The sequence below is a fragment of the Nitrincola nitratireducens genome, assembly GCF_000585235.1.
Taxonomy (GTDB): Bacteria; Pseudomonadota; Gammaproteobacteria; order Pseudomonadales; family Balneatricaceae; genus Nitrincola; species Nitrincola alkalisediminis.
This window is the reverse complement of record NZ_AONB01000003.1, coordinates 1-115,343: the sequence shown is the minus strand read 5'-3', so window position 1 is coordinate 115,343 and position 115,343 is coordinate 1. Positions and strand designations below refer to the sequence as shown.

The following is a 115,343-nucleotide window of genomic DNA, read 5'->3' as shown; positions in this document are numbered from 1 at the left end:
AGTAGTTTTACGGATGCACATTATCAACCCTGAGATGCTTCAATGAATCTAAAAGCCAAGATACTGTTACTCGCCATTTTACCCTTGTTATCGGCCGCTGGTATTTTATCTTACTTAGGGTTAACACACGCCCATAGTTTAGCGACACAAATTTTAGGTGTATACGAGCAAAACCTCATTGAATCGAAAAAACAAGCGCTTAAAGAACAAGTGGAGCTAGCGTTCTCGGCCATTGAACAGATTCGACGCAATGAAACACTGAGTGAAGAGGAAGCAAAATCAGAGGTCATTGCACTCTTAAGTCAGATGACCTTTGGCGAGGATGGCTACTTCTTTGCATACGACCAACAAGGCATTAACTTGGTTCACCCCACAATTCCAGCGTTTGTTGGACAAAATCTGTTCGAGTTTGAGGATCGCAGTGGCAACCTATTAATACAGCATTTACTGAACGCTGCTAACAGTGGAGGTGGTTATCATCGTTATATTTGGGAGCGTCCTCCCCTTATGCAGCAAGAAGATAAATTAGGCTATGCCATGCTCATTCCAGACTGGGAGTGGATGTTTGGCACGGGCTTGTATTTAGATGCCATCTACGCCGACATCCATCAAGTCAAACAAGCAATTGATGACAATATACGCAATAGTTTTCTGACGGTTATGCTGGTCCTGCTCTTCACAGTTATTCTGATTGTTATTTTAGGCCTTGCTATTAACCTCCACGAACATCGTTTAGCCGACGACCGTCTTCGACAGTTGGTGAAGAAGTTTATGCGACTACAAGTCAACGAACGCAGACGCTTTTCGAGAGAGCTGCACGATGGGATCAACCAACAACTGGTGTCTATGAAGTTTAGAATTGAACTCGCGTGTAAAAAGCTTGAAAACCAAACACCAGAACATCCCGCGATTGAGGATCTGCAAAAAACAGAGCAAATACTCAATCAAACCATACAAGAAGTCCGGCAAATCTCACACAGCTTACGTCCGGTATTACTAGATGATCTAGGACTTGAGTCCGCACTCAGAGGACTATTAGATCAATTTTCCGAGCGCACAAGCATTCAGGTAAAATTGGAATACGAACTATGCAAAGTTGACTTACCCGATGATGTAGGCACAACAGTGTATCGACTGGCACAGGAGTGTTTAACGAATATTGAAAAGCATGCAGATGCCAGCCACGTCAAACTTCGACTGTATTCCGCCGATAAAGAAATACACTTTGAAGCCTCCGATAATGGAAAAGGCTTTAATCTTAAAACAGCTCAACGTAACGGCATAGGACTAGTCAACATGAAGGAGCGCGTTGAAGTCATTGGCGGACGGTTTGTGTTACATTCTGAAATGAACAATGGTGCTCATATTCTGGCTTCTTTACCTTGCAAATGACAAGCATGCACGGCGAAGGTCGGTAATCAACCTATCCAAAAGGCTGTTATACTATTACCCTACACGGCTAAACAACTGCATTTATAATAACAAAAGGCGCTAAACGGCCATGCATGCTCCCATTCGCATACTCTTAGTTGACGATCACTTACTGGTTTTAGACGGTCTTAAAGCACGATTAGGGCTCGAAACGCATATCGACATTGTTGGCACTGCAAATAACGGTGAGCAAGCATTAGAGGCTGCACGTCGTTTACAACCCGACGTCGTCATCATGGATGTGTCCATGCCCGTGTTAAATGGACTTGATGCCACAAAACGTTTTCGCATTGAATTACCTAACATCCGGATACTGATGCTGAGCATGCATGATGATCGTGAGTACATTTTATCCTTGATACAGTCAGGCGCATCAGGCTATGTTTTGAAGGATGTCTCATCTAATGAGCTCATCAAAGCGATAGAAACAGTCCATTCTGGCAATACCTATTTCAGCTCTGGTGCCTCGGACGCATTATTCCGAAGCCATCCCACACCCACACAAAGTTTTTTAAATGAAGAACTTAGCCAACGTGAAATCACGGTGCTGAAGCTCTTGGCCGAAGGCCACTCCAATAAAGAAATCGCGCAAACACTTCACATCAGTGTTCGCACCGTTGAAACGCATCGTCAAAAACTTAAAACAAAACTCGGTATTCAAAGCACCGCTGGCTTGACTAAATTTGCGCTTGAGCACCAACTTATTTAATAACCAATCGCCTTATCCATTCGCTCGCTGATTCCAAACTCAGCCCTCCAAGCCAATTAGAATAAGCGATAGGTAAAGACTACGGTCATCACTAACCCGACACCAATCACAACGTATCGAACCCAATGAACAGGCAAACGCCTTGCAAGAGCGGCTCCTTGATAGCCCCCAATCGTTGCAGCCAGCATCATCACCAGCCCCTCAGACCAGAGAATCTTTCCGGCAAATGCAAACGCAGCGACTGAGACAAAGGATAATGTAAAGGAAAGTAGATTTTTCAAACCATTCATTAAGTTCATTTGCGTCATGCCTGCGGCCGCAAACAAAGCTAACAACATGATTCCCAAGCCACCATTAAAATAGCCACCGTAAATAGCGACCAAAAACAAACCCGGTAACAGTGGTAATGGCAAACCGCTCGTTCGAACATAGGCAAGTAAACGTGCGCCCAGTGCAAACATGAGCGTGGCTACCAATAAAAGTACTGGAATGACAAAACCAAAAACATGAGCTGGTGTAATCAATAGGAGCAACGCCCCTGCTAACCCCCCTACAAGACCAATTAAGGATAAGAGCAGATGACGTCTTAACGAAATGTCACGAAGCTCCTGACGAAACCCCAGCGCTCCTCCGAGGTAACCCGGCAACACAGCCACCGCGCTGGTGGCATTCGCTGCAATGGGAGGTACTCCAGCCCAGACTAACGCAGGAAAGGTTAAGAAACTTCCGCCTCCCGCTATTGAATTTAGTACTCCCGCCAAATAACCCGCAAGTATTAAAACGCTCCATTCCAGCATCGCTTTGTTCCAGCTCAGATTTTAATTATTGTATTCGCAAGCGTTATACCCATCTAAAGCACCTCGGTCAATTGTTCGTTTGTGTAACCAAAACTCAAACAAAGTTGACATACAGGCCAAAATAGCGCAAAAAGCCAATACACCAATCAGAACAATACATCCATGAAAACTCGCAGCATTTTAATCGCTTACATACTGTTAATCGCAACGACGCTCTTCTGGGGTGGCAATTTTGTCGTGGGGCGCGCGGTCTCGGCGGAAATTCCACCCTTAGCCTTGTCTTGGTGGCGCTGGGCGTTTGCACTGATCATCATTCTTCCATTCAGTCTGCATTTACTCTGGAAGAAGCGACACATTCTGCGCAGGGATTGGCTGTATTTACTCTTCGTGTCGTTTCTGGGCGTGTGCAATTTTAATAGTTTTGTCTATCTAGGATTGCAAACGTCACCTGCAACAGATGCCTTATTGCTGCTATCTGCATGTCCCGTGATGATTTTACTCTTGTCTAGATTCATTTATGGTGTACGCATCTCGTATCTGCAAATCACGGGGGTTACGTTGTCACTCATTGGGGTGATGACTATTATCACCGAAGGCTCTATCAGTCACTTTGGCGCACTCCTGTCAGGCAACCAAGGTCGATTCTGGATTTTAGCTGCCGTATTCAGCTGGGCACTGTATTCTGTTTTGTTGCGTAAACGCAGTGCCGACTTGACGGGGCTAGAGTTCTTTTCTATTACCGCAATTCTCGGACTTGCACTCATTACCCCCTTCTATCTGTACGAGCATTTCATTCAACACCGCCATATAGCCTTCAACACCACCAGCATTTCAACACTGATTTATGTGAGTGTCTTTGCATCAGTCTTGGCTTTTTTATTCTGGAATCAAGGTGTACAGGTCTTAGGAGCTAATCAAACAGGCTATTTCATCCACCTTATCCCTGTCTGGGGCATATTGTTGGCCAGTCTTTTTTTGAATGAAAAACTCTACGTTTTCCATTGGGTCGGGATGGTATTAATCTTTAGTGGTATTGCGATGGCGACGCGACTCAGTCATAAACGTGCTCACGCATAATCATTGATAAAACAAAGATATTTCTATCCGTAGTACTACGGATAGACATTACAGGCTATATTGAATAACGTTCTTATTGACAGACAAACAATAACAAAGTGGAGTATATGTATGAAGCGTCGTAATTTTATTAAAGGTGCTGCGATTGGTGCAGGTGTAGCAGCGGCCTCAGTTGCTGCCCCAGCCATTGCACAACGCAAAATCACTTGGCGCATGGTGACCACTTGGCCACGGAACTTCCCTGGGCTCGGCACGGGCGCTCAACGTCTTGCTGATCGTATTACCAACATGTCCGATGGCCGCTTAACTGTTCAGGTTTTCTCCGCAGGTGAGCTCGTTCCAGCGTTAGGCACCTTTGATGCTGTGATCGAAGGCTCAGCTGAAATGAGCCATGGTGCAGCTTATTATTGGCAAAATAAAAGCCGTGCAACGTCGTTCTTCACCGGTGTTCCTTACGGAATGACCTCGCGTGAATTAGCCGCTTGGATGCGCTATATGGGCGGCCAAGAAATCTATGACGAAGTTTATGATCAGTTTGGTGTTAAAGCCTTCCTTTCAGGTGATACAGGTACACAAGCGGGCGGTTGGTTCCGCAAAGAGCTCACAGGCCTCAGCGATATTCAAGGACTTCGCTTCCGCACCCCCGGCATCGGTGGTCAGGTATGGCAAAAACTGGGCGCAACGGTCGTCAATATGGCTGGCGGTGAAATCTATGCCGCCCTTCAATCTGGCGCACTCGATGCAGCTGAATTCGTAGGCCCCTACAACGATTTGGCACTTGGCTTCCACCAAATCTGTAAAGACTACTACTTCCCAAGCTTTATCGAGCCAGGTCTTGCCACTGAACTGGTTGTGAATAAAGATAAATTCTCTGCATTGCCAAAAGATTTACAAGCCATTGTAGAATCTGCCTGCCAAGCCGAATACGACCAGGTAGCATCAGAGTTTTATGCCAATGATCCAATTGCATTGAAAACGCTCGTAGAGCAACACGGTGTCCGAGTTCACCAATTCCCAGATGAAATTCTTCAAGCAGGTGCCGTTGCCGCTAAAGAAATTTTAACCGAGCTGCGTGAGAGTGGTGATGCACTGACGAAGAAAACAGCCGAAAGCTACATTAGCTCGCTGAACATTCTACGGACAAGAACCGAAACGGTAGACCAGGCCTTCTTGGCCGCTCGTGCTAAATACTTTGATTTGAAGTAACGATTCCAATAAAAAAGGCAGTTCTAATGAACTGCCTTTTTTTGCTTTTTACATTTTATCCAACAAACTTAATCATAACACCTGCAGCCACCGCCGAGCCGATTACACCCGCTACGTTCGGACCCATTGCATGCATTAATAAGAAGTTTTGTGAATTTGCTTCTAAACCAAGCTTGTTAGACACGCGAGCCGCCATCGGAACAGCGGACACACCCGCTGAGCCAATCAATGGATTGATCGCATTTCCTCCCATCATCTGGTTCATCAATTTTGCCATAAGGACACCTGCTGCTGTTCCAACCGCAAATGCCACAATACCCAGCACAAGAATACCCAGTGTTTGTAAATCAAGGAATTTATCTGCACTCAGCTTTGATCCCACAGACAAGCCGAGGAAAATCGTCACGATATTGATCAATGCATTTTGCGCCGTATCGCTCAAACGATCCACAACCCCACACTCACGCATTAGGTTACCAAAGCAGAACATTCCCAATAAAGGTGCAGCATCGGGTAGCAACATGGCAACTAGCAGCATCAATACAATCGGGAAAAAGATCTTTTCACGCTTCGACACATGACGTAGCTGACTCATTACAATCTTACGTTCACGCTGAGTGGTTAACGCACGCATAATTGGTGGCTGAACCATAGGTACCAATGCCATGTAGGCATACGCAGACACTGCAATAGCCCCCAACAGATGTGGAGCCAGCATTGTCGAAACGTAAATCGCGGTTGGACCATCAGCACCACCAATGATACCGATAGCTGCGGCTTCCTTGATGGAGAAATTCATCCAGCCCAAAGAGGTCAGACCCACGGCACCTAATACCGTAGCAAAGATACCAAACTGCGCAGCAGCACCTAAAAACAAGGTTCTAGGGTTTGCCAACAGTGGACCAAAGTCTGTCATTGCCCCCACACCCATGAAAATCAATAAGGGTGCGGCTCCTGAGGCCACTGCTATGGTATAAAAGTTATATAGCATGCCATTACTATAACCCGCATCTTGTGCAACTAAAGAAGCTGCTGCATGCGTGGATGCGTTAGAGTCATAATAAATATGCTTTAACTGGTCTGGATCAAAAGACGTAGCACCCAATGTAGCAGCCAAGTCACGAACGACTTCTGGCCGTGCAAAGTGCAATGCGTTTTCAACCGCAGAAAATGCCATACCCGCCTCTGGAATATTGGCAAGTATGCCACCAAAGCCAATTGGCACCAGCAGTAAAGGTTCAAACTTTTTATTAATTGCAAGGTACAGAAGCACCAAGCCAACGATAATCATAAAGAACTGGCCAAAGGTGATGTTGTACATCCCCGAGGCAAACCAGATACTGAGTAGCTTTTCCATTCATTAATACCTATTAGGCAAGCGTCAGCAAACTATCGCCGACCTGCACGGAATCACCTTCTTTGACATCAACAGAAACCACAGTACCTGCTCTTGCTGCACGGACTTCAGTTTCCATTTTCATCGCCTCAAGGATAACCAGAACATCGCCTTCTTTTACCTGTTGGCCAGTCGATACCTCTACCTTCCAGATGTTTCCGGCTAGCGGTGCAGGCACAGGGTCGCCCGAACCTGCAACAGGGGCAGCAACGGGTGCAGCTGTCGGCGCAGAAGACGCTACAGGTGTCACTGAAGTGATATCTCCACCTTCAGTCACTTGTACGACATAGGTTTGTCCATTGACGGTTAAGGTGTAAACCTCTGAATCACCTGCCACTTTAGGCATGTTGGACTTGCTTTCGTCTGCCTTCGCAACAGGCGCTTGCGCTGTTGGTGCGGGCTCAAATGCATCAGGATTGCCACGATTCTCTAAAAACTTAAGACCGATCTGAGGGAAAAGCGCATAGGTTAAAACATCATCAACTAAGCGATCACCACTCTCCAACTTAATGGACTTTTCATTCGCTGTCGACTTTAGCTCAGCCGTCAGCTTATCCATTTCGTCAGCAATCAAATCGGCTGGACGACAGGTTATGGCCGCAGAGCTTCTAGGACTCTGGCTTGCAGCTCTGCATTGTAAGGTGCAGGCGCTGAACCATACTCACCTTTCAGGATAGCCTGAACTTCTTTTGAAATCGTTTTGTAACGCTCACCCATCAGAACGTTGATAACAGCTTGTGTTCCAACAATCTGAGATGTCGGTGTCACAAGAGGGATTAAGCCTAAATCTTCACGTACTTTAGGGATTTCAGCCAATACTTCGTCAAACTTATCCGCTGCACCCTGCTCTTTCAGCTGACTTTCCATGTTGGTCAACATTCCGCCAGGCACTTGCGCAAGTAAAATGCGTGAATCGGTTCCTCTGAGCGAACCTTCAAACTTAGCGTATTTTTTACGAACGTCTCTAAAGTAAGCCGCTATTTCTTCAAGCAGCTCTAAATTCAGATTTGTATCACGCCCCTGACCTTGCAAAGCAGCAACAACGGTTTCTGTTGCGGTATGGCCATAGGTCATTGACATTGAAGAAATTGAAGCGTCAACACGATCAATACCGGCTTCAATTGCTTTTAAAAGCGTCATATCAGCCAAACCAGAGGTAGCGTGTGATTGCAACTGAACCTCAAGATCCGTTTGTGCTTTGAGACGTGACACCAGGTCATAGGCATCATACGGCGTCAAAATACCGGACATATCTTTGATTGCAATCGAATCGGCACCCATGTCTTCTAGCGTCTTCGCGTAGCTGACCCACATGTCAATCGTATGAACACGACTGGTCGTATATGAAATCGTACCTTGAGCATGTTTACCCGCGCTCTTAACAGCTTTAATCGCAGCTTCTAAATTACGTGGATCATTCATCGCATCAAAAATACGGAAAACATCAACACCGTTGGTCGCTGCTCGTTCAACAAACTTAGCCACCACATCGTCAGCATAATGACGATATCCCAACAAATTTTGCCCTCTCAGTAACATTTGTTGAGGCGTGTTAGGCATAGCGGCTTTCAACTCACGGATACGCACCCAAGGATCTTCACCCAAATAACGTATGCAGGAGTCAAATGTTGCACCACCCCAGCTTTCAACTGACCAATAACCGACTTGATCCATTTTTGCTGCGATAGGAAGCATGTCATCAAGACGCATACGGGTTGCGAGGAGCGATTGATGACCATCACGCAATACAAGCTCGGTGATGCCAAGCGGTTTATTTACGACTGACATAGGCTAACCTTTTCTCTGACTGATAAAATTGAATTATTGACCCTTACGGTCATTACGAAATTTATGAATCGCGGCTGTCATGACGGCGATCAACTGAGCATCGTCAGCAGGATTTGAGGACATGGTTTTAGCTTTTGCAGCTGCTTTGGGAACAGGTGCTGGCTCAAAACGCATTACGATCCTAGACATAGCCGAGGTGGCTATCACCAATAGGGTCAGAAAGACGATGACAAAACCCATACCAAAGACCATAAGTGAAAAGCCTTCCGATAGTAGTTCGTCCATTTGTTCACTCCTGTAGTAGCGTAAACGAGAATTATGCCTATTAATTTCGTTAAAAAAACGAAAAGTGTTCAAGACACAACCTCTTATTATTTTTATCGACCTGCATTAAAGCTGATTTAAGGCTAGGCGACAACATGGTATGGCTATTAAATCTAAAAATAATACCTGCAGCAACAGCAAGGTGATTATGTAGTTTTTTTACATAATTTATACGAAAGCATGTCATGACATGGAGAAAGGAAGGCACAAAGTCACAAATCATCTAGGAAAGTGAGCAAACAAGGAAACTGCGAAACCAGAATGAAACGATAAAGTGGCAACAACAGAAAAACGCAGGTAAATGCTTAATAAGAATGATTAGAAAGCAGATCAGAGACTTGGAGACTTGGAGACTTGGAGACTTGGAGACTTGGAGACTTGGAGACTTGGAGACTTGGAGACTTGGAGACTTGGAGACTTTATTATGATCATTATGATCGAGTATTACGTTTTGACTTTAGTGGTGCGCCCGAGAGGATTCGAACCTCTGACCGCCTGGTTCGTAGCCAGGTACTCTATCCAGCTGAGCTACGGGCGCACATTTAAAGCCGTTGTTTCATTTTGATGGTGCGCCCGAGAGGATTCGAACCTCTGACCGCCTGGTTCGTAGCCAGGTACTCTATCCAGCTGAGCTACGGGCGCATTATCAAAATGGCGGTGAGTGAGGGATTCGAACCCTCGATAGAGTTTCCCCTATACGCCCTTAGCAGGGGCGCGCCTTCAGCCACTCGGCCAACTCACCTAACAACGGCGCAAATAATACTAGCAAAACTTCTCTTTGGGAAGCTTTATTTAACAAAAAGTTAAATTAATTTTCTTCTTCCTGTTTTTCGCGTTGGATTCGTTGATAAATCTCTTCACGATGAACAGATACATCCTTGGGTGCATTCACACCGATACGAACTTGGTTACCTTTAACCCCTAATACTGTCACGGTGACATCATCACCCACCATTAGAGTTTCCCCTACACGTCTTGTTAGAATCAGCATGTGAATCTCCTTCGTCCTTTGTTTAAGCTGATAAAGTGATTACAGGATGACGCATCCTACATTCACTCAGACACTGTATCAGTTGCATCGAGATTAAATGATGAGTGGAGTGCACGCACCGCCAACTCAAGATATTTTTCTGCGATCACTACTGATACTTTAATTTCAGATGTTGAGATCATCTGAATATTAATATTTTCATTTGCCAGCGTATCAAACATCTTGCTAGCAACACCGGCATGGGATCTCATCCCAACACCGACAATCGATACTTTAGCAATTTTATTATCACCCGAGCACTCACGTGCGCCCAACTCAGATACAACTTTTTCGAGAATTTTCTTAGTCTTCTCATAATCGTTGCGATGAACCGTAAAGGTGAAGTCCGTGGTTTTATCACCAGCTACGTTCTGAACAATCATGTCAACTTCAATATTAGCGCGACTCACTGGACCCAAGATGCGCGATGCAACACCTGGAATATCAGGCACACCTACTACTGTCAGTTTAGCCTCATCACGATTAAACGCGATACCTGAAATTACCGGTTTTTCCACGTCAGTCTCATCCTCTGTTGTAATCAGTGTGCCTGGGCCATCAACCATACTTGAAAGCACACGCAGGGGTACTTTATATTTACCCGCAAATTCAACGCTTCGAATCTGCAGTACTTTTGAGCCTAAGCTGGCCATCTCGAGCATTTCTTCAAAGGTGATTTTCTCAAGACGCTGCGCCGACTCAACCACTCTGGGGTCTGTTGTATAGACACCGTCAACATCTGTATAAATTTGACACTCATCTGCTTTTAACGCAGCCGCCAATGCCACACCTGTAGTATCGGATCCACCTCTTCCAAGTGTAGTAATATTCCCGTCAGGGTCAACGCCTTGGAATCCAGCCACAACGACAACTCGTCCTGCCGCAAGATCCGAACGCATTCTTTCAGTTTCAATATCCTGAATACGTGCTTTACTGTAAGCTCGATCCGTTAGAATTTTCACTTGCGCCCCAGTGTACGAACGAGCTTCAAAGCCGCGCTTTTGCAATGCCATGCATAAAAGCGCAATCGTCACTTGTTCACCCGTTGACACTAGTACGTCCAACTCCCGCGGATCAGGTTCAGACGTAATACTCTTAGCCAAACCAATTAAACGATTGGTTTCACCGCTCATAGCTGACAGCACAACGACAACATCATCGCCGCGCCGACGAAATGAGCTGACCTTATCCGCTACAGCTTCGATACGTTCAATTGAACCTACTGAAGTCCCACCGTATTTCTGTACGTATAACGCCATTTCAAATTTCTCCGGTAACACCTGCGTACCGCGCAGGTATAGGCCAACAAAACTTAGCTTATCGCCTGCTCAACCAAGGCGGGCACTCTCTGAACAATTGAAGGAATAGCCTCAATATCAGCACCACCGCCCTGAGCCATATCTGGGCGCCCGCCCCCTTTGCCACCAAGGTCTGCAGAAATCGTCTTAACAAGATCGCCCGCTTTTATACGATTTGTCAGATCTTTACTGACACCTGCAATCACGCTAGCCTTACCATCAACAGCAGAAAAGAGAACAATAACGCCACTTTCAAGCTTGTTACGAAGCTTATCCAATAAATCTCGAAGAGTCTTTGGATCTGCCCCTTCAACCAATGTTGCCAATACTTTTACACCCTGAACATCCATGACTTTTTCAAGTAAGTCACCACTCTGCTGTCGCCAACTTAGCCTGCAAACGTTCTAATTCTTTTTCAACAACGCGCTGGCGGTCAAAGAGTGCTTTAACTTTTTCAACCACCAACGGACGCGATGCTTTTAACATCGACGCGATATCCTCTAAGGCTTTTTGAGTCTCAGAGATATACGCAAGCGCATTCAGCCCTGTAACAGCCTCAATACGCCGTACCCCTGCAGCAATACCGCTTTCAGAAAGGATTCTAAATACGCCTATATCACCTGTTCGTTTTACATGAGTTCCCCCACAAAGCTCTGTAGAGAAGCCATCTCCCATTGCTAGCACACGAACTTCGCTGTCATATTTTTCTCCAAACAGCGCCATGGCACCTTTTGCTTTTGCAGCATCCAACTCCATTAACTCAGTGGTTACGAGAGAGTTATTTAAGACCTGCTGATTGACCATCGCCTCAATTTCAGCCAACTCATCGGATGTGACAGCCTCAAAGTGCGAAAAATCGAAACGAAGGCGCTCAGCATTCACTAAAGAGCCTTTTTGCATAACATGCTCGCCGAGCACACGACGCAATGCTTCATGCAGTAAATGTGTTGCTGAGTGATTGAGAGCCGTTGCCTGACGCTTCGCCTGATCAACCTCGGTGACGAGGGAGTCCCCAACGCATAAAACACCTTCTTGTAAAACACCATGGTGTAAATGGTGCTTACCTTCTTTGGTACAGTCTTGTACCTGAAACTCACCCTTATCCCAAAGCAGCCGTCCCGAGTCTCCCACTTGACCACCGGACTCAGCGTAAAAACTGGTATTTTCTAATACCACAATCCCCTGCTGACCTGCAGACAACTGCTCAACTTTTTCGCCGTTCAAAATAAGCGCAACGACTTTACTGCGATCCTCAAGAGCTTCATACCCAGTAAACTGAGTTTCACCGTCTAGCTGAATTTGATCATTGTAATCAACAGCAAATTGACCCGCGGCGCGCGCTCTTTGGCGCTGCTGCTCCATTTCTGCTTCAAAGCCAGCCATATCAAGCGTTAAGTTTTGTTCTCTCGCAACGTCAGCCGTCAAGTCGACTGGAAATCCATAGGTATCATAGAGTTTGAACACTATATCACCCGGCAAAACTGAGTCGGCCAATGAAGCGATTGCTTGCTCCAGAATCGACATGCCGTTCTCCAAAGTGCGTGCAAACTGCTGCTCTTCTTTTAACAGAATTTTCTCTATGTTGGCTTGCTGTGTGCGCAATTCCGGATAGGCGTCTCCCATCACATTCGCCATCGCGGCTACTAACTTATGGAAGAAAACATCTTTCGCGCCCAGCTTATTACCATGACGAATGGCTCTGCGCACTATACGTCTCAACACATAGCCACGTCCTTCATTTGAAGGCACAACGCCATCAATAATCAAAAAGCAGGCAGAACGTATATGGTCCGCAATAACTCTCAATGACTTTTGCTGCAGGTCATCAGTACCAACAGCGCTTGCTGCAGCCTGTAACAAGGCCACAAACAAATCAATCTCATAATTACTGTGAACCTGCTGCAACACAGCAGCAACACGTTCAAGACCCATTCCCGTATCTACGGATGGCTTCGGCAAGGGCGACATCTTGCCATCAGCTGACCGATTGTATTGCATAAATACGATGTTCCAGATTTCGATATAACGGTCACCGTCATCGTCTGGGCTTCCTGGTGGCCCACCTGCAACATCCGGTCCATGGTCATAAAATATTTCGGTACAAGGGCCGCACGGTCCTGTGTCACCCATTGACCAGAAGTTATCCTCATCCAACTTAGAAAATCTTTGAGGATCGGCACCTATCTCGTTTTTCCAGATATGTTCGGCTTCGTCGTCACTATGATGGACGGTTACCCAAAGCTTTTCTTTGGGTAACTGCAACACTTCCGTTAGGAACGTCCATGCAAAACGTATAGCGTCTTGCTTAAAGTAATCGCCAAAACTGAAGTTGCCGAGCATTTCAAAAAATGTGTGATGGCGAGCTGTGTATCCGACGTTCTCAAGATCATTGTGTTTACCGCCTGCTCGAACGCAACGTTGAGAAGTGGTCGCACGGACATAATCACGTTTATCAGTGCCTAAAAAGACATCCTTAAACTGGACCATACCCGCATTTGTAAAAAGCAAGGTCGGGTCATTACCCGGTATAAGCGAGCTTGAGGGGACAATGGTGTGCCCTTGCTGACTAAAATATTCAAGAAACGCCTGACGTATCTCTGCGCTGGTCATGTATTTCATAGTAACTGATCCGCTGCCTGGGGTACGGTTTCAAAAAGACCCGATATTATATCGAATCCTTCTAAAATGTACGATAAATTTTAAAAAGCCTAGTCAATTACTTGACGTTTTAAACTTTCCCGCGCCTGATCGTAACTAAACCCATGATTTAAAAGATACCTCATACATTTAGCGTAGTCTTTAGCGGGTGGATTTTCGGTAAGTGTAAACCGTTTATTCGCTAAAGTTTTTGCAAGTTCAAACCAATCGGGGTCAAACTCACCTAGAATCGTATCAACCAACTCCTCCTCAATTCCTTTTTGACGAAGCTCGTAGCGTATGCGTGCTTCACCGTAACATTGACCCAATCGGTTTCGGATAAACATTTCGGTAAAGCGGTAGTCGCTTTGATAGCCATCTTCGGCTAATTGATCCAACACAGAATGTAATACATGAATATCGGAGGTTTGCGATTGAAGACGCTTGCTTAACTCGGCACGTGAATACTCACGGCGAGCCAGCAAGCTAATAATTTTGTAACGCAATTCCTGTGCGTTAAGTTCCGAGGACATATCCTGCCTCCTGTCTGAGAGGTGTGACGCAATCAACGCTAGAACTGACATGCGTTCTAGCGTATGAGATTAAGAGTCTAAATCCGCTTCTGTTTCGGTATCCATGTCTGACTGTTTGACATCTGATCCAGTGAGCAAACGACGGCGTATTTCAGCTTCAACCTCAGCTGCTATTTCAGGATGCTCTTCGAGATAACGTGCGGCATTGGCTTTGCCCTGCCCAATTTTATCGCCCTTATAAGCATACCAAGCACCCGCTTTATCAATCAGTTTTTCTTTAACACCCAAATCAATAACTTCACCCATATGGTAGATTCCACTGCCATACATGATTTGGAATTCAGCTTGTTTAAAAGGAGGTGAAACTTTGTTTTTCACAACCTTAACGCGCGTTTCACTGCCCACGACTTCCTCGCCTTGCTTCACTGAGCCTATACGACGAATATCCAAACGAACAGATGCATAAAACTTCAACGCATTACCGCCAGTTGTCGTTTCAGGGCTACCAAACATAACACCAATTTTCATACGAATCTGGTTGATGAAAATCAATAAAGTATTCGCGTTTTTTACACTCCCCGTGAGCTTACGCAACGCCTGTGACATCAATCGTGCCTGCAAGCCCATGTGGGAGTCACCCATTTCGCCTTCAATTTCAGCTTTTGGCGTTAAGGCTGCGACCGAGTCAACGACAATGACATCAACAGCATTTGAACGTACCAACATGTCGGTGATTTCTAATGCTTGCTCACCTGTATCCGGTTGAGAGACCAGCAGTGAGTCAACATCAACTCCTAATTTTTCGGCATAAATAGGATCCAATGCATGTTCAGCATCTACGAAGGCACAGGTTTTACCCTGCTTTTGTGCTTCAGCAATAACCTGTAACGTTAGCGTTGTTTTACCTGACGACTCAGGACCGTAAATTTCAACGATACGTCCATAAGGCAGACCTCCTAGTCCTAATGCGATATCCAACCCTAATGATCCCGTTGAAACACTGGGGATCACTTCTCTTGGCTGATCACCCATACGCATCACCGCCCCTTTTCCGAACTGACGTTCAATTTGAGACAGTGCGACATCAAGGGCTTTCTTTCTATTTTCGTCCATTGCGAACCTCATGTAAGGATGCTTAATCTAAAATACTGTATATCTGAACAGTATTATTTCATAACTTTTCAAGATTGCAAGTCATCGCGGCAAATAAGCAAGAATTCCTTCAAGTGCCTGAATAACTGTTTGCTCACGGATACTATCACGATCCCCTTGAAAAAAACTCAGGCAGGTTCTCGTTGGCTGCCCTTTCATCGCCCAAGCCAACCATACTGTACCTACTGGTTTCATAGGTGTTCCACCATCCGGTCCAGCAACACCACTGACGGCCACAGAAATATCAGCACCACTTTTCTGCAAGGCCCCCTCCGCCATCGCTTTAACGACATCTTCACTCACGGCGCCTTTTGCTTGAATTAATGCATCATTTACCCCTAAAAGCTGGGTTTTAGCCGTATTTGAATAGGTGACAAAACCGTATTCATACCAAGCAGAAGAACCCGGAGTCGATGTAATTGCCTGAGCGATCCCTCCACCCGTGCAAGACTCAGCTGTGGAAACATGCGCCTGATACTCACGAAGCAACTCTCCAACCTCGGCAGCGAGTTTTTTTATATGCATCGGATTTTTCTCCTATACGCTCTGTTGAACTTTTATCTTAGAATAGAAGCTTAACTCAGTTACAGACGACTTTTGATTTTTCAACCTTTAAGGGCACAATGACTTCTTCACTCCCAGCCAGCATTTCCGATAATCATACCCCTATGATGAAGCAGTATCTGCGCATAAAAGCAGAACACCCTCATCAAATACTGTTTTATCGTATGGGTGATTTTTATGAACTCTTTTACGATGATGCCAAACGCGCCTCTGCTTTGCTCGATATCTCGTTAACGGCAAGAGGGAAATCGGACGGCCAACCTATCCCTATGGCCGGAGTTCCGTATCATGCGGCTGAGGGATATATTGCCAGACTTGTCCGCCAAGGTGAATCGGTTGTTATTTGTGAACAAGTCGGTGATCCCGCCACCAGCAAAGGCCCTGTCGACCGCCAAGTCGCTCGCATTGTTACACCGGGTACACTTACGGATGAGGCTTTTCTGGATGAGTCCCGTGACAATCTTTTGGTCGCTGCGTACTTTCAAAACACACGCTACGGGATTGCGTTGCTGGATCTTAGCTCTGGACGCTTTAGTTTACTTGAGCTCGATAGTGAGGAAGGTCTGCTAAGTGAAATTGAACGACTTCAGCCCGCCGAACTACTGTGCAGCGATAGTCCCTCCATCTTTCCTTTAATCCAAAGCCGAAAAGGGGTCAGAATTCAACCACCTTGGTACTTCGATAACGAAACTTGCCAAAAACTTCTATGCGATCAATTTAAAGTTAAAGATTTAAGCGGATTTGGTTGCCAAGATATGCATGCGGGTATCGCGGCGGCAGGCTGTTTATTACAGTATGCACGTGACACTCAACGCAGCCAACTTCCTCATATTCGCAGAATACAAATTGAGCAGCGCAACGAAGCCGTCCAACTTGATGGCGCCACGCGTAAGAACCTCGAATTGGATCAAAATCTACAGGGTGGACGCGAAAACACACTTGCAGCTGTGCTCGACACTACTTGCACGGCAATGGGCAGTCGTTTGCTAAAGCGATGGTTACATCGCCCTCTGCGTGATTTGGCAAGATTAAAGTCACGTCAAGATGCCATTAGATGGTGCTTGGAGGATTTACATTTTGAAGCGATCTCTGAAGCGCTTAAGCCTATCGGCGATACAGAACGCATTTTATCTCGGGTGGCTCTAGGTTCAGCACGACCCAGAGATCTAGAAAGACTGAGACACAGTCTTCAAGCTTTACCCCTCGTACAGCGGCTTCTACAAAAAACAGACGCTCCCTTATTGCAAGATTTAGCTGAACAAATCAGTGATTTTCCTGATCTAGCGACGCTACTCTCACAAGCGGTGACCGATGCTCCTCCCGTTGTCATTAGAGATGGCGGCGTCATTGCCGAGGGCTATGATGCAGAACTCGATGAACTGCGTGCATTAAGTGAAAATGCAGGCGGGTATTTGCTTGAACTGGAGCAGCGGGAGCGGGAGCGCACAGGACTTGCAACCTTAAAGGTCGGGTATAACCGTGTGCATGGCTACTACATTGAGCTCAGTCGCAATCAAGCCGCTCAAGTACCTGCCGATTACATTCGCCGCCAAACATTAAAAAATGCAGAGCGCTACATTACCCCAGAACTCAAAGCCTTTGAGGATAAAGCACTGAGCGCCAAAGGGAGAGCATTGGCGCGCGAGAAAGAGCTCTACGAGGGGCTACTGACCCTTTTGCAACAGCAGCTAGGCCCTCTGCAACTTTCCGCTTCAGCGTTAGCAGAGCTGGACTTATTGAACAGCCTGGCCGATAGAGCCTATCATCTTAATTATGTTGCGCCGCAGCTTTCGGAAGATCGTATCCTATCCATTTCAGAAGGCCGTCACCCAGTGGTGGAATCAACGACGTCGTCTCCTTTTGTCGCTAACTCAATCAATCTTCATGACACACGTCACATGTTGATTATCACAGGCCCTAACATGGGCGGTAAATCTACCTATATGCGCCAAACAGCCTTAATTGTATTAATGGCGCATATTGGCAGCTATGTACCCGCTCACTCAGCAGAGATAGGCTTAGTCGATCGTATTTTCACCCGGATGGGGTCGTCAGATGACTTAGCAGGGGGACGTTCAACCTTCATGGTCGAGATGAATGAAACGGCGAATATTTTACATAATGCGACAGTACGCAGTCTGGTCTTGATGGACGAAGTTGGGAGAGGAACAAGCACGTTTGATGGGCTCTCGTTGGCGTGGTCTTGTGCAGAATACTTGGCCTACAGGACCAAAGCCTTCGTGCTATTTGCCACTCACTACTTTGAATTGACATTACTGGCAGAGCAGCTTTCTGGAGTTGCTAACATTCACTTAACTGCGATCGAACATCAAGACCGCATCGTGTTCATGCATGAAGTCAAAGAGGGTGCTGCCAGTCAAAGCTACGGTTTACAAGTTGCACAGCTCGCAGGGGTGCCGACCAGTGTGATTGAGTCTGCACGATTAAAGCTTCATCAACTTGAAATTGAATCCAAGTCTCACCAAGCTGCGCCGCAGACGAGCACTAAGGTTCATGAGCCCTGCCAGGTTGATTTATTTTCAACCAAGAGCCAAGTTGAGGAAAAATTAGCCGAAATAAACCCTAACAATCTGACACCGATTGAGGCATTAGTGCTGTTAAACGAGCTAAAGAAATTGTGTTAAAACACGACAACTGACTCAGAATGCATCTAAGCTATCTGAGTCAGTTGAATAGGATGCTTACTGGAGCAAATCTTCTTCGGTAAGGCCATTTTTCTCGACAATATCTCTAAGCTTGCGCAGCCCTTCAACTTGAATTTGCCTAACACGTTCGCGCGTTAGGCCAATTTCATTGCCCACCTCTTCAAGAGTGCTGATTTCATATCCACGCAAACCAAAACGTCTTGATAACACCTCTGAATGCTTAGTCGGTAACATATCTAACCAACGGTTTAGGTTACCACTGATGTTATTCGTTTGGAGTAAAACTTCGGGGTCAGCAGAGTCGACGTCTGCGATCGTATCCAGCAGCGGCTTATCACTTCCTCCTCCAGCTGGCGTATCCACAGAGGTCACCCGCTCATTCAAACCAAGCATACGCTCAACACTTTCAACAGGACGGTCGACCAACGCCGCGATTTCTTCAGAGGTGGGTTCATGATCTAATTTTTGAGCCAACTGACGAGAGGCTCTAAGATAAAGGTTGAGCTCTTTAACAACATGAATAGGGAGACGAATAGTGCGCGTTTGGTTCATAATTGCACGCTCGATGGTTTGACGAATCCACCAAGTTGCATAGGTTGAAAAGCGAAAACCTCGCTCAGGATCAAACTTTTCGACGGCTCGAATCAGTCCTAGGTTACCTTCCTCAATAAGATCCAGCAATGTTAATCCACGGTTAATGTAACGACGGGCAATTTTAACAACTAAACGTAAGTTGCTTTCAATCATGCGTTTGCGTGCTGCATCATCACCCTTTAAGGCTAATCTTGAAAAGTGCACCTCTTCTTCAGCCGATAGTAAGGGCGAAAATCCAATTTCATTTAGGTACATTTGAGTTGCATCTAGACTTCGCGCACTCATCAGATCCTCATGCGCCTTAGTACCTCGTCCTCGTCCGCTATCGATAAAGTCGCTACCATCGTCACTGGAATCTAGATCAAGATCATCATCAGAGTCACTATCTTCTAGATCCGCATCCAAAATAAACTCTTCATCGAACTTATCGCTATCATTCATCGAAACCATGTTTTAATCCTTACTAAGCCAGCAATCAGGGTATACCTGTTTATCATTATTGTGTTGTTATTGTTATCGTCTTGGCAGATAGGTTAATGGATCTACGGGTTTACCGTCTCGACGGATCTCAAAGTGTAGCTGAACACGGTCAGTGCCCGAATTCCCCATCTCGGCTATTTTACTTCCAGCTTTTACAGTATCATTTTCACTCACTAGAATGCGACTGTTATGCGCATATGCGCTAAGAAACTGTTGATTATGATTAATGATCACTAAGTTTCCATAGCCAAGCAAACCACTACCCGCATACACAACTCGACCATCTGCCGCCGCAAGGATTGGGTCACCCATCTTACCATCAATATCGACCCCCTTGTTACCTCCCTCTCGATCAGAGAAACGCCGGATAATATTTCCCGATGCAGGCCACTGCCACCGGACGCCCCCCGCTGTGGATGTCGCAGCCGATGCACTTGACGCGGCCGTCGTTGATGTCGCCGTGCTAGCCGTTGTTTGAGGTGGCGGTGCTGATGGGGGTGTTTGTACGGGGGGTTGCTGCGCCGAGGCAGTACGGGGAGAAGCATTGCCACTCGACGTTTGCGTTGCAGGCGCTGCAGGCCTAGACGCTGTTGATGCAACAGGAGCAGCCTGACGAGCTGGCGCTGATGCCGCTACTTGCGTGGTCGATGATCCCGTGTTGGTCAACCTTAGCACTTGGCCTGGATAAATACGGTAGCGTTGATCAATTGAATTCCAACGCGCAACCTCTCGATAATCCAGCCCATATCGCCAAGAGATAGAGTAAAGGGTATCCCCTTGCTTGACCGTATAGGTTCCAGGGTTCGCTAAGGGAGCTGGACGCGATGATGTTTGTGTATTTGCAGCACCTCTCGCACCTAAAGACTGATCGGTAACAGGTGCAAACCCTCTTCCACAGCCTGCCAAAAGAGCGAACATTAGAACAAATGATAATGCACCTAAGCGTTTTCCCACAGTTGCTCCATTAAGATTCAGCGACGATCCAGCAGAACCACTAAGCCAATACCGAGTATCATTAAAGCAAGCGCACCTAATGTATAAGGGTCTTGCCCAGTCATTTCAAAAAACGTCTCTGGTAGCACATTCCTTTGCAGTAAAGGAACTTCTTCCCCATGCCGATTTATACTATATGAGAGCGTATATTTCCAAGGCCATACTTTGTTTAATGACCCCAACATGAATCCACCCAGAAGTGACAGGGTTGCGACTTTATGATGGTGGAATGCCCAGCTTAAAACTCGAGAAAAGCTCATAATGCCCACCACACAGCCCGCTAAAAACAAGCCTATAAAGCCAAGCTGAAAGTCTTTAACCGCTGTTAAAACAGGCGCATACATCCCCATTAACAACAAAATAAAACTTCCGGAGATACCCGGCAATATCATCGCGCAAATCGCAATCATTCCTGAAAAAAACACCAACCAAACACTCGGTGTCACTTGGCTAGGTGACATTGAGGTCACCACATAAGCGATACAAACACCTAGCAGAAAAATACCGACAACTCGAAAATCCAATTTATTCGTATGGCGAATAACACTCCAAGTGGATGCGAGTATTAAGCCAAAGAAAAATGACCAAAGTAAGACAGGATGCTCCTCAAGTAGATATAAAACTATCCTTGCCAGTGTAAGCAGGCTTAGGACAATCCCAAAAATAAGGGTTATCAAAAAAGAGCCATTCACATAACGCCAAACAGCCACAGGCCCTTCTTTAAATAATAGGGACAGCGCTTGAAGATTAAATCGGCGGATGCTTTCAATGAGTTCTTCATAAATACCTGTGATAAACGCTACCGTTCCACCGGACACTCCAGGAACAGCATCAGCGGCTCCCATCAACATTCCTTTTCCTACCAATGCCAAATAATCGGCTATTGTTCGCTGCATAAACCTACTTCCTAGTCAGCGTATTGTTCCACTTAACAGCGGCACAAAGTTAACATCTTCAAGCACACGTGTTTCAAATACACGCGCTTCTTTGCGTATAACAAGTTTCAACTGCTGTCGATTACCACCCACAGGAATCACCAGCCTACCGTCTATCGCTAACTGTTCTAATAACTCTTCAGGTACTTCTTCGGGTGCTGCCGTTACCAAAATACCATCAAATGGCCCCTGTTCAGGCCACCCCATGCCACCATCGGAATGGCGCATCATGACATTAAATATCTTAAGCCTTTGCAGTTTTTGACGCGCACGATCCTGTAAAGGGCGAATGCGTTCGACACTACACACTTGGTGCACGAGACTGGCTAAAACAGCTGTCTGATATCCAGAGCCAGTTCCAACCTCCAACACTTTTTTTAGCGGGCCTGCAGCCAACAGTATTTCGGTCATACGCGCAACAATATACGGCTGGGAGATTGTTTGATTAAAGCCAATGGGGAGCGCGGTATCTTCGTACGCACGATGCGCTAACGCTTCATCAAGAAATAAATGACGAGGTGTGGCCAAAAGAACCTCCAGCACACGCTCGTCTTTGATGCCCTGTTCACGAAGACGAGCAATCATCCGCTCTCGCGTTCTTCGTGATGTCATTCCAATCCCCTGAAGATCTAAATCGGTCACACAAGGTCCTCAAGCCAACACGCCAGATTATCCATACCCGAATAATGCGTCATGTCTATCTGCACAGGTGTAATTGAAACATACCCCTGTTCTACTGCATAAAAATCCGTTCCGGGTTCACGATCAGCTGCAGCACCCGCTCCTGCAATCCAATACCTCACTCGCCCTCTAGGATCGAAGGTTTCGACTGGCAAATCAGCTGCTAATCGGTGCCCTAATCGAGTAACGTGAATCCCTTTAATTTGATCTATGGGAACATCTGGAACATTAATATTAAGAACAGTTCTTGGTGCAACAACTAACCTGTCTAATTTCTGCACTAAATTACGAACAATTTCCGCAGCGGTATCATAATGTTTTGGATGAAAACTATCCATAGACACGGCAATCGGTGGTAAGCGACACGTTCGACCTTCCGTTGCAGCAGCAACGGTGCCCGAATACAAAACATCATCGCCTAAGTTAGCACCTGCATTAATACCTGACACCACAATATCGGGTATAAAGCCTTCTTGAAACAAACCCGACCGTCCTAAATGAACGCAATCGGTCGGAGTTCCATTAATACTAAAAAACCCACTGGAGTGCTGATAGGCTTCTAATGGGCGGTCAAGGGTTAAGGAGTTACTGGCACCGCTTCGATTTCGATCGGGCGCAACCACACATATATCCGCATCCCTTGCTAAGGCTCTCGCCAAGGATGCCAACCCTGGAGCATAAACTCCATCATCGTTTGAGACCAATATTCTCATCACTTCTCTCATGTGTGCAATCAAGCACATCCGCTGTATACACTTAAGTCATTTATTATTCTGCCAGTTCTACCTGCTGGCTATTCTCTACCAGGCACAACTCTCTCAGCACGCTGGTTGCAAATGAGCCGGCTGGCAACGAAAAGGTAACACGGAACTGACTCTCTGTAACCTGATTAAGTTCAGCAAATTCAGGCATTAATCGTGCACGCCGTCTTTCTTGACGCAGACCTAACGTCTCAAGCGCATCGGCCCATGCTTGCCATTCACTCACGATGGACTTCTCGAAATCAGCAGCTACGCCTTGTGTCATGAGTTCCCCAGCACCCCACATTGGCGCCGTATGACTCAACTCTCCGGCTGCTAAACGAGCGGCCATATTTGACATCCCTTGCTCGACCACAAAGCAACTTTGACTGCTAGGTAACATGAGCACATCACCAATCTGTACCGTTTCCCAGCGATGCTGCAGGATACGTTCAGATACAATTTGGTTAAAAAGCGCAGAGCGTAAAGCCGAAATATACAAACCACGCTTATGGCTTTGCCGTTCTTTTAACACACCCGCCAGCAACGCCTCACCTTGGGTAATATTGCCATAGGCTTGACCAAAACGCTGTTCACCAAAGTAATTAGGGACACCAGCCTTCTGTATGGCTTTGAAACGCTCAACTAAAGCAAGAGGCTCGGTTACATTGCGCAACAACAATTCAAAGCGATTGCCTTGCAAAACACCTGTTTTCAGTTTTCGACCGTGTCGGGTATGCTGAAGCACTTTAATGGTTGATGTTTCGAATAACGACCACCGAATGGGCGGCGCTTTAATAGGATGCTTAAAACTAAACCACTGCTGTGTAATCGCATGTCGGTCTTTTTTACCCGCATACCCTATGTCGCGAGGGTTCGTCCCTGTGAACTTTGCCAACTGTCTTGCGACCCATTCCGTATTTTCACCTGTTTTCTGAATAAGAACAAACACATGTTCTCCTTCCCCATCAGGCTCAAACCCTAGTATTTCCTCAACACAAAAATCACTGGGCTGTTCTCGAATTCGTGCAGCGGAAATGGGTTTCCCCCACAACCAAGCTTCAGATCTGGATAATAACTGTGGGAGAAGGCTCATCGCTTGCGTACCTGTTCTGGACGAGGTTCAATTAACTGAAAAAAGGTTTCACCCTCTTTGATCAATCCCATTTCGCTTCTTGCACGCTCTTCAATCGCACGCAAGCCTGACTTAAGATCGGCAACCTCTGCTTCTAGCCGGTGGTTACGCTCAGTCAACTGCTGATTTTCACGTTTTTGTTTCTGTATTTGCTCCTCAAGATACCACACCTGACGCAGGTTGGGATCTCCGAGCCACAGGCGGTACTGCAATCCTGCTAGCATCAACACCAGTATTATTAAGAGCCAACGAAACACTAATGACCTCAGTCTCTTTCAATAACCACAGAAAAGGGGGCTAAGCCCCCTTCCCTTTTTGGTTCATCCTAGGATAAATCAAGCTTGTCCTTTAATCTCGGCCAAGCCATTGTAAACAGCCTTATCACCTAATTCAGCTTCAATACGCAACAAACGGTTATACTTAGCCACACGGTCAGAACGGCACAACGAGCCAGTTTTAATCTGTCCTGCTGCCGTACCCACCGCAAGATCAGCGATGGTCGTGTCTTCCGTTTCACCAGAACGATGCGAAATAACGGCTGTAAAGCCCGCCGCTTTTGCCATACGAATTGCATCTAGGGTTTCAGACAACGTACCGATCTGATTGAACTTAATCAGAATTGAGTTCGCAATGCCTTTTTCGATCCCTTCAGCGAGAATCTTGGTATTGGTTACAAATAGATCATCGCCAACGAGCTGTACTTTATCGCCAATTTTACGGGTTAAATCAGCCCAACCTGCCCAATCCGATTCATCCATACCATCTTCGATTGATACAATTGGATATTTTTCGGACAAAGACTTAAGGTAATCAGCAAAGGCTGATGAGTCAAAGACTTTGCCTTCACCTGATAAATCGTACTGACCTGCTTTGTAAAATTCGGACGCTGCACAATCCAGGGCAAGTGTGACATCCTTACCCAACTCATAGCCAGCTTTTTCAATTGCTTCACGTATAACAACCAAGGCTTCTTCATTTGAGCCTAAGTTTGGAGCAAAACCGCCTTCATCGCCAACCGCTGTACTCAAACCACGATTTTTAAGAACAGCTTTCAATGAATGAAAAATTTCTGTACCGCAACGCAGACCTTCACTAAAGGACGTAAAGTTGACTGGCTGAACCATGAACTCTTGAATATCGACGTTATTATCCGCATGTTCGCCACCATTGAGAATATTCATCATGGGGACAGGCATGGAAAACTGGCCTGGTGTGCCATTAATCTCTGCAATGTGTGCGTAGAGAGGAATGCCTTTTTCTGCAGCGGCGGCTTTAGCTGCAGCCAACGAAACGGCCAGAATAGCATTTGCACCCAAAACAGACTTATTGTCCGTACCATCGAGTTCAAGCATTTTGTTGTCGATGGCACGCTGTTCAGTTGCATCCATTCCCAGCAAAGCATCACGGATAGCGTTATTCACAGCAGCAACTGCCTTTAAGACACCTTTGCCCATGTAGCGTGACTTATCACCATCACGCAACTCAAGCGCTTCGCGTGAACCGGTCGACGCTCCAGAGGGAGCACACGCAGTTCCCACAACACCAGACGCTAAAATCACATCTGCTTCTACCGTCGGGTTGCCACGCGAATCAAGCACTTCACGCGCTTTGATATCAGCAATCTTTGCCATATGTATCATTCTCCGATTTTTGTTTTAACTGAAAATTAATCCTGCGACTGGTATTCCAGAGCGGCTTTAATAAATCCTGTAAACAAGCCATGCCCATAACGCGGGGTTGAAGTAAACTCCGGATGGAACTGGCACGCGACAAACCACGGATGGTCTGGCACCTCAACGACTTCAACTAGCTCACCATCAGCAGAACGCCCAGCAATTATTAGCCCAGCCGCTTCTAATAATGGAACATAGTGATTATTGACCTCATAACGATGACGATGGCGCTCACGAATTTCGGTTGCGCCATAGACTTCAGCCGATTTAGAGCCCGGAATCAAATGGCAAACCTGCGCACCTAGACGCATGGTTCCACCGAGATCCGTATCAGCGGTTCTCTGCTCAACATTACCATCAAGATCAACCCACTCTGTGATTAATCCTACAACTGGATGAGCCGACTGTTTATTGAACTCTGTTGAGTTTGCGCCTTCTAGGCCTGCAACATGTCGAGCAAACTCGATAACAGCAACCTGCATTCCAAGGCAAATCCCCAGATAAGGCACTTTATTTTCTCGCGCATAGCGAGCTGCCAGAATTTTACCTTCGACGCCACGCTCGCCAAAGCCACCTGGAACCAGAATAGCCGACGCGCCTTTTAATATATCAACACCTTCACGTTCAACACGCTCAGAATCAATGTATTCAATTTTAACTTTACGACGCAGTGCTATACCTGCATGTGTAATGGCTTCGATCAGGGACTTGTAGGCATCTAACAGCTCCATGTACTTGCCCACCATCGCAATGGTGACTTCTCCATCCGGATTTAGGAAGCTGTCAGACACACGATCCCACTCACTCAAGTCAGCAGGTGGGCAGTCGAGACGGAAGCGATCAATCACAATATCGTCCACACCCTGCTCAGCCAACAACTGAGGGATGGCATAAATTGATTTTGCATCCGGCAAGGAAACAACCGCGCGCTCTTCAACGTTGGTGAACATCGCCAATTTACGCCTTGCCGACACAGGCAAAGGTTGCTCTGAACGACAAACCAGAATATCCGGCTGAATACCAATTGAACGCAGCTCTTTCACAGAGTGCTGAGACGGCTTGGTTTTCGTTTCTCCAGCTGTCGCAATATAAGGAACAAGCGTCAAATGCATGAATAACGCATTGGCGGCTCCCACCTCGATTCTAAGCTGTCGAACCGCTTCAAGGAATGGCAAGGACTCTATGTCACCAACCGTTCCGCCGATTTCAACCAGTGCGATTTCAGCACCACTTGCACCTTCAACAACACGACGTTTAATTTCATCTGTGATGTGAGGAATAACCTGCACAGTCCCGCCAAGGTAATCACCACGACGTTCTTTTTTCAGGACATGCTGATACACACGACCTGTTGTGAAGTTATTACGGCGGGTCATCGTTGTCCGAATAAAACGCTCGTAGTGACCCAGATCTAAGTCTGTTTCAGCGCCATCATCAGTAACGAACACCTCACCGTGTTGAAAGGGGCTCATAGTACCCGGGTCCACATTGATATATGGATCGAGCTTTAACATAGTAACCCTTAGGCCACGTGCTTCAAGAATGGCTGCCAGTGAGGCTGAAGCAATACCTTTGCCCAAAGAGGACACTACACCGCCGGTGACGAATATATAGCGCGTCATGCAAAACCTGTAAAAATCATGATATTTGGAGGGGTAAAGATGGTATTACACAGTAGCAAAAAAAGGCTCTTCAGACAATCCAAAAGGATGCCATATCACGCGAAGATTGCATTCATTTGGCCAATTATCTGTAAAACAGACACTTGGCACTGCGACTAGCGTATCACCCATCATCAATACGGGCCAATTTTCTCTCCACCAGGGTGGAATGCCCTTTTCTTGTAACAGCTGCTTTAAGCTAACCGATCCACCTCGCCCACGAGGCCGAAGTCGTTCACCGCCTTGACGGTAGATGAGCGTTACCGAACCGATTGCCAAGCATTCGCCTTCGATCGTTAGAATACCTGTTTCTAGCGTATAAGTCCCTGCTACCATATTCAATTGACGCTCAAATACCTCAATCAACGGTAACGTTAGGGGCAAATAAAACAAATGCTGCCGATAGCCGCAAATTCGATGTGTTTTGGAAACTTGAACAGACGCCGATGAGGACGGCTGCTCGCATAACAACTGTTTTCGGATGGATTGAAGACTTGACTCATCCAACTCCCCTCCCCGCTGGTGAATCCAATAACGCAAAACGTTGTGCTGGCGCGGAATGGATAAGCGCAATAAGGGAGCAACACTTATCGACTCACACTTGCTTAACAAACTGTGTAAATCCTGTTGCGCCACTTCAACTAAAACCTTGTCTGCTTCGGTCATATAACTCGCTGTTTTAGCAAGTCGTCCCACCACTTGAGGCCAACGCGTTTGCAACTCGGGCAGTACGCGCAGTCGAATATAATTCCGCGCATAGTCCTCCTTTTTGTTCGATGGGTCCTCGATCCAGTTCAGGTGCTGCTCATGCGCCCAAGCCTCAAGTGTTCTTCGCGAAACTGATAAAAAAGGCCTTAGTATTTTGCTTGAATAAAAAGGCCGTTCCGTTGGGATCGCTGCCAAACCACGTACACCCGCCCCACGTACTAACCGATATATCAGTGTTTCGGCTTGATCATCGGCATGATGGGCCATAAGCAATGCATCACCCTCACCTAAATGATCTGCAAATGCTTGATAACGGGCATTTCGTGCATCTTGCTCTGATGACGATAAAGGTGAAACGATTACGCAGACAAAGGCAACATTCAGCTCAGTACAACGCTGTCGGCAATGTTCAGACCAAGCCACCGCACCATCTTGAAGTTGATGATTCACGTGAATAGCAAGCAGCGACGAAACAGGAAAGGCTTGAGTGGCAGCACTGAGCAAGACTTCGGAGTCTAAACCGCCACTGTACGCAATCACCCAGCGCCTGACATCAGGATGTGCTCCGGCTAACGCCTGCAAAGCCACCACTGGGTTCATACTCTACAACCTAACAATCAGAGCTTATCAGCCCCATAGGACATTAAACGCGCATAACGTCTTTCTAGGAGTTGCTCCTGATCCAATGAACGAAGTCTAGCCAAACTAGACTGCAACGCTTCTTTTACACGTTTGGCCATTTCGGCAGGATCTCGGTGCGCTCCCCCTAAGGGCTCGGGAATAATCTGGTCAACCAAGCCTAGCTCATGCAGGCGTTCAGAGTTAATCCCCATGGCTTTAGCGGCATCGGGTGCACGCTCTGCGCTTTTCCAAAGAATAGAAGCACAGCCTTCAGGCGAAATAACGGAATAAGTGCCGTATTGCAGCATCAACAATTCATCGCAAACACCTATCGCCAATGCACCACCCGAACCACCCTCACCAATAACGGTAGAGATGATGGGTGTATTAAGACGTGACATACGTGCAAGGTTAAATGCAATCGCTTCGGACTGCCCACGCTCTTCTGCATCGATACCAGGATAAGCACCCGGCGTGTCAATGAAGGTAAACAATGGCATCTTAAAGCGCTCGGCCATCTCCATCACACGCAGAGCTTTTCGGTAGCCTTCTGGACGCGGCATACCAAAGTTGCGCCTTACTTTCTCCTTCACGTCGCGCCCTTTTTGATGGCCAATCAGGACAACAGGCTCTCCATCAAGGCGCGCTATGCCACTGACGATAGCTGCATCATCGGCAAAATGCCGATCACCATGCACTTCATCAAAATCATCAAACGCCAGCGCAATGTAATCCAGAGTATACGGGCGCTGAGGGTGACGAGAGAGCTGTGACACTTGCCATGCGCTCAAATCAGAGAAAATTGAGCGAGTCAGCTTACGGCTCTTCTCCTGCAGATTATCAATTTCTTCTGACAGATTGAGATCCGCATTATTGGCACCGACATGGCGTAACTCATTGATTTTGGCCTCCAGCTCGGCGATGGGCTGTTCAAAATCGAGGTAGTTAGGATTCATGCGCTTCAGTTCTACATTAATTAAGGTTAAAAAATTTAAACAGTTTTACGATTTTACCTGCAGATTCATCTGATCTCCAGTCCAATCCTGCCCCTTACGGCCAACGCAATTCGACCGCATCATTACCAAATATTTCTTTAAGTGCAAGCAATTGCTCATCACTCGGCTCTAACTGCCAGTCAGCACCCAGCACTATCAACCCTTCGGCGTCTTTCCGTGAGAAACGAAGATGCACAGGGAGACGCTCCGAATCATATCGATTTTGCTCCATTTGTGTTTTTAAATACTGAAGCGTTTGACGGTGCAACACGCGCTCATCACAGCATACTTGCAATGCCAAGGCCTGCTTAGCTCGGGCTTGCACAATGCTCATCACCGTTTGCCCACGCACCTTAATGCCGCCATTATACTCATCGTTCGCAACCTCACCTTCAATGATGAGGACTTTATCCTTGGCAACAAAGCCTTTGGCAGCCTCATAGGCTTCACCAAAGAGCGTGACTTCCATTCGTGCGCTGCGATCATCAAGCGTAACAAAACACAGAGTGTCGCCTTTCTTAGTTTTCTTTAACCGTAAATCAACCACCAATCCTGCCATTTTTTGTGAGCGCCCTTTTTGCGGTTGAATTTCCACCAAGCGCCTACTAATCATTCGTGACAGTTCTTTTTCATATTCATCAATTGGGTGCCCGGTCACATAGAGTCCCAGTGTTTCTTTTTCACCAAGCAAGCGCTCTTTATCTGTCCACTCACGGACTTTTTGATAATCGGCATATGGGTCACTCGGGGTTTCCGCCTCGACATCTCCGAATAAATCAAACATGCCGGCATCTTGATTACGCGCGGCCTGATCGGCTGCTTGCAGGGCTGGACTGATCGCATTCCAAAGAACGGCGCGCCCCACATTTCCTAAACTGTCTAGCGCACCACAACGCACGAGCGCTTCCATCACTCGCTTATTTAACTTTTTAGCACCTACACGTGCACAAAAATCAAAAATATCGGTAAAAGGGCCGCCCTGCTGACGCGCAGTAACAATCGCCTCGACGGGACCCTCACCCACCCCTTTTACGGCACCTAGACCATAAATAATGTCGCCCGCCTCATTGACCGTAAACATAAATTCACTGGTATTGACATCGGGTAAGCGTAGCGTCAACTTCATCTGCCGACACTCTTCAATAAACACTACAACCTTGTCTGTGTTCTGCATATCGGACGAAAGCACCGCCGCCATGAAGGGTGCGGGGTAATAGGTTTTTAACCAAGCTGTCTGATACGACACGAGCGCATAGGCAGCAGAGTGCGACTTATTAAAACCGTAGCCTGCGAACTTTTCAACCAAGTCAAAGATATTTCCCGCAAGCCCTACATCAATGCCTTGTTTAGCCGAGCCATCCAAAAAGAACTGACGTTGTTTTTGCATTTCTTCGGGTTTTTTCTTACCCATGGCACGGCGCAGCAAGTCTGCCTCACCCAGCGTATAGCCCGCCATCACCTGAGCAATCTGCATGACTTGTTCTTGGTAGAGAATAATCCCGTAGGTTGGCTCAAGTACTGGCTGAAGGCTGTCTAATTGATAATCTGGGTGAGGCCATGCAAGTGCTGCTCGACCATGCTTACGGTTGATAAAGTCATCAACCATGCCTGATTGCAATGGACCTGGTCTGAACAAGGCCACCAATGCGATAATGTCTTCAAAACGGCTCGGCTGAAGACGACGAATCAAGTCTTTCATCCCGCTCGACTCAAGCTGAAATACAGCGGTAGTTTCAGCCCGTTGCAACAGCTTAAAGACGGCTTGATCTTCTAGGTCAATTCCTTCGATCCGTAAATCGTCTTTCCCCTGTTGGCGTCTTAATGTATTAATGGTTTTAAGCGCCCAATCAATGATGGTCAGCGTTCTTAAGCCTAAAAAGTCAAACTTGACCAGCCCCGCTTCCTCAACATCGTTTTTATCATATTGGGTAACTAGGCCTTGTCCTTCCTCATCACAATAGGTCGCGGAAAAGTCAGTCAATTTGGTCGGCGCTATGACGACGCCTCCAGCGTGCTTACCAACGTTCCGAGTGACTCCTTCTAGCTTGAGAGCCATTTCCCAGATTTCGGCAACATCTTCGCTCGATTCAATATACTCTTTAAGCGCAGGCTCTTGCTCAATCGCTTTTTCCAGCGTCATACCCACTTCAAATGGAATGAGTTTTGAAAGCCGATCTGCCATACCAAATGGCTTACCCTGCACCCTCGCAACGTCCCTTACAACCGCCTTGGCCGCCATCGTTCCGAAGGTGATAATTTGCGAAACCGCTTCACGGCCATAGGCTTCTGCCACGTAATCGATTACCCGGTCTCGATTATCCATACAGAAATCGATATCAAAGTCAGGCATCGAAACACGCTCGGGGTTCAAAAAGCGCTCGAAAAGTAAGTCGTACTCAAGTGGGTCCAAGTCTGTTATTTTTTGAGCATAGGCAACAAGGGAGCCCGCTCCCGAACCACGCCCTGGACCCACAGGAATGCCGTTATCCTTTGCCCACTGGATGAAGTCCATAACGATTAGAAAATAGCCTGGAAACCCCATTTGAATGATGATGTTTAGTTCGAAGTCTAAACGATCAAAATAGACTTGGCGCTTAGACTCATACTCAGGGTCATCTTTTCGTAAGATAAATTCAAGACGCTCTTCCAAACCCTCACAGGAGACTTTTCTAAAATAGTCGTCCATTGTCATTCCGTCAGGAATGGGGTACTCAGGAAGGTAGTAGGTACCTAACTCGACGTCTATGCTGCAACGTCTGGCAATCTCAACCGTATTTTCTAAAGCACTCGGCAAATCCGAAAACAAGCGCGCCATCTCATCTGCGCTTCGGAAATACTGCTGATCGGAATAGTCTTTAGGGCGGGAAGCATCGTCAAGCGCCCGTCCTTGATTGATGCAAACCCTTGCTTCATGAGCCTCAAAGTCATCTGCTTTTAAGAACATCACTTCATTGGTTGCAACCAATGGGCATGCAAACTGATTCGCAAGCGCGACACTGGCATGAAGCCACTCTTCATCTCCAGGCCGTCCTGTCCGTTGAACCTCCAGATAGTAGGCATCAGGGAATACATTCATCCAGTATTGAAGCGACTCTTCAGCCAGGGCGGAATTACCTGCCAAGACCGCACGCCCAACATCACCTTTTGTTGCACCGGACAGCGCTATCAGGCCTTCTGCTTTTTCTGCAATCCACTCTCGGCGAACAACTGCTCTACCGGGAAATAAATTTTGCCCTTCAGAATAGGCCCTTGATACCAACTCCATTAAATTTTTATAGCCTTTACGATTTTTGATCAGCAAGGTGAATTGAAAAGGGTCTGCACGATCATCCTGTGGGTTCACCACCCAAAAATCAACACCACAAATGGGTTTAATTCCGGCCCCTAACGCAGCCTTATAGAATTTGATGAGCGCATAGAGGTTCGTTTGATCCGTTACGGCGACCGCAGGCATACCAGCCGCTTGTGCTTGGGCGACCAATTTTTTGATACGGACAAGACCGTCGTAAAGCGAATATTCCGTATGAACGCGCAGGTGCACAAAGGAGGGTGTAGACATTTCGATTTTCCCATATTGAACACGTGGATCAAAGTTGAAGCGAATTGAGCAATCTGCTCCGCATTATGATTCGAGCAATACACGGACGGGCTTAAAGCTCCGCCGGTGCTCTTCGATGGGACCATACTCACGTAACGCGAGGAGATGTGCCTTGGTTGGATACCCCTTATGCTGGGCAAACCCATACATAGGATAGCGCTCATCTAACGCTTGCATTTCACGATCCCGAACCACCTTCGCTAAAATAGAGGCCGCACTGATTTCTGCAATTTGGTCATCTCCACCGACAATTGCTCTACTTTCATACGGCAAACTCGGACAGCGATTGCCATCTATCAGTACAAGATCCGGCGCAATCGAAAGCCCTTCAACAGCTCGAGTCATCGCCAACATCGTTGCCTGCAAGATGTTTAATGCATCTATTTCCGTAGGTGTGGCATAGGCAATTGCATAGCTGAGTGCCTTTTCACAGATTTCATCAAACAGTGCTTCTCGTTTTTTTTTGGTCAGTTTTTTTGAGTCCCGCAAGCCAATAATCGGACGCTCTGGATCCAATATTACAGCTGCCGTCACAACATTTCCGACTAAAGGGCCTCGCCCAACCTCATCAACACCAGCAATCCTAGACATTTCGAACCTCAACATCTGTAGCCAGTCGTTGCTTATCTTGCATTAGGGATATGACCGCTGCGGCTGCTTTTTCACTCGCATTCTGACGAAGTTTATGATGAATTTCGGTAAAACGATCAACCAGCGAGGCTCGATAAGCTGTGTTTTCAAGGGATTGCAATAGGGCTTCACTTAACAGATTGGGTGTTGCTTTCTGTTGCAGGAGCTCTGGCACCAAGGTTTGTTGTGCCAAAAGATTGGGCAATGACACCCACTGACTTGTAATCATTCTTGATAATATACAATAGGTGATAGGCGACAAACGGTAAGCAACTACCATCGGCTTTTTATAAAGCATAGCTTCAAGTGTGGCCGTACCTGACGCGATTAAAATCGCATCGCTTGCTTCCATCGCAATTTGGGACTGTTTGAGCAACAACTGCACATTCAGCTCAGAAAACTCGTCTGAAATAAGCGTTTGCAGCTCCTGATATCGCTTTTGATTCGCAGCTGGCAACACAAAAACAAGATCTGGATCCTGTTTAGTGAGCATCTGTGCTGTTTGCAAGAACACTTTCGCGAGCTGCGAAACTTCACTTTTACGGCTTCCAGGTAGCAAGGCCACAACACGCTTATCCAGTGCAATTTTCAAAAGGGACTTGGCATGCTCGGCATTCGGAAGTAGAGGAATATCATCGGCAAGCGGATGGCCAACAAAAGCAACTCTCTGTTGGTGCTGCTCGTAGAAGGCGGCTTCAAATGGCAGCAAAGTCAGCATCAGGTCTGTGCTTCGTTTGATTTTGAAAATACGTTTTTTACGCCATGCCCAAACGGAAGGACTGACATAATGAACCGTTGCAATTCCTGACGCTTTCAAGTGCTCTTCAAGACCTAGTGTAAAGTCAGGGGCATCTATTCCAATAAAAACATCTGGCGGGTTTTGCTTCCAGTGCTCGGCTAAACGCTTGCGCAGCTTCAGAAGTTCAGGCAAACGCCCTAGCACCTCTGTTAGTCCCATCACAGATAAGCGTTCCATTGGATAGAGACTGCGAAGCCCTTCTTCCAGCATCAAATCTCCACCGATGCCTTCAATGTCGATGTTGGAAAAATGACACTTTAATGCTTTCAACAGCCCCGCACCTAGGATATCGCCGGATGCTTCACCAGCGACTATAGCAATTTTAACCCTTTTTGAATTCACTCGCTTACCACACCCCTAACGGATGATTCCTCGTTCTGATCCCTCTAAAGAATCAATCAACACGTTTAAAGCAGGTTCCGCTTGAGAGCTTTGCTTGAGACGTGCAATGGCCTCATCAAGGGTCAAACCTTGTCGATAGATGACTTTATACGCCCTACGTATTTCAGCAAGGGTCTCGCTACCGAATCCCCTACGCTTTAAGCCCTCAGAATTAATACCGTGTGGCGTGGCAGAATTTCCGCTGGCCATGACATAAGCAGGTATGTCTTTCAGCACAACGGTACCAGCGCCACACATGACATGGGCACCGATTTGGCAAAACTGATGCACAGCCGTAAAACCACCAAGTATCGCATAATCCTGAACGCTCACATGCCCTGCAAGCGCAGCATTATTGGCCAGAATAACATGGTTGCCGACCCTGCAATCATGGGCAACGTGCACATAAGCCATGAATAAATTATGACTGCCAATCAAGGTCAAACCTTGATCTTGAATTGTGCCTCGATGAACCGTGCAACCTTCGCGAAAGACATTAAAGTCACCAATCTCTAGACGGGTGGGTTCACCGCGGTATTTTTTATCTTGGCACTCTTCTCCAATACTGGCGAATTGAAAAAAACGGTTACCCTTACCAATACGCGTTGGACCTTTGATAACAACATGTGACTCAATCTGCGTATCTTCGCCAATTTCAACATCAGGCCCAATGTAGGACCAAGGTCCAACTTTAACATTGACTGCTAACTTTGCACTCGGATCGATAATTGCCGTCGGATGAATCAAACTCACACCTTCCTATCTGCACATAAAATCGTCGCACTGCAGACGATTGCGCCATCAACGGTTGCTTTAACGGCAAACTTCCAGATACCACGTCGCTCAGATAAAACCTGAGCTTCTAACTTGACTTGGTCTCCAGGCACAACAGGACGCTTGAAGCGTAAATCGTCCGCGCCTACAAAGTAGTATATAGATCCGTCTTCTGGCGTTTTATCCATTGTTTTGAAACCCAAAATCCCAGCCGCCTGCGCCATGGCTTCGACTAAAAGAACGCCTGGCATCACGGGATGATCAGGAAAATGTCCATTAAAAAAGGGCTCGTTAACAGTTACATTTTTAATCGCAACGATAGACTCGCCAGGCACTAGCTCAAGCACACGATCCACCAACAAAAATGGATAGCGGTGTGGTAGATATTTACGGATTTCTTTTACATCCATCATTTGATATTAAACCTTATTCGTTGTCTTCTGCTAGTGTCTGTTCAAGCTTACGTACCCGTTTAGCCAGCTCGTCCAACTGCCGGAAACGCACTACGTTACGCTTCCATTGCTGATGAGGTTCCTGACCCGTTCCAGATGAGTAAGCTCCTGCTTTATCAATTGATTTACTGACCAACGTCATGGCCGTAATATGCGTATTATCCGCTATTTCAAGGTGTCCTGTAATCCCTGACATTCCGGCAATCGTACAATATTTGCCAATACGAGTACTGCCAGCAACGGCGGTACCCCCTGCGATAGCGGTGTGCTCACCTATTTGAACGTTATGCGCTATCTGGATTTGATTATCCAGTTTGACGCCTTTTTCGATGACAGTATCCGCTAGCGCCCCTCGATCAATGGTAACACTCGCCCCTATTTCAACATCATCGCCTACTCTCACGCCACCCAACTGACAGATTTTCACCCATTGCCGCTGCTCTTTCGCAAATCCAAATCCATCCGCACCCAAAACGCTGGCACTATGAATCAAGACCCGCTCACCCAAATGAACATTAGGGTACAGCGTCACATTGGCCTCTAATCGACAAGCATCGCCTACTATAGAATGCGAACCTATCACTGAGTTCGGACCGATATACACGTTGGCGCCAATCTTAACTCCGGCCTCAATAACGACATTGGCGCAAATCTGGGCCGACTCATGAACAACAGCCGTTGGATCCACAATAGCCTGAGGTGAGATACCCGGCTGAGCTGGCCGACGCCAATCATAATGATGTGTCAGCTTTGCAAACGCCAAATAAGGGTCCGCTACTATCACGGCTGAGTTCTTAACTAGGTGGGCATAATCACTTGATACCAAAATCGCAGCTGCGCCACTTTCGCTAAGCTGGTGGATATATCGTGGATTCGCAAAGAAGGAAAGTTCACCTCTACCCGCAAGATTCAGGGTATTTAATCCATTGATTATCATCGCTGGATCACCCTGAATCCTACCTTCAACAATAGAGGCAAGAGTCTGCAGAGAAAAGCCGACCTCTGAAGCCATCGGTTGTCGCTTACTGTCTATTTAAAAGTTCAATCACACGAGGTGTGATATCGATGGTACCGCTAGCATAAACAGTTGCTTGTTTTGCAAAAACAACATCAATATTTTCATTTTCAATCAAGGAGCGAATTGCCTGATCTAGCTTGGGACGCATCGACGTCAGGAACTCTTGCTCACGCTCAATTTGCTTTTCGGCCATTGCTTCACCACGTGTTTGATATTCGGTGAAGGCTTTTTGGAATTGCAGATGTAGCTGCTCCATTTCCTGATCAGGAATGAGACCTTGATTTTGCTGAATACGATCTCGTACAGCAACCGCTTGACGCTCTAATTCAATCAACGCACGTTCTTCGGCCGCAAATTCTCGCTCCATTGACGCTCTAAAATCTTCAGCTGCCTTGGAGCTCAGTAATGCTTCCTGCACGCCTAACACACGGAATCTATCTGCAAACGCTTGACTGCTGAACACAAGCATCAACAGTATTAAAGTACCTTTAATTTTCATTACTTCCCCTTAAATCAGAATGACTGACCTAGTGCGAACTGGAACACTTCCGTTTCGTCACCAGATTTACTATTTAATGCCTTACTCAACGAGATTGATAAGGGACCTACAGGGGTAAGCCAACTCAAACCAACGCCTGCTGAATAACGCAAATCTCCAAAATCAACACCCTCTTTGCATGTATTTTGAGTTGCTCCCTTTAAACATTTGGTTGTAAATACGTTACCCGCATCCATAAATACCAAGGGGCGCCATGCAGTCTTATCTTTTAAGAAGGGCATTGGAAAAATCAACTCAGCACTACCTGACACTAATACGTTTCCGCCCATCGAACGCTGGGCACTGCTGACATTTCCACGGCTATAACGAGGGCCTAAGCTATTTGCTTCAAATCCACGCACAGAGGTTAAACCGCCTGCGAAGTAGTTTTTGAAGAAGGGGAAATCTTTATCACCGTAAGTATCCGCATAACCGACACGGCTTCTCAGCGAAGCTATCCAGGTTTCATCACTATTGATTGGCCAGTAAAAACGATTGTTATACTGGGCACGATAGTAATCCAAATCACTTCCAGGAATGGAAACTTCTAAGCTCGCCCCTTGTGAACGGCCTTTGGTCGGGAAAAATCCACGATTCAGGCGATTGTCACTCCAACCTGCCGTCAACTTCCAGTTGAGGTACTCATCACCATTGTCTTGGGTGAAACGATTAATAACATCAAACACTTCAGTGCCTTGAAGGGCAAGGTTATTTTTTAGACGTAGGAACTCAACATCACCTGAAAAGCTCAAACGCTGAAAGTCATCTATCGGATAACCAAAGGTAATACCGCCACCAAACGAATCTGTGTTGTAATCACCGCGATCATCTTCGTCGAAGTTTTCTTCTCTGTAAAACACGTTAAAGCCACGACTCACACCATCGACTGTGAAGAAGGGATCTAAGTAGTTAAAGCTATACTCTGTTAAGGTTGAGCTGTTTGAGACATTAAACGCAACACTCTTACCTGAGCCCAAGAAGTTTTCTTGGGAAACACCCAATTGCAAGATAATCCCTTCACTTTGTGAGAAGCCGATACTTGCGCTTAACTGTCCTGACTGCTGCTCTTCAACAATAAACTCTAAATCGATTTGATCATCTGTGCCGGCAACTGGGCGCGTTTCAACATTCACAGAGCGGAAATATCCAGTACGCTCGATACGTGTTTGCGAACGTTCGATAGCCGCACTTGATACCACACCGGCTTCCATCTGTTCAACTTCGCGACGAATGACTTCATCAGCCGTACGTGTGTTACCCCGTATACCGATACGACGCACATAGGTTTGCTTACCTGGTTCGATAAAATAACGAATCGATACCGTGTTATCGTCATTGATTTCAGGGATTGGGCTCACATTCGCAAACATGTAGCTTGATCGCCAAGTAAACGAACAAGACGCTCTTGTGAATCGGTCATTTCTCTGCGCGAGAACACATCACCTGCGGTCATACTGAGCTTGGATTGAAGCACGTCGTCAGATACCACTAGATTTCCGACAAACACAACATCTGCCACTTTAAATTGCTCACCTTCGGTGATATCAACCGTGATAAAGACGTCTTGCTTATCCGGCGACAAAGCAACTTGCGTCGAGTCAATTGAGAAGTTGATATAACCGCGGTCTAAGTAGTAAGAGCGTAAACGCTCTAGATCCCCAGACAGTTTTTCACGAGAATACTGATCGGACTTCGTGTAAAAAGACCAAAAATTCGGCAACTGAAGGGTAAACAGATCCGTCAATTCTTTATCTGTAAAAACGGTGTTCCCCACAATATTTATATGACTGATGCTCGCCACACGGCCTTCAGTAATATTAATGTTCAATGCCACACGGTTACCCGGCAGGTTCTCAACTTCAGTGGTTATATCGGCACCGTAACGACCCTGCGTGGTGTAGACTCGCATTAAATCAAGTTCGATTTGATCAAGTGTTGCTCGACGGAAGATATCGCCCTCTTGAAGGCCTGACTGCTTCAAACCTTCGCGTAACTGTTCTTCCTTGATGGCCTTGTTGCTTCAATGCGAATAATCGCAACGGCAGGTCGCTCACGCAAGACAAGTACTAGCACGTCATTTTCACGCACTAACTGCACATCTTCAAAGAATCCTGAACGAAAAAGTTGGCGAGTCGCGGCAGCAAGAGCCGCCCCATCCACTTGATCTCCGGTTGCGATAGGAAAATTACGGAAGACGTTGCCTGCGTCGACCTGCTGCAATCCTTCGACTCGAATATCATTGACCACAAAGACATTGTCTGAGTGGGCAGGTGCGACCCAAAGGAGTGAAACTAAAAACAATGTGAGCGTGCGTTTCATGCCAAAAATTCTTTTTGATAGTTTCAGTTAAAGTAGTCTCTACGCGTTAAAGACGAGCGATATCATTAATGATTGCAAGCGCCATAAGGCTGAAAAGTAGGAACATCCCTATTTTCAGGCCAAACATCTGCACTTGCTCACTAACTGGCTTACCTCTAATCAGTTCAACCATATAATACATCAGATGACCGCCATCTAGCATCGGTATTGGAAGTAAATTCAAGATTCCAAGACTGATACTAAGGTAAGCAAGGAAGCTAATAAAGGTTTCCAAACCGGATGCTGCCGAATCCCCCGCCACTTTAGCAATGGTAATCGGTCCACTCAAGTTTTTTACAGAAATAACACCGACAATCATCTTTCGAATGGAATCCAAGGTCAACATAATCATCTGACCTGTTTTTTCAACCCCCATTTTTAAAGCGACAATCGGATTGTAGCGAACCTCTCGAATCATATCATCTGGCCAAGTGGTTGCTGCAACACCCGCACCTATGTATCCCGTTACAACACCTTGTTCACTGTGACGTGCAGCTGGCACAACTTCAAACTCCAAACGCTCACCGTTACGCTCTACCAATACATTTAAGCGCTCACCCGCACTGCCCTGCACTTTTTCAACCAACTGCTGCCAGCTTTCAATCCACTCATCATTAACGGCCACAATGCGGTCACCCGTTTTTAAACCCGACAATGCGGCTTGACCATCGTCTAACAACTGCCCCAAAACAGGTGCAACATCTGGCCTCCACGGCATAAACCCCATTGCAGTAATTGGTGATTCACGCTCAAGATCAACGCGCCAATTGTTTAATTCAACTTGGTATACCCGTTCACTGCGACCAGGCTCAGCAGCGATTACAGTCACTTGCCCTGTCTCACCTATCCTTGCCGCCAAGCGCAGATTAACCTGATCCCAAGAAACAACCTTATAGCCATCAACACTCAGAATTTCTTCACCCGGGTTTATACCGGCCATGGCCGCAGGCGATCCTGGACGCACATCACCCACTTTAGGAACAATAACCTGAGTTCCGACAACAAATAAAAACCAGTAGGCTAATACGGCAAACAACAAGTTCACGATAGGACCTGCGGCGACAATCGCAATTCGCTGCAACACAGGCTTGTTATTAAAGGCTTGATGTTTGAACTCAGGCGGAACATTCCCTTCACGTTCATCCAGCATGCTGACATATCCACCCAAGGGAATCATTGCAACGGCATAGACAGTATCATCGCGGCCTTTCCAGCTAAACAAGGGCTTACCAAAACCAACAGAGAAACGCAGCACCTTGACACCACAACGCCGAGCAACCCAATAATGACCCCACTCGTGAATAGTCACCAGTATTCCCAACGTGACTAGGGTTGCTAAAAGTGTCTGCAATACGCCCATTAACCGTCTCTCAAATTATTTGCATTTAAAAAGGAGGTGCCATTTGTAGCCCGAACAAAAACACAGGGGCCGCCGCCGTTAAACTGTCGATTCGATCCAAGACTCCACCGTGCCCTGGAAGCAATGTGCCGCTGTCTTTAATTCCTCGCTCTCGCTTAAACATGCTTTCGAACAAATCACCCAAAACCGAAGCCATAGCGGTTACAATTGACAACAGAACCAAATAGACCAACGCTGCTCCAGTTAGTTCGTTCCATATCGAGAAGGATAGCGCAATAAACATACACACAGCCAAACCACCGACGAAGCCTTCAATCGTCTTCCCTGGGCTGACATTGGGCATCAACTTATGCTTTCCTAAGGCTCGACCCGCAAAATAGGCACCAGTATCCGCGCCCCAAACCAAGAGAAGCAATAGTAGTATTAACATTTCGCCATTGGGCATCTCTTTCAAGCGCACCAAAGCCAACCAAGCGGGTATTAAAACAAACATCCCAATAATAAGTTTATGCCCTCGTGCTCGCCATTTAATCTCGGAGGGGTAACGTAACACTAACACCAAAGCGCCTAACCAAAATGCAACCGCCGATATCGTAATAATGGCTGCAAGTGCATCATCCATCCCCACGAATAACAACAAGATTAAAACGGCCAACATCACAACATAGGCAATGCGCCCAATGGGCTTAAAGCGACAAAAGTTTGACCATTCCCAAGCACCATATACGGTTGCGGCCCCCACTATCAAAGAAAACAGCCACAATGGCACCCACCAAACAGTGGCTAAAATCCCTACACCTAAAATAAGGCCTGTAATGAGTCGTTGTTTAAGCAATGTGATTAGCCTCTATCTGCTCACCGGTTTTACCGAATCGACGCTGACGCTGGCTATAGTCCTTAATTGCACTTGATAATTGGTGTTTATCAAAATCTGGCCAGTATGAATCACTGAAATAAAGTTCAGCATAGGCCATTTGCCAGATCAAAAAATTACTGATTCGTTTTTCCCCACCTGTTCGTATACAAAGATCAGGATCTGGGAAATTGGCTAGTGATGTAAAATCATGAAAAGTGGTTTCATTTATGTCAGATGGCGTCATCTGACTTTCGAGACAACGCTGCGCAATCAATTTTGCGGCATTCGTTATATCCCAGCGACCACCATAATTGGCAGCGACATTCAGAATCAACTTCGAATTATTTTCAGTCAATACTTCAGCCGCTTTCATTTTTTCTTGTAATTTCATTGAGAATCGAGAGCGATCACCAATGATATTTAAACGTATACCATGCTTGTTGAGTTTTTTAACCTCTCGATTTAACGAGATAAAAAACAAATCCATCAAGCCTCTAACCTCAGGCTCAGGACGTTTCCAGTTTTCACTGCTAAATGCAAACAAGGTTAATACACTAACACCTTCCTCTAGACACCCCTCAATGACACTGCGCACACTGGCTACACCCGCTTTATGGCCTGCCAATCCAGGTAAGCGGTGTTGCTTTGCCCAACGATTGTTTCCGTCCATAATGATTGCAATATGACGAGGTATACTCGTATTTGGGATCGATGTAAGAGTCATTTGATTAGACATAGTAGACGTCAGCGAGGCTTAGCGCCTCGCGTCCATAAATAGTTGTTATATTTCCATTAACTCTGACTCTTTATGAGCCAGCAATGCGTCCACTTCAGCCACATATTTATCGGTTAGTTTTTGAACTAAATCTTGACCGCGACGATCATCATCTTCGCTTATTTCTTTACCCTTAAGGGCGTCTTTAAAACTTGAGTTCGCATCACGGCGTATGTTACGAATTGCGACCTTTGCACCCTCTGCTTCTGCACGCGCTTGGCGTGTATATCCCTTACGCGTCTCTTCAGTTAGAGCAGGCATGGGGACTCGAATCACATCGCCCGATGTATTTGGATTAATTCCCAAATCCGACTTCATGATGGCCTTTTCGATTTCTGGCACCATTTTCTTTTCCCAGGGAACGATGGTGAGCATGCGCGCATCTTCAACCATTACGTTTGCAACCTGCTGAATCGGCACTGGCGAACCATAATAGGACACTTGAATACTATCCAATATACTGGGATGCGCACGCCCTGTACGAATTTTTTTAAAATTGTCTACAAGCGACTCCGTGCTCTTTTTCATACGAACTTCGGCATCGCGGATAATTTCATTAATCATTTGAACCTCCTGCTTCAGGACCTGCATCAATCAACGTACCTTCATCTCCACCCATAACCACATTGACCAGGGCGCCGTGTTTATTCATATTAAACACTCGCACAGGCATATTGTGGTCACGCGTGAGACAGATCGCTGTCATGTCCATTACACCTAATTGTTTTTCCAACACCTCGTTAAAACTCAGGTGCGAGTAACGAGTAGCGGTTGGGTCTTTCATCGGATCTGCAGTGTAGACACCGTCAACCTTTGTCGCTTTAAGCACAACATCCGCTTCAATTTCAATTCCGCGCAAACACGCCGCCGAATCCGTCGTAAAGAACGGATTTCCAGTACCTGCTGCGAAAATAACCACATCGTTTTGACGCAGATATCGCATTGCATTTCGACGGTCGTAATGGTCAACCACACCACTCATTGGGATAGCAGACATCACTCGGGTCGCAATATTACAACGTTCAAGCGCATCACGCATCGCGAGAGCATTCATAACTGTCGCCAACATTCCCATGTGATCACCTGTAACACGGTCTAAACCTGCCGCATTCAGTGCCGCTCCACGGAAAAGGTTACCCCCACCAATAACGATACCAACCTGAACACCGATACCAACCAACTGACCTATCTCTAGCGCCATGCGGTTCAACACTTTAGGGTCTATACCAAAGTTTTCGTCACCCAATAATGCTTCACCACTCAGTTTCAGCAAAATACGTTTATATCTTGATTGTTTGTCTGCGCTGGGCATGAGTAGCTTCTCCGCTCGAATAAGATGAGGTAGTGTACAAGAAAAACGAAGACGTCGCGCTGATTTTTTCAGCGCGACAGAAGCAGCCCTGCGAGCGAGGACTACTGAACACGATCAGCCTTTTAGCTGCTCTGCAACTTCAGCAGCGAAGTCTTTTTTCTCAACTTCGATACCTTCACCCACACCGATGCGTACAAACGCAACAACATCAGCGCCAGCTGCTTTTACCAATTGGCCAACGGTCTGCTCTGGGTTTTTAACAAACGCCTGTTCAACCAAGCTGTTTTCAGCAAGGTATTTTTTGATACGACCAACAGCCATTTTTTCTTTGATTTCTTGTGGCTTACCTTCCATATCCGGTTGAGCCATAATAATATCTTTTTCACGATCCAGTTCTTCCTGAGGCATATCTTCAGGACGAACAACACGTGGATTCACTGCCGTTACATGCATTGCAACATCACGCGCAATTTCAGCATCACCCGCTGTTAACGAAACAACAGTCGCAAGACGGTTGTTGCTATGAACATACGCATCAACAACCGCACCTTCAACCAAGAATGCACGACGAACGCTGATATTTTCACCGATTTTCTGAACCAACGCTTCACGAGCAGACTCAAGATCACCCGCCATCAAGCCTCGATATCCGTTTGCTTATCAGCAAACGCCTTCGCCAACACGCTTTCAACGAAACCAAGGAAGTTATCATCACGAGCAACGAAGTCAGTCTCTGAGTTCACTTCCAACACAACAGCGTAGCTATTGTCATCAGCAACTTTAACGGCAACAACGCCATCAGCCGCAGTACGACCTGCTTTCTTTGCTGCTTTCATTCCTGATGATTTACGCAGATCGTCAATCGCTCTTTCGATATCGCCTTCTGCTTCAACGAGTGCTTTTTTGCACTCCATCATACCCAGACCAGTACGCTCACGAAGCTCTTTAACCAGGCCTGCAGAGATGTTAGCCATGTTGATTTCCTCTCAAAATTTTTACGTTTATCTGAATCGAAAAAAGGGGAGCCGCGCTCCCCTCATTGCGAATCAATCAAGTTAATCCTGCGAGTGTGACAAACTGATTACTCAGCAGCCTGCTCTTCGACTTCTACGAATTCGCTAACCACACCTACGTTTTGACCAAGACCTTCGATGCACGCATCAGCAACTGACTGAGCATAGATCTGGATAGCACGCAGCGCATCGTCATTACCAGGAATGACGTAATCAACGCCATCTGGGTTGCTATTCGTATCAACGATACCGATAACAGGAATACCCAGTTTGTTCGCTTCGTTGATAGCAATACGTTCATGATCAACATCGATAACGAACAGAGCATCAGGCAAACCGCCCATATCCTTGATACCACCGATTGACAATTCAAGCTTTTGCATTTCGCGAGTACGCACCAATGCTTCTTTCTTGGTCAACTTATCGAAAGTACCGTCTTGTGACATCGCTTCCAATTCACGCAGACGACGGATCGACTGACGAATTGTTTTATAGTTAGTCAACATACCACCTAACCAGCGGTGGTTAACGTAAGGCATACCCGCGCGTTGCGCTTCTTCCCTGATAACCTTGCTTGCCGCACGCTTGGTTCCAACAAACATAATTTTGTTTTTGTTGGACGCCATGTTTTGCACAACATCTAACGCACCATTCAGTGCAGGAAGCGTATGCTCTAGGTTGATGATATGAATTTTGTTACGCGCGCCAAAGATAAACTTGTTCATCTTTGGATTCCAGTAACGAGTCTGGTGACCGAAGTGAACACCTGCTTTTAGCAAGTCACGCATTGAAACTTTTGCCATTGTATCTATTCCTGTAAAAGTGGGTTTAACCTCCACCTATCCCATCTTTCCACTGCAAGCGCAGCACCCAGAAAGTATGTGCCGATAAGTGTGTGTGTTAAGTGTGCTTTACGCACGATTTTTGGGAGGGCATTTTATAGCATAAGATGGCTTTTTTTTAAAGCGTCTGCACTAAAATTCGATTTAAAAAGTCATACAATCCCATCATGAGGCCACTCACTCTACTGAAGAGTTATCACTCACTCTTGAATTTAGCTACAATAGACTATTAGTAACTTTACGTCTGTGAGATTCGGAGCATCTGTAGCACCATGAGCATTACCATTAAAACGCCTGAAGAAATAGGGAAAATGAGAATAGCAGGGCGCCTTGCGGCCGAGGTTCTAGAAATGATTGAACCTTTCGTTAAAGTCGGCGTAACCACTGACGAGCTCAATCAAATTTGTCATGATTATATCGTCAACACCCAAAATGCGATCCCTGCACCACTCAATTACCACGGCTTTCCTAAGTCAATCTGCACGTCAGTCAATCAGGTGGTTTGTCATGGCATCCCGAATGATAAAAAACTTAAAAACGGTGACATCGTCAACATAGACATTACCGTTATTAAGGATGATTATCATGGCGACACCAGCAAAATGTTTTATGTAGGCGACGTCGCACCTCACGCGCAACGCCTATGCGAAGTCACACAAGAGTGCCTTTACAAAGGCATAGAACTTGTCAAGCCCGGGGCTCGCTTGGGTGATATTGGCTTTGTTATTCAGCAACATGCAGAAAAAGCACACTATTCGGTGGTCAGAGAGTACTGCGGCCACGGCATTGGAAAAGAATTCCATGAAGACCCACAGGTGCTTCATTACGGACGTCCGAACACAGGAGATGTGTTACAGGAAGGCATGATTTTCACCATTGAACCTATGATCAATGCTGGCAAGCGTCACGTAAAATTATCCAAACGCGATGGCTGGACAGTAGAGACGGCTGACAAACGTCTTTCAGCACAATGGGAGCACACAATTTTGGTCACGGCGGATGGTTACGAAGTACTCACTCGACGCAACGAAGAATCTTTTTAACACCTTCTGCATCTGGAGATAATCTATGGGCGCTACGAGCCAGTCTGTTTTTGCCGTGCCTGAATATCTTGACCCCTTGGCACTGGAAGAAGCCTTAGCCAACACTAAAAACGCGCTTCCTGTGTACCGTCAAGCATTGGACAAAGCCAAGACCTTAATGGACGAAGCCTTCTGCAACCAAGCAGACATACGCAAGCTGATTTATGGCCGCGCATGGATTATCGACCAAATACTCTGCTCCATCTGGAAGCGCTTTGATTGGCCCCATAAAGACAAACTCGCACTCGTAGCTGTCGGCGGATACGGGCGGGGCGAACTGCACCCCTACTCCGATGTTGACATTCTCATTTTAACCGATGGCATTAACCCTGAGACATTCTCTGACACCATTAGTGCGTTTCTAACATTTCTATGGGATATCAAACTCGACATAGGCTCAAGCGTTAGAAGTATTGATGAATGCTATGAAGCCTCCCGTAACGATATCACCATCGCAACCAACCTGATCGAGTCAAGAACCTTAACAGGTAACCCCGACCTACAAATCAACATGTACCAGCGCGTCACATCAGAAGAAGCCTGGTCAGACAAAGAGTTTTTCAAAGCAAAACTTGAAGAACAAAACCAACGCCACGAAAAAACCAACGATACCGCTTACAACTTAGAGCCCAATTTAAAAAACTCACCTGGAGGGCTTCGGGACATCCAGACCATCGGCTGGGTTGCAAAGCGCCACTTTGGAGCAACCTACTTACACGATCTTGTTCACCATGGTTTTTTAACCGACTCCGAACTCGATACGTTAAACAAGGGGGAGCTTTATCTTTGGACACTGCGTTATGCACTGCACATGATCAGTAAGCGACGTGAAGATCGTCTTTTGTTCGACCATCAGCGCAGCTTGGCCAAGTTTTTTGATTACAAAGATCAAGACAGTGGTTTAGCGGTTGAGCAATTCATGAGCAAATACTACCGAGTGGCGAAAGCCATGTCCGGTTTTAACGATATGCTACTGCAGTATTTCGATGAAGTTATTCTACGCCGCTCAGACAAGCCCCGCATTGAGCCTTTAAACAATCGCTTCAAAATTCATGATGACTACATTGAGGTTGCATACGATCGCGTATTCGAACACCATCCTTTCGCACTCATGGAATTGTTTGTTCTACTGGCGCAGAACCCTCAAATAAAAGGCGTGAGAGCATCGACCATTCGCCTTATCCGCGAGCATCGTCACCTGATTGATGATGAGTTTCGCAACGATCTACGCAACACGTCACTATTCATGGAACTCTTGCGCTCACGCGAAGGGGTTTCGACCCAGCTCAGACGCATGAATCGCTATGGAATTCTTGGTCGCTACCTGCCAGAGTTTGGGCAGGTTGTTGGACAAATGCAGCACGATCTCTTCCATATTTACACTGTCGACGCTCATACCTTAAAAGTCATCCAAATGATGCGTCAATTTCGACATGAGTCCATGCAAGAGCACTTCCCTCTCGCCCACCGCATTATTAATCAACTGCCCAAAATTGAGCTATTATATATCGCTGGCCTCTACCATGATATCGCTAAAGGGCGAGGCGGTGATCACTCCGAACTGGGCGCTGATGATGTGATTCAATTTTGCAAGCGACATCATATTGGCAAATGGGACACACACTTGCTGGCATGGCTGGTTAAAAACCACTTAAAAATGTCGATGACAGCACAGCGGCGCGATATTTCGGATCCAGATGTTATCAACCAATTTGCACATGAAGTGCGCGATATAATTCATCTAAATTATCTTTATGTACTCACCGTTGCTGACATCAACGCAACCAACCACAGTTTGTGGAACAGCTGGAGAGCGACGCTGCTGCGCCAGCTTTACACGGAAACTAAGCGCGCGTTGAGACGCGGTCTTGAAAACCCGATCAACAAAGAGGATCGCATTGAACAGCTACAGCAAGAAGCGATGATCATGCTCAATCAAATGCAGATGGATGTTGCAGCTGTTCATACATTTTGGGAAATGCTTGGCGATGAATACTTTCTCAGAGAAGATGCGACAAATATTGCATGGCACACCCAAGCCATTCTAGGGCACGGTGACCGTCCGCTACCACTCATCCTTGTGCAAAAAACCTCGTATCGCCTTTACGAAGGCGCGACTGAAATCTTTATTTATGCGGATGACCTTCCCCAGCTTTTTCCAGCGACGGTGGCCGCATTAGACCAACTGCATTTAAACGTGCTGGATGCTCGAATCATCCCGACGGATAATGGCCGCACATTGAACACCTACACTGTATTATCCGAGGACAACAAACCCCTACCGGACAATCCTGAGTACTTAAGCCGAATTCAAACAGCCCTTACCGAAGAACTCGATGACCCCGATGACTTCCCTGAAATCATTCAACGCCGAGTTCCACGCGTGCTTAAGCTGTTCGCCATTCCAACAAGCGTCAATTTAAGCAACGATCCGAGCACACACCAGACCGTATTAGAAGTTTTCACGTCTGATCGTCCCGGACTTCTGGCACGCTTAGGTCGGATTTTCGTTGATTTCAATATTTCAGTCCGCAAAGCAAAAATTTCAAATGTTGGCGAGCGAGTCGAAGACTTTTTCTTTATCACGGATGCCACAGGACACCCGATTAGCGACCCTGATTTATGCGCAAGACTGCAACAGACCATTTGTGAAAAACTTGACGAACACATTCAACACTCTAACTAACTTGTTTAAAACGAAAAAACGGGTAAAGTAATATTAATGATGGCCGATATATATTCCGAAAAAATTAAAATGCCTCCGCATTCGGTTCTCTGAACTAAGGACTTGTTATGACGAATACATTCAAACTATTACTGTCAGCCCTTGCTCTATCAACCTTAGCAGGTTGTGCCCATCAAGTACCGGGATGCAGAACAACTGCATGTGGCGACATGATCGGATCACCCGATAGCAGCTGTGTAAGATCGTCGCGTTGCGATCAATTGATTATCCCAGACGAACAGGTCTTAAACGTTGTTGGCTATGGCGCACCCCGCAATACCTTTGAAAGTGCACCGCAGCGCCGCTTGATGGCACTGAGAGCCTCTGAAGTCGATGCGTACCGCAAAATGGCTGAGCAAGTCTCTGGCGTCCATATTTTTGGGGATACCAGCGTTGATAACTTTGTAGCCAATCATGATCGACTCAGAACCCGCTTAAACAGCTTCATTCAAGGTGCCACCATTACACACCAAGAGTTCCAAGAGGACGGCGTTGCAATCACCTACATGGCGCTAAAGATTAGCCGTTCTGAGCTGCGCAGACTCCTTGAGTCCGAAAGACTCTACCACACTCGTGGGCATGGCCTGATTCAAGGTAGCGCATACCGTGATACCCTTTATTACGCACCACGCTACTAACAGTCTCTCTGTCACAAGGATGTGACCTGACCATCGGATAGGGTTCATACATGCTTAGACGCATTTTCATTCCATCACTGCTCACTTTCATGCTGATTGCCTCGAGTCATGCGAACAGTCAGGCATCATCTATGACGTATCAAGTCCAAGCGGGTGACACGCTCAGCGCTCTAGCGAAGACGCACCTTGGAGATGAACGCAGATGGAGGGAAATTTGGTCTTTAAATCCACAATTACGCAACCCCAATGCCCTTCGCGCTGGCAGCAGCCTCCTTTTGCCTACATCTGCCACACATAATGCAGGGCAACTGAGCACCCAGACGCATCCATCAAGAGAAGCGCTAGCGCAGCAATACCGAGCCGCCGTTCGTGACGAGGTCGCGGGAGGGTCCCTGCAGCGCTTTGCTGATCGACGCACACTCGCTACCGATGCCCAACTCGCCCAAGCTCCACGCGTGCAAGCCAATCTTAGTGAAGGACAGGCGCAGGTTATGTACGCCTCAAATGTCTCCAGCCTGTACAATATTGGCGAGCGTTACCCGGTATATGCCATCCAAGAATCCCATACTGTCACTCAGAATCAGGCCGTCCATGAGTTACTCCGTGTGGGTGAAGCACAACTAATGCATAAAGAAGCTGATCGGGCCAAATTCCACTTAATGAGTCAAGCGCCCAACCGACAAGAATCCACTCTTTACGTACTACCCTCAAACCCGTATAGAAACTTGCAAACCAGTGCCATTCGTGAGCCCCACTCCCCCGGCAACAACGAAATGCGTATTACCCGTGTTTTCCACAACGAACCCGACGGAGTGTATGTACTCTTGAACCAAGGCACCAATCAGGGCGTCGGTGCTGGACGCCTTGCGCACTACTATAAAAAAGATTTCGTTAGCGAAGAGCAAGGCCGGTTGATTGAGTACCCAACAAGTCCTGCAGGGGTTTTACTGGTGTTCAAGACCTTTGAAAACAGTAGCTTTGCGAAGGTTTTAAGTGCACAACGCATCCCAGCACCGGATGATCGTGTCAACTGACGGCAAATGATTGCAGAAACAGACTAAATTATCTAACGTATACCTTTCCGTACTCTTTGGATAATCTGCAATGTGGTGTTTAAGACTCGTACTGACAAGCCTACTCCTTCTCTCGTTCAATGCGTGGGCGGATCTTGTTGTTGAAGCAGATGGCAGTGCAAGCATCATCAACGGTGACTTGATCAGTGCGCGTAGAACTGCAATCGCTCATGCAGCAGAAGCTGCTGCCATGCGTAGTTCAGCTTATGTTTCATCCACATCGATTGTTCGAAATGGAACCATTGAGATCGATAATGTTCGAATGACATCACTCGGGCGCGTAAGTAACATTCAAGTCATCAACGAACGCGTTATCGACAACGTTTTATTTCTGCGTATTCGTGCTGATGTCAGTATGGATGAAGGCTGCTCCGGCGATATTAACGAAGTCGCTTACCATAAAAAAGTAGCCTTTACCGCTTTCCCCTTACAACACCCCATCCATGCAAACACAGGTGGTCTGCATAAAATTGTGCACCAAATGCCCGACCTACTCGCACAACAAGTTCTTCAACAGCCCGGATTCGACACACACCTTGCAACGCATATGACGCTTCATCCAAATCTAAACAATGCTCCCACTCAAACCTTAGATGATGGAACGCTCACCAATATTCAACGTCACACCGAACAAACGCAAGTGCAGTACATCGTGTCAGGCGTAATACGCGATATGCAGCCTCTAAGCCCGATTGGTCCAAGAGAGCCCAACCTTCTGGTTGATCTTTACCATCGTATGGATCAGACCCATACTCGTCATCAACGCAATTTTGTCTTTGACTTGTTTATCCATGATGCTCTCACGGGTGCTCTTTTCTATCGACAGAGCTATAGCACGAGTGGCCGCTGGAATGCGGGACAAAAACAAACAGGGTTTGCGACTCAAGCCTTCTGGCAAGAAGACTATGGTATTCAAGTGTTGAATCTGTTGCGCCAAGCCAGCTTAGACATCCGTGATCAGTTACGCTGCCAACCCTTTAGTGCGCGCATCACCCGCGCTGAAAATGATCGGTTGTGGATAAATGCGGGTGCCATGAGCGGTTTGAAGGCTGGCGATCGACTCAGTGTTTACCGTCGCATGACCTATTACGACCCACTTCATATGCCGTATGCCGAGCTCAATAATACGCATGTCACGCTTACGCTTGATAATGTTCAACCCAATTTTGCCAGCGGTCGGATTAATGATTCATCTCAGAATGTAAATATACAAGTCGATGATATCGTTAGAAGCCACTGAGGTGTTGACAGGCTGCTCGACTCGCCTTAGGCTTCCTGACTTTTACACCCTTACCTGAAAGTGAACGGAGCCCAACATGCAAAGCGAGCTGTTTAACCAGCTAGAAGAAAAAATTGAAAGTCTGATTGAAGAGGTTGAAACACTTCGTCTTGAAATCAGTGAGCTAAAAGGCGCTCAAACCGCACTTGAACATGAACGCAATCACACACAAGATAGACTGCAAGCGCTATTAGGTAAGTTTGACCGTTTAGCAGACAGTGCCGATCTTTGATTGTTTAAGTAGCTTGGACCTTTTCCAAGCTACTTAATACACTTGAGCCTAGGGCTTTATTGACCGCGGATGTTTATTTCAACGCGACGGTTGAGAGCACGACCATGGGCTGTTGAGTTATCCGCAACCGGACGACTCGGACCGTAGCCAACCGCATTTACCCTCATCGGACTTACACCAGAAGAAATTAAACGCTGGGATACACTCTGAGCACGTCTTTCTGATAAAGACTGGTTATATTGCAAAGCACCCGTACTGTCCGTATGGCCCTCTACATTGATGTAGGTTTGATCATACTGGCGTAACACATTGGCAACGGAGTCTAGCGTTTGATAGAAAGAAGGGTCTATCCGATCCTCATTGGTTGCAAAGGTAATACTGCCTGGCATAACCAATTGGATTTCATCACCCACACGATTGACATCAACGCCCGAACCTTGCAACTGCTGACGCAATTGCGCCTCTTGTTGATCCATATAATACCCAATACCGCCACCCACCGCGGCACCTAATAAGGCACCAACCAAGGCGCCTTCATTGCGATTCCCCTTACCTGCAACAGCCGCGCCCAGTGCTGCTCCACCCAGCGCACCGCCCGCGCCGCCACGAACCGTATTTCCACCCGCAGGCTGCATGGTTGTACATCCACCCACAAGCGCGGCTGAAGCCAACACCACTGCTATTTTTTTAATCATTATGAACTCCTAAGACTGCTATGTATTGATAAGCGCTATCTAAAACCAGTTTAGCTTAACCTTTGATTAAGCGCCCATATTATCGACAAACTCAAACAATCACTTGCCGAGAATACTGGTATGGATCTGCCTGAAGGGATAAAATACGGTGATTGAACGTTCATTTGCATTAGCCCATCAAGGAGCCACCCCTTGTCACAGCTTCCTGTTATCGTCGGTTTCGGCGGCATCAACCCAGCCGGAAGATCCTCTTCCCATCATGCGTATCGCCGCTTAATTTTAGATCAACTTGACGCTAACAGTCGAAATGAAACACTTGTATCGCTTGCGTCGCTCATGGGGCTCATCCGTTTTAATAATGGTCAGTTTGAGGATCAACTCGGCGACGTCATTTCGTTTCCAGACTTTCCGATGGGGCTCACACAGCAGATCTTAGACAACACGCTCATCCGTCGAATCCATCCCGATTGGTTTGATGTGAATCATCTTCTTTTCAATCGCCCTGCCACGCTTCAAGGCAGTGATGGCTCACTGGTTTTCAAATTACGCAATAAGCATTTACCGGCACAGATCCCGGCCAACTGGATACTCACTCCCCTAAACACTAGCGAAACTCAAGTCAGTATTCAGGGTGGCTGTGATGTCTTGTTTAATGACACACGGGTTGCTGCAGTTCAAAGCGCAGGCATGCTACCCACTGGTTTTGATCCAGGCAAACTGTATCAATCTCGCAACCATCCTCGTGGCTTACAAATGAGCGTCTTTGCTGCATCCGATGCCTTACGTTCGGTAGGGATCGATTATGACTCAATCGCAGCACGCCTTTCGCCCGATCAGATCGCTGTCTTTGCGAGTAATTCAATCGGACAACTGGATGACAATGGGTTTGGTGGATTAACCAAATTTGCCGCCTTAGGCAAAAGAACCACGTCAAAGCAAATGCCGTTGGGCTATGCTCAAATGCCCGCCGACTTTATTAATGCGTATTTACTCGGCAATGCGGGCATGACTGGAGGCGCCTTAGGAGCCTGTGCGACCTTCTTGTACAACCTTTACAATGGTGTTCAAGAAATACGAAGCGGTCGTCGCAAACTTGTACTTGTTGGCGGAAGCGATGCCCCAGTCACGCCTGAAATCATCGAAGGTTTCAGAGCCATGGGCGCCTTGGCTGAAGACAAGTATCTACAAGCGCTTGATAACCTAGAATCCTTGAGCAATGCGGACTACCGTAAAGCATGTCGCCCATTTGGTAATAACTGTGGTTTTACCATCGGTGAGTCCAGCCAATACCTCGTGCTCATGAGCGACGATCTGGCCATTGAAACAGGTGCACAGATCTTCGGTGCGATTGGCGATGTGTATGTTCATGCCGATGGCCATAAGAAATCCATTTCAGCCCCCGGTATTGGCAACTACATGACGCTTGGCAAGGCCGCTTCCTTTATCCGAAAGATGCTGGGAGAGACGTCACTCAAAGAACGTAGTTTTGTCCAGGCGCATGGCACGAGCACACCTCAGAATAGAGTCACAGAATCTCATGTTATTAATGAGACCGCCAAAGCCTTTGGTATTGAACACTGGAACGTATCAGCGGTTAAGGCCTTTGTGGGACACTCACAAGGCTGCGCAGGTGGTGACCAAATTATGGCCTCTCTAGGTGTTTGGCAATACGGCATTCTTCCAGGTCTGATCACAACACCCGCTATCGCCGACGATGTGCACCACAGTCATTTGAATTTATCCTTACAGCATCAGAATGTCGGTCCAAAAGGAATGGACAGTGCAATCATTAATGCCAAAGGTTTTGGGGGTAACAATGCAAGTGCCGTTTTGCTCTCGCCACATGTTGTCAACCAAATGCTGGAAAAACGCTACTCGAAAGACGTCTTGAGCACGTGGCGAAATAAGCAAGAATCGGCCCTTGCGCAGGCACAGCAATATGACCAAGATAGCCAAAAAGGTCTCAGCAAGCCGATCTATTTATACGATAATCATGTTCTCAATGGCGAAGACCTCGGTATTAGTGACACTGAAATCAAGCTACCCGGTTACGAGCACGCGATTTCAATTGACGTTGAAAACCCCTATGCGGATTTTCAAAAATAAGTTTTAGCATGGAGCATTAGTTGTGAAAAAACGATTTCTCGCCTTAGCCCCCCTAGTCTTGCTGTCGGGTTGTTTGAGCCTTGGGCAAACGCAACCTAACGAGAACAGTGCACATAACCGCTACTACACGCTTGATGCTCAAGCATTACGCCTGTGCCAAGGGGACAGTCGCACACAGTGTTTTGAGCTAAACAGAATTGCTGGGGCTCGCTTCATGTTCAAACCCATTGAAGATAAGTACGGTCAGACTGTTCAACGTCCAAATTACCCGAGAAGCCTAGCCATGATGCTCATTAATCCTCCGGATCAAAGCTATGTCAGTGAGCGTGTTGATGTAGACGGTCAAATCTATCGACTGCCTGCCAATGACCACACGAATTTGGCATGGCGTACTATCGATAATATTTTCAAAACCATTTACAGTAAGTAATTCACACCAAAACACTGGCGAGCATTACGATTCGTTTGCTCAGCGACATCCTCAAGACTGACACCACTGAGCTCTGCAAATGTTTCAGCAACCCGACGCACTTGAGACGGTGTGTTGGGTTGCCCTTGAAACCCTTGCAAAGGCATATCCGGAGAGTCCGTTTCAAGCACCCACCATTTAAGTGGTAAACGCTGCACTAACCCTTGAAGCTTTGTCGCCCGCGAATAGGTTAGGCTTCCTCCCATCCCTAGATAAAAGCCAAGTTTGGCATATTCGCGCGCCTGCTGTTCACTTCCTGAAAACGCATGCACCACACCACCCGCTTGCCCCCGTACCCTCCTTAAGCGAGATAGCACCAAATCATGCGCCTTAACAACATGCAAGATCACAGGCTTGCCTAAACGTCTCGCTAACAGGAGCTGCTCATCAAACAAAGCAAGCTGGACCTCCATTGCCGCCATCCCCTCTCTGGCATCAAGACCTATTTCACCTAAGGCACAGACACGGGAATGAGAGAGCAAGCCTTGCAGTACATCTAGATCGCTGCGCTGATGCTCTGAAATAAAGCAAGGATGCAGCCCTAAGGCTGGATAAATGCAGGGAAAATCGTTGGCCATTTGCAAAACGTTTTGAAAGCGGGCACGTGTCACACTGGGTACAACAAATTGTCGAACACCCACTTGCAGGGCCTGTTCGACAATCTGCTGACGGCAACCATCAAACACTTCAAAGTCTAAATGACAATGGGTGTCAATGAGATGCATAGCTTAGTGCTCGCGTGTTGCTCTGAAAGCAATATCAGGCCAACGTTCTTGTGTTAAGGATAGGTTAACTCGGGTAGGGGCTAAATAGGTTAAGAGCCCTGCACCATCAAGGGCAAGGTTTTCATACCCCTTACGCTTAAACTCTTCAAGCATTTTGGTATCCTTGCACTCAACCCAACGGGCTGTCTGAACAGAAACACCTTCGTATAAGCACTCGACTTTGTATTCATCCTGAAGACGATACACCACGACTTCGAACTGCAGCTGCCCGACCGCGCCTAAAATCAAGTCATTGTTCTTCAGCGGCATAAACAATTGCACCGCACCTTCTTCTGATAACTGCTGCAAGCCTTTCTGCAACTGCTTCATTTTTAATGGATCTTTGGGGCGAACACGCCGAAACATTTCAGGGGCGAAGTGAGGAATACCTGTAAACTTAAGCACTTCACCTGCCGTAAAGGTATCGCCAATTTGTATCGTGCCGTGATTGTGTAAGCCGATAATGTCACCTGACCACGCCTCTTCAACATTTTCACGATCTCCGGCTAAAAACGTCACGGCATCGGCGATCCGAACCTCTTTGCCTGTGCGCACATGGCGCATTTTCATGCCGCGCGTATAGCTGCCTGAACAAATGCGCATAAATGCAATGCGATCTCGGTGTTTTGGATCCATATTCGCTTGAATTTTGAAAACGAAGCCACTGAAAGTTTCTTCTCTCGCGTCGACAGGTCGAGTTTCAGTCGGTCGCGCGGGTGGCGCAGGAGCCCACTCAACAAAATCTGTTAGCATTTCACGAACACCAAAATTGCCCAGCGCTGTTCCAAAAAATACAGGTGTTAGTTTTCCGTCAAGGTAGGCCTGTTGATCCCAAGCATGAGTGGCACCCTTAACCAACTCGATCTCATCAACAAAATTCTCGTACTCATCGTCTAACAAGGCTTTGGCTTCATCGCTGGCAAGTCCATGAATACGACGATCATCCTGCAAGGTATGCCCCTGCCCAGAGGTGTATAGGTGCAGAGTATCCGTGTACAAGTTGTATACGCCTTTAAACCATTTTCCCGAACCTATTGGCCAGTTGATTGGAGCGGCTTCTATCTTCAGTACTTGCTCAATCTCATCAAGCAAATCAATTGGATCACGAATGTCGCGGTCGAGTTTGTTTACAAACGAAAATATGGGCGTGTCGCGCAAACGACAAACCTCCATCAATTTGATGGTACGTTCCTCAACCCCTTTAGCGCCATCGACCACCATCAATGCCGAATCAACAGCCGTTAGGGTACGATAGGTGTCCTCTGAGAAGTCTTCGTGTCCAGGCGTATCCAGAAGATTAACCGTGCGCCCGTTAAACGGAAACTGCATCACCGAGGAGGTAATAGAAATCCCCCTTTCTTGCTCCATCGTCATCCAGTCTGACGTCGCATGGCGATCACTGCCACGCCCTTTCACTGTACCAGCGACCTGAATCAACTGGCCGAGTAAGAGTAATTTTTCGGTAATCGTGGTTTTACCCGCATCAGGGTGGGAGATGATAGCAAAAGTGCGTCGTTTGTTAACTTCGTTAATAAAATTCTGGTGTGACATTAAATGATTCTTTTGATTTGAATGCAGATATATCAACCTTTATTAGACCATGCAAATTGCGTACACACGAATGGCCTAGTAGGTTAATGATGAATGACGGCTATTTTCGCTGATCTTGCACCGATACACAATCTATCTAGTAACCGAAGCACGCACAATAACGTGCCTACCGCTTGGGTAGGTGTTCAACGTTTGAAACACTAGGCCATCACCAACACTTCTGGTGCCTGACACCTCAGTAGACAAAGAAGCTTAGAAAAGAGCAATAAAGGATCATCCACTTACGTGAATCGTTAACTCTGAGACAAAAAAATAGACGTTAATTGATCACCAAGGCATGCTGCATCAAAGGGTTTTTCTATAACAGAAACAGCTCCTGCCTTAAGGTATTGTTGCTTTTCATTCTCTTGAACCCTTGCTGTCATGAAGACAACAGGCGTACGTTGTGTTTCACTTTTAATTCGAATCCGTCGCAAGGTTTCCAAGCCATCCATCTCAGGCATCATCACATCAAGCAAAATCAAATCAGGCTGGAAATGTTCTAGCCGTTCTATAGCCTCTTGACCACTTGATGTTGAAACCAGCGTAAACCCTGAAAGATCAACCAGTGCAATTTCTACAATATCTCTAATCGACTCATCATCATCTACATGTAGAATTTTTTTCAGTTGCATGATTGCCCCCATACCCGCACTAGGATCCGTCTGGTTACACTATAGCTCAAATTTAGTTAAAAATGTTTCAGTCCAACCTGAAGTATTTCATTCATCCACGATTAGGTGAACAAAAATACGCTATAGTTCACCTAGATTTTGTCTATTCAATGCGACATTCAAAATGCGCTAGTCGGCAAAACCATCCACCTCAATCGTTATTTTCTTACATCACAGAAAGCCTCTTAGGCCCAACAGGGAAAAACATGGACATTCTACTTCGTAACAATGTCAAAATATCGGGTGACCCAACGCAACCCACGATACTTTACGCCCACGGCTTTGGTTGCAGTCAAGCCATGTGGTCTAGCATAACACCCGCGTTTGACACTCAATCACAGCAAATACTTTTTGACTATGTAGGCAGTGGCCAGTCTGACGTTCGTCACTATTGTTTCAATCGCTACGAAACGCTTGCAGGATATGCTCAGGATATTCTTGAAATTTGCGATGCCTTAGACATTCATCAGGACATCATTTTCGTAGGTCACTCAGTGAGTTGCAGCATAGGCATACTGGCTGCGAACGCTCGACCACACCTCTTTAAAAAAATGATACTTTTGGGTCCTTCACCTTGCTTCTTAAACCTTCCTCCAGAGTATCTCGGTGGATTTGATCGTGAAGACCTAGAAGGTTTACTTGATCTAATGGATCAAAACTATTTAGGTTGGGCAAGCTATTTAGCACCCATTGTTGCTGGCGTGAGTACCGCCTCAGAGATTTCCGGTCGATTATCTGAAAGTTTTTGCTCTACAGATCCAATCATCACACGCCACTTTGCAAACGCAACGTTTTTTTCTGATAACCGTCAAGACTTTTCAAACTTAAAAGTACCAAGCCTAATCCTTCAACACAAAGAAGATGCGCTTGTTCCATTATCAGTTGGAGATTACGTGCATCAAAAAATAGAACACAGTAGATTAAATGTTCTAAATGTTGCAGGTCATGCCGCACATATGAGTCATCCTTCACTGGTTATTGAAGCCATGAGCGACTATCTAAAACCGGAATTTTCCCTTTGAAAGTCAACTTAGAACTCAACGCACTTCCCTGCTCTGTCATTGTTACTGACCTATCAGGTCACATCGTATTTATCAATGATTTCGCACTGACATCTCTAGGACTCACGCTTCCTTTAACGACCCATACAATTGAAGCGCTTTTTCCACCATCCGCAAAGATTTTCCTTCATACACATCTATGGCCTTTATTGCGCAACGACGGTGCTATCAATGAAATCTACTTAAAAATGAATCGAACTCATCAATCTCCTTTACCGGTTCTATTAAACGTATCGAAAGGTGACTTCAAAGAGTGCTCATGCTACTTCTGGGTTATTTTCCCTGCAGAACAAAGAGCCAGCTTTGAACAAGAGCTTTTAAGCACTCGAAAACAATTGCAGCTCTTGGCGAAGGATGCAGACGAGAGCCGCTATATGCTTCAAACTGTTTTGGATGGAACACAAGACATAGGAATATTGGCTGTTTCAAACTTGGGACTCATTCGCTTTGCAAATACAGGCATGACAGACTTAACGGGATTACCACCTGAAGGCCTTATTAACCAATCAATATTTGCTCTTTTCCACGACAGCTCACCGGAAGAAAATCCTTTAAAATCATTATTTTATACATCAACTGAGGAAAACCCCTCTATAGAAAGGCCATTCTCGATTAATACATTTGAAACCAAAATTAGAAGGATCAGCGAAAATATTGATGTTCAGATTCAAATACGGCAACTGGACAACTCTAAAACAGCTCAAGACATAGCGTTCATTATACTGATTATTGATATCCAAAAACGAAAAAAATATGAAAAACTTCAAGATGATTTTATTGCAAATATAAGCCATGAATTCCGAACACCCGTTACCGCTATACTGGGAAGTCTTGATCTAATAGATTCAGAAAAAATAGGCAACCTACCGGAAAAGATCAAGAAACTAATTAAAAATTCGCTTAGTAATGCACATAGATTGAAAGCATTGGTTAACGACGTTGTTGATTTCGCAAAACTTAAATCAAACAAATTAAATATCGAATTACGTAATGTGGAGCTATACCCCTTATTAACTAGGTCCACTGAGCAACACAGTACTTACCTTTCTGAAAAAGGTATTCGCCTTGAACTTTTCCAGTTTGAATCGAACATTAGTATTTGCGTTGATCCGATCCGATTTGAGCAGGTCATATCAAACTTATTATCAAATGCTATCAAATTCTCTCCTAGTTTTTCAAAAGTTAAAATAGATATTTATGTAGAACATAATAGCGTAACCATATCAGTAGAGGACCAAGGACCTGGAGTCAAACCTGATTTCATTCCTTTTTTATTCACTCAGTTCAGACAAGAAAAAAGTGATATAAATCGTCGATTTGAGGGGTCAGGATTAGGATTAGCGATCAGTAAGCAACTGATTGAAGGAATGGGAGGTAAAATAGGTTACAAACCAGCATTATCCAAAGGCGCTATTTTTTGGGTCTCCATCCCCATCCACGTTAAACCTATACTTTAGTACTCTTTTGGTATCGATCTGAATCCGCTTTCTGGCGACCTCACGTTCAGACATCTACACTCAATAAAAAACCTTGGTACGACAATAATGAAGTATTTAATCTTAAAGGTATTATCCTATTGTAAATAAAAAGTTGGCACTAGATTTTTATCAAAGTACCTAATTGGGTACCAAAGCATGAACATGTAAGCTGAAAAAGGTCGAACCTTATCTAACATCTAATTCCCTCTTAAACATTAACGATCGATATTACTCAAATGTTCAGCTAACTCATTTATCTTAGACACGGTGTCTTTAACTAGTTTATCAATTTCACTACTAGCATCCTTTGAATTAGCAGCAAGACTACGGACTTCATCTGCAACAACAGCAAACCCTCTTCCAACATCCCCTGCTCTGGCGGCCTCAATAGCAGCATTCAATGCAAGTAAGTTGGTTTGTTCAGAAATACCATTAATTGTCCCAACAATATTACTGATTGTCTGACTAACACTAAGTACACCTTCCATCGCATCTCTGGTCTGTATAACAGCCATTTTACGCCCAGTAACGTCTACACCAAAGAACACATACTGAGTCGCTTTTTTCTTAAAATCTCTTAAAATACAAAGCCTCGCATCCAGTGACAATAGTTTATTGCCTTTTTCTAAGCTGATTTGAATACTTGTAAAACTCTTTTCATCCAACTCTTTTCTTGCATTATCAGATAAACTTTTTAGAACATAATCAATACATTCATCATGAGTAAAAAAACCTTTTATCTTTTCATCCAATAATTTATTTGCACTTAAAAAACGTCCATTAACATCAAACTCCATAAGAACCAATGCTTCACCAATTGCTTCCAACTTACGTGTAAAATCAAGGGCCATCTGTTTGACATCTGTTATATTTGCTTGCACCGATATGAAATTTTTCAGCTGGCCAGATTCACTAAAGACAGGATTTATAGATAACGAAACCCAGTACGGATCACCTAATTTTGAGTAATTTAAAATTTCATCATAAAAGGGTTCTAAGCTATGAAGATGGTGCCTAATTCTCTCGACTGTTCGGATATCGGTCCCTGGCCCCTGTAAAAACGAGCCTGGTTTTTTTCCTATAACATCTTTTGATGGGTATCCAGTTAACCTCTCAAAACCTCTATTAACATATTGAATAAGTCCATTGGGTGTTGTAATTATAACGGCATTATCAGTCTCATTGGCAACCAAAGACAACATTTCTCTTTCTTGACGTTTATTTACTTCCTCGGTTACGTCTTTGACAAAAGCGGTATAAACTGTTTTATCATCTAGTCTTACCTTTGAAAGTGATAATTGCCCCCATAATAATTCACCATCTTTTCGTTCTATTTTAATTTCTCGACTTGTTCCGACTATTTTATCTTGACCAGTATCACGATTTGCATTAACAAAACCATCATGCTTTGACTGTATTTCTCTCGGAACCAACATTTTTACATTTTGACCAATCACCTCATCTCTTGAATACCCCCAAAGATTAGCTGCGGCTGTGTTGTAAAACGTAATATTATTTTTATCATCAATACAAACAACAGCATCGAGGGCTTGTTCAAGTGTTTGGTTAATCATTTCGCGAGATTCACGCTCCTTCGTAATATCACGAATAAAAGCTGTATAGTACTTTTTTCCTTTAACATTCACTTTGGATAATGACAATTGAACCCAAATTTTATGTCCATCTTTATGCTGAAGTTGAACCTCACGCGAGCTACCAACAATTTTATTCTGCCCTGTTGTTCGATGAGCATTTACATAACCATCATGATTTTTATGAAGTTCACTTGGCAAGAGCATTGCAACATTTTTGCCTTTTACCTCGGATGCTTTGTAACCCCATAGTTCCTCTGCAGCTGGGTTAAAGAAGGTGATATTGTTTTTTTCATTTATGGTTACTATAGCAATGATAGCTTGATTTAGAGCTTGTAGGGATTCAGACGCATTAAATTGGAAAAACATATACGGCCTCACTTATTATTTAAAATTAGCTATCAGAACCGCTGACATCTTCGAACTAAAGGTAAAAATTAAAATAAGCTACTACATATAAACTCAAATCCAAAGCTTTAGCCTTTATTATACGCTCAATTTCATTTAATAGATCCTACCTTCCAAAATCTGAAATTTCAAACAGCCAGCGTATTAAAAAGAAAAACTAAAATGGAATTATAATCAAACCCATCATTAAAATTAGCAAAATCATAATATTTTATAGCCAATCGATCAAAAAAAATCAACACCCATATGAAAATTTAATTGTTTTTTTAAAAAATAACAACTATCTTTATTCATAAAATAGACTTTTTGCAAACCTTGGTACGACAATAATGAAGTATTTAACCTTAAAGGCATTATCCTGCTTAATCCTATTGCAAATCAACACACAGGCAGTGGCCACTCCAGACTATCAAGCCGTGATTGACTCAGATCAGCGTGGCAAATGCTTTTATGGATATGTGGCGCGAAAAACAGGTGATCACACCAGCGCTATTCGAATCTTTGAGGACTGTATTGCTCGTTGGCAAGATGGCTATTCCTACATTGGGCTGGCACAAATATATGAAACAGGTGTTGGCGTACAGAAAGATCTCGCTTACGCAAATACCTTACTGCGCACCGCCGCTGAGCTTGAAGGTGGCTATGCCAGCCTTGCGAAATACAATTACGCCCTCAACTTGTTCGAGGGCAAGGGGGTCGAGGCCAATCCAGACTTGGCGTGGCAGTGGATGAGGCTCTCAGCAGAGGACGGTTTTACGCCAGCTTTAGAATATTTAAAGTTAAAAGGTGCCCCTTAAAAAGTACAGATTTTAGTCAACTAAGACGATCGGCTCTAGACCATTCTTACGTGCAAATTCAAGTAACAACCCTTTTGACCGTATCTCGTCCATAAAATGATTGACTGTCTTTAACCATTGATCCTCATTGAGTGGGACTGCATACGCATAATCCGTTGGTGCTAGTGGAGTTGGAGGCTCAATAAGACGAGCCCATTGAGTTAAAGACACCATTCTGAGCGCATAAGGGTAGTCGGTCATGAACACATCCGCCCTGCCAGACATAACTTCTTGTTCTCTGGCCATAAAATCATCCACCACGGTTAGTTCGGCATACTCTAATTGATCACGCATTACAGGTTCCATATACGTGCCTTTTTGAGCCACTACTATATTGCCTAGCTGATCTATATCCTCCCATGACTGTATATCTGAATTGTTCTTTCGACCCACTGCAAAAATACCACTACGGAGATGCGGTTGTGTAAACGCCATAAACTGCGCACGATCTTCACGTACTCCAACACCATGCATGGCTATATCGCAACGATTGTTTGATAAATTTTCCACAAGCATCGCAAAAGAACTGTCTACAAAAATGATGTTTACATCAAGAAACTCTGCAAATGCATGCGCAATATCGATATCAATCCCCTCTAACATTTGAGTACGAGGATTACGATACGTAATGGAGTAATAGTCCGGCCAAATACAGACACGTAATTCGTTATTCATTTTTATATTGAGCAATCGGTCAGCTTTTTTGGCACTTAATTCTTCAGCAATGCTGACGTTGTACACATATAGAAGCATAGCAATCAGACCAAAGCGCTTTAATTTCATTTCGTGAGTTCCAATCTTATGTGCTAGAATTGCGGAGCTTAAATGTTAATAGATTAAATTGGAAGCGTAGGGTTGAGTACTTTAGATCTACAAAAACTTCAGTCTGTTCGCTCGATATTTAGTTTACACAGGTTATACACGCATTGGCGTTTCCTTGTGTTAATTGTCATACTGTTTTTTGCTTTGATCAGTACCGTAATAATGACGGTATGGAGCAGTCTCAAAAAAGAAAATGATCTTAACAATCAAAGAATTACATTCCAAAGCCAAATATTAGAGCGCAGTATTACACGTACACTCGAGTCTGTGGAAGCCAGTATTCTTTCACTGGAAACACTCATCCCTCAACGTCCTCTAGACACTGAAGACCCAAGTTGGCTCGCCCGCTTAAGAGAGCGTATTGATGACACCCTATACTTCGCCCCTCATATTCGTCAAATTCTCGTTCTGAAAGACACATCCGTCTTAATAGACAGTGCAGGACGCAGTGAAGGTAAACATCTTGATACTCAGCATCTTCAACTGGATCAACATCGAAACTCACGTTCATCAAATGGTTTAATTATCTTTGGTTCAATTGATCAACGTTTTGTCCCCATGACGGATCAAATGACCATCCGTTCTAACCACTCAATACTGATTACAGGTCTTCCTTTATGGTTTAAGGAGGAAAAGGGGGAAACCTACTGGATACTTGTTGCACTCAATCCAGATTACTTCACTGAGCTATTCGATCAGAACGAAGGGGCAAATGGTGCTCATTTTGATTTAAGCTTAATCGGCTATGATAACGAACGCTTAATTTCAACATTACCTGAGCATACTCCTTTACCCGATGTATCCTTCTTACTTGAGTCCGGGCTTAAAACTCAACGAATACCATCCGAACACCTGACGCACGCCTTGAGTCTTTCATTGCGTTACCCTGTTATCATTTCGGTCACACAATCAAAGCAGGACCTTCTTTACAACTGGCGCTCCAGTAACAAAAATCAAATGATGATGCTGGTTGCTTTTCTTCTACTTATACTGGTTTCTTTTACTGGCCTCTTTATCGAAGTACTGCGGCGTTCTGTTATTCAAGAACAAAAGAAGCTTCTTTTTAGTGCAGTCGAACACTCAACCGCAGCCGTGATCGTTACAGATAAATACCGTACTATTGTTTATGTCAATTCTGCAGTTGAACGCTTGTTTGGATTTTCATCGGATCAACTTATCGGACAAAACCCAAATTGTTTAGCCAGTGGCTTAACCTCTCCCGAGGTGCTCAATCAACTTAACACACATTTGCAGCAAGGCTTGGATTGGGAAGGAGAGTTAATAAACAAAACCATCTCAGGTCATCCAATCATCGTGGCCACTCGAATCTCTGCCGTTAATAATGATCAACATGAGCTTACGCACTTCGTCGGCATCATGGAGGATATTACTGAACGACAACAACATCTCGCATTACTGCATGAGCAAAACATCAAACTAAGCCAGCTTGCAAGCGTATTTAGCCATGCTAACGAAGGGATTATGATCTGCGACCCAAATGGGGTGATCCTGGAAGTTAACGATGCTTTTTGTACAATCACTGGCTATGAACGATCAGATGTGATTGGGCAAACACCCAGATTACTCAAATCTGGACACCAAGACTCACAATTTTATGCTGAACTTTGGAGCGCGATTCAACAAGATGGAAATTGGAATGGAGAAGTCTGGAATAGGCGAAAAAATGGCGAAGTGTTTATAGAGCACCTTACCATTACGGCGGTTCGAGATGAAAACCATACGATTGTTCATTACGTTTCATTGTTTACTGATATTAGTCTTCAAAAACAGCAGGAATCTCGTCTGCAAAAAATGGCGCATTTCGATCTTTTAACAAACCTACCCAATCGTTCTTTGCTCTTAGACCGCTTGAAACAAGCAATACTGAATGCTCATCGCCATCATCGTAAACTGGCTGTTGTCTTTATAGATTTGGATGGCTTCAAAAGAATCAATGATGAATATGGGCATGACGCAGGCGATAGTTTACTGCGCTTCGTAGCCAAGCAAATGAGTTTATCCCTGCGAGAAGGCGATACATTAGCAAGGATTGGTGGCGATGAATTTGTTGCAATCTTAACCGATCTTAGTGATCAAGATGCCTGTAAAAGAACGGCCAAGCGCCTGCTTCAAGCATGCACGACCACGCACACGTATAAAGACAAGCGCTTTAATGTTTCGGCTAGCTTGGGAATAACGTTTTACCCGCAGGAAAAAACACTCGATTTCGAAGATTTATTAAAACAAGCCGATCAAGCGATGTACGAAGCAAAGCTATCTGGCAAGAATCAATTCAGCATCTTTACTCAAGTCATCGAGTGAGTTCAAGCAAGGCACTTACTCTACAATAAACGCCCCTTTCATCAAAGCAGAATGCCCAGGAAACGAGCAGAAGAAGGTAAGGTCTTTTCCTTTCAAATCGGCCACTGAAAACTCGATACTCGTGCTTTCCCCGCCCCCGATTAGATCCGTTGCTGCAAAAATTCGATCATCGCCTTCAGGCAAATAGTTATTCGCCGCACCCGCCGCCATGGCAGCAGTAGCAACGGCACTAAGCTGATCCGATTCAACCAATACCCAATTATGGCCCATGACTGTTTTGGCTAAATTACCCGAATGAGTCAACGTAAGATTAACGGTTTCGCACCCAGCCGGAACACGAAGCTCAGTTTCTGTAAATCTCATTTGATCTGTACTATCAATGCTCAACTCGCAGGTTGATGCAAAAGCAAAAGCAGGCAAGCATAGCAATAGGCTCGTTAGCGTAAGACGTTTCATTTGAAAACTCCGTTATTAACTGACGGATTGATAGTAATCATTATTATTACTATTATCAAATAAAAAAATAAATCACCATACATGCGAAAAATTGAAAGCAATGAATAAAAAGGATAGATTGATATCAACCGATTAAAAATAGTAATTAATGATGATTGAACGCACCCATCTTCGTATTCTTCGCGAGCTAGAGCGCAGAGGCTCCGTCACAGCTGCAGCAGATGCCTTGAATCTCACGCAATCCGCACTCAGTCATACTGTCAAAAAGTTGGAGTCTATGATTGGAGGGCCTCTTTGGGTCAAAGATGGGCGCGGTGTCCGTTTAACCCAAGCAGGCCATTACTTATTAAAAGAAGCAAAACGTGTACTGCCACAACTCGAGCGCATCGATGAAACACTGCTGCAATTTGCCCAGCATGAGCAAGGCAGCCTAAACATTGGTATGGAATGTCATCCTTGCTATCAATGGCTGCTTAAAGTTGTTAGCCCTTTTTTAAGCCAGTTTCCCAATGTGGATCTGGATGTTAAGCAAAGTTTTCAATTTGGCGGTATGGCCGCTCTTTTTAATCATGATATCGATCTTTTAGTCACCCCCGATCCATTACACAGACCCGGTGTGACCTTCGAACCTGTGTTTTCGTATGAATTGGTTCTCGTGGTGGGGGCAACCCATCCACTTCATGATCTTAACCATGTTGAGCCACACGCACTCGTCAATGAGGTTTTATTAACCTATCCGGTTGATGTGGATCGATTGGATATTTTTCAGCAGTTTTTATTGCCTGCGAATTGTCGTCCTAAAAAGCACAAAACCTTAGAAGCAACTGAAATTTTGCTGCAGATGGTTGCATCAAACCGTGGTGTCACAGCCTTACCACGCTGGCTCGTGGAGCAGACAGCCAACACCTTGCCGATTCGCCCCCTTCGTTTAGGGCAAGAGGGCATTTATAAGCATATTCACTTAGGACGGCGCGATGATGATCGCGACTCCCCATTAGTGCAGTCTTTTTTTGATATCGCTAAAAGCATCACTTTTTAGCGATGGGGTTGTATTAAACTTTAAATTTTTCAACCTCGTTACTGAGTATTTTCGACGCATAACTCAGACGCTCTGTCGAACTGAACGTTTCATTAAAGGCCTGCCGACTCGCTTCGGACATTTCATTAATGGTGATCATATTGCGATTAATATCATCTGCCGTCATGGACTGCTGCTCGGCAGCACTTGCTATCTGAGTGCTCATGTCCGCAATCTGTTCAATCGCTTTCATCATTTCATTTAACTCAGATAAGGTCACGTTGGCTAGCGTCACTGTCTCAGATGTTTGCTCACGACTCTTTTCCATCGCTTGGTGAGCACGACGTGACTCTGCGATTAATGCACCAATCACTTCACTGATTTTTTCGGTACTTTGCGCTGATCGCGTCGCTAACGTTCTCACTTCGTCTGCCACCACTGCAAACCCTCGACCTTGATCACCCGCTCGCGCAGCTTCGATCGCCGCATTTAGGGCGAGTAGATTGGTTTGCTCGGCAATATTACGAATGACATCAATGATTTGATTGATTCCCTCCGTCCTAGCTTGTAAATCATTCATCACCTGTGAGGTATCTTGAATATTATGATTCAACAGCTCTAGGGTTGTCAGCGTTGTTGTCAGCTGCTGCTGGCTATTGACCGCTTTCTCTTCAGCAATACGTGCCGCTTGCGCTGTTTGTGCTACATTGCTTGACACTTCGTGCGCACTGGCCGTCATTTCTGTCATCGCTGAGGCAACAGTATCAGTACTCTGGGCTTGGAGTTGGGTTAAACGAAGACACTCGTCCGTTTTACTATGAACACTTTGAGCTTCTTGGCTTACATCCTCTGCATTACGCTTGACCAATGTAACTAAGGTTTGTAACCCCCTCTGCATTCTACTCAACTCAGCCAGTAAACTTTTGTCGGCGCCCGGTGCCACCTCAACCTTAAGAGACAAATCCCCTTCGGCAATGGCATGCGTCACCTTTACGGCGTAGTTGACGTCACCACCTAAGGCCAAACTCATGCGACGGTAAAACACCAGACTGATAAAGGTCATTAAGGCTAAAGCAAATGCCATCAGCAGTAACGTTGAGGTAACCGCTTGGTTCCGGCGCTGATTGGCTATCTGATAGGCTGTACTGGCCTGTTCACTGCTCAAGGCTAACTCCTCAAGTAAGGGCACGCGAAAAGCTTGCCAAATGGGCGCTTCTGTCGAAATCGTTGCCAATGCCTGCTCAGTACGTGCGTTCGACGCATCTTGCATCATCTGCTGCGACAGTCGCATCCATGTGGAGTGCAACACCAGCAATCTATTCAGCTTCTCAATGTTCATTTGTTGAATTTCTGCAATGACAGCGGCCATTTCCTGTTCTGCGCGCTCATAGCTTCGATTCGGCTGCTCATTGCTGGGATTCGTAATTTTAGCCAGCACCGCAAGGCGTAAGCCTAATGACTCAGATAAAAGCTTAGACAAATGCCTTTCTACATCAACATCGGTATTAATATGCTCGACTAAGGTTTGTGCACTTTTATTCATCAACACAAAGGTTGAACCAGAGGAGATCAACATTAAGATCAAGGCTGATAGGATTAAAAGACTAAGAGAGCGCTTTATATTGATCATAACTTTCTGCTTCGCTGATGGGTAACTTAAGCATTATCTGATAAAGAAAACGTAAATCAATCATCATTTGATCTGAAATGAGTAATATTGGCATGTATCGCATTAATTTTGACTGCGTTTTATTCGATAGGCCAGCGCTGGGCGACTTAACCCAAGTAATCGAGCAGCTGCCGCAATATTGCCTTCAGATCTATTCATCGCTCTTTCAATTAACGATTTTTCGAGAGTTTCTATGCTAATCTGATGTACCAAGATTTGCTCTGATAAAGAGTCAATAAACACCCTTTCTGATGAAGGATTTTCAAGCTGACCCGATGATGTATTAATTTTTCTGACTTTATCATGTTCATGTGAACTTTTATTCCCGCTCATACTGAACAAACTCTGTTCTGTAATCGAGCTATTATCATCTGTCAGAATGATACCGCGCTCAACCGTGTTTTCCAGCTCGCGGATATTCCCTGGCCAATTGTGATCATGCAGCGCCGCGAGGGCGCGGTCTGTAAATCCTAAGGTCACTTTTCGATACTGTTTTTCATATCGCTTCCGGAAATGCTCAGCGAGGAGGGCAATATCATTTTGGCGTTCACGTAAGGGTGGAATAATGACCATATAGGCGTTGATACGGTAGAACAGATCTGCACGAAAACGCCCTGCTTTGACTGCATTTGCCAGATCCTCATTGGTCGCCGCAACAATGCGAACATCTACTTTTCGAGTTTGGTCATCGCCAACACGCTCAAGCTCTCCTTCCTGAATCACGCGTAGCAGAGCGGCTTGAGCTCTGGGTGATAATTCAACCACTTCATCTAAAAAAATAGTTCCAGCATGAGCCCTCTCAAATCGCCCTTACGGGATTGGGTCGCTCCTGTAAAAGCCCCCTTTTCCACACCAAATAACTCTGACTCAATCAACTCTGGCGGAATCGCCGCACAATTAACAGCTACAAAAGGGCCATCCTTCCGTGAACTCATGCTATGCACACGCCGAGCCAACACCTCTTTGCCGGTTCCCGTTTCGCCAATTAATAACATGGTCACCTCGGCGTTTGCTCCACGGTCTATCATTTCTAATGCACTTGTGAAGGGTGGAGCCTCACCTATTGCCTTAGGTAGATTCTCTGGGTAACCAAGACTCTGCTCTAAATCCGCGATGCGGGATTGCAGTTCGTAGAGTTCGTCAATCAATGGGGCTTCACGAAACAAATGACTAAACTCTTCGTGATCGGGCCATTCCGATGCGACTTTACCAACAATTCGACAATGCTGATCCCCTTGCCCTCGACATTCAACTTCCCGAAACTGTATATCCAGGCCAGTGAAGTAACTCGAATATGCGCATGCGTAGCCTAAAAGCATCCAGCATGCAGGCTCGTCAAGCTGCCCTAATGACATTCGACAGATTTCAACTTCAAACGAATCAACCCATTCAAACTCGGCGTAGAAATGTTTTTTAGCAGGGTCGTATTCAAGTGCTAGAGGAATAACTTTGACCATTCCTCGAAGGCAGTGAAGTTGAGGGCCGGTTAGAAAGGCTTGATCTGGGTCTGCATCTGGGTTTAATTTTTTTGCCAACTCAGCATCACGCATACCGGAATAGTACCCTAACCGCATGAAAAAGCCTTTGGCTCGCGCCATGCCTAAGGTTGTAATAATTTCCTTTCGAAAGCTTGAAAGCGCACCCAAACCCATCAAAACAGTCCGTTGTTCAGCTAACCAAATTTTGCCTTCCTCTGGATTAAAATGTAGCTTTTCAACAAGATGCTTAATGTCCGGAAACACTAAATTGCTATAAGTCATGGTATACCTTGTTTTTATTATATCGATCATGAGAATAGCTGAATTCGTCGTTTAAGTGTATCTAGACTAACGGCTCTGCACATAGCCTTTAACAGACGTTAGGTCGTTCTCACTTAACGTCTGTCAGTGTGAAAAGCGCTAAGTGCTTTATCGACCTAGCTGCTTGGCCGATTTTCCTGCGATACCAAAATGTTGTTTTGGCATTTCAGTGATAATGACACGAACCGCATCGATAGGTGTATCTAAGGAGGATGCGATTGACTCTGTGATTGACGCAATCAAACGTTCTTTTTGCTCATCACTTCGCCCCTCCATAATGTAAAGCTGCGCAATTGGCATAACGACCTCCTTTGAAGGATGCATTTTGGGCCACCCGTTTGCCTAACGGATGACACATTTCGATGCAGCCTCAATCATTAAAACACTTTCGTGAGTGCAACTCTCAACTTAGTCCCTTCAAACCCCTGTTTAACACTGTGCTCTTGGTAAACGCCTGCATCAATTCCCATCATGAGCTGTGGCCAGAAATAGCCAGCAGACAGCCCGATAGCGTGGCTTTCAGACTTTCCACTCTCTAACTCCCAGCGGCTATAACCGACAAGCCCCAAATCCAACAACCCTTGATGCTTACCTATCCCCCACTCAACTACGAGCTCATCCTTAACACCGCTTTTATCGGCTATTTCATAACGCGACAAGGCTGAGAAAGAGAGATTCTTTTTATCGTTCAAGAAATAAGTTCCCCCAAGCGTCAGCATCAGTTCGGTATAGCCAAACCCAGGATCAGCGGGGCGACTGCTTTTCCCGGTGGGACTCCAAATACCCGCAGCAGCGACTGCATCCCAACGATCACCATGCCAGCCGATTAAGGAGCCGACAAACAGGTCACCGAGTCCGGTTTGTTTGTCACGTACCATGCCGTTACCAATATCTAGATCCGTTCTGACCATAGGTAAAATCGCCTCGAAACCCAGTTGACCACCGAGCACTTCGGTTTCTGTGACCCAGATAAAACGGTGTGCTAAAGCATCCACTTTCACACGGCTATTCGGTGGTAAACCATCCGCTTTATCTGCGTCATAATGAACGGCGTAACCGCGATAGTAGACACCCGGTGGCGGTACAACGGCTGATTTTACCCCTTCAATACCGGGCACGTATTGCCCGGCATGAGAGACTAAGGGGGACAGCAGTAAGGTAGCTAAGACACTCGCTTTTAGCTTATTCATCATGTTTCCTTTATTAATGTTATTGTTGGAATACAGCATTCAGGTCAAACAAACTTCGCACTAATCGTTCCCAGATCTTGATAACGGATATTGATCGAATCACCTCGATTGACAGTCACAGCGGCGGTGATACCTCCTGTCATAATGAAGGTCCCTGCGGGGATCTCTTCTCCTCGCTCTCCCAGCATATTCGCCAGCATCGCAACTGAAGCAGCAGGGTGTCCCAGTACAGCCGCACCTGCACCAGTAGCCACCACTTCACCGTTGATCTCCATCACCACACCTAAGGTGGTCACATCCACATCTTCCAAACGGGCCATACGACCACCCGTGATAAAGCGGGTCGAGCTGGAGTTATCCGCGATGACGCTTTTCAGGTCGAACTTAAAATCCTTGTAGCGCGAGTCGATCACTTCCACGGCAGGAATGATAAAGTCCGTGGCACGCATCACATCACCGATGTGAACACCTGGGCCTTTTAAGGGCGCTTTGGTGACAAAGGCGATTTCCGCTTCGATCTTGGGATGGATCAGTTCATCCATCTTGATCTCGCCGCCTTCCGGCACACTGAAGTAATCGGCTAAGTAGCCGTAACATGGGTGTTCCACACCCATCTGTGCCATCTTCGCCCAAGAGGTGAGGCCCATTTTCATGCCCACGATCTTATGGCCACGGGCTTCTTTACGACGCCTCACTTCCCACTGCACATCAAAGGCATCTTCGTAGGTCATCTCGGGATATTTTTCAGTAACCTTGGTGATTTCGTAGGCTTTCAGTTCTGCCTCTTCACAATAGGTGGCCAGCTCTTCAATTTGTACGCGTGTTAGATTTCCCATTACTTGGCTCCTTGGGCTTGTTTCTGTTTCGCCATGGTGAGGGCAAGGTCTTCGATCATATCTTCCTGACCACCCACGGTGCCGCGACGACCGAGTTCTACGAGGATGTCACGAGCTTGAATGCCGTATTTCTTCTCAGCACGTTGAGCGAAGAGTAGAAAGGAGGAATAGACACCCGCATAGCCCAGCGTCAGCGCATCTCGGTCAACACGAATCGGTTGATCCATCATCGGAACGACCAAGTCTTCGGCCACATCCATGATCTTGTAGAGATCGATTCCGGTGCTGACCTGCATGCGATCCAGTACGGCGCAGAAGACTTCTAACGGCGTATTCCCTGCCCCAGCGCCAAGACCTGCAACCGAGCCATCGATACGTGTGGCACCGGCTTCAATCGCCGCCAGTGAATTGGCAATACCCATGCCTAAGTTATGATGGCCATGGAAGCCGATCTCGATGTTAGCCGGCAGTTCAGCTTTGAGTAGGCCGATTCTGGCGGTCACATCATCCGGCAGCATGTAACCGGCAGAGTCGGTGGCATAGATACAGTTCGCACCGTAACCGACCATCAGTTTGGCTTGTTCGAGGACCTTCTCGGGTTCAACCATGTGCGCCATCATTAGGAAGCCAACGGTGTCCATGCCCATCTTGGCCGCCATGCCGATATGCTGTTCAGATACATCGGCTTCGGTACAGTGAGTGGCGACACGAATGGTGCTGACGCCACAGTCTTTCGCCATTTTTAAGTGATCGACGGTGCCGATACCGGGTAATAGTAATGCCGAGATTTTCGCGTTTTTCATCTGCGGGATCACGGCCTTGAGATATTCTTCATCGCTATGAGCGGGGAAGCCGTAGTTCACGGACGCACCGCCGAGACCATCTCCGTGCGTGACTTCAATCAGCGGCATACCCGCCTCATCCATCCCTTTGGCAATGGCGACCATCTGTTCAATGCTGATTTGATGACGTTTGGCATGCATCCCATCACGCAAGCTCATGTCGTGCAGGGTGACTTGTTTACCTTGTAAGTTCATTTTCTTCTCCTTAACCTTGGCTGGGCTTCAACCACGGGCAGGTAATGTAATAACACCATTGGCGGCTTCTTCAGCAAACATCTCCGCCGTGCGAAGGCCTGCCGCGGTCATGATGTCGAGGTTGCCTGCGTATTTAGGCAGGAAGTCACCAAGACCTTCCACTTCCATAAAGCAAGACACGCGATTGCCGTCAAAGACCGGGCCATTGACCAAGCGATAGCCGGGAACGTATTTTTGTACATCCTTCACCATGGCATGCACGGATTCGGTGATCGCGGCTTGATCGGGTTCGCTCTCGGTCAAGCAGTGAATGGTGTCACGCATCATCAGTGGTGGTTCAGCCGGGTTAATGATGATGATCGCTTTACCCTGCTTGGCACCGCCCACGTTTTCCACGGCACTGGCGGTGGTACGGGTGAACTCATCAATGTTCTGACGCGTCCCCGGACCGACGGATCGAGAAGAAACGGTGGCAACGATTTCGCCATAGGACACCGGTTGGACACGAGAGACCGCCGCCACCATCGGAATGGTGGCTTGGCCACCACAGGTGACCATATTGACGTTCATCTCTAGGTTTTTGGCATGATCCGTGAGATTCACTGGGGGCACGCAGTAGGGGCCAATCGCGGCCGGTGTTAGGTCGATCATGATCACGCCCAGTTCATTCAGCTTGCGGCTGTTTTCGGCATGCACATAGGCGGAGGTCGCATCAAAGGCGACACGGATATCGTCTTCAATCACGTGAGGTAAAACGCCATCCACTCCCGTGGCACAGGTTTTAATGCCCATTGTGGCGGCACGTTTTAAGCCTTCGGATTCGGGGTCGATACCGACCATCCACACAGGTTCAATCCATTCTGAACGCTGCATTTTCATCAGCAAGTCGGTACCGATATTGCCGGGACCGATGATGATCGCTTTGAGTTTTTTGCTCATGGTTAAATTCCTGAATTAAGTCGTGACACTGCGTCAATAAAGTACTGCTGAGTCAATAAAATACTGAGTCGAGACAACAGCATTCCGATTAAACAAAGCGCACAGAAGCCTTGCCGATACCACCGATACTCAAGCTCATAAAGTCCCCTGCCTGAACAGGTTCTAGGGGTACTAATGAACCGGACAGAATTACTTCACCCGCTTTTAGTGGAATACCGAAGTGACCCAAGGTATTGGCTAACCAAGTGACACAGTTCACTGGGCTGCCTAGAGCAGCCGCACCGGCACCGGTGCTGATCACGGAGCCGTTCTTTTCCACCACCATGCCGCAAGTGGCTAAATCGACTTTGCGTGGATCAACAGCACGATCACCAAGAACAAACAGACCGCAAGAGGCGTTATCCGCGATGGTGTCTTGGATTTTGATCTGCCAGTTCTCAATGCGGGAATCAACCACTTCAAAGCAAGGCATCACGCATTCAGTTGCGGCCAAGACATCGGCATTGGTAATACCGGGCCTAGCAGGTCTTTTTTCAGGATAAAGGCGATTTCGCCTTCAGCACGCGGTTGCATTAAACGCGTGGAGATCGGCATCTCTTCGCCTTGCTAAACGCCATGGCATCAGTCAAGTAACCAAAGTCCGGTTGATGCACATTCAGCATGTTCTGTACCGCTTTGGAGGTCACTCCGATCTTTTTACCAATGATGCGCTCACCCGCGTCTAAGCGACGCTCAAGCATACGCAAGGATATGTTATAGGCATCATCGAGGGTGATTTCACTGAAGCGTTCTGTCAGAGGGCGCAACGCTTTACGCTGTACCATCGCTTCAAAGAGTTCATCACCGCAGGCTTGAATCTGTTGCTTGTCCATCGTCGTGATCCTTATAACTTAATGCAGATGTTTTTCAGCTCGGTGTAAAACTCCAAGCCATGGACACCACCTTCACGGCCAATGCCAGACTGTTTTGCGCCACCGAAAGCGGTTCGTAAATCACGTAGGAACCATGAGTTCACCCACACCAAACCGGCTTCAATCTGCTCTGCCACACGAATGGCGCGAGAGGAGTTTTCAGTCCAAATGGCGGCCGCCAAGCCGTACTCCGTATCGTTGGCTAGCTGAATGACTTCTTCCTCCGTATCGAAAGGACGGATATGGCAGCAAGGACCAAAGATCTCTTCACGAATCACACGCGCATCATCGGCTAGACCTGTCCAGATGGTCGGTTCAATCCAAGCACCACCGTTTAGTTCTTCGCCCATATCCGGAATACCCCCACCGATTTCAACAGTGGCGCCTTCTTCCACGGCTAGGTCATAGTAGTATTTCACTTTGTTGCGGTGTTCTAAGCTGACCAGCGGACCAAAGTTGGCGGCGGGATCTTCTGGACGGCCCAGTTTCAGCTTAGCGACCTGCTCTTTCATGCGCTTGAGAAAGGCGTCATACACAGGACGTTCGACGTAGACGCGCTCAGTGCCTAAGCAGACTTGACCACAGTTCACAAAGGCTGAACGCATGGTGCCTTCAACAGCTTTTTCGAGATCACAATCGGCAAAGACGATTCCTGGATTCTTTCCGCCACACTCCAAGGATATGTTGCGCAAACCCACAGCTGCCGCTTTCATAATCGCTTCACCCGTGCGAGTCTCTCCCGTAAAGGTAATGGCATCTATCAACGGATGGGTCGTTAAAAACTCACCCGCCGAGTTGGGTCCAAACCCATGCACAACATTGAATACACCCGGTGGAACACCGCACTCATTCATCACCTCTCCTAACAGCGTGGTTGTCGCAGGTGTTTCTTCGGACGGTTTTACCACCACGGTATTACCACAGGCCAATGCAGGCCCGACCTTCCAGGTCATTAACAATAACGGAAGGTTCCAAGGCGAAATCACGGCGATCACCCCTTTAGGTGTCCGATGGCCAAGATTGATCGCACCTAACTGATCAGGCGTATCTAAGCGAAAGGCCTCCGTCGGATGATTCGCCAGGGTTTCCGAAAAGGCTTTAAAGTTTGCAGCACCACGCGGAATATCAATATGACTGGCGATTGAATAGGGCTTACCTGTATCGCGACATTCGGCCTCTAAAAACTCATCAAAACGTTGATTAATGCGCTCAGCCACACTGTTCAACAGCTCTATTCTCTGAGCCTGGCTTAATTGACCCCAAGGACCTTTAAGCGCCGATTTCGCGGCCCTCACCGCTTGATCCACCTCGTCAAGGCCCGCTTCATGCACCAAACCAATCAGGCTGTTATCCACGGGACAACGGTTTTCAAAGGTTTTTCCACTCGCGGAGCCCACATAGGCTCCGTTGATGAAATGTTTAAATTCATTCATCGTGCTTTCTCGCATACAAACTAAAAAAAGTGCTAATCGCTTGGCATTAGCACAGACTAGGATCAGGTCAACGCCGTCAAGAAACGCTCGTTCAGTTGACGATCATGGTAGAAAATCGCTTTTCCAAGGTCTTCCGCTTTCCAAGTCACCGTCTCGTGATCGGGGTAGTGATAATCCCCCCCAGCAAAAACCTCGTTGCGATTACCCGATGGATCAAAGAAGTAGATTGTTTGACCATGCGTTAAGCCATGACGGGTTGGGCCAATATCAATTGACGTGTCTGTCATTGAAATAAGATCGGCGGCTTTGAGCACATCCTGCCAAGTTTCAAGATAAAAAGAGGCGTGATGGAACTTGTTCTTTTCTGCATGTTTAATAAACGCTATGTCGTGTGCTTTCATTGATGCGGTTAAAAACAGCGCAACACGATTCTGTTCAGGGTCAACGACTTGCTCAGCCAAATCAAAGCCCAGTACATCCCGGAAGAGCGTCAGGTTTCCTTCAAGGTCATCACCGTACAACAAGCAGTGATCGAAGCGGTTGGCTTGCATCCCTTTTAAGCCGCGTGGCCAGGCCTCTGGATTAACGCTGCTAATTCCCCACTTGCCCGTTTGCTCTTTGGTGGCAAAAAGTTCAAAGGTATGACCCGTCGGCGCCACAAACTGCATGCGACGGCCGCAATCTTTCAAATCGCCGGAGGGTAATTCGGTTACAGAGATACCCAAGGCGCGGATTTCTTCAGCCAGGGAGTCCAGAACGGCTTCGTTTAGGCATTTAAACCCCATAAAATCCATCCCCGGCTCATCGGACTCTCTTAGAATGACCGAGTACTTATCCACTTCTGTCCAGGCTTTGAGATACACGCGTCCTTGGTCATCGGAATCCATTTCAATTAAGCCCAGTAGGTCAACATAGTGTTTACGGGCTTCTTCAAGATCCAATACACGAATTTGTACATGTCCTGGACGCATTACACCTTTTTTCATGATCGTTTCCTCTTATATTTGTTATGTCACGCTGTTTTTTATATAGATAAATCGTTGAAGTGGTCTGACTCGATAACCAAATCACTTTCAGGGTAGACTCGACATGCCAAGACATAGCCTGCTTCTGCGTCTTGTTCAGTAATGTGAGCTTTGCTCATCCGTTTAGCGCGAAAACTACCTTGCAACACTCTGATTTTGCACATCCCACAGCCTCCACCTCGACAACCAACCTGAATAACCTGTAGGCAAGTTTTTTCCATGGCATGCAGTAACAATTCACCTTCAGGCACTGCAAACTGTTGTTGGCGATTCGTGACTTCAATCTGATACTGACGGGTTGCATTCATCTCATCAGACCCCCATCACTAAATGCGCTTAAACAGTGCTGATCGAGTTTCAGACTCAGCACCATCTGCGGCGGTCAGGAACTTCTCCATATGGATATCTGCTTCAAAGACACGACCTTGCATCAAGGCGCTAATAGCAGAATCGATCATCGGTGGAGGGCCGCACAGATAGGCTTTATGGCCTGCAAATTTTCCGTCAAAGTGATCAATGGCGGCTTCATGAACATACCCCGTAAAACCTTGCCACTGATCTTCAGCCGTGGGGGCGTTTAAAGCTGGGATGTAATGAAAATTACTGTGTTTTTCAGCCAACTCGGTTAACAGATCCCGGTTATAGAGCTCCGCCAGGTTTCGTGCGCCTTGGAACAGATAGATTTGGCGTGTATCGCCCTGCTCCAAGAGATCCATAATCATCGACTGAGGGCTGGATAAACCCGATCCCCCAGCGATAAAGATCACATCTTTAACATCCGACTTACGCACAAAGAACTGCCCGTAAGGACCTGACAGAGACAGTTCATCACCCTCTTTTAGGGTTTTATGCAACCAGGTCGTCGCCGCACCACCAGGTACTAACCGCACATGGAGCTCGACAATTGATGAGTGAGAGGGCGAGTTGGCAATGGAAAAAGCGCGACTGCCTTCCACATCAGGTATTTCCAGATTGATATACTGCCCCGCCTGAAACGTGATCGGATGATCCAATTCAAGCGTGATCCCTTTAATAGTGGGGGATAAATCATCAATCTTGATCACTTTGGCGCTAAAGTCTTCAACCGAATAGCCTTCAAAGTCGGGATCAACATCGATATCCGCTTCTATCACTAGGTCAGATTCCGGAATGGCACAACAGGCCAACACCTTACCTTCGTCACGCTCAACATCCATTAAAGCAAAGGGTGATGCATTGCCTAGATCCGCATCCCCTTCCACCACTTGAACTTTGCAGGTGCCACAAGTGCCATGACCACAGGCAAACGGCAACCAAACGCCTTGACGGAGCGCAGCATCCAAGATGGTTTGCCCCTCTTCCACTTCGATCACATCACCCGTAGGTTCCACTGTCACTTCGTACGTCATGACCTGCTCCTTAAACCGCTTTGCCCTGAAATCCTGTCAGCTCAGGCGTTTGGAATCTCAATACCGACTTATGACCGACACCTTGTGCTTTTAGTGATTGATTCAGATCGGGAGTAAAAGGCTGGTTATCTAGCAACCAAGTTGTCGTTTCCCAATTGATTTTGGGAAACTCTTCATGCAGTCCAAACGCTTCGGGCATGACTTGGTCACGCAACTCGGCAAATGTCATGGTCGGCGGCAGTGCATAAGCAAAAGGCGCACAGAACATCAAATGATGATCCCAAGCCACATACACAATTTGATTTCCGTGAAAATTTTCAACTCTGTCCCGTGCCTGCACTTTGTAGTCAGGCGTAATGGCTCTTACTGACATAATCGTTTCCTATCTCTGGAGCCACCGAAGTGGCTCATCTACGGATTACTTTTAAGGATTAACCTTGAGGGATGAACGCTGAAGAGAATTAAGCAACACCCTTCCACTCTTTCCAGCGCTGCTCATCGGGTGAACCCTTAATGTCTAAGTTGTCAGCGCCGAGGTTCAGTTTGTAGTAGTCGCGCAGTACTTCTTCCACGCTGGCACCACCACAGTTTCCTTGATAAATCTGATGCACGGGCAACCAGGACTGAACATACTTTTCAGGTTCTTCATCAAAGATGTGTTTGCAGCCATCAGAACAGAAGTGGTATTTCTCTCCTTCGTAATCGCTTGAGCGATAGGCAATTTGGGTTGGATCATCCATCTCGGTAAAGCCCATCGGAATCTGACAGGTGGTACAGAGTTGCGGCAGCGCCTGGCTGTAGAAGCGCTTACCTTCCGCTTCCATTTTCTTCGCCAGCTCCCAACGGGGACGATAGTATTTGTCAAAGGTATCGGGGTATTTTTCACTCAACCAATCCAGCTCCTCATCACTGGGAATCCAAGTATGGAAACCAGCAGCGTGGCCATAGTTGTAGAAAATCCACCAAGCTTGATGCGAGATGTGCTCCTTCTCTTTTTCAGTGACTTCAACAAACTTCGGCATGCGGATGCCGTAGCGAGCTAAGTCTTTGAAAAGCGCACCACCGGCTTCTTCAAAGTAGACTTCCCAAGCTTCTTTCCAGGACATCACTTTGTTGGGCAACATGTAGTCCATCATCATGGCAACAATGGATAGCAAGCGCGTGCCACGCCAGAACCATTTATCAATCCACTTCTGCACAATCGGCACGTTGTCTTCGTGTTGCTCCAGCAGGAACTTGATGATTTCCAGACCTAGAGTCATATGACGTGCTTCATCGGATTGAGCGGAGAAGCCGAACGTACAGGTGGCCATGTCGCCGTTATGCGCCGCACCCGACATGAAAGGAACGAACAGCAGGTTGGTTAAGACATATTCAAAACTGAAGCTGATGGCAATCAGGAACTCAAATGGTCCTGCACTACGCGCATCGTCAAAGAAGGATTTCGGCACTGACAAGTACCACACGCGATCATGCATGTGAGTCCAATCTTGAAAGCCATCAAAGTACTTGTTGTAATGGCTCATGGCGTGAATTTGCGTTTGAACATGACGCAATTCATCGATCGATTGCATCTGACAAGCCACGCGTGCACCCGCACCACCAAACTGACGACCGACATGGGCATAACCTTGGTAGGCTTGATACTCTAAAGGAGACACACCGGTTAAAAAGATTTTAATGGCATTCACATAACGCGCATCAGTCACATTTAAATGGCCATTGTTTTGTGCAAAGGCATCGAATATGGCGTAGAGTTTTTTCTCCTTTTCAGCCTGATATTTCCAGTAGGCATCCATGGTTAATCTGAAAGGATCTTCCCATTTAGACCAATCAGTAATTTTAATGCCTTCAAACTCTTCATAAGGAAATGCTTTTTTACGATCTGCGTAAGAGTATTCCCAGTCAAGATCTCGTGTTAATAATCTGTACTTATCTTTTAAGTTAAGCTTTTTAGCTGACATTTTCTGACCCTTTTTATTTTAATAACAATCAAACATTCCAGCTTAAACTGAGCTGATCATCATCTTCGTCGACATTGCCACCCAGTGTGATGAGGTTGAGATGCAACTCTTGAACATCCCAGTCACGCCCCATTTTTTCTTCAACGGTTTCGCGCTTAACGACCAGAGAGTTTTCATTCTCAATGCGAATCATGGCGGGTTGATGAATGACGGTTGCATCCGGGTTGTCTTGTTCAATCGCTTCAATGATGTAACGCGATTCGTCGTTGTCTTGTAACGCGATATAGACTTTGGACATGCTACTAAACCCCTTAGGCTGTTATTCCGGCTTTTTTAATGCGCTTTTCAAGCTCTGCGACTGCTAAATCAAGCGCTTCTGGTTCAAGCAGTTCGTGAATAACAGGTCTCAAGGCGTCCCGCACTTTCGACTGCCATTTATCAGTCCAAGCATGCAGCATGGCCTTATTCTCATCCGATTCTGAAGCGACCGTTTTTAGGACAGAGTCGAACCATTTACTCACATCCTTGTTCCAGGCCTGCATAAACTCGGTCAACATAGCGATGTCACGACCACCCATCGATGCGAGCTTGCCGTCAAGTTGTTCGTAGAAAAGGTTGAAAACTAGGGTGTCCATTACGAGGTTCTGCGCCAGCACTACCTCGAACCAATCTTCGACAGTGGTCATCTCTTCACAGAGCGCACGCATACCCTGCCAGGCGGGATTTTCCATCCAGTGCTGCTTGGATTCGATTAAGGATTGACCTGTATTACCATCCAGCATGAGGCCGATACGTGATACATATTGAGCAATACCCAGACGATCCATGGCGTTATATAACAAGGCTTGAGTTATGGCTGTACCATAACCAAATGCACAGCCATACATATTGTTTAAATTAGCGGTGTTTTCGATATGTCTTAGGGGTATTAAATACGTAATTAGCAAGTTTTTAACATCATCACTTAAATAGTCTGCCAAGTTACGTTTTTCAAAAAAAGCATAACTACTTTCAGCGGCTTCTTGCATTTTGGCACGCTGTTGAACATAGGCACCATAATAGAATTGACGAGGATCTTTTAGCGCATACCAATCTTCCATCACGATTTTGGTACGGTTTTTATCGTTCAACTCAAATTCAGGTTGCCATAATGGCCGATAATGAAAATTTGTTTCTGCTTGTACGTCATAGGTTGCTTCCTGATAACGTGAAGCGGGTTTATCACCAAATCGACGTTCGATATTGGCAAAGGTATTACGCACTGGCTCCAGTGTTGACGTTTTAATTTCAATGGTCATAAGCGTCACTCAAAGTTGATGTTATTTTTATTCAACAGAACGGTTGTGATTTTTGCTCATTAGCGTGTCTTCGCCATAGCGCCACTTTTCTAACTCAGCATCAACTTCAGCCATCTGCTCATCGGTCATGTGAATGACATGATTATTCTTGCAGAAGGCCTCAAATGCGGTCGGTGGCATGATCAGCTCGACAAAAAGAGAGGGATCTTCGATTGCAAAATCGAATTCGACAAAACGGGCACCCGGCTCACTACGAACTCGAATGTATTTTTTTAGGCCATCGACACCTGTTCGAGGACGGGGTGAAGGATTGTGATAAACATGCAAATCTAGCATTGCCTAACCTCTGACTTTTTATGTTGTTATGTCGTCATTGTCAGAAGTACTAAAGCAAGGGCTGTGCCATATCCTCTTCATGGCTCAAATGCAGGTCATGCATATATCTAATCAATTGAAATATAAATAAAAAAGCATGGATCAAAAAAACGCTCTACCCTTTTATCAAAAAGAGTTAGGCAAGGTCGATGGTTTAAAGGCGAGGACGTTAACCAAATGATTAAGTGATTTTTTAGGCATGATCATTTGATCAATAGCCGTCTGATACTCACACAATATGAACGACTTGCTAGTCGTATTATTCTGACCCAGCAAACTTGTCTAAGATCTAGCAAAGAAAGAGTCTAAATTTGAATGCTCTTCCCAATAATCACCAATAGGAAGAGCCTCATTCGTTAATAGTGGCGATAGTGCCTCGTATTAAGTTGACCTAAGACACACTAGCGCTTCTTTCCACCCCCCTGACGTGCTTTGAAACGAGGATTGCTCTTACATATCACGTAATAGCGACCTCTTCGTTTGACAACTTGGCAATCAGGATGGCGTGCTTTGGCGGTTTTGAGTGAGCTGACAACCTGCATGGTTAAATCTCCTATTAAGAACGACCAAAGCGTTTGTTGAAGCGGGCAATACGGCCCTCATTGCTGACAATCCGTTGCTCACCTGTGTACATGGGATGTGAGGCACTGGAGATATCTAAGTTGATAACAGGATAGGTTTTACCATCTTCCCAAACAATTGTGTCTTTGGACTGGCAAGTCGATCGAATCCTGAACATTTTGCCACAACTGGTATCCCGGAAAATCACATAATCATAAGCAGGGTGGATAGACTTTTTCATCACAAATCCTATGTTATATCATAACTTAAATGGCGTTAAAAAAATCAGGGAGACGACCTGATTCTTCGAATAAAACAAAGCAATTAACTAGCCAACCGCTTTGTCGTATAGCTCTGACACTCGAGGCCAATTGATCACATTAAAAAACGCCGCTATGTACTCAGGACGTTTATTTTGGTATTTCAAATAATAGGCATGCTCCCAGACATCTAGACCCAATATTGGAAATTGTCCATCCATCAGTGGGCTGTCTTGATTGGCACTGCTAGTAACGCTCAGCGTTTTATCTGGATTGACCACTAACCACGCCCAGCCACTGCCAAAGCGCTTAATAGCGGCCTCAATAAATAACGTTTTGAAAGCTTCAAACGAACCGAAGGTAGCCTCAATCTCGTTCAATAACACCCCTTCAGGAAGTCCACCTCCATTTGGCGACATTACCTCCCAAAACAGACTGTGATTTGCATGCCCGCCACCATGATTTCGGACGGCGGTTTGCAAGGTTTCAGGCAGTGAATAACAACGTCTCACCAACTCATCCAAAGCATAGACTTCAAAGTCTGTCCCTTCTATTGCCGCATTGAGTCCATTTACGTAGGTTTGATGATGACGCGAATGATGAATTTCCATCGTTAACGCATCGATATGGGGCTCAAGATCAGCGTACTCATAGGGTAATTTCGGTAACTCAAAGGCCATACTCAACTCCAAATCTAAACATAATAACAATCATTATTATTTGCATTAAATAGAAAAACAACTATTATTTGCAAACTTGTTTTGAATACCCTCCATTACTGAGGTGAGCTATGGCAGATCTAGCGCTTTGGAAACACATCACGCAACAAGCAAATATCGCCTTTAAGAGTGAAATCTATGCACATGCAGAAGTACTTTACCTTGATGCAATTGAGTTGATGAAAACAGCTTATTCAGAGCGAAACCTGTCTAGCACAGATGATAAACCTACGATGCTACACATCATTTGTCTTTCGATCAGTATTCAAAATCTTGCGGATGTCTATGCAAGACAAGCACGCTGGCCTCGTTGTTTTTCCACTTTAGAGCGTTATCTCAATCTCTATGAAGAGGCTGCATCCGATGCGCAGGATGATCCCAATCTTGCGTTGGCATTTCTTCAAGAAAGCTGTCGATTGAGACGAGAGCTTTTCAGGCACAGAGCGTGCGAAAAAACTCAGCATGACATCTGCGCTTGTACTTGCCATCAAGATAAAAAGATGACCGAAAGAATTCTGCATTAAAAATGCAAACAGAGTCATTATTTGCTTTTTAAACATAACCTTACGATGAAGCGAGACCCATATCTGAAAAGGATTTCCAGTATGCAGACAAAAAATGGATGTAACAAAACGTCTGTGTTTTAAATCCACCACCGTTACAAGATGGCTATCATGACTTTTAAGAAAAAACACCCGTTACTGCTGCTTTCACTCTCCCTTGCTCCAACAATGACGTACGTTACACAAGCGCATGCCGACACCCAAATACGTGCCGTTCTACCCACCCTCATGGTCGAAGCCCTAGAGGAGAATGACCCCACACGCACCTATGTCGACTACCAGCAGGCCAGCGTGACACGAAACAATTTAGATAAGAAACAAATTCCACAAACAATTGACACACTGGATGTTCAGAAATACAAACTCTACGGGTCCAATGATCTAAGCGTCATGCTTCAAGGAACCCCAGGGGTCTCTACATCGTACGACATGCGCGGTGATGGCATCATGTTACGTGGATTCAGTGCAGACACCGGGGATATTTACCGAGATGGCAATAGAGAAAGTGGCCAAGTTCGCCGCAGCACCGCCAATGTAGAACGTATTGAGATACTTAAAGGTCCTGCATCTGTCCTCTATGGTCGCAGTGGTGGCGGCGGAGTGATCAATATGGTCAGTAAATCAGCCAACTTTGAGTCCAAAAGTTCTATAGGAGCTTATGCAGGCTCTTATGATAACCAAGGGGTTGTCGTCGACATTAATGAAGTCATTTCCGATAATTGGGCTGTTAGACTGACAGGTGAGCATGGCCAAAGTGAGAGTTTCAGAAGCGGGATAAAAAACGAAATTGAAATGCTGTCTCCGAGCATTACCTACGACAACTACGAAGGACTCACCTGGACGGCACAGTATACCTACGACAAATTGCACCGAATCCCAGATCGCGGGCCTGCCTTTGAAAATTTACCGGATGGTACCTCGATCAAAACCGGATTTGCACAACCCGGTGACTTTGTTGATGATAAGTTGCAAGTGCTTCGCTCTGATTTGAAGTACCAACTTAATGATCAATGGCAGATGCAATGGGCTGCTAGTTATCGCGAAGCCTATCAAAACTTCGATCATTTTTATTTAGGAACCTATTGCGCCAGCGAGTCAACCGTAGTCAGAACTGGCGGTAGCTGTGTAGGCCATGTTGGCGATATCAGCCAAGTGTATTATTGGCAAGAAACAGCTAACACAACCTTCAGCAACAATCTGAGCTTGCTGGGTGAGTTCATGACAGGTTCGTTAAAACACCGCTTAACCCTCGGATTTGATTATTCCATCGAACAACGAGAACCCAAACTTGCCAATGAAAACAAGGATAGGTCCCCCATATTTGGATATGTAAACCCCTTAACGGGTGAAAGATCCAGCTCTAGAGGCTCAGGAGATCTAGAGATACGAACACACAATTACTCCAAAGGCACCAACTACGGGCTGTTTGTACAAGATTTAATTGGACTGACCGATGATCTCGATCTAATGCTGGGTGTTCGTTACGATTATTATAAAAGCCTATCGGAAAATCGCTTGCTAGCGAGCAGTAATCCCAACTTTGAAAGAAGCATTGATGACAGTACCTTTAGCCCGAATATTGGCGTTGTTTGGCGCCCTTTCCAAGATCACACACTGTATGCCTCCTATAGCCGAAGCTTTGCTCCTTTTGGAGGACGCGTCGGTGTCAATCCAATCAGCGCCAACCAAAACCTTGAACTCTTTGACGCCGATCCGCAATTTAACGATCAATATGAAATAGGCATTAAAAGTGATCTCCTGAATCAACGTCTAAGCACACAATTCGCAATCTATGACATACGGAAAAACAACATTCGCTACCGTCCAGATCCAACCAATGACCCTTATACTTGGGAAGTACAAGGACAACATCAGTCTAAAGGCCTTGAACTCAGCTTTATTGGACGCCTCACCGACCAGCTCTATGTTCGAGGCGGTTATGGTTACAACGAGGCATCCGTAAAAGAAGACAAAGCCACGCCAGCGAACACGGGAAAAAGTTTAGCCGGAGTCGCACGAAACACTGGAAACCTCTTTCTGCGATACCTGCCTAACGAACACTCCTACGGCGAAATTGGGGTAACGCATGTCGGAGATTCATGGACGAACTTAAGCAACACCACTAAATTAGATGGCTTTAACCGTGTTGATGCTGCGGTAGGGTACAACATAGATAATTGGCGCATGTCACTTGCCGTCAGCAACTTACTGGATAAGGAATACTGGCGATCCAGCGCAATGCCAGGAACACCAAGAAGCCTACTATTCCGTGTGAACTACGCGTTTGATTAAAGCTTAGCGATTACAACTCGATTAGAAGTCACGGACATCACTGATGTTCAGTGGCTTCTAATCAATATTCTGTGTGACAACACCTACACTCTCTTTACAGCAAAATATCAACCAAGTTGACGAGAAACAAACACACTCCAGTGATAATAATAACAAGCCCTACCGCTTTTCTGATCTTCATCAACACGCTTAGTCACCCCAACGCACTCATGCCCAGTCAATCCTTGAACACAAAAGATTATATTTAATACAAATCATTATTATTTGCATTATTGTAAAAAACAACTAAAATCGCGCAATAGACTCATTTAGTTTTATTAATTGAGCCTTGAGCGGACAATTTTCAAGTATCGATCTGGCGCATCTCCCAATCGCCTAAAGCCTACTGACGGAAATCCCGCTTCGCCAGCCAGTGCCAGCCTCTCCTGAATTTAGTACACAACGCCTTCTCAACAAAAAGGATGTGTGACAACTATTGTTAGTCGCATTTTTATTCCCCATTAAAAATTCATAGAAAGGAACTCCAATGCAAAACCATCTATGCTGCAAGATACACACCTGCAAACCCAGCCCCTTAGCCTTAGCGATCGGCTCTGCCCTGTCACTCATGGTGACACACGCTTATGCACAAACGGACAACGTTCAGCTACCGACACTGGAAGTATCGGCAGAATCAGAACAAACCTATCATGTTGAGAAATCAGCCAATGTGAAACTCACACAGGATCTCGTTGACACACCAAAAACACTGACGATTGTTAATGACGTATTGATGCACGACCAAGGAGTGACCAACCTTCAAGACGCTTTACGCAACGTCGCAGGTGTCTCCACTTTTGCGGCTGGAGAAGGTGGAGGGGGGAACGTCACCACAGGCGACACAATTACTATTCGTGGATTTGATGTTAACGGTAGCATTTACACTGATGGTATTCGGGATCTTTCAACCTACAGTCGCGATATTTTCAATACCGAGCAGATCGAAGTTGCGAAGGGGTCATCCGGGAGTCTATACGGGAAAGGATCGGCCGGCGGGACCGTTAATCTAGTGACAAAAAGCGCACGTACAGACCGCAACTTTAATACGATTAATCTTTCATATGATCAAGGTGAGTTAGGACGAATTACCGGTGATTTTAATCACCAGCTGTCAGATGACAGTGCGCTTAGAATTAATCTTTTGGCACAAAGCGGTGGTGATTATCTTGGCAATGGCGAAGAAGATTATCAAACTTTAGCCATCGCATCCTCTTACTTCCTTCAGATCAGTGACAAAACAGACTTAACACTGAACCTGTTTCATATGCAACAAGACAACACACCCGTAATGGGTCTTCCTTTTGTGAATGCAGCGGCGGCCGCGCAGTTAGGCATGCCCGAAGGGCCTATATCAAAAAGCAATTGGGGCAACTATTACGGTGTTAAAGGCCGTGACTTTGAAGAAGTCGATGCCACAAGCCTAACGGCGATCATCAATCACGAAGTCAATGATGCCTGGAACCTTCGCAGCCAAACGCGTATTGGAACCAATGAACGCCAATCCATCACCACCCGGCCTGCCCTTTTAAATCTCGGTAATAACAGTGCACCGAACTATGATGGCAGCGTCAATGTTTCACCTTTCATGGCGCAGTTTAGTGAAGACAAACTCTTTGTTACTCAATTAGATGCCATTGGAGAAGTGTATACAGGCTCGGTAAAACACGACCTCGTTGTCGGGGCCGAAGTCTACCGAGAAAATAAAAAAATCCCAGTTATCGACACTTCGGGCATCACACTTTCTGCGACTAGCGTCGATCTAAATACCCCCGACAGTGTCACCGCCACAGGAAGCTGGCAAAAAGATGGCTACTCATCCGACACCACCGCGAAAGGTATAGCCGCCTACTTTGCAAATACAGCCACACTCAATCAATATCTACAATTGAGTGCTGGACTGCGCTATGAAGACTTCACGGCAAAGGGGTACAAAACCTCGGGGGGGCAACAAGTTCATGCAAAAACAGATGCAGACTTAATCAGTTGGCAAGCAGGCATCAACTTTAAACCTCTGCAAAATGGCAGCCTCTATGCCTCTATATCGAACTCAGAACAGCCCAATGCCACTGACCTTGTCTTACAGGGTAACGCCAATACAGCCGATGCCTATGCAAAGCTTGATCCACTGGAGTCCGTCACAAAAGAAATTGGAACCAAATGGGTCTTCTTTGATGATCGACTTTTGTTAGGCGCGGCCCTTTTTGAAACAACGAAAGACGTTTATGACACCGTCGACAATCAGATTACAACGTCTGGTGAGCAGCGCAGCCGTGGTTTTGAATTAAGTGCAACCGGTCAATTAAGTGATGAACTGAGCCTTATTGGAACCTATACTCGGCAAAATGCCAAAGTTACAGAAGATGCGCCAGCCGCAAATGGCAATACGACTCTCGGAAACGGCCTAACGGCAGCCCCCGATCAATCTGCCAGTCTCTGGATGACTTACGCTAAAGGCCCTCTCACCTTAGGCGCTGGAGCCGAATATAACAGTGGCAATACATACTGGCGCCAGCAACGTGCCTTCTATGAAACCGGCAGTGTCACGCTGGTGAACGCAATGGCCAGTTATGAATTCACCAACCAGCTTAAAGCCCAGCTCAACGTGAGCAACCTAACGGACAAGGAATACGTAACGGATTACAGCGCTCGCGGTCATTTTAAGCCAGGGGATCCGCGTAATATAAAACTCAGCCTCAACTACAATTTTTAAAGATTAAGAATCCAATCAAGCCATCCATGGAGTAAAACATCCTTGATGGCTTGAGCACGAACATTCAAACTCAATCGACAGGAATCCAACACGTGCTGCTGCATTTACACAATATTCTTACTGCCGAAGAAGCCCATAATATCAAATTAGCACTATTAAAAGCCGAATGGCAAGATGGAAAACTTACGGCTGGCAATGCCTCTCGTCAGCAAAAAACCAACCTACAACTTGACCCACGCTCACCACTGGCCGAACAGCTGGGTAATGCAATTCTACAACGACTGGGGCTACGAGACGATTTTATGGCGGCGGCACTGCCTGCCAAGATCTTCCCCCCCATGTTCAACTGTTACTGTAATGGAGGTGAGTTTGGTTATCACATCGACAATGCTATCCGCCAAGTTCCCAACACTCCTGTGAAAATCAGGACAGATCTATCCATGACACTGTTTCTAAGCAAGCCAGATGAATACGAGGGTGGCGAGCTCATCATTGATGATACCTTTGGCACGCAATCCGTTAAGCTCCCAGCGGGAGACTTGGTTCTCTATCCATCAACAAGTCTCCACCGAGTGACACCCGTGACCAAGGGCCACCGCATCAGCTGTTTTTTTTGGTTACAAAGTTTAATCCGAGATAATGAGCAGAGGCGAACGCTGTATCAGCTAGACCAAAGCATCCAAGGCCTACGCCAAAACACACACGAGAATGAACACATTACCCGCCTTATCGGTGTATACCATAACTTGCTCAGGCAATGGAGCCAAACAAGTTGAGACTTAATCACTGGTTACTCCTAGCGCCCTTTATTTGAAAAGGCCCTAGGAAAATCATATAAACAGACTGTTGATATATCGGACACACGGGCACAACCACAGAGCGCCATGGTTGCTTCGAATTCATCTCTTAACACTCTTAAAACATGCGCAACACCCAAGGGACCAGCAACCGCTAATGCATAAAGCACATATCGGCCGAGAAGCACAGCATCCGCTCCAAGAGCAATGGCTTTAAAAACATCACTGCCTCGTCGAATACCACCATCGACTAAAATGGGGAATCCCTTTGGCAGCACCTGACGCATTAAAGGCAATACCTCAAGACTTGCAGGCTGCGTATCCAGGACACGACCACCATGATTCGAGACAACAATACCTCTTACACCTAGATCAACAGCGTTTAGTGCGTCTTCCGGATGCATTATGCCTTTAAGAAGAACAGGCAACTGCGTGTGCTCAAGAATCGAAGTTATGGTTTTCCACGTCGGTGCTGTTTTCATCCAACACTCAAAGACAGAATCGCCTTCTCTAAGCTTAGGCAGATGGTTTAAGTTGACGGCGCAAACATCCGAAGGCAAGCGAAACCCCGCTCGTTGCTCATCATGGCGCACACCATTAAAGGGTGCATCCACGGTAACGATTAGCGCTTGGTAACCAGCCAGCTCTGCTCGATTGATTAGGTGTAAGGTGTCACTTAGATCGGGTTGGCAATAGAGTTGAAACCAACGGCAACTCTCCGATGCAGCGTCAGCAACGGCTTCAATAGAAGTACTCGAAAGTGTCGACAAACAAAACCCAACTCCCTGTGCTAAAGCCGCTTGCACAGTGGCAATTTCGCCCATGGGGTGGACAAGACGCTGATAGGCTAAGGGGGCAATGAGTAGAGGGTACTTCAGTGATTGTCCGAATAATTGCGTTTGACAACTGCCCTGACCGAGCCCTTCAACTAATACACGCGACTGCAATAAGCATTGATCGTATGCACTTGTATTGCGTTGTTTGGTCAAGCCATCCATTGATGAGCCTGAAATATATGCCCAAAGATCCGGTGGTAAATGTCGTTTGGCTTCTATTTCATAGTCACTCAACGAGCAAAGAGAATTCGGTATCCTAGACATAGTACATCCAAAAGGGTTAAATCAACGCAGCCTGTATAAAAAGGAACCCGCGACAACACCCCAGTGCTGCCACGGATTGAGCGTTGAATTCATGAGGATGAAGGGAATCATGATTTCAGCTTACCTAGCTGATCGACATAGTAATGCAAATTATTTTCATTAGCAATTAATTAAAGACCTTTTATCGCTTTTCCTCTGGTCTTAATATTTCTCTGATCCAATCGCTGTATACCGATCTATTACTCTCATCTAGGCGTCACCATCTTAGGTCTGTATTATTTATCGACGTATTGGCTTTACCGCATAGGAATTCGATTGAACACAACTGACACTTTGACACTGCCCAAGTGGCTTATTCTTGTATCCTTTATTGCAGGGATGATGCTCGCCACCGCTGTTCTCAATTACCCCAATGATGGCCGCATCAATGTTTTCTGGATTCTGTTGCTTTGGGTGGGCCTCCCTTTGCTGGGCTCGATCCTATCCACCCTACAACTGGTAAGGGGCGTGAGAAACAGTTGGCTTACTCAGATTCTGAAGCCCTCACGTTACTGGCAACCAAAACCGATCCAAGCTTGGTGGATTATTAGCCGACTGCAAGGGTTATGGCTTGTCTTTGGGATCGGGACGCTCAGCATGTTCACAATCCAGCTGTTTATATCCGACCTTGCCTTCGGTTGGAGTACGACCCTACTGAGTTCGTCTGATGCCCTATTAAAATTGATGCAACTTATCAGTACGCCTTGGGCAGCGCTCTGGCCTCAGGCGGCTCCCGACCTCAATTTATTAGACACGACGCAATTTAACCGTATCGACGCCCATACCACATCCTTTCAAGACGCTAGCCGCTGGTGGCCATTTATCATGGCGAGCATCATCACCTACAATCTGTTGCCGAGAAGCCTGTTAGCGATTGCGACCTACGTAAAGTGGCACCGACTCCACTCATCTGAGTTAAGAATTGCGCCCACTCAAGCACCTGCGGCATCGTCTCAAACCCTGGCTCCTCAGCCATTCGACCAAGCCTATCATCTGGACGACTGGCACGCTGCGACATGTGTGTACTGGCAAATGTCAGCGCCCAACAATAGATATTCATTGGGGCTGAACGATTGGAATGAGGATCAACGTGTCTGGAAGGAGCTTATGGATATGTCGCCTCATTCAATTTTGTGGAAAGTGAAGTCAAGCTGCACGCCCATGGCTGAGCTGAGTGACTGGATAACCGAAGCCAACAGCAAAGGAATTAAGCAAGCACTGCAAGTTCATCACTCCAATCCGGAGACGGATCGTCACCAACTCAGCTGGCAAGCCTTTGCGCAAAAACATGCACTTGTTTGGATGGAGCCCTCTACATGAAACCCTATCCTCATTTTTGTGTCGTGGGTCATCCCAATCAGGGTAAGTCATCGATTGTCTCGACACTGGTCGAAAATGCCCATATCCGCATTGGGGTGGAATCTGGCACCACTCAAAAAGCCGAGCGCTTCGAATTTATTATTCAAAATCAGGTATTGATGGCGCTGACGGACACCCCCGGATTCCAACGAGCGCGACAAGTCTTAGCTTGGCTAAACGAGATCCCCGTTTCACCCGCCCAACGCCCAGAACGTATTCAAGCATTTCTGAACGAACCCAGTCATGCTCAACGCTTCCCTGATGAGGTTGAACTACTTACACCCATTATGCAGGGCGCTGGCATTTTATACATCACGGATGCCGCCAGCGACTTAACCGCAGCAGACGAGGCTGAAATGGAGATTCTTAGATGGACGGGGCAACCGCGCATGGCGATTATTAACCCCATAGACCCCGCCCATCAAGATCCAAATTGGCAAGTCACCTTGAATCAATTTTTTCAATGGGTACGTGTCTTTAATCCCATGACGGCCACCTTGCCAACGCGGATCGCCTTACTCAATGCAATGGCTGAATTATCACAAGACTGGACGCAAGCGATTAAACGGCTGAATCAGCGGCTTATTGAACGTGACCAAGCGCGGATTGAACAAGTCAGCTTGCAGCTTGCGGAATATTGGTGCGAACAAATCAGTTACCGTTTGGCCATCACACCTTTAAACTCCGTCTTACCTACCCCACCAGAAGAGTTGTTTCAACAACATCTAGATCAGTCTGAAACACACTTTTTTGAACAATTACTCACACAGTGGGGACATGCGCACGCACATACAGAAAAAGAGCGTCTATGGCAGGCACAAGACAGTTCTCTCATGAATACAGAGCGCTGGTATCTTTGGGGGCTCAAACAAAAGGAACTGTTGATAATCAGCGGAGCCGCTGGCATGGCTACAGGCGCCGTCATTGATTTGGGCTCAGGGGGTACATCTTTAATGCTGGGCGCTGTTTCTGGAGCCATTATTGGTGCATCAAGTGGATGGTTAGCCAGTCAGCACCTCCCGAAAAAAGTGTTTGGATGGTTGCCTTTATCAAAGGAAAAGCCATTTATCGGCCCCGTGACACATCCAAACTTTCCATTAGTGGTCATGGCTAGGGCGCTGACGTTTACTCAACGAGTTTGGTTCAAACCCCATGCAGAGAGAGGTCAGCTTGAATTAACATCTCAGGCGTCCGACTGGTCTAAATCGGACCAAATACAGCTACTGCAATGGGCAAAAGCCCTGCAAAAACAGCAATGGAAAGACAAGCATCAACATCAACTCACGCAATGGATTAAAAACGCCTTACATGAGACCTTAACGGCTAAACTCGCTCAGGAGCAAGAAAAGGTCTGGACGACCGATCCCTAACAGCAAACGGGACATTTACAAGACGCCAAACATTGAAATTTCCAAATGTTGCCATAAAACAGCAAGCACTTTATCGGCCTCATAAAGCGCTTGCTGTTTTCGAATCAACGTCTAAGCATGAATCGCGACCTTAAGCACTCCATCTCGCTGGTGCGAGAACAAATCGTACGCCTCCACAATATTGTCCAAAGAATAATGATGCGTCACCATCGGAGACAAATCCAAACGCCCTGACGAAATGGTCTGCATCAAACGGCGCATACGCTCCTTACCCCCAGGACATAAAGATGTCACGATTTTATGGTCACCCAAGCCTGCACAAAAAGCACCCAGTGGAATCGTTAAATCACTTGAATACACGCCTAAGCTTGAGAGTGTTCCACCTGGCTTTAGGACTTTTAATGCAGCTTCAAAAGTTGACTGCAACCCCAAGGCTTCAATTGATGCATCGACACCCCTTCCCTGAGTGATCTTCAAAATTTCGGCCACCACATCGACCTTCCTAAAATCCAGCGTCACATCGGCTCCCATTTTCACAGCCATTTGTAACCGTTCATCGACACCATCGACGGCAATGATTAATCCAGCTCCTCGCAGACGTGCACCAGCTGTTGCACACAAACCTATCGGTCCCTGAGCAAAAACCGCAACCGTATCCCCTATCTTAATATTGGCAGACTCAGCGCCAGCAAATCCGGTAGACATAATGTCAGGACACATTAAAACCTGTTCGTCAGTCAACCCATCAGGGACGGGCGATAGATTGGCTTGAGCGTCAGGAACCAACAGATACTCCGCCTGAGAGCCATCGATCGTATTGCCAAAACGCCATCCCCCCAGCGGTTTATAACCATGGTGGTGATGCCCCCCATCTTGAGAAGAACAACCGTCCTGACACGCGTAGGATGTAAAACTTGGGCATATCGCACCCGCGATGACCCGCTGCCCTTCTTGATATCCTTGAACATTCTGGCCCAGCTTTTCAATAATGCCAACTGGCTCATGGCCAATCGTCAGCCCCCGTTCCACAGGGTATTCCCCTTTTAGAATATGGACATCTGTGCCGCAAATCGTTGTGGTGGTAATTCGAATCAGCGCATCGTTCGGACCTATCTCAGGAATTGGCTTATCTACAATTTCAATACGGCCGGGTTCAACGAAAACAGCGGCTTTCATCATAACTGACATAATCACCTCTTTTTATTGTGGCTTTATACCTTAAGTAAAGCAGAGTTTGACAAAATCACCTCAAAAAAATTGAAATAGATTTACAAACTCATCTATATCTGACAAAACTGAGTACACCCATTATCAGGTTAGACTCATCATTTGACGTATCGTGCTGAACTGAAAAAGGACTCGAGGTTTTATGCGTCAATAGATCGTCCACTAAAAGGAGGCATGCATGACTTCACCTTTGATTAAAATGCACACAGCGGCCCTTAGCACACCGATGCGTACCTTAGTGCTCGACTCCCCTCATTCGGGAACCGAGTATCCGAGTGACTTTAATTATGCCGTGGCTCTGCAGGATCTACGTCAAGCCGAAGATACGCATGTGGACACCCTATTCAACTTTGCTCCTGATATCGGCATCCCACTGTTAGAGGCGTGTTTTCCCAGAAGTTACATCGATCTGAACCGATCTAGCGATGATATTGACGAAGCTCTACTCAACGCTCCTTGGCCTGAACCTATACTGGCGAGTGAGAAATCAAGATTGGGAAAAGGCCTCATTTGGCGCATACTGGATGACGGACAACCGATATATGATAGAATGCTCAGTATCGACGAGATACAATACCGTACTCAAATGTATTGGCGTCCATATCATCAAGCCTTAAAACAGCTCCTTCAGGACACCTATCAACACCATCAATGTGTTATGCACATTAACTGCCATTCGATGCCATCCGTTGCTGATGTGTATTCAACCGAACACCCAGGTCTTGAACACCCCGATATTGTCTTAGGGGATAGAGATGGCCGCACTGCCGATCCAAGCATTACCGAATTTCTTCGCAATGTGTTTAGTGAGTTAGGCTACACTTGCTGGGTCAACCATCCCTACAAAGGCGTTGAACTGGTGAAAGCCTATTCGGATCCTGCACAGAACAAGCACTCAATCCAGCTTGAAATTAACCGTCGCCTTTACTTGAATGAAGCAACGCGCGAGTTATTGCCGGAATACCGAAGATTACGAACCCATTTACAACAGATATTGCTGGCACTCGATCAGTACATTCATGACCATTTTGTCCCTTAACATTTGATAACTTTGATTTTTTAAGTAGAAAGAGAAGACTTAAGACACTAATATTAGATTCATAAGCGATGTACACGAAAAAGATCACTATTCGTCAGAACGTATACTAATCTTTTATCACGTTTTTTAGTAAGCTGATCACCACCTAAACGATGGAATGCCACTTAATTACACTCAATTAGCACTCTAACCCTACGGCCTCGAATGCAAAAGACATCCATATTTCGCTCCATCATTCTGACTGCTACGATGACCTCTCTCGTTATCTTGAGTGTTCTTTTGTACATTCTGTACCGTGATACGATTGTGCCTATTGAAATCAGCGCAAAATCTGAAGCGTTAGAGCTGGCTCAGAAAGAGGTGACATTACGTTTAGCCGCGAAAGAAGAGTCTGTTAAAGCTATCGTTTCGAGTCTGACCCGTGATCCTCGCATTCGCGAAGGACTTCGCACCAATAATCAACCCTTAGCCTATGCCGGCATTGAAAGTCTTCGTGCTGACTTTGAACGCTTATCGCCCAATCAAGATATTCGTGCCGAAGTCATTACACGCGACCAAACCCTCTTTGCTAAATCCTGGGATCCGACCCCATCAAACGAGCGGATTCCTAACTTACTCGCTGCCTCTGCCTTAACCCTTCAGAACGTGACGGTCAGCTTTGGCATGGGCAATACAGGCTTAGGCATAATTGGTTTTGCCCCTGTGTTTGATGAAGGCCAACTCATTGGCATCGTCTCTGTTAGCCAAGGTATTGAAACGGTGGTCCAAGACCTCAAACGTGAAGGCTTTGATTGGGTCGTATTACTCAACATAGGCAGCATACGAGAGCGCTTTGACGGCGTTGTCCCCCCCATCTATTTAAACAACCCATTTTTTGATCACGAACATATTGTTGCCCACTCGAAATGGTTTGATATAGGTATTGCTGATTACATCAAACAAGTCAGGCCTGATCTTGGTAACTTGCAGGAGCGCTCTGTTGAAATTCATGATGATCGCATCATTTTTGACATGCCGATTTACGAGCACTCTGGTTTTTTACTGGGTCGTAGCATCCTTGTCAGTAGCTCAAAGCCGGTCACCGACCGTATTGAAGAGGGCTTAACCTCCATCACGCGAGTGATTGTTTCGATTATCACCATTTTGCTACTGGTTATTGCCATCTTACTTTTCTTGGTTCGCCAGCAAGTCATTAAGCCAATTGATCGCATGGTCGACGCCATCACCAATGTCATTCGCTCAGGGCATTTTTCAAACGCGATCCCCATTAGACGCATGGACGAACTCGGCGTACTCACACAGCGATTTAATGAGCTGATTGAAAACCTGGAAAAAAGCATCACCGAATCCAACACGGTGATCAGTGAAATCGCCGCCGGCGATTTTAAAAAGCGCGTAAAGGGCGAGTATGTCGGTGACCTCGACAACCTTAAAGCCGGTATCAATGCGGCCGCAGTTAAGTTAAAAGAACAACAGGATCGCGTGCTACAGGCGACGCAAGCGAAAAGCCAATTTTTAGCCAACATGAGTCATGAAATACGCACCCCCATTAATGGGGTCATCGGGATGCTTTCGTTACTTGAACACAGCCCGCTTCCGGATGAGCAAGCCGAACAGGTTCGACTCGCTCAAAGTTCGGCGGAGTTATTATTGGGGCTGGTTAATGACATTCTCGACTTCTCTAAAATTGAAGCGGGTAAAATGAGCATCGAGCATGCCCCGGTTAACCTGCACGAACTTCTGCACAATGTGACCGATATTTTCCAAAATGCGGCGAAAAGTAAAAATGTGATCCTTGAGCTGAGCTTAAATCGTGAAGTGAATGAATACATCACTGGCGACTCACTGCGTTTACGGCAAGTTCTCAACAACTTATTGTCCAATGCACTCAAATTTACCGAACATGGACGAGTCACCCTGCGCGCCACCGTCGAGAATAACTGCTTAAAAATTGGTGTTAAAGACACTGGCATCGGCATGAGTCCGACTGTCCAGAAAAAGCTATTTCAGAGCTTTTCGCAAGCCGACAGCTCCACAAGTCGCAAATACGGCGGTACAGGGCTCGGCTTAAAGATATCACGTGAGCTGGTTCGTCTAATGGGTGGCGACATGCAGGTTGCCAGTAAAGAGGGCGTCGGCTCACTGTTTTGGTTAGTGATTCCTTACCTTCCTTGTAAACGCCCAGCAGAAGACCAAGCCGGTGAAACAAAATTCCTCGACTATTCGCGCAAACGCATCCTCTTAGTTGAAGACAATATTGTGAATCAGAAACTTGCCATAAAGTTGTTAGAGAAATTTAACATTACTCCAGCGGTTGCAGGAAATGGCCAGATTGCAATTGAAATGGTCGCGAAAGAGCATTTCGATCTGATTCTCATGGACTGTCAAATGCCTGTTATGGATGGCTACACCGCCACTAAATTGCTCAGACAAAATGACTATCGCATGCCAATCGCGGCATTAACAGCGAATGCCACGGCTGATGATCGAAAAGAGTGCATTGCCTGTGGCATGAATGATTTCTTAGCCAAGCCCTACAATCTTAACAATCTTTCACGTTTACTCGAACGCTGGCTCACCTAGGCATCACTCGATTCGATAACGGTCATGACAGGACTTACAGGATTGAAGCGTCTGACGAAATAAGTCCCGTGTTGCGCGATTGTCGCCTGCTGCTGAGCGCTCAGCCATTTGGGCAGTCGTCGCAGCAAACTCGCGCAAACGCGCTTCAAAGTCTTCACGTTCATCCCACATGCGTGCCTGTGTTCGACTTTGTTGTCCCTTTGAGTCCTCGGTAAAACCTTCAAGCGCTAATTCGGCTAAGCGGCTTAAGGTCTCGGCACGATACGCAAACGCCTCGTCATCATAGGCCTGTCGACGATGCAAAGGATTTAACACGCCCAGCTGAAAACTCATCAAGCGAAAGGCCGATTGGCGATACTCCACTGCATCTTCAGGCTTAAGCCTATCCGCACTGACACTGGCCGATGCCAAGGATAGGGTTAACACCGGTACTAGCTTTCGTAACAACATCAATGCTCCCAGTTCTCATCAAATAAAATCTACACACATGCGACAGTCTGACGCAGCCTTGGTTCCCAGAAAAAGCGTATAATAGGTCGGGACAAAGGAGAAGCGCGTGCACCAACATCATCAACACCTGTTACAACTCACGTATATTCGCAGCTTATTGCTCTTTGTGTTATGTGCGATGATCGTGTTTGCGGTCATGGTCTTGCATCTGCACCCCAATGTTGCCATGACGGCTCTAAGTTTGTCCGCACTCTTTGCCGTTAATCTGATGACGGGATTGCGCTTACATTCAAACTGGCCCGTATTGCATCCTGAATTTTTTAGCCAACTCTGTGCCGATGCCATTCTTTACTCAAGCCTGCTCTATCAGTTTGGGGGTGCCACGAATCCTTTTATTTCCATTTTGCTCATCCCTCTGATCATCACTGCTAGCACCCTTCCTCTTTTATATACGCTGGCCATGGGCGTGTTTGTCTGCGGGCTTTACACCTCGCTATTGTACCATCATGTATCATTGGTCGAGCTGTCTGCACGGCACCAACACAGCGTAATCCAGCTGTTTGATTTGCATGTCACAGGCATGTGGTTAAGCTTTATTCTGAGCGTTGCTCTCATTAGTGTTTTTATTGTTCGCATGCAGCGCTCACTGCGCCAAGGCGAGCACAAGTTACAGCAAGCGCGCGAGAAAAGCATCCAAGACCAACAACTCCTTGCACTCGCCACGATGGCCGCTGGCACCGCACACGAGCTGGGAACCCCCTTATCAACGCTGAGAATTGTTTTAAAGGACTTAGAGCTTGACCATCCTGAGCTCAAAGATGACATCGAACTTATGCAGCAACAGGTGGATTTGTGTGCCAGTCGCCTGAAAGCACTCACACAAAGCATCGCTAATAATGAAGATATTCCACAGCCCATTACGGAGTTTATGAGCGAACTTCTTAGCACATGGCAGCTTCAGCGCCCACATGCAACGTTTGACTTTACCCAGACTCACAAAGATTCTACTCCATGGATTAACAGTAATGTCTCGTTGCGGCAAGCTCTATTAAACCTGCTCAACAATGCGGCAGATGCCAGCCCAGCCCCTATTCGCATTTTCCTCGACTGGGACACTGACTCCATTTGGTTGAAACTACACGATGAAGGACCGGGACTCACCCCTGAGCAGATGCAAACATTGGGCAAACCCTTCGTCACCACCAAAGGTGGATTGGGTATAGGCTTGTTTTTAACCACCAGTACGTTAACCAGTCAAAAAGGGGATGTACGACTCTACAGTCACCCTCAAGGCGGCACACTGACTGAAGTTCGCCTCGCTATCCACCCAATTGATAAGGCCTAATGATGAATCCAGAACACTTTCTCGTTGTTGACGATGATCCAGTTTTTTCACGCGTACTCGCGAGAGCGCTCACGCGTCGTGGTTATCAGGTTACCCAAGCCAGTAGTGCTGAAGAGGGAATCGAGATAGCCAAACTGCAAGCCTTTGATCTCGCAAGCATCGATCTCAAGATGGAAGGAGCTTCTGGGTTGACCTTGATACGTGATCTACGTCAACTCTACCCAGACATGCGCATTCTCATGTTAACAGGCTATGCCAGTATTGCCACCGCTGTTGATGCGATCAAGCTTGGCGCTAACCAGTACCTGCCTAAGCCTGCTGATGCGGATCAAATTCTGGCAGCGCTTCTTGAAGACAGGGTGAACCCAGACCAAGACATCAACCCCGAACCTATGTCTGTCAACCGCCTGGAATGGGAGCATATTCAAAAAACCTTGCGCGAACATGACGGTAACATCTCCGCCACAGCACGTGCACTCAACATGCACCGGCGCACACTGCAGCGGAAACTTGCTAAATACCCAGTCAAGCGCTAGATCCTTTTTCCAGATAGATTTGAGTAGTTTACTGCTCGTCGATATACACCCGAGCATCAAAAGTACGAATCCAATCTGGATGAAACACCATAACCCCGGTCATGATGATTCCGTTTAATAATCCTTCCGGCATCATAATTAAAGGCAAGTACATGGCGTAATTGAGGTAAATTTCGGACCAGCTATAGACGCCATCTAACCACAGCAGCATCGCCATCGACATTCCGGATATGGCTACGGCCAAGCCCGCACCGAAGAATGCACAAACGAACATATAGACAAAAAAATTGCGCGGGAGCTTTGCTTCAGCAATCCGTAGCACAAGCATCGTTACTAACACTGGTAACACCACCACACAAATAAGGCTCACGGGTAAAGAAGACACACTTTCTACGCCCAATACAGCCATCACTAGCATCGCCAAGCTGCCTGCAAGCACAGCAAAATCCCAACCCAGTATGAGGGTTAAAGTGGTCATCCCTAAGAAATGCACGGTCAAGCCTGCCGAGACACCCGCCCGCATTTGCCACATCAAGACCAACACGAGAATGGCACCAAAAAACATATGCTGTATGCCGCGCTCACGCATAAAAATGCGCCAAGCAGTGTCATGCACACCCGAGCCAAGATCAACAGATAGATTGCAGTCGCCGACCACACCCACACCAAACTCAATAAACCGTCAGACACACTCATCTGCGTTGCCTTACCATGTTCGTTTAAATAACAAAGCATCCTCTTTGGGATAAGATCCTTCGGCAGGATAATATCCATTACGCACGCCATTCATTGCAAACCCAGCACGTTCGTACAAACGAATGGCCGCCGTGTTTGAACGACGCACCTCTAAATGCAATTGTATAATCCCGAGCGTTGCCAAGTCCTCAATTCCTCGCTCCAAGAGCTGCAATGCCAAGCCTTGTTGACGTGCCGAGGGTAAAGTGCCAATGCGCAACAACTCAGCTTCATCCAACACGCACGAACACAACATAAACGCCTGGATCTGACCCTGATGATGCCATTGCCAAGCCGCACCTGACTTGAGTATACGAAGCCAGAGATTTTCAGACCAAGGATCATCAAAACACTGTGCCTCCAAGGCTCTAACCGCGGGTAACTGATTGGGAAGCAACCGATCAATCATGTTCGCGTTGCCAGCAATGGCTGAAGATCCGCCCACAGCTCGGCTTTCAATTCAGGTATCCGCAATAAAGCCGTCACGCTGTGACTCGACACCGCCGCCACACCCGCACGTAACGAAAAGCGTAATCCACGCAAGGAGTCTAAAGGCTCCGGCTGTTCGAGTATCCACTGGGCCGAGGCTTCGCCCAACAAAAGCACGCGCTTAATTTCTTGGCTTTTCAACATATTACCCAACAGTCGGCGCACTGAACGCAGCGCCTCATCTGGCCCTTGATTGAGTGCAGATCCGACAAAGGCAGGCCAGTGATGGTGAATAGGGTTAATGTCATACCCTTGCACCCCTAAGCTACGTGCCAGAGCAGACACAAAGCGGATATGCGCCGGACTAAAACTCTGACGTCCTTGAGGTGGCAAACTATCAACGATTAACAACTCCCCTAGCGTCATCAACACCAATGAAAACTGAGGCTCTGGATAGCGTTCAGCCAGAGGATTTTGCAAAGGTGCCACAGGCTCGGGTTGATACGACATGTCCAAGGCTGAGGCTGAAGGTGTGGTTTCAGAGAGAGCTGGAGGCGTCGACTCCAGTACCTTCTGTGATGGCGTCCCTTCGGGTGCAAACATGCCCTGCAAAGACTCCAGTGCCCGCGATACTCCACGCGGAGCATTGACACTAGGTGTTACAGGAAGCACTGGCTGCTCAGCAGCAGGTACCTCTGACGTATCCTCAAAGGCATCCTCCCACTGTTCAAAGCGCTGCGTTGGCGGCCAAGTAAATGTCTCGACCCAAGGAGCCGAAGGCGCCGCATGCGGCAACGCTCCCCTCGGTAGCCAACTCTGCACACCGATCGCCTGTAAATAGGTATGGCGCAGCGACTCCTGCGCCACCATACCCTCGGACTCTGGCTCAGTCATTGATTACACCTGAGGATGTGCTTTTTGAACATTCGCATCCAGCATGTTCAGTGCATGAATATAGCTTTTGCCGATGCAGTAATGATGTCGGTGTCGGCCCCCAAACCATTAACAATACGACCACCTTTTTCTAAGCGCACCGTCACTTCCCCTTGCGAATCGGTACCGCTGGTAATGGCATTAACAGAATAGAGTTGCAAGTTGCCTTCTGAACGTACGATGGATTCAATGGCTTTAAAGGTTGCATCAACAGGCCCACTGCCTTCCGATGTTCCTTGTTGCTCTACCCCTGCCACACTCAAGACAACCTTCGCCACAGGCACCTCACCTGTCTGCGATGTCACCATCAGACTACTGAGCTTAAAGGTTTCATACCCTGCCGTCGCACGCGCATCGCTGACCAGTGCGACCAAGTCTTCATCAAAAATCTCACTCTTTTTATCCGCCAATTCTTTAAAGCGTGCAAAGGCTTCATTCAACTCGGCATCAGAGCTAAAGGTCGTGCCTAACTCTTCCATTCGGACTTTAAAGGCATTGCGGCCCGACAGCTTACCCAGCACCATGCGGTTGGTGTGCCAACCGACACTTTCGGCAGTCATGATTTCGTAGGTTTCGCGGTGCTTTAACATGCCATCCTGATGAATCCCTGACTCATGTGCAAAGGCATTGGCCCCCACAATGGCTTTATTCGGCTGCACGGGAAAGCCCGTAATGCTTGAGACTAAGCGCGATGCCGGTACGATTTGTGTCGTGTCGATGCCCGTTTCCAACTTCATAATATCTTTACGGGTACGCAAGGCCATAACGATCTCTTCCAGAGATGCATTGCCTGCTCGCTCACCCAAACCGTTCACGGTACATTCAACCTGACGAGCCCCCGCCGCCACGGCCGACAAAGAGTTCGCTACCGCTAAGCCTAAGTCATTGTGACAATGCACTGAAAAAATCGCCTTATCGGCATTCGGGATACGCTGCAGTAACTGACCAATGGTGTGACCAAACTCCTGAGGAACCGCATATCCCACGGTATCCGGAATATTGATCGTCCTTGCCCCTGCATCAATAACGGCTTCGATAATACGACACATAAAGTCCAACTCAGAACGGCTGGCATCTTCTAACGAGAATTCGACATCATCAATCAAACTCCGGGCACGCCTTACCGCCGCCACGGCGTTTTCGACCACCTGATCCGGTTCCATTTGCAACTTGTACTTCATATGAATGGGTGACGTGGCAATAAACGTGTGGATACGCCCAGCATTTGCTCCGGCCAAGGCTTCACCCGCCCGATCGATATCAGCAGGCAACGCGCGCGATAAAGAGCAAATACGACTGTCTTTGATGGTGTCAGCGATGGCTTTGACCGCTTCAAAATCCCCCGGACTGGCAATCGCAAAACCGGCTTCAATGACATCTACACGCATTTTTTCAAGTTGACGCGCAATACGTAGCTTTTCATCACGTGTCATGGACGCACCAGGGCTTTGCTCTCCATCACGTAAGGTCGTATCGAAAATAATGACTCTGTTATTGTTCATACTGCGCTCCGCATACTCGAAAAAACGAAATTCACTGAAATAGTGGCCTATTTTATAACAAAATCAGCGCCAACTCTTAACAAAAAGCCAGCGATTTAAATTCATTCATCAGTTAAACGAGCGATTGGTTGATTTGCAAGCCAAAGACGTCATAATTTTAACTATTCAGCTGATACTAGCCATAGGATAGACGATGCCCACTCAAGCCTTTGATCGACTCATTGACCGTTCGAACACCGCCAGCCAAAAATGGGAACGCTACAAAAACACCAGCGTGTTGCCCATGTGGGTCGCCGATAGTGACTTTATGGCGCCACCTGCCGTGCTAGAGGCCTTACATCAGCGTATTGATCATGGAATTTTTGGCTATACCAATCCACCTGCCGAACTCATTGAGCTGGTCATTGCGCGTATGCAATCCCTCTATCAGTGGCCCATCCAGGCCAATGATATTGAATGGCTCCCAGGTCTTGTCTGCGGCTTACATTTAGCCTGCCGTGTCACCGGAGAATCGGGCTCCAGTGTTTTATCCCCTGCTCCGGTTTACCCTCCCTTTATGACGGCCCCACATCTGTCTGATCGGCGCTTGATCAAAGTACCACTAAAGCGGGAAAACCAACGCAGCATTATCGATTTTGATGCCATGGAAGCGGCCATCACAGATGACACAAGACTCATTCTGTTTTGCAATCCACATAATCCGGGTGGCACTCTCTATCGACAAACTGAACTCGAACGTCTAGCTGAATTGGTCCTCAAGCATAATCTGATCCTGTGTTCTGATGAAATTCATTGCGACCTTATTCTCGAACCGGGTTTAAAGCATATTCCAATTGCCAGCCTAAGCCCCGAAATCGCGCAACGTACAATCACACTCATGGCACCGAGCAAAACCTATAACATTGCTGGACTCGGATGCTCCTACGCCATCATCCAGAATCCACAACTGCGCCGTGACTTTCAATGCGTACGCAAAGGGATTGTGCCTGACGTCAACTTACTGGGCTTCACGGCAGCAACGGCAGCACTCAAAGATGGCGATGCATGGAATCAAGCCCAGCTGGATTATTTGCGAGGCAACCGTGATTACTTAATACAGGAGATTAATGCTATACCGGGCTTGCAACTGGATCCCATTGAGGCCACCTATTTAGCCTGGATCGATATCAGTGCTGCTCGTTTGGACAATCCTATACATTTTTTTGAAAGTGCTGGCGTTGGTCTATCGCCAGGAAGAGACTTTGGCGATGATCGCTTTATGCGACTGAACTTCGGTTGCCCGAGAGCCTTGCTGGAAGAAGCTGTCTCGCGCATTCGACGCGCGCTACTGAACCATTTACCAGCCTGAGCCTCTTTCGATGGCTCAGACAGGTTTGGATGCATGGCTCTAGTGAGCCATGCGGCGAATTTACGTGTTCCGTTATTGGCGCAATTTCCAACGCAAGGTTTCACCCGAGCGCAGAGGGACAATCACATCCTGACCAAACGCCATTTCCATCGGCACTTGCCAGTCTTCTTTGACTAGGGTGATTGTGTCTGTATTACGGGGTAAACCGTAGAAATCAGCGCCATAAAAACTGGCGAAACCTTCGAGTTTATCGAGCACCCCTAGATCTTCAAAAATCTCGGCATACAACTCAATCGCTGCATACGCACTGTAGCAACCAGCGCAACCACAGGCACTTTCTTTTGCACCCTTAGCATGAGGTGCAGAGTCCGTTCCTAAAAAGAACTTGGCACTGCCACTGATAACGGCATCTTGAAGGGCTTGCTGATGGATGTTGCGCTTCAGCACTGGCAAGCAGAATAGATGTGGTCGTATTCCCCCCACCAACATATGGTTGCGGTTATACGCTAGATGCTGCACGGTAATGGTGGCACCGACATGATCGCCGTGTGCATTCACAAATTCGGTGGCCTCCTTCGTAGTGATGTGTTCAACCACCAACTTCAGGTGCGGATGACGGGCAACCAAAGGCACAAGAATATCGTCTAAAAACTGTTTCTCTCGATCAAAGATGTCGACATGGTTATGCGTGACTTCACCATGCACTAACAGTGGCATATTCGCTTCGGTTAACGCCGCACAAATATCATCGAGCTTACCTAAATCCGTGAGTCCAGAATCAGAGTTGGTGGTAGCACCTGCAGGGTAGAGTTTGACGGCTTTAACGTGCTCACTCGCCCCAGCCTCTGCAATTATTTGTGGTGTGGTGTTATCCGTAAGATAGAGCGTCATCAAGGGATCAAACTGTCGCCCTTTGGGAACATGCGCGAGAATACGTTCACGATAGGCCAATGCTTGATGCACATCCGTTACCGGTGGCTTTAAATTGGGCATAACAACGGCACGCCCCATTTGCAGTGCTGTCGCGGGAACAATATGCGGTAACACCTCGCCATCTCGAAGGTGTAAGTGCCAATCATCTGGGCGTGTAATCGTTAATACATCGGCCATTTTGCGGTACGCTCCGTCAAATCAATGAAGGTGATAAGTGTATCATACTCCATCCGAGAAGATGACATGACCTTGACAGAGCACATGACGGAAAATGTCATTGAAATTACGCAAACGACCATCATAATAATAAGTATATATACTTATTGTCATCTCGTTCACTCCCGCTCCCCTAACCGTTTTTACGGATGACACGAAATTTTTTAAAGGATCTATCCAATGCTAAAAAAAAGCCTCGTACTGTTTATAAGCTTGGTATTGTTGGGATGCGGTTCGTCGAAGGACGAGCCTGACCTTCCCACCCTACCCGTTGTCAGGCTTTTACAATTGGATCCCGAAGCCATCATTGCTGAGCGCTACTTTCCCGCCCGCTTGGAAGCCTCCCAAGCGGCCAATCTCTCATTTCAGGTTCCAGGACGGTTAGTGCACATTCCTGTCATAAAAGGTGACAAAATAGCGAAAGGTGCCCTCATCGCACGTCTTGAACAAACGGATTATCGCCTCTTGTTGGAGTCTGCACGTGTGGGCTATGAAAAAGCGGAGCGAGACTTGAAACGGCTTCAACAGCTTCATCAACAAAACCATGTCTCTCAAGCTCAATTAGATGAGGCACGCACAGCCTATGATCGCGCCAACGTTGAAAAAGAGCGCGCCGCTCAGAACCTGATTTATACCGAAATTTTTGCGCCCTACGATGCAATTATTGCTGACCGTATGGTGGAAAACTTTACGCAAGTGTCTGCGGGAACACCCGTCGTGCGTATTCAAGACTTGAGTCGTTTAGAGGTTGAAATAGCCGTCCCCGAAATTCTCTTACCTGAGGTCGAAGACCCGAATGGCTATACGGTCACGGCAACCCTACCGTCGCTTCCTGAGCGTCCTTTCGACTTATCCTTTAAAGAATACTCGACCGAACCCAACCCTCGCTCTCGCACCTATCGCGTGACGTTTGAGATGGAAAACCCAGGTGACCTTCGCCTCTTGCCCGGAATGAGTGCGACTGTAAAAGTTGCCCTAAAGCCTAAAGAGCTCCGACGTCCCGTATTGCCTTTACAAGCATTGGTTGGACAAGGTGAGCAAACCCATGTGTTTGTCTACGCCCCTGAAACAGGAACCGTATCCTTACGGCAAGTTGAGTTGGGTCGCTTGTTAGCAGAGGGTATCGAAATTGTGTCAGGTATCCATCAGGGTGAATGGGTCGTCGCGGCTGGAGCCGGATTTTTAAGTGAAGGCATGCAGGTTCGCAGTGATCGAGAACTTAAGGAGTCCCGTTAATGGATATTGCACGTGCCTCCATTGAAAAACCTGTCAACACCTGGGTGTTAATTCTCGTTTGCCTTCTGGGGGGTATCTGGGCCGTGTTAACCTTACCCCAATTAGAAGACCCTGAATTCACCATCAAGGAAGCCATCATCTTAACCCCTTACAAGGGTGCATCGGCGATGGAAGTTGAACTGGAAGTGACCGAACAGCTCGAAATTGCCCTGCAAGAGATGCCTCAACTAAAACGTTTAACCTCTCGATCCATGCCCGGGTTATCTGAAATTACGGTAGAGATTGAAGATGCCTACCGCTCAGCCGAGTTGCCACAAGTCTGGGATGAGCTACGCCGTCGTATTCACGACACACAAGCCTATCTTCCACCGGGTGCGGGTCCATCCTTGGTGAATGACAGTTTTGGGGATGTGTTTGGCTTGCTGTATGCCCTCACGGCACCGGGCTTTGAAGCCTCAGAACTCCGTGACTTTGCCAGAGACCTTCGACGCATCATTTTACAAGTACCGGGGGTTGCCAAGGTTGCCATTCAAGGGGAACGTGAAGAGCGTATTTTGATCGAAATCCCGCAGACCGTTTTCATTCAACTGGGTTTGAGCCCCCAACAACTAGCAGGACGTTTGCAACTGCAGAATGCCGTGGTGGACGCAGGGCGCAAAACACTAGGAGACCTTGCTATACGCATCGTTCCTACTGGGGATTTTGACAGTCTTGAGCATATTCGCAATCTCTTTATTACCACGCCTTCTGGCGATACGCTGCGTCTTGGTGATATCGCCGTGATCTCACGTGACTACCATGAGCAACCCAGACAGCTAATACGCTTTGCTGGAGAGGATGCGGTCACCTTGGGCATTTCCGCAACCGGGGACAGCAATATTGTCGAGGTGGGTCATGCCGTCGAAGCCGCTCTCAGAGCCCGCATGTCTGAACTGCCCCTTGGCGTGCAGCTGTCGCCTATTTACCAACAGCACACACTCGTTGAAGAGGCACTCAAGGTTTTCCTCATTAACTTGGTCATGTCCGTTTCGATTGTCATCTTGGTGCTCTGCCTGTTTATGGGCTGGCGCGCCGGTGTTGTTGTCGGCAGTGCCTTGTTGCTGACCGTCACAGGCTCGCTGTTTTTAATGAAAATCACAGGGCTGCAGATGCAACGTGTATCGCTGGGTGCCTTAATTATTGCCATGGGCATGCTGGTCGACAACGCCATCGTTATTGCTGAAGGCATGCTCGTTCGTATGAAGCAAGGCCGTAGTGCGCGAGAAGCGGCGACGGACATCACAGGTCAAACACAAATCCCTTTGTTGGCGGCCACCGTCATCGGTGTGCTTGCCTTTTCTGGAATAGGCCTGTCGCAAGATGTCACAGGTGAATACACCTTTTCGTTGTTTCTTGTCATAGGTTTGTCCTTACTCTTGAGCTGGATTTTGGCCATTACGGTTGTGCCCTTACTGGCCAGTTTGCTGTTTATCACCGCAAAGACAACGGCAAACGCAGAGACGAATCAAGGCGGCTACCGACGTTTACTCACCCACGTTTTGCATCACCGACGCCTGACACTCCTGACACTGCTTGTTCTAACCGGTATCAGCATGGTGGCGTTTAAGCAGGTTCCGCAAATGTTCTTTCCTCATGCTCAAACCCAGGTGTTTTATGTCAATTACTGGCGCGAGCAAGGCACGGATATCCGGGCAACCGACCGAGATTTGAAGCAGTTAAGTGAATTTATCACGAAATTAGACGGTGTTGAGCAGGTCACCAGTGTTGCGGGGATGGGAGCATCACGAATGATGCTGGTGTACCAACCCGAGCGGACCAATCCGGCTTACGGTCAACTCATTGTCACCGCACGCACAATTGAAGAGATCCCCCAGATCGCCGAAAAAATCAAGATGGAATTAGAAACCTATCCACAGGCACAAGCTTGGATAGAACGCGTGCGACTGGGCCCTGGCAAAGGCGCACCGATTCAGGCACGTTTTTATGGCGATGAACCTCGTGTGCTTCGAGACCTAGCCGAAGACGCCCTGACAATTTTGCGCGACACCGCCTTATTGGACAATCTTCGCACGGATTGGCGTCAGCCCGAACACATTATTGTTCCAACCCTGGCGGATGATCGAGCCAGTGTGTTGGGTGTCAGCCGACAGGACTTAGCCGAATCCCTTTCTCTCTTGACCACTGGGCAAACCTTGGGGCTCTATCGAGAAGGTGATCGTTTAATTCCTTTGCTGCTGCGCGCCCCCAGCAACGAGCGAGGGCTTGCCACACAATTGCAAGATCGGATGATTTGGAGCCGTGCAATGGAGCATTTTGTTCCGGCCAGTGAAGTCGTCGATGGTTTTGAACCCCAGCATGAAGAAGCTTTAATCATACGTCGTAACATGCAACGCATGATCACGGTTAGTGCGGACCCCTTAGCGAACGTTAACATCGCATCGGCCTTTAGTGAGGTGCGCGCTCATATAGAAGCCCTTCCATTACCACCCGGGTATCGTTTGGAATGGGGAGGCGAACATGAAAGCTCAGGGGATGCCAAACACGCCCTCGCCCGCCAATTGCCGCTAAGCCTGTTAGCAATGATGGTGATCTCTGTGCTTTTGTTTGCCAAGATCAAACAACCACTCATTATCTGGCTCTGTGTGCCTATGGCTATCTGCGGTGTGACATGGGGTTTACTCCTATCGGGCATGTCCTTTGGATTCATGGCACTGTTGGGGATACTCAGTTTGTCTGGCATGTTAATTAAGAATGCCATCGTGCTGGTTGACGAAATCGATCAGCGTATTTTAAATGGAGAAGCCCCAGCAACGGCCCTGATCGATGGCAGCGTGTCGCGCTTGCGCCCCGTGGTCTTAGCCGCCGTGACGACAATTTTGGGGATGCTGCCCCTTGCGTTTGATGTGTTTTTTGCAGATATGGCGGTCACTATAATGAGTGGCCTTGCATTTGCAACCTTATTAACACTCTTGCGGTACCGGCCTTGTATAGCTTATTGTTTGGGATTCGAGTGGTGGGGCCGCCTAAGTAGGGGGCTGAGGGAATGGCTAGATTGTGGAAGTGATGCCGTCATCAACAGCCGTGTCAGCACTGCCAACACGGCTGTAAAAGATTACATAGACCTTAGCGACCCTACCATCATTTTCTTTTGAGAGTTGCTGATGGCAACAGCAATCGTCGAGCTAGAGACAAACTCATTATTTGCATGTGTTTCAACTATTGTGATTTGACAATCCCAGACATCAACTAACCCACCAGACGGCTGCTCAAACATGCTAGCGGTGCAAATTGACTCCAGTTTTGCGCTA

At 46.6% G+C, this 115,343-nt stretch carries 100 protein-coding genes, 3 tRNA genes and 6 pseudogenes; 31 read left to right on the top strand and 78 right to left on the bottom strand.

The window, feature by feature from the left end; all coding sequences use genetic code 11:
- Positions 1–42: 42 nt before the first annotated feature.
- Positions 43–1,392: a cache domain-containing protein gene (locus tag D791_RS04475; RefSeq protein ID WP_036508356.1), complete on the top strand. Its 1,350-nt coding sequence runs from the start codon at positions 43–45 to the stop codon at positions 1,390–1,392.
- Positions 1,393–1,501: 109 nt separating this feature from the next.
- Positions 1,502–2,140 (top strand): response regulator, encoded by a 639-nt coding sequence (locus D791_RS04470; RefSeq protein ID WP_036508352.1) that lies wholly within the window; start codon positions 1,502–1,504, stop codon positions 2,138–2,140.
- A 56-nt stretch (positions 2,141–2,196) separates the two neighbouring features.
- On the opposite strand, the gene D791_RS04465 is transcribed toward D791_RS04470, so the two are convergent.
- Positions 2,197–2,937, bottom strand: a complete 741-nt coding sequence (locus D791_RS04465) for a sulfite exporter TauE/SafE family protein (RefSeq protein ID WP_036508349.1) — start codon at positions 2,935–2,937, stop codon at positions 2,197–2,199.
- A 162-nt stretch (positions 2,938–3,099) separates the two neighbouring features.
- Here D791_RS04465 and D791_RS04460 point away from each other — a divergent pair, with 162 nt between their 5' ends.
- Entirely contained in the window at positions 3,100–4,014 is a 915-nt protein-coding gene (locus D791_RS04460) for a DMT family transporter (protein WP_036508346.1), read from the top strand.
- Positions 4,015–4,125: 111 nt separating this feature from the next.
- Positions 4,126–5,220: a TRAP transporter substrate-binding protein gene (locus D791_RS04455; RefSeq protein WP_036508343.1), complete on the top strand. Its 1,095-nt coding sequence runs from the start codon at positions 4,126–4,128 to the stop codon at positions 5,218–5,220.
- Between the two features lie 55 nt (positions 5,221–5,275).
- Here D791_RS04455 and D791_RS04450 read toward each other — a convergent pair whose 3' ends face one another.
- From D791_RS04450 to D791_RS04395, 12 genes and pseudogenes are all read right to left on the bottom strand, one after another.
- Positions 5,276–6,577, bottom strand: coding sequence for a sodium ion-translocating decarboxylase subunit beta (locus D791_RS04450; RefSeq protein ID WP_036508340.1), 1,302 nt, complete (start codon positions 6,575–6,577; stop codon positions 5,276–5,278).
- A 13-nt stretch (positions 6,578–6,590) separates the two neighbouring features.
- A pseudogene (gene oadA, locus D791_RS04445) lies at positions 6,591–8,404 on the bottom strand (sodium-extruding oxaloacetate decarboxylase subunit alpha).
- A 33-nt stretch (positions 8,405–8,437) separates the two neighbouring features.
- Positions 8,438–8,689: an OadG family protein gene (locus tag D791_RS04440; protein ID WP_036508338.1), complete on the bottom strand. Its 252-nt coding sequence runs from the start codon at positions 8,687–8,689 to the stop codon at positions 8,438–8,440.
- A gap of 500 nt (positions 8,690–9,189) precedes the next feature.
- Positions 9,190–9,266: transfer RNA gene (locus D791_RS04435), tRNA-Arg, on the bottom strand.
- Between the two features lie 27 nt (positions 9,267–9,293).
- A tRNA-Arg gene (locus tag D791_RS04430) sits at positions 9,294–9,370 on the bottom strand.
- Positions 9,371–9,380: 10 nt separating this feature from the next.
- Positions 9,381–9,470: transfer RNA gene (locus tag D791_RS04425), tRNA-Ser, on the bottom strand.
- A gap of 66 nt (positions 9,471–9,536) precedes the next feature.
- Positions 9,537–9,719, bottom strand: coding sequence for a carbon storage regulator CsrA (gene csrA / locus D791_RS04420; RefSeq protein ID WP_036508336.1), 183 nt, complete (start codon positions 9,717–9,719; stop codon positions 9,537–9,539).
- A 62-nt stretch (positions 9,720–9,781) separates the two neighbouring features.
- Entirely contained in the window at positions 9,782–11,017 is a 1,236-nt protein-coding gene (locus tag D791_RS04415; RefSeq protein ID WP_036508334.1) for an aspartate kinase, read from the bottom strand.
- 53 nt (positions 11,018–11,070) lie between these two features.
- Positions 11,071–13,666, bottom strand: a pseudogene (gene alaS / locus D791_RS04410) (alanine--tRNA ligase).
- 98 nt (positions 13,667–13,764) lie between these two features.
- Positions 13,765–14,226: a regulatory protein RecX gene (locus D791_RS04405; RefSeq protein WP_036508331.1), complete on the bottom strand. Its 462-nt coding sequence runs from the start codon at positions 14,224–14,226 to the stop codon at positions 13,765–13,767.
- Positions 14,227–14,295: 69 nt separating this feature from the next.
- The gene (recA, locus tag D791_RS04400; RefSeq protein ID WP_036508328.1) at positions 14,296–15,339 is read right to left on the bottom strand and encodes a recombinase RecA; all 1,044 of its coding nucleotides are present in this window, start codon (positions 15,337–15,339) and stop codon (positions 14,296–14,298) included.
- 81 nt (positions 15,340–15,420) lie between these two features.
- A complete protein-coding gene (locus D791_RS04395; protein ID WP_036508325.1) occupies positions 15,421–15,903 on the bottom strand; it encodes a CinA family protein in 483 nt (160 codons plus the stop codon).
- 98 nt (positions 15,904–16,001) lie between these two features.
- On the opposite strand from D791_RS04395, the gene mutS reads away from it, so the two are divergent.
- Positions 16,002–18,587, top strand: coding sequence for a DNA mismatch repair protein MutS (gene mutS, locus D791_RS04390; RefSeq protein ID WP_036508323.1), 2,586 nt, complete (start codon positions 16,002–16,004; stop codon positions 18,585–18,587).
- Positions 18,588–18,644: 57 nt separating this feature from the next.
- Here the strand turns inward: mutS and rpoS are convergent, their stop codons facing one another.
- The 28 genes and pseudogenes from rpoS to rpsB form a co-directional block, all read right to left on the bottom strand.
- Positions 18,645–19,643: an RNA polymerase sigma factor RpoS gene (gene rpoS, locus D791_RS04385; RefSeq protein WP_036508669.1), complete on the bottom strand. Its 999-nt coding sequence runs from the start codon at positions 19,641–19,643 to the stop codon at positions 18,645–18,647.
- Between the two features lie 72 nt (positions 19,644–19,715).
- Positions 19,716–20,636, bottom strand: coding sequence for a peptidoglycan DD-metalloendopeptidase family protein (locus tag D791_RS04380; RefSeq protein WP_036508320.1), 921 nt, complete (start codon positions 20,634–20,636; stop codon positions 19,716–19,718).
- Between the two features lie 17 nt (positions 20,637–20,653).
- Positions 20,654–21,571 carry a polyprenyl-phosphate transporter gene (locus D791_RS04375; RefSeq protein WP_036508317.1) on the bottom strand — a complete coding sequence of 306 codons (918 nt, stop codon included), beginning with the start codon at positions 21,569–21,571 and terminating at the stop codon, positions 20,654–20,656.
- A gap of 15 nt (positions 21,572–21,586) precedes the next feature.
- On the bottom strand, positions 21,587–22,222 hold the full coding sequence (locus D791_RS04370) for a protein-L-isoaspartate(D-aspartate) O-methyltransferase (RefSeq protein WP_081763740.1): 636 nt from the start codon (positions 22,220–22,222) through the stop codon (positions 21,587–21,589).
- 26 nt (positions 22,223–22,248) lie between these two features.
- A complete protein-coding gene (surE, locus tag D791_RS04365) occupies positions 22,249–23,004 on the bottom strand; it encodes a 5'/3'-nucleotidase SurE (RefSeq protein ID WP_036508311.1) in 756 nt (251 codons plus the stop codon).
- A gap of 55 nt (positions 23,005–23,059) precedes the next feature.
- A complete protein-coding gene (gene truD / locus D791_RS04360; RefSeq protein WP_036508308.1) occupies positions 23,060–24,127 on the bottom strand; it encodes a tRNA pseudouridine(13) synthase TruD in 1,068 nt (355 codons plus the stop codon).
- The gene (ftsB, locus tag D791_RS04355) at positions 24,124–24,423 is read right to left on the bottom strand and encodes a cell division protein FtsB (protein WP_036508306.1); all 300 of its coding nucleotides are present in this window, start codon (positions 24,421–24,423) and stop codon (positions 24,124–24,126) included. The genes truD and ftsB overlap by 4 nt, the downstream gene beginning before the upstream one ends.
- Positions 24,424–24,501: 78 nt before the next feature.
- Positions 24,502–25,797 (bottom strand): phosphopyruvate hydratase, encoded by a 1,296-nt coding sequence (eno, locus tag D791_RS04350; protein ID WP_036508303.1) that lies wholly within the window; start codon positions 25,795–25,797, stop codon positions 24,502–24,504.
- Positions 25,798–25,832: 35 nt separating this feature from the next.
- On the bottom strand, positions 25,833–27,461 hold the full coding sequence (locus D791_RS04345; protein WP_036508300.1) for a CTP synthase: 1,629 nt from the start codon (positions 27,459–27,461) through the stop codon (positions 25,833–25,835).
- Positions 27,462–27,506: 45 nt separating this feature from the next.
- Positions 27,507–28,808: a tRNA lysidine(34) synthetase TilS gene (gene tilS, locus D791_RS04340; RefSeq protein WP_051514177.1), complete on the bottom strand. Its 1,302-nt coding sequence runs from the start codon at positions 28,806–28,808 to the stop codon at positions 27,507–27,509.
- Between the two features lie 17 nt (positions 28,809–28,825).
- On the bottom strand, positions 28,826–29,785 hold the full coding sequence (gene accA, locus D791_RS04335; RefSeq protein WP_036508298.1) for an acetyl-CoA carboxylase carboxyl transferase subunit alpha: 960 nt from the start codon (positions 29,783–29,785) through the stop codon (positions 28,826–28,828).
- Between the two features lie 94 nt (positions 29,786–29,879).
- Entirely contained in the window at positions 29,880–33,383 is a 3,504-nt protein-coding gene (dnaE, locus tag D791_RS04330; RefSeq protein WP_036508297.1) for a DNA polymerase III subunit alpha, read from the bottom strand.
- Between the two features lie 63 nt (positions 33,384–33,446).
- Positions 33,447–34,013: a ribonuclease HII gene (rnhB, locus tag D791_RS04325; RefSeq protein WP_237748515.1), complete on the bottom strand. Its 567-nt coding sequence runs from the start codon at positions 34,011–34,013 to the stop codon at positions 33,447–33,449.
- On the bottom strand, positions 34,006–35,193 hold the full coding sequence (gene lpxB / locus D791_RS04320; RefSeq protein ID WP_036508292.1) for a lipid-A-disaccharide synthase: 1,188 nt from the start codon (positions 35,191–35,193) through the stop codon (positions 34,006–34,008). Before lpxB ends, rnhB begins: the two co-directional genes overlap by 8 nt.
- A 15-nt stretch (positions 35,194–35,208) precedes the next feature.
- On the bottom strand, positions 35,209–35,979 hold the full coding sequence (gene lpxA / locus D791_RS04315) for an acyl-ACP--UDP-N-acetylglucosamine O-acyltransferase (RefSeq protein WP_081763723.1): 771 nt from the start codon (positions 35,977–35,979) through the stop codon (positions 35,209–35,211).
- Positions 35,980–35,981: 2 nt separating this feature from the next.
- Positions 35,982–36,419, bottom strand: a complete 438-nt coding sequence (gene fabZ, locus D791_RS04310; RefSeq protein WP_081763722.1) for a 3-hydroxyacyl-ACP dehydratase FabZ — start codon at positions 36,417–36,419, stop codon at positions 35,982–35,984.
- A 13-nt stretch (positions 36,420–36,432) separates the two neighbouring features.
- Positions 36,433–37,470, bottom strand: coding sequence for a UDP-3-O-(3-hydroxymyristoyl)glucosamine N-acyltransferase (lpxD, locus tag D791_RS04305; protein ID WP_036508287.1), 1,038 nt, complete (start codon positions 37,468–37,470; stop codon positions 36,433–36,435).
- Positions 37,471–37,480: 10 nt separating this feature from the next.
- The gene (locus tag D791_RS04300) at positions 37,481–37,975 is read right to left on the bottom strand and encodes an OmpH/Skp family outer membrane protein (protein ID WP_036508284.1); all 495 of its coding nucleotides are present in this window, start codon (positions 37,973–37,975) and stop codon (positions 37,481–37,483) included.
- A 14-nt stretch (positions 37,976–37,989) separates the two neighbouring features.
- On the bottom strand, positions 37,990–39,384 hold the full coding sequence (gene bamA / locus D791_RS20695) for an outer membrane protein assembly factor BamA (RefSeq protein WP_237748514.1): 1,395 nt from the start codon (positions 39,382–39,384) through the stop codon (positions 37,990–37,992).
- Entirely contained in the window at positions 39,369–39,995 is a 627-nt protein-coding gene (locus D791_RS20690) for a POTRA domain-containing protein (RefSeq protein WP_237748513.1), read from the bottom strand. Before D791_RS20690 ends, bamA begins: the two co-directional genes overlap by 16 nt.
- Positions 39,992–40,333 (bottom strand): POTRA domain-containing protein, encoded by a 342-nt coding sequence (locus D791_RS20685; protein ID WP_237748512.1) that lies wholly within the window; start codon positions 40,331–40,333, stop codon positions 39,992–39,994. The genes D791_RS20690 and D791_RS20685 overlap by 4 nt, the downstream gene beginning before the upstream one ends.
- A gap of 46 nt (positions 40,334–40,379) precedes the next feature.
- On the bottom strand, positions 40,380–41,732 hold the full coding sequence (gene rseP / locus D791_RS04290) for an RIP metalloprotease RseP (RefSeq protein WP_036508281.1): 1,353 nt from the start codon (positions 41,730–41,732) through the stop codon (positions 40,380–40,382).
- A 25-nt stretch (positions 41,733–41,757) separates the two neighbouring features.
- Positions 41,758–42,567 carry a phosphatidate cytidylyltransferase gene (locus D791_RS04285; RefSeq protein WP_036508279.1) on the bottom strand — a complete coding sequence of 270 codons (810 nt, stop codon included), beginning with the start codon at positions 42,565–42,567 and terminating at the stop codon, positions 41,758–41,760.
- A complete protein-coding gene (gene uppS / locus D791_RS04280; protein ID WP_081763721.1) occupies positions 42,560–43,324 on the bottom strand; it encodes a polyprenyl diphosphate synthase in 765 nt (254 codons plus the stop codon). Before uppS ends, D791_RS04285 begins: the two co-directional genes overlap by 8 nt.
- Before the next feature lie 45 nt (positions 43,325–43,369).
- Positions 43,370–43,927 carry a ribosome recycling factor gene (gene frr / locus D791_RS04275; protein WP_036508277.1) on the bottom strand — a complete coding sequence of 186 codons (558 nt, stop codon included), beginning with the start codon at positions 43,925–43,927 and terminating at the stop codon, positions 43,370–43,372.
- A complete protein-coding gene (gene pyrH, locus D791_RS04270; RefSeq protein WP_036508274.1) occupies positions 43,920–44,675 on the bottom strand; it encodes a UMP kinase in 756 nt (251 codons plus the stop codon). The genes frr and pyrH overlap by 8 nt, the downstream gene beginning before the upstream one ends.
- A 114-nt stretch (positions 44,676–44,789) precedes the next feature.
- Positions 44,790–45,649: pseudogene (gene tsf, locus D791_RS04265) on the bottom strand (translation elongation factor Ts).
- 107 nt (positions 45,650–45,756) lie between these two features.
- A complete protein-coding gene (rpsB, locus tag D791_RS04260; RefSeq protein WP_036508272.1) occupies positions 45,757–46,491 on the bottom strand; it encodes a 30S ribosomal protein S2 in 735 nt (244 codons plus the stop codon).
- A 311-nt stretch (positions 46,492–46,802) separates the two neighbouring features.
- Here rpsB and map point away from each other — a divergent pair, with 311 nt between their 5' ends.
- The 6 genes from map (at position 46,803) to zapB (ending at position 53,559) form a co-directional block, all read left to right on the top strand.
- A complete protein-coding gene (gene map, locus D791_RS04255; protein WP_036508271.1) occupies positions 46,803–47,573 on the top strand; it encodes a type I methionyl aminopeptidase in 771 nt (256 codons plus the stop codon).
- Positions 47,574–47,598: 25 nt separating this feature from the next.
- A complete protein-coding gene (locus D791_RS04250; protein ID WP_081763720.1) occupies positions 47,599–50,298 on the top strand; it encodes a [protein-PII] uridylyltransferase in 2,700 nt (899 codons plus the stop codon).
- 107 nt (positions 50,299–50,405) lie between these two features.
- Positions 50,406–50,975 carry an LPP20 family lipoprotein gene (locus D791_RS04245; protein ID WP_081763719.1) on the top strand — a complete coding sequence of 190 codons (570 nt, stop codon included), beginning with the start codon at positions 50,406–50,408 and terminating at the stop codon, positions 50,973–50,975.
- A 50-nt stretch (positions 50,976–51,025) separates the two neighbouring features.
- Positions 51,026–52,009 carry a LysM peptidoglycan-binding domain-containing protein gene (locus D791_RS04240; RefSeq protein ID WP_036508266.1) on the top strand — a complete coding sequence of 328 codons (984 nt, stop codon included), beginning with the start codon at positions 51,026–51,028 and terminating at the stop codon, positions 52,007–52,009.
- Between the two features lie 70 nt (positions 52,010–52,079).
- A complete protein-coding gene (locus D791_RS04235; protein WP_036508263.1) occupies positions 52,080–53,288 on the top strand; it encodes a flagellar assembly protein T N-terminal domain-containing protein in 1,209 nt (402 codons plus the stop codon).
- Between the two features lie 76 nt (positions 53,289–53,364).
- Positions 53,365–53,559: a cell division protein ZapB gene (gene zapB, locus D791_RS04230; protein WP_036508260.1), complete on the top strand. Its 195-nt coding sequence runs from the start codon at positions 53,365–53,367 to the stop codon at positions 53,557–53,559.
- Between the two features lie 56 nt (positions 53,560–53,615).
- Here the strand turns inward: zapB and D791_RS04225 are convergent, their stop codons facing one another.
- Entirely contained in the window at positions 53,616–54,254 is a 639-nt protein-coding gene (locus D791_RS04225) for a YiaD family glycine zipper/OmpA-like lipoprotein (protein WP_036508257.1), read from the bottom strand.
- A 192-nt stretch (positions 54,255–54,446) separates the two neighbouring features.
- Between D791_RS04225 and D791_RS04220 the strand changes: the two genes are divergently transcribed.
- Together D791_RS04220 and D791_RS04215 are read left to right on the top strand one after the other, a co-directional pair.
- Positions 54,447–56,360, top strand: coding sequence for a beta-ketoacyl synthase (locus tag D791_RS04220; RefSeq protein ID WP_036508255.1), 1,914 nt, complete (start codon positions 54,447–54,449; stop codon positions 56,358–56,360).
- A gap of 22 nt (positions 56,361–56,382) precedes the next feature.
- The gene (locus D791_RS04215) at positions 56,383–56,790 is read left to right on the top strand and encodes a hypothetical protein (protein WP_036508253.1); all 408 of its coding nucleotides are present in this window, start codon (positions 56,383–56,385) and stop codon (positions 56,788–56,790) included.
- Here the strand turns inward: D791_RS04215 and D791_RS04210 are convergent.
- The 3 genes from D791_RS04210 to D791_RS04200 all read right to left on the bottom strand — a co-directional run bounded on the left by D791_RS04210 (position 56,778) and on the right by D791_RS04200 (position 59,818).
- Positions 56,778–57,554 (bottom strand): TatD family hydrolase, encoded by a 777-nt coding sequence (locus D791_RS04210; protein ID WP_036508251.1) that lies wholly within the window; start codon positions 57,552–57,554, stop codon positions 56,778–56,780. The two genes, D791_RS04215 and D791_RS04210, sit on opposite strands and share 13 nt — an antisense overlap.
- Positions 57,555–57,557: 3 nt before the next feature.
- Positions 57,558–59,144: a peptide chain release factor 3 gene (locus D791_RS04205; RefSeq protein WP_036508250.1), complete on the bottom strand. Its 1,587-nt coding sequence runs from the start codon at positions 59,142–59,144 to the stop codon at positions 57,558–57,560.
- 293 nt (positions 59,145–59,437) lie between these two features.
- Positions 59,438–59,818: a response regulator gene (locus D791_RS04200; protein WP_036508248.1), complete on the bottom strand. Its 381-nt coding sequence runs from the start codon at positions 59,816–59,818 to the stop codon at positions 59,438–59,440.
- A 245-nt stretch (positions 59,819–60,063) separates the two neighbouring features.
- Here D791_RS04200 and D791_RS04195 point away from each other — a divergent pair, with 245 nt between their 5' ends.
- Together D791_RS04195 and D791_RS04190 are read left to right on the top strand one after the other, a co-directional pair.
- On the top strand, positions 60,064–60,879 hold the full coding sequence (locus D791_RS04195) for an alpha/beta fold hydrolase (protein ID WP_036508247.1): 816 nt from the start codon (positions 60,064–60,066) through the stop codon (positions 60,877–60,879).
- Positions 60,876–62,375: a sensor histidine kinase gene (locus D791_RS04190; RefSeq protein ID WP_036508246.1), complete on the top strand. Its 1,500-nt coding sequence runs from the start codon at positions 60,876–60,878 to the stop codon at positions 62,373–62,375. The genes D791_RS04195 and D791_RS04190 overlap by 4 nt, the downstream gene beginning before the upstream one ends.
- Positions 62,376–62,611: 236 nt before the next feature.
- On the opposite strand, the gene D791_RS21350 is transcribed toward D791_RS04190, so the two are convergent.
- The gene (locus tag D791_RS21350) at positions 62,612–64,357 is read right to left on the bottom strand and encodes a PAS domain S-box protein (protein WP_036508243.1); all 1,746 of its coding nucleotides are present in this window, start codon (positions 64,355–64,357) and stop codon (positions 62,612–62,614) included.
- Between the two features lie 368 nt (positions 64,358–64,725).
- Here D791_RS21350 and D791_RS04180 point away from each other — a divergent pair, with 368 nt between their 5' ends.
- On the top strand, positions 64,726–65,193 hold the full coding sequence (locus tag D791_RS04180) for a tetratricopeptide repeat protein (protein ID WP_036508241.1): 468 nt from the start codon (positions 64,726–64,728) through the stop codon (positions 65,191–65,193).
- 12 nt (positions 65,194–65,205) lie between these two features.
- Here D791_RS04180 and D791_RS04175 read toward each other — a convergent pair whose 3' ends face one another.
- Positions 65,206–66,015, bottom strand: coding sequence for a substrate-binding periplasmic protein (locus D791_RS04175; protein ID WP_036508238.1), 810 nt, complete (start codon positions 66,013–66,015; stop codon positions 65,206–65,208).
- Between the two features lie 156 nt (positions 66,016–66,171).
- On the opposite strand from D791_RS04175, the gene D791_RS18790 reads away from it, so the two are divergent.
- Complete coding sequence (locus tag D791_RS18790; protein WP_051514172.1) at positions 66,172–68,376, top strand: diguanylate cyclase domain-containing protein; 2,205 nt, start codon at positions 66,172–66,174, stop codon at positions 68,374–68,376.
- A gap of 15 nt (positions 68,377–68,391) precedes the next feature.
- Here D791_RS18790 and azu read toward each other — a convergent pair whose 3' ends face one another.
- Positions 68,392–68,832, bottom strand: a complete 441-nt coding sequence (gene azu, locus D791_RS04165; protein ID WP_036508236.1) for an azurin — start codon at positions 68,830–68,832, stop codon at positions 68,392–68,394.
- A 148-nt stretch (positions 68,833–68,980) separates the two neighbouring features.
- Here azu and D791_RS04160 point away from each other — a divergent pair, with 148 nt between their 5' ends.
- Positions 68,981–69,871 (top strand): LysR family transcriptional regulator, encoded by an 891-nt coding sequence (locus D791_RS04160; protein ID WP_337588599.1) that lies wholly within the window; start codon positions 68,981–68,983, stop codon positions 69,869–69,871.
- A gap of 13 nt (positions 69,872–69,884) precedes the next feature.
- On the opposite strand, the gene D791_RS04155 is transcribed toward D791_RS04160, so the two are convergent.
- From D791_RS04155 to D791_RS04060, 21 genes and pseudogenes are all read right to left on the bottom strand, one after another.
- Positions 69,885–71,480: a methyl-accepting chemotaxis protein gene (locus D791_RS04155; RefSeq protein WP_081763718.1), complete on the bottom strand. Its 1,596-nt coding sequence runs from the start codon at positions 71,478–71,480 to the stop codon at positions 69,885–69,887.
- A 102-nt stretch (positions 71,481–71,582) separates the two neighbouring features.
- Positions 71,583–71,678, bottom strand: coding sequence for a helix-turn-helix domain-containing protein (locus D791_RS20670; protein WP_237748524.1), 96 nt, complete (start codon positions 71,676–71,678; stop codon positions 71,583–71,585).
- Between the two features lie 198 nt (positions 71,679–71,876).
- Positions 71,877–73,279: pseudogene (locus D791_RS04150) on the bottom strand (sigma 54-interacting transcriptional regulator); the annotation flags it as partial.
- Between the two features lie 147 nt (positions 73,280–73,426).
- Positions 73,427–73,618 carry a 4-oxalocrotonate tautomerase family protein gene (locus D791_RS04145; RefSeq protein ID WP_036508231.1) on the bottom strand — a complete coding sequence of 64 codons (192 nt, stop codon included), beginning with the start codon at positions 73,616–73,618 and terminating at the stop codon, positions 73,427–73,429.
- A gap of 77 nt (positions 73,619–73,695) precedes the next feature.
- Complete coding sequence (locus tag D791_RS04140) at positions 73,696–74,508, bottom strand: SphA family protein (protein WP_051514170.1); 813 nt, start codon at positions 74,506–74,508, stop codon at positions 73,696–73,698.
- A 44-nt stretch (positions 74,509–74,552) separates the two neighbouring features.
- Positions 74,553–75,344: a 2-oxo-3-hexenedioate decarboxylase gene (gene dmpH / locus D791_RS04135; protein ID WP_036508227.1), complete on the bottom strand. Its 792-nt coding sequence runs from the start codon at positions 75,342–75,344 to the stop codon at positions 74,553–74,555.
- On the bottom strand, positions 75,344–76,381 hold the full coding sequence (dmpG, locus tag D791_RS04130; RefSeq protein ID WP_036508224.1) for a 4-hydroxy-2-oxovalerate aldolase: 1,038 nt from the start codon (positions 76,379–76,381) through the stop codon (positions 75,344–75,346). Before dmpG ends, dmpH begins: the two co-directional genes overlap by 1 nt.
- Positions 76,382–76,408: 27 nt before the next feature.
- Positions 76,409–77,320, bottom strand: a complete 912-nt coding sequence (locus D791_RS04125) for an acetaldehyde dehydrogenase (acetylating) (protein ID WP_036508221.1) — start codon at positions 77,318–77,320, stop codon at positions 76,409–76,411.
- Positions 77,321–77,408: 88 nt separating this feature from the next.
- Positions 77,409–78,192 (bottom strand): annotated as a pseudogene (gene dmpE, locus D791_RS04120) (2-oxopent-4-enoate hydratase).
- An 11-nt stretch (positions 78,193–78,203) separates the two neighbouring features.
- The gene (locus D791_RS04115; protein WP_036508219.1) at positions 78,204–79,664 is read right to left on the bottom strand and encodes a 2-hydroxymuconic semialdehyde dehydrogenase; all 1,461 of its coding nucleotides are present in this window, start codon (positions 79,662–79,664) and stop codon (positions 78,204–78,206) included.
- A gap of 62 nt (positions 79,665–79,726) precedes the next feature.
- Positions 79,727–80,650 carry a catechol 2,3-dioxygenase gene (locus tag D791_RS04110; protein ID WP_036508216.1) on the bottom strand — a complete coding sequence of 308 codons (924 nt, stop codon included), beginning with the start codon at positions 80,648–80,650 and terminating at the stop codon, positions 79,727–79,729.
- A gap of 38 nt (positions 80,651–80,688) precedes the next feature.
- A complete protein-coding gene (locus D791_RS04105; RefSeq protein WP_036508213.1) occupies positions 80,689–80,997 on the bottom strand; it encodes a 2Fe-2S iron-sulfur cluster-binding protein in 309 nt (102 codons plus the stop codon).
- Positions 80,998–81,015: 18 nt separating this feature from the next.
- Positions 81,016–82,077 (bottom strand): NADH:ubiquinone reductase (Na(+)-transporting) subunit F, encoded by a 1,062-nt coding sequence (locus D791_RS04100; RefSeq protein ID WP_036508210.1) that lies wholly within the window; start codon positions 82,075–82,077, stop codon positions 81,016–81,018.
- Positions 82,078–82,087: 10 nt separating this feature from the next.
- Positions 82,088–82,450, bottom strand: coding sequence for a phenol hydroxylase subunit P4 (locus tag D791_RS04095; RefSeq protein WP_036508207.1), 363 nt, complete (start codon positions 82,448–82,450; stop codon positions 82,088–82,090).
- An 88-nt stretch (positions 82,451–82,538) separates the two neighbouring features.
- Positions 82,539–84,041 carry an aromatic/alkene/methane monooxygenase hydroxylase/oxygenase subunit alpha gene (locus D791_RS04090; protein WP_036508205.1) on the bottom strand — a complete coding sequence of 501 codons (1,503 nt, stop codon included), beginning with the start codon at positions 84,039–84,041 and terminating at the stop codon, positions 82,539–82,541.
- Between the two features lie 28 nt (positions 84,042–84,069).
- The gene (locus tag D791_RS04085) at positions 84,070–84,339 is read right to left on the bottom strand and encodes an MmoB/DmpM family protein (RefSeq protein ID WP_036508203.1); all 270 of its coding nucleotides are present in this window, start codon (positions 84,337–84,339) and stop codon (positions 84,070–84,072) included.
- 13 nt (positions 84,340–84,352) lie between these two features.
- Complete coding sequence (locus D791_RS04080; protein ID WP_036508202.1) at positions 84,353–85,339, bottom strand: aromatic/alkene monooxygenase hydroxylase subunit beta; 987 nt, start codon at positions 85,337–85,339, stop codon at positions 84,353–84,355.
- A gap of 27 nt (positions 85,340–85,366) precedes the next feature.
- On the bottom strand, positions 85,367–85,675 hold the full coding sequence (locus D791_RS04075; protein WP_036508200.1) for a phenol hydroxylase subunit: 309 nt from the start codon (positions 85,673–85,675) through the stop codon (positions 85,367–85,369).
- Positions 85,676–86,115: 440 nt separating this feature from the next.
- Positions 86,116–86,256, bottom strand: coding sequence for a type B 50S ribosomal protein L36 (ykgO, locus tag D791_RS04070; RefSeq protein WP_036508197.1), 141 nt, complete (start codon positions 86,254–86,256; stop codon positions 86,116–86,118).
- Positions 86,257–86,270: 14 nt separating this feature from the next.
- Complete coding sequence (locus tag D791_RS04065; RefSeq protein WP_036508195.1) at positions 86,271–86,516, bottom strand: type B 50S ribosomal protein L31; 246 nt, start codon at positions 86,514–86,516, stop codon at positions 86,271–86,273.
- Positions 86,517–86,603: 87 nt separating this feature from the next.
- Positions 86,604–87,215, bottom strand: coding sequence for a superoxide dismutase (locus D791_RS04060; RefSeq protein WP_036508193.1), 612 nt, complete (start codon positions 87,213–87,215; stop codon positions 86,604–86,606).
- Positions 87,216–87,325: 110 nt separating this feature from the next.
- On the opposite strand from D791_RS04060, the gene D791_RS04055 reads away from it, so the two are divergent.
- From D791_RS04055 to D791_RS04040, 4 genes are all read left to right on the top strand, one after another.
- Entirely contained in the window at positions 87,326–87,778 is a 453-nt protein-coding gene (locus D791_RS04055; RefSeq protein ID WP_036508191.1) for a hypothetical protein, read from the top strand.
- A gap of 150 nt (positions 87,779–87,928) precedes the next feature.
- Positions 87,929–90,109: a TonB-dependent receptor gene (locus D791_RS04050; protein ID WP_036508189.1), complete on the top strand. Its 2,181-nt coding sequence runs from the start codon at positions 87,929–87,931 to the stop codon at positions 90,107–90,109.
- A 526-nt stretch (positions 90,110–90,635) separates the two neighbouring features.
- Positions 90,636–92,858 (top strand): TonB-dependent receptor, encoded by a 2,223-nt coding sequence (locus D791_RS04045; RefSeq protein WP_051514164.1) that lies wholly within the window; start codon positions 90,636–90,638, stop codon positions 92,856–92,858.
- Between the two features lie 92 nt (positions 92,859–92,950).
- A complete protein-coding gene (locus D791_RS04040) occupies positions 92,951–93,634 on the top strand; it encodes a Fe2+-dependent dioxygenase (protein WP_036508187.1) in 684 nt (227 codons plus the stop codon).
- Positions 93,635–93,654: 20 nt separating this feature from the next.
- Here the strand turns inward: D791_RS04040 and D791_RS04035 are convergent, their stop codons facing one another.
- Positions 93,655–94,755 (bottom strand): alpha-hydroxy acid oxidase, encoded by a 1,101-nt coding sequence (locus D791_RS04035; RefSeq protein ID WP_036508185.1) that lies wholly within the window; start codon positions 94,753–94,755, stop codon positions 93,655–93,657.
- Positions 94,756–95,070: 315 nt separating this feature from the next.
- Between D791_RS04035 and D791_RS04030 the strand changes: the two genes are divergently transcribed.
- Complete coding sequence (locus D791_RS04030; RefSeq protein WP_036508182.1) at positions 95,071–96,114, top strand: DUF2868 domain-containing protein; 1,044 nt, start codon at positions 95,071–95,073, stop codon at positions 96,112–96,114.
- Positions 96,111–97,523, top strand: a complete 1,413-nt coding sequence (locus D791_RS04025) for a GTPase/DUF3482 domain-containing protein (RefSeq protein ID WP_036508181.1) — start codon at positions 96,111–96,113, stop codon at positions 97,521–97,523. Before D791_RS04030 ends, D791_RS04025 begins: the two co-directional genes overlap by 4 nt.
- 111 nt (positions 97,524–97,634) lie before the next feature.
- Here D791_RS04025 and D791_RS04020 read toward each other — a convergent pair whose 3' ends face one another.
- Complete coding sequence (locus tag D791_RS04020) at positions 97,635–98,711, bottom strand: NAD(P)-dependent alcohol dehydrogenase (protein WP_036508178.1); 1,077 nt, start codon at positions 98,709–98,711, stop codon at positions 97,635–97,637.
- A 217-nt stretch (positions 98,712–98,928) separates the two neighbouring features.
- Here D791_RS04020 and D791_RS04015 point away from each other — a divergent pair, with 217 nt between their 5' ends.
- Together D791_RS04015 and D791_RS18785 are read left to right on the top strand one after the other, a co-directional pair.
- Entirely contained in the window at positions 98,929–99,789 is an 861-nt protein-coding gene (locus tag D791_RS04015) for an N-formylglutamate amidohydrolase (protein ID WP_051514162.1), read from the top strand.
- Between the two features lie 249 nt (positions 99,790–100,038).
- Positions 100,039–102,372 carry an ATP-binding protein gene (locus D791_RS18785; RefSeq protein ID WP_051514160.1) on the top strand — a complete coding sequence of 778 codons (2,334 nt, stop codon included), beginning with the start codon at positions 100,039–100,041 and terminating at the stop codon, positions 102,370–102,372.
- Between the two features lie 3 nt (positions 102,373–102,375).
- Here D791_RS18785 and D791_RS04005 read toward each other — a convergent pair whose 3' ends face one another.
- Positions 102,376–102,822, bottom strand: coding sequence for a c-type cytochrome (locus D791_RS04005; protein ID WP_036508175.1), 447 nt, complete (start codon positions 102,820–102,822; stop codon positions 102,376–102,378).
- A 106-nt stretch (positions 102,823–102,928) separates the two neighbouring features.
- Here D791_RS04005 and D791_RS04000 point away from each other — a divergent pair, with 106 nt between their 5' ends.
- Together D791_RS04000 and D791_RS03995 are read left to right on the top strand one after the other, a co-directional pair.
- The gene (locus D791_RS04000) at positions 102,929–104,167 is read left to right on the top strand and encodes an ATP-binding protein (protein WP_036508172.1); all 1,239 of its coding nucleotides are present in this window, start codon (positions 102,929–102,931) and stop codon (positions 104,165–104,167) included.
- Positions 104,167–104,703 (top strand): response regulator transcription factor, encoded by a 537-nt coding sequence (locus tag D791_RS03995; protein ID WP_036508170.1) that lies wholly within the window; start codon positions 104,167–104,169, stop codon positions 104,701–104,703. Before D791_RS04000 ends, D791_RS03995 begins: the two co-directional genes overlap by 1 nt.
- A 28-nt stretch (positions 104,704–104,731) precedes the next feature.
- On the opposite strand, the gene D791_RS03990 is transcribed toward D791_RS03995, so the two are convergent.
- The 4 genes and pseudogenes from D791_RS03990 to D791_RS03975 all read right to left on the bottom strand — a co-directional run bounded on the left by D791_RS03990 (position 104,732) and on the right by D791_RS03975 (position 108,302).
- Positions 104,732–105,367: an energy-coupling factor ABC transporter permease gene (locus tag D791_RS03990; RefSeq protein ID WP_051514158.1), complete on the bottom strand. Its 636-nt coding sequence runs from the start codon at positions 105,365–105,367 to the stop codon at positions 104,732–104,734.
- A gap of 42 nt (positions 105,368–105,409) precedes the next feature.
- A complete protein-coding gene (gene rimI, locus D791_RS03985; protein ID WP_036508167.1) occupies positions 105,410–105,847 on the bottom strand; it encodes a ribosomal protein S18-alanine N-acetyltransferase in 438 nt (145 codons plus the stop codon).
- Positions 105,844–106,761, bottom strand: coding sequence for a uracil-DNA glycosylase family protein (locus tag D791_RS03980; RefSeq protein WP_036508165.1), 918 nt, complete (start codon positions 106,759–106,761; stop codon positions 105,844–105,846). Before D791_RS03980 ends, rimI begins: the two co-directional genes overlap by 4 nt.
- A 3-nt stretch (positions 106,762–106,764) precedes the next feature.
- A pseudogene (locus D791_RS03975) lies at positions 106,765–108,302 on the bottom strand (2-isopropylmalate synthase).
- A 193-nt stretch (positions 108,303–108,495) separates the two neighbouring features.
- On the opposite strand from D791_RS03975, the gene D791_RS03970 reads away from it, so the two are divergent.
- The gene (locus D791_RS03970; RefSeq protein ID WP_036508164.1) at positions 108,496–109,650 is read left to right on the top strand and encodes a MalY/PatB family protein; all 1,155 of its coding nucleotides are present in this window, start codon (positions 108,496–108,498) and stop codon (positions 109,648–109,650) included.
- A gap of 72 nt (positions 109,651–109,722) precedes the next feature.
- Here D791_RS03970 and pyrC read toward each other — a convergent pair whose 3' ends face one another.
- Positions 109,723–110,760 carry a dihydroorotase gene (pyrC, locus tag D791_RS03965; protein ID WP_036508161.1) on the bottom strand — a complete coding sequence of 346 codons (1,038 nt, stop codon included), beginning with the start codon at positions 110,758–110,760 and terminating at the stop codon, positions 109,723–109,725.
- A 219-nt stretch (positions 110,761–110,979) separates the two neighbouring features.
- Between pyrC and D791_RS03960 the strand changes: the two genes are divergently transcribed.
- Positions 110,980–112,035 (top strand): efflux RND transporter periplasmic adaptor subunit, encoded by a 1,056-nt coding sequence (locus D791_RS03960; protein ID WP_051514154.1) that lies wholly within the window; start codon positions 110,980–110,982, stop codon positions 112,033–112,035.
- Complete coding sequence (locus D791_RS03955) at positions 112,035–115,187, top strand: efflux RND transporter permease subunit (protein ID WP_081763715.1); 3,153 nt, start codon at positions 112,035–112,037, stop codon at positions 115,185–115,187. The genes D791_RS03960 and D791_RS03955 overlap by 1 nt, the downstream gene beginning before the upstream one ends.
- Here D791_RS03955 and D791_RS20665 read toward each other — a convergent pair.
- Positions 115,148–115,343 (bottom strand): hypothetical protein (locus D791_RS20665; protein ID WP_036508158.1); only part of this gene is annotated, 196 nt, incomplete at its 5' end. The two genes, D791_RS03955 and D791_RS20665, sit on opposite strands and share 40 nt — an antisense overlap.

Coding starts and splice junctions, on each gene's coding strand:
- accA (WP_036508298.1), bottom strand. CDS start 29,785: ATGAATCCTAACTACCTCGATTTTGAACAGCCCATCGCCGAGCTGGAG.
- D791_RS04475 (WP_036508356.1), top strand. CDS start 43: ATGAATCTAAAAGCCAAGATACTGTTACTCGCCATTTTACCCTTGTTA.
- bamA (WP_237748514.1), bottom strand. CDS start 39,384: ATGTTTGCGAATGTGAGCCCAATCCCTGAAATCAATGACGATAACACG.
- D791_RS04175 (WP_036508238.1), bottom strand. CDS start 66,015: ATGAAATTAAAGCGCTTTGGTCTGATTGCTATGCTTCTATATGTGTAC.
- D791_RS04235 (WP_036508263.1), top strand. CDS start 52,080: ATGTGGTGTTTAAGACTCGTACTGACAAGCCTACTCCTTCTCTCGTTC.
- D791_RS04140 (WP_051514170.1), bottom strand. CDS start 74,508: ATGAATAAGCTAAAAGCGAGTGTCTTAGCTACCTTACTGCTGTCCCCC.
- D791_RS04095 (WP_036508207.1), bottom strand. CDS start 82,450: ATGTCAGTAAGAGCCATTACGCCTGACTACAAAGTGCAGGCACGGGAC.
- eno (WP_036508303.1), bottom strand. CDS start 25,797: ATGGCAAAGATTGCTGATATCAAAGCGCGTGAAGTGCTTGATTCGCGT.
- D791_RS04465 (WP_036508349.1), bottom strand. CDS start 2,937: ATGCTGGAATGGAGCGTTTTAATACTTGCGGGTTATTTGGCGGGAGTA.
- azu (WP_036508236.1), bottom strand. CDS start 68,832: ATGAAACGTCTTACGCTAACGAGCCTATTGCTATGCTTGCCTGCTTTT.
- D791_RS04115 (WP_036508219.1), bottom strand. CDS start 79,664: ATGAATGAATTTAAACATTTCATCAACGGAGCCTATGTGGGCTCCGCG.
- D791_RS03980 (WP_036508165.1), bottom strand. CDS start 106,761: ATGACTGAGCCAGAGTCCGAGGGTATGGTGGCGCAGGAGTCGCTGCGC.
- fabZ (WP_081763722.1), bottom strand. CDS start 36,419: ATGATGGATGTAAAAGAAATCCGTAAATATCTACCACACCGCTATCCA.
- D791_RS03970 (WP_036508164.1), top strand. CDS start 108,496: ATGCCCACTCAAGCCTTTGATCGACTCATTGACCGTTCGAACACCGCC.
- D791_RS04145 (WP_036508231.1), bottom strand. CDS start 73,618: ATGCCAATTGCGCAGCTTTACATTATGGAGGGGCGAAGTGATGAGCAA.
- D791_RS04210 (WP_036508251.1), bottom strand. CDS start 57,554: ATGCATCTCATTGACACCCATTGTCATTTAGACTTTGAAGTGTTTGAT.
- D791_RS04020 (WP_036508178.1), bottom strand. CDS start 98,711: ATGTCAGTTATGATGAAAGCCGCTGTTTTCGTTGAACCCGGCCGTATT.
- D791_RS04005 (WP_036508175.1), bottom strand. CDS start 102,822: ATGTTGTTACGAAAGCTAGTACCGGTGTTAACCCTATCCTTGGCATCG.
- D791_RS04225 (WP_036508257.1), bottom strand. CDS start 54,254: ATGATTAAAAAAATAGCAGTGGTGTTGGCTTCAGCCGCGCTTGTGGGT.
- zapB (WP_036508260.1), top strand. CDS start 53,365: ATGCAAAGCGAGCTGTTTAACCAGCTAGAAGAAAAAATTGAAAGTCTG.
- D791_RS20685 (WP_237748512.1), bottom strand. CDS start 40,333: ATGAAACGCACGCTCACATTGTTTTTAGTTTCACTCCTTTGGGTCGCA.
- D791_RS04105 (WP_036508213.1), bottom strand. CDS start 80,997: ATGAATGCAACCCGTCAGTATCAGATTGAAGTCACGAATCGCCAACAA.
- D791_RS04075 (WP_036508200.1), bottom strand. CDS start 85,675: ATGCTAGATTTGCATGTTTATCACAATCCTTCACCCCGTCCTCGAACA.
- D791_RS04455 (WP_036508343.1), top strand. CDS start 4,126: ATGAAGCGTCGTAATTTTATTAAAGGTGCTGCGATTGGTGCAGGTGTA.
- D791_RS04025 (WP_036508181.1), top strand. CDS start 96,111: ATGAAACCCTATCCTCATTTTTGTGTCGTGGGTCATCCCAATCAGGGT.
- D791_RS04405 (WP_036508331.1), bottom strand. CDS start 14,226: ATGTCCTCGGAACTTAACGCACAGGAATTGCGTTACAAAATTATTAGC.
- D791_RS04055 (WP_036508191.1), top strand. CDS start 87,326: ATGGCAGATCTAGCGCTTTGGAAACACATCACGCAACAAGCAAATATC.
- D791_RS04245 (WP_081763719.1), top strand. CDS start 50,406: ATGACGAATACATTCAAACTATTACTGTCAGCCCTTGCTCTATCAACC.
- D791_RS04200 (WP_036508248.1), bottom strand. CDS start 59,818: ATGCAACTGAAAAAAATTCTACATGTAGATGATGATGAGTCGATTAGA.
- D791_RS20670 (WP_237748524.1), bottom strand. CDS start 71,678: ATGAATAGATCTGAAGGCAATATTGCGGCAGCTGCTCGATTACTTGGG.
- dmpH (WP_036508227.1), bottom strand. CDS start 75,344: ATGGGAAATCTAACACGCGTACAAATTGAAGAGCTGGCCACCTATTGT.
- D791_RS04440 (WP_036508338.1), bottom strand. CDS start 8,689: ATGGACGAACTACTATCGGAAGGCTTTTCACTTATGGTCTTTGGTATG.
- D791_RS04370 (WP_081763740.1), bottom strand. CDS start 22,222: ATGACATCACGAAGAACGCGAGAGCGGATGATTGCTCGTCTTCGTGAA.
- ykgO (WP_036508197.1), bottom strand. CDS start 86,256: ATGCAGGTTGTCAGCTCACTCAAAACCGCCAAAGCACGCCATCCTGAT.
- D791_RS04060 (WP_036508193.1), bottom strand. CDS start 87,215: ATGGCCTTTGAGTTACCGAAATTACCCTATGAGTACGCTGATCTTGAG.
- rimI (WP_036508167.1), bottom strand. CDS start 105,847: ATGATTGATCGGTTGCTTCCCAATCAGTTACCCGCGGTTAGAGCCTTG.
- dnaE (WP_036508297.1), bottom strand. CDS start 33,383: ATGTCTACACCCTCCTTTGTGCACCTGCGCGTTCATACGGAATATTCG.
- D791_RS04240 (WP_036508266.1), top strand. CDS start 51,026: ATGCTTAGACGCATTTTCATTCCATCACTGCTCACTTTCATGCTGATT.
- D791_RS04180 (WP_036508241.1), top strand. CDS start 64,726: ATGAAGTATTTAACCTTAAAGGCATTATCCTGCTTAATCCTATTGCAA.
- csrA (WP_036508336.1), bottom strand. CDS start 9,719: ATGCTGATTCTAACAAGACGTGTAGGGGAAACTCTAATGGTGGGTGAT.
- D791_RS04035 (WP_036508185.1), bottom strand. CDS start 94,755: ATGTCTAGGATACCGAATTCTCTTTGCTCGTTGAGTGACTATGAAATA.
- rpsB (WP_036508272.1), bottom strand. CDS start 46,491: ATGGCAAAAGTTTCAATGCGTGACTTGCTAAAAGCAGGTGTTCACTTC.
- D791_RS04090 (WP_036508205.1), bottom strand. CDS start 84,041: ATGTCAGCTAAAAAGCTTAACTTAAAAGATAAGTACAGATTATTAACA.
- surE (WP_036508311.1), bottom strand. CDS start 23,004: ATGAGAATATTGGTCTCAAACGATGATGGAGTTTATGCTCCAGGGTTG.
- uppS (WP_081763721.1), bottom strand. CDS start 43,324: ATGTCTAATCAAATGACTCTTACATCGATCCCAAATACGAGTATACCT.
- D791_RS04160 (WP_337588599.1), top strand. CDS start 68,981: ATGATGATTGAACGCACCCATCTTCGTATTCTTCGCGAGCTAGAGCGC.
- D791_RS04085 (WP_036508203.1), bottom strand. CDS start 84,339: ATGTCCAAAGTCTATATCGCGTTACAAGACAACGACGAATCGCGTTAC.
- D791_RS18785 (WP_051514160.1), top strand. CDS start 100,039: ATGACCTCTCTCGTTATCTTGAGTGTTCTTTTGTACATTCTGTACCGT.
- D791_RS04110 (WP_036508216.1), bottom strand. CDS start 80,650: ATGAAAAAAGGTGTAATGCGTCCAGGACATGTACAAATTCGTGTATTG.
- D791_RS04470 (WP_036508352.1), top strand. CDS start 1,502: ATGCATGCTCCCATTCGCATACTCTTAGTTGACGATCACTTACTGGTT.
- D791_RS04045 (WP_051514164.1), top strand. CDS start 90,636: ATGCAAAACCATCTATGCTGCAAGATACACACCTGCAAACCCAGCCCC.
- rseP (WP_036508281.1), bottom strand. CDS start 41,732: ATGGGCGTATTGCAGACACTTTTAGCAACCCTAGTCACGTTGGGAATA.
- D791_RS21350 (WP_036508243.1), bottom strand. CDS start 64,357: ATGTTTTTCCAATTTAATGCGTCTGAATCCCTACAAGCTCTAAATCAA.
- D791_RS04080 (WP_036508202.1), bottom strand. CDS start 85,339: ATGACCATTGAAATTAAAACGTCAACACTGGAGCCAGTGCGTAATACC.
- D791_RS04125 (WP_036508221.1), bottom strand. CDS start 77,320: ATGAGCAAAAAACTCAAAGCGATCATCATCGGTCCCGGCAATATCGGT.
- recA (WP_036508328.1), bottom strand. CDS start 15,339: ATGGACGAAAATAGAAAGAAAGCCCTTGATGTCGCACTGTCTCAAATT.
- pyrC (WP_036508161.1), bottom strand. CDS start 110,760: ATGGCCGATGTATTAACGATTACACGCCCAGATGATTGGCACTTACAC.
- lpxD (WP_036508287.1), bottom strand. CDS start 37,470: ATGGCTTCAGAGGTCGGCTTTTCTCTGCAGACTCTTGCCTCTATTGTT.
- D791_RS04195 (WP_036508247.1), top strand. CDS start 60,064: ATGGACATTCTACTTCGTAACAATGTCAAAATATCGGGTGACCCAACG.
- D791_RS03955 (WP_081763715.1), top strand. CDS start 112,035: ATGGATATTGCACGTGCCTCCATTGAAAAACCTGTCAACACCTGGGTG.
- D791_RS04065 (WP_036508195.1), bottom strand. CDS start 86,516: ATGAAAAAGTCTATCCACCCTGCTTATGATTATGTGATTTTCCGGGAT.
- D791_RS04395 (WP_036508325.1), bottom strand. CDS start 15,903: ATGCATATAAAAAAACTCGCTGCCGAGGTTGGAGAGTTGCTTCGTGAG.
- D791_RS04250 (WP_081763720.1), top strand. CDS start 47,599: ATGGGCGCTACGAGCCAGTCTGTTTTTGCCGTGCCTGAATATCTTGAC.
- map (WP_036508271.1), top strand. CDS start 46,803: ATGAGCATTACCATTAAAACGCCTGAAGAAATAGGGAAAATGAGAATA.
- D791_RS04205 (WP_036508250.1), bottom strand. CDS start 59,144: ATGTCACACCAGAATTTTATTAACGAAGTTAACAAACGACGCACTTTT.
- D791_RS03995 (WP_036508170.1), top strand. CDS start 104,167: ATGATGAATCCAGAACACTTTCTCGTTGTTGACGATGATCCAGTTTTT.
- D791_RS03960 (WP_051514154.1), top strand. CDS start 110,980: ATGCTAAAAAAAAGCCTCGTACTGTTTATAAGCTTGGTATTGTTGGGA.
- dmpG (WP_036508224.1), bottom strand. CDS start 76,381: ATGAACTTACAAGGTAAACAAGTCACCCTGCACGACATGAGCTTGCGT.
- rpoS (WP_036508669.1), bottom strand. CDS start 19,643: ATGAATGATAGCGATAAGTTCGATGAAGAGTTTATTTTGGATGCGGAT.
- D791_RS04450 (WP_036508340.1), bottom strand. CDS start 6,577: ATGGAAAAGCTACTCAGTATCTGGTTTGCCTCGGGGATGTACAACATC.
- frr (WP_036508277.1), bottom strand. CDS start 43,927: ATGATTAATGAAATTATCCGCGATGCCGAAGTTCGTATGAAAAAGAGC.
- D791_RS04415 (WP_036508334.1), bottom strand. CDS start 11,017: ATGGCGTTATACGTACAGAAATACGGTGGGACTTCAGTAGGTTCAATT.
- tilS (WP_051514177.1), bottom strand. CDS start 28,808: ATGAACCCAGTGGTGGCTTTGCAGGCGTTAGCCGGAGCACATCCTGAT.
- D791_RS04375 (WP_036508317.1), bottom strand. CDS start 21,571: ATGCAGCGAACAATAGCCGATTATTTGGCATTGGTAGGAAAAGGAATG.
- mutS (WP_036508323.1), top strand. CDS start 16,002: ATGACTTCTTCACTCCCAGCCAGCATTTCCGATAATCATACCCCTATG.
- pyrH (WP_036508274.1), bottom strand. CDS start 44,675: ATGCCCAGCGCAGACAAACAATCAAGATATAAACGTATTTTGCTGAAA.
- D791_RS04015 (WP_051514162.1), top strand. CDS start 98,929: ATGACTTCACCTTTGATTAAAATGCACACAGCGGCCCTTAGCACACCG.
- D791_RS04100 (WP_036508210.1), bottom strand. CDS start 82,077: ATGACGTACGAAGTGACAGTGGAACCTACGGGTGATGTGATCGAAGTG.
- D791_RS04300 (WP_036508284.1), bottom strand. CDS start 37,975: ATGAAAATTAAAGGTACTTTAATACTGTTGATGCTTGTGTTCAGCAGT.
- D791_RS04050 (WP_036508189.1), top strand. CDS start 87,929: ATGACTTTTAAGAAAAAACACCCGTTACTGCTGCTTTCACTCTCCCTT.
- D791_RS04155 (WP_081763718.1), bottom strand. CDS start 71,480: ATGATCAATATAAAGCGCTCTCTTAGTCTTTTAATCCTATCAGCCTTG.
- truD (WP_036508308.1), bottom strand. CDS start 24,127: ATGAGCCTTCTCCCACAGTTATTATCCAGATCTGAAGCTTGGTTGTGG.
- D791_RS04345 (WP_036508300.1), bottom strand. CDS start 27,461: ATGACGCGCTATATATTCGTCACCGGCGGTGTAGTGTCCTCTTTGGGC.
- D791_RS04460 (WP_036508346.1), top strand. CDS start 3,100: ATGAAAACTCGCAGCATTTTAATCGCTTACATACTGTTAATCGCAACG.
- rnhB (WP_237748515.1), bottom strand. CDS start 34,013: ATGTCTAGGATTGCTGGTGTTGATGAGGTTGGGCGAGGCCCTTTAGTC.